Origin of the sequence: Halorubrum sp. ASP1 (assembly GCF_005435135.1) — an archaeon.
In the GTDB taxonomy this organism is placed as follows: Archaea; Halobacteriota; Halobacteria; order Halobacteriales; family Haloferacaceae; genus Halorubrum; species Halorubrum tropicale.
Window position 1 is genome coordinate 1 of record NZ_SGUA01000006.1, and the last position, 113,324, is coordinate 113,324.

General features: G+C 67.5%; 104 protein-coding genes and 1 tRNA gene (1 of these 105 running past the window's edge). 44 read left to right on the plus strand and 61 right to left on the minus strand.

What is annotated here, in order from left to right:
• Window positions 1-58 precede the first annotated feature (58 nt).
• The 3 genes from EXE48_RS10170 to EXE48_RS10180 all read left to right on the plus strand — a co-directional run bounded on the left by EXE48_RS10170 (window position 59) and on the right by EXE48_RS10180 (window position 3,398).
• Window positions 59-1,123 carry a glycosyltransferase gene (locus EXE48_RS10170; protein ID WP_137711348.1) on the plus strand — a complete coding sequence of 355 codons (1,065 nt, stop codon included), beginning with the start codon at window positions 59-61 and terminating at the stop codon, window positions 1,121-1,123.
• A complete protein-coding gene (locus EXE48_RS10175) occupies window positions 1,124-2,869 on the plus strand; it encodes a DUF2070 family protein (protein ID WP_137711349.1) in 1,746 nt (581 codons plus the stop codon). It abuts the gene before it with no gap.
• Window positions 2,870-2,933: 64 nt separating this feature from the next.
• Complete coding sequence (locus tag EXE48_RS10180) at window positions 2,934-3,398, plus strand: hypothetical protein (protein WP_053771271.1); 465 nt, start codon at window positions 2,934-2,936, stop codon at window positions 3,396-3,398.
• A 9-nt stretch (window positions 3,399-3,407) separates the two neighbouring features.
• Here EXE48_RS10180 and EXE48_RS10185 read toward each other — a convergent pair whose 3' ends face one another.
• Window positions 3,408-4,421: a lysylphosphatidylglycerol synthase transmembrane domain-containing protein gene (locus EXE48_RS10185; RefSeq protein WP_053771272.1), complete on the minus strand. Its 1,014-nt coding sequence runs from the start codon at window positions 4,419-4,421 to the stop codon at window positions 3,408-3,410.
• A 148-nt stretch (window positions 4,422-4,569) separates the two neighbouring features.
• Between EXE48_RS10185 and EXE48_RS10190 the strand changes: the two genes are divergently transcribed.
• The 5 genes from EXE48_RS10190 to EXE48_RS10210 all read left to right on the plus strand — a co-directional run bounded on the left by EXE48_RS10190 (window position 4,570) and on the right by EXE48_RS10210 (window position 9,604).
• Window positions 4,570-5,436 carry a hypothetical protein gene (locus tag EXE48_RS10190; RefSeq protein ID WP_053771273.1) on the plus strand — a complete coding sequence of 289 codons (867 nt, stop codon included), beginning with the start codon at window positions 4,570-4,572 and terminating at the stop codon, window positions 5,434-5,436.
• Window positions 5,437-5,494: 58 nt separating this feature from the next.
• Window positions 5,495-6,523: a glycosyltransferase family 4 protein gene (locus EXE48_RS10195; RefSeq protein ID WP_137711350.1), complete on the plus strand. Its 1,029-nt coding sequence runs from the start codon at window positions 5,495-5,497 to the stop codon at window positions 6,521-6,523.
• 88 nt (window positions 6,524-6,611) lie between these two features.
• Complete coding sequence (gene proC / locus EXE48_RS10200) at window positions 6,612-7,388, plus strand: pyrroline-5-carboxylate reductase (protein WP_077152265.1); 777 nt, start codon at window positions 6,612-6,614, stop codon at window positions 7,386-7,388.
• Window positions 7,381-8,256: a glutamate 5-kinase gene (gene proB / locus EXE48_RS10205; protein WP_137711351.1), complete on the plus strand. Its 876-nt coding sequence runs from the start codon at window positions 7,381-7,383 to the stop codon at window positions 8,254-8,256. Before proC ends, proB begins: the two co-directional genes overlap by 8 nt.
• On the plus strand, window positions 8,249-9,604 hold the full coding sequence (locus EXE48_RS10210; protein ID WP_199236374.1) for a glutamate-5-semialdehyde dehydrogenase: 1,356 nt from the start codon (window positions 8,249-8,251) through the stop codon (window positions 9,602-9,604). The genes proB and EXE48_RS10210 overlap by 8 nt, the downstream gene beginning before the upstream one ends.
• A 141-nt stretch (window positions 9,605-9,745) precedes the next feature.
• On the opposite strand, the gene EXE48_RS10215 is transcribed toward EXE48_RS10210, so the two are convergent.
• A complete protein-coding gene (locus tag EXE48_RS10215) occupies window positions 9,746-10,072 on the minus strand; it encodes a NifU family protein (RefSeq protein ID WP_121599435.1) in 327 nt (108 codons plus the stop codon).
• A gap of 332 nt (window positions 10,073-10,404) precedes the next feature.
• Window positions 10,405-11,412, minus strand: coding sequence for a lysylphosphatidylglycerol synthase domain-containing protein (locus EXE48_RS10220; protein ID WP_137711353.1), 1,008 nt, complete (start codon window positions 11,410-11,412; stop codon window positions 10,405-10,407).
• A 250-nt stretch (window positions 11,413-11,662) separates the two neighbouring features.
• On the opposite strand from EXE48_RS10220, the gene EXE48_RS10225 reads away from it, so the two are divergent.
• The 4 genes from EXE48_RS10225 to EXE48_RS10240 are packed head-to-tail and all read left to right on the plus strand — an operon-like array spanning window position 11,663 to window position 15,557.
• Entirely contained in the window at window positions 11,663-12,757 is a 1,095-nt protein-coding gene (locus EXE48_RS10225) for an extracellular solute-binding protein (RefSeq protein WP_053771280.1), read from the plus strand.
• Window position 12,758: 1 nt separating this feature from the next.
• On the plus strand, window positions 12,759-13,874 hold the full coding sequence (locus EXE48_RS10230) for an ABC transporter ATP-binding protein (protein WP_137711354.1): 1,116 nt from the start codon (window positions 12,759-12,761) through the stop codon (window positions 13,872-13,874).
• Entirely contained in the window at window positions 13,871-14,761 is an 891-nt protein-coding gene (locus EXE48_RS10235; RefSeq protein ID WP_158295111.1) for an ABC transporter permease, read from the plus strand. Before EXE48_RS10230 ends, EXE48_RS10235 begins: the two co-directional genes overlap by 4 nt.
• Window positions 14,754-15,557, plus strand: a complete 804-nt coding sequence (locus tag EXE48_RS10240) for an ABC transporter permease (RefSeq protein ID WP_053771498.1) — start codon at window positions 14,754-14,756, stop codon at window positions 15,555-15,557. Before EXE48_RS10235 ends, EXE48_RS10240 begins: the two co-directional genes overlap by 8 nt.
• Before the next feature lie 26 nt (window positions 15,558-15,583).
• On the opposite strand, the gene EXE48_RS10245 is transcribed toward EXE48_RS10240, so the two are convergent.
• The 3 genes from EXE48_RS10245 to EXE48_RS10255 form a co-directional block, all read right to left on the minus strand.
• Window positions 15,584-16,366: an endonuclease/exonuclease/phosphatase family protein gene (locus tag EXE48_RS10245; RefSeq protein WP_053771283.1), complete on the minus strand. Its 783-nt coding sequence runs from the start codon at window positions 16,364-16,366 to the stop codon at window positions 15,584-15,586.
• Window positions 16,363-17,784, minus strand: coding sequence for an MFS transporter (locus EXE48_RS10250; RefSeq protein WP_199236375.1), 1,422 nt, complete (start codon window positions 17,782-17,784; stop codon window positions 16,363-16,365). Before EXE48_RS10250 ends, EXE48_RS10245 begins: the two co-directional genes overlap by 4 nt.
• 269 nt (window positions 17,785-18,053) lie before the next feature.
• On the minus strand, window positions 18,054-18,392 hold the full coding sequence (locus tag EXE48_RS10255) for a hypothetical protein (RefSeq protein WP_053771284.1): 339 nt from the start codon (window positions 18,390-18,392) through the stop codon (window positions 18,054-18,056).
• 197 nt (window positions 18,393-18,589) lie between these two features.
• On the opposite strand from EXE48_RS10255, the gene EXE48_RS10260 reads away from it, so the two are divergent.
• Entirely contained in the window at window positions 18,590-19,813 is a 1,224-nt protein-coding gene (locus tag EXE48_RS10260) for a DUF2238 domain-containing protein (RefSeq protein WP_121599443.1), read from the plus strand.
• Between the two features lie 80 nt (window positions 19,814-19,893).
• Here EXE48_RS10260 and EXE48_RS10265 read toward each other — a convergent pair whose 3' ends face one another.
• From EXE48_RS10265 to EXE48_RS18415, 3 genes are all read right to left on the minus strand, one after another.
• Window positions 19,894-20,637: an SDR family NAD(P)-dependent oxidoreductase gene (locus EXE48_RS10265; RefSeq protein ID WP_137705509.1), complete on the minus strand. Its 744-nt coding sequence runs from the start codon at window positions 20,635-20,637 to the stop codon at window positions 19,894-19,896.
• 112 nt (window positions 20,638-20,749) lie between these two features.
• The gene (locus EXE48_RS18775) at window positions 20,750-20,890 is read right to left on the minus strand and encodes a hypothetical protein (protein WP_199236376.1); all 141 of its coding nucleotides are present in this window, start codon (window positions 20,888-20,890) and stop codon (window positions 20,750-20,752) included.
• A gap of 166 nt (window positions 20,891-21,056) precedes the next feature.
• The gene (locus EXE48_RS18415) at window positions 21,057-21,194 is read right to left on the minus strand and encodes a hypothetical protein (RefSeq protein ID WP_158293559.1); all 138 of its coding nucleotides are present in this window, start codon (window positions 21,192-21,194) and stop codon (window positions 21,057-21,059) included.
• 149 nt (window positions 21,195-21,343) lie between these two features.
• On the opposite strand from EXE48_RS18415, the gene EXE48_RS10270 reads away from it, so the two are divergent.
• Window positions 21,344-25,246, plus strand: coding sequence for a PAS domain S-box protein (locus tag EXE48_RS10270; RefSeq protein ID WP_137711356.1), 3,903 nt, complete (start codon window positions 21,344-21,346; stop codon window positions 25,244-25,246).
• 92 nt (window positions 25,247-25,338) lie between these two features.
• On the opposite strand, the gene EXE48_RS10275 is transcribed toward EXE48_RS10270, so the two are convergent.
• From EXE48_RS10275 to EXE48_RS10285, 3 genes are all read right to left on the minus strand, one after another.
• Complete coding sequence (locus EXE48_RS10275) at window positions 25,339-25,740, minus strand: DUF4864 domain-containing protein (RefSeq protein ID WP_137711357.1); 402 nt, start codon at window positions 25,738-25,740, stop codon at window positions 25,339-25,341.
• Between the two features lie 58 nt (window positions 25,741-25,798).
• Window positions 25,799-26,671: a hypothetical protein gene (locus tag EXE48_RS10280; RefSeq protein ID WP_053771289.1), complete on the minus strand. Its 873-nt coding sequence runs from the start codon at window positions 26,669-26,671 to the stop codon at window positions 25,799-25,801.
• Between the two features lie 148 nt (window positions 26,672-26,819).
• Window positions 26,820-27,032 carry a DUF7511 domain-containing protein gene (locus tag EXE48_RS10285; RefSeq protein ID WP_077152272.1) on the minus strand — a complete coding sequence of 71 codons (213 nt, stop codon included), beginning with the start codon at window positions 27,030-27,032 and terminating at the stop codon, window positions 26,820-26,822.
• Between the two features lie 304 nt (window positions 27,033-27,336).
• Between EXE48_RS10285 and EXE48_RS10290 the strand changes: the two genes are divergently transcribed.
• The 6 genes from EXE48_RS10290 to EXE48_RS10315 all read left to right on the plus strand — a co-directional run bounded on the left by EXE48_RS10290 (window position 27,337) and on the right by EXE48_RS10315 (window position 34,476).
• A complete protein-coding gene (locus EXE48_RS10290) occupies window positions 27,337-28,647 on the plus strand; it encodes a sulfatase (protein ID WP_053771291.1) in 1,311 nt (436 codons plus the stop codon).
• A gap of 322 nt (window positions 28,648-28,969) precedes the next feature.
• Window positions 28,970-29,803, plus strand: a complete 834-nt coding sequence (locus EXE48_RS10295; RefSeq protein ID WP_053771292.1) for an MBL fold metallo-hydrolase — start codon at window positions 28,970-28,972, stop codon at window positions 29,801-29,803.
• Between the two features lie 93 nt (window positions 29,804-29,896).
• A complete protein-coding gene (locus EXE48_RS10300; protein ID WP_137705511.1) occupies window positions 29,897-31,639 on the plus strand; it encodes an alanine-zipper protein in 1,743 nt (580 codons plus the stop codon).
• Window positions 31,640-31,747: 108 nt separating this feature from the next.
• Window positions 31,748-32,653 carry a phosphoribosyltransferase HisG-related protein gene (locus EXE48_RS10305; protein ID WP_053771294.1) on the plus strand — a complete coding sequence of 302 codons (906 nt, stop codon included), beginning with the start codon at window positions 31,748-31,750 and terminating at the stop codon, window positions 32,651-32,653.
• A gap of 418 nt (window positions 32,654-33,071) precedes the next feature.
• Window positions 33,072-33,452, plus strand: a complete 381-nt coding sequence (locus tag EXE48_RS10310; RefSeq protein ID WP_053771499.1) for a DUF5805 domain-containing protein — start codon at window positions 33,072-33,074, stop codon at window positions 33,450-33,452.
• Window positions 33,445-34,476 (plus strand): tyrosine-type recombinase/integrase, encoded by a 1,032-nt coding sequence (locus EXE48_RS10315; protein WP_137711358.1) that lies wholly within the window; start codon window positions 33,445-33,447, stop codon window positions 34,474-34,476. Before EXE48_RS10310 ends, EXE48_RS10315 begins: the two co-directional genes overlap by 8 nt.
• Before the next feature lie 288 nt (window positions 34,477-34,764).
• On the opposite strand, the gene EXE48_RS10320 is transcribed toward EXE48_RS10315, so the two are convergent.
• A complete protein-coding gene (locus EXE48_RS10320) occupies window positions 34,765-36,537 on the minus strand; it encodes a transposase (RefSeq protein ID WP_199236377.1) in 1,773 nt (590 codons plus the stop codon).
• A gap of 272 nt (window positions 36,538-36,809) precedes the next feature.
• Here EXE48_RS10320 and EXE48_RS10325 point away from each other — a divergent pair, with 272 nt between their 5' ends.
• Complete coding sequence (locus EXE48_RS10325; protein WP_137711359.1) at window positions 36,810-37,502, plus strand: hypothetical protein; 693 nt, start codon at window positions 36,810-36,812, stop codon at window positions 37,500-37,502.
• Between the two features lie 32 nt (window positions 37,503-37,534).
• Here the strand turns inward: EXE48_RS10325 and EXE48_RS10330 are convergent, their stop codons facing one another.
• From EXE48_RS10330 to EXE48_RS10350, 5 genes are all read right to left on the minus strand, one after another.
• Window positions 37,535-38,668, minus strand: a complete 1,134-nt coding sequence (locus EXE48_RS10330; RefSeq protein WP_199236378.1) for a CRISPR-associated protein Cas4 — start codon at window positions 38,666-38,668, stop codon at window positions 37,535-37,537.
• Window positions 38,669-38,872: 204 nt separating this feature from the next.
• Window positions 38,873-39,661 (minus strand): hypothetical protein, encoded by a 789-nt coding sequence (locus tag EXE48_RS10335; protein ID WP_137711360.1) that lies wholly within the window; start codon window positions 39,659-39,661, stop codon window positions 38,873-38,875.
• Between the two features lie 636 nt (window positions 39,662-40,297).
• Complete coding sequence (locus EXE48_RS10340; RefSeq protein ID WP_137711361.1) at window positions 40,298-41,302, minus strand: Cdc6/Cdc18 family protein; 1,005 nt, start codon at window positions 41,300-41,302, stop codon at window positions 40,298-40,300.
• A gap of 65 nt (window positions 41,303-41,367) precedes the next feature.
• The gene (locus EXE48_RS10345; RefSeq protein ID WP_137711362.1) at window positions 41,368-41,739 is read right to left on the minus strand and encodes a hypothetical protein; all 372 of its coding nucleotides are present in this window, start codon (window positions 41,737-41,739) and stop codon (window positions 41,368-41,370) included.
• A 237-nt stretch (window positions 41,740-41,976) separates the two neighbouring features.
• Window positions 41,977-43,119 carry a PH domain-containing protein gene (locus EXE48_RS10350; protein WP_137711363.1) on the minus strand — a complete coding sequence of 381 codons (1,143 nt, stop codon included), beginning with the start codon at window positions 43,117-43,119 and terminating at the stop codon, window positions 41,977-41,979.
• Between the two features lie 258 nt (window positions 43,120-43,377).
• On the opposite strand from EXE48_RS10350, the gene EXE48_RS10355 reads away from it, so the two are divergent.
• Window positions 43,378-44,472 (plus strand): nuclear transport factor 2 family protein, encoded by a 1,095-nt coding sequence (locus EXE48_RS10355; RefSeq protein ID WP_137711364.1) that lies wholly within the window; start codon window positions 43,378-43,380, stop codon window positions 44,470-44,472.
• Between the two features lie 343 nt (window positions 44,473-44,815).
• Here EXE48_RS10355 and EXE48_RS10360 read toward each other — a convergent pair whose 3' ends face one another.
• Window positions 44,816-45,988, minus strand: a complete 1,173-nt coding sequence (locus EXE48_RS10360) for a hypothetical protein (RefSeq protein ID WP_137711365.1) — start codon at window positions 45,986-45,988, stop codon at window positions 44,816-44,818.
• Window positions 45,989-46,664: 676 nt separating this feature from the next.
• On the opposite strand from EXE48_RS10360, the gene EXE48_RS10370 reads away from it, so the two are divergent.
• A complete protein-coding gene (locus EXE48_RS10370; protein WP_137711367.1) occupies window positions 46,665-47,321 on the plus strand; it encodes a hypothetical protein in 657 nt (218 codons plus the stop codon).
• A gap of 255 nt (window positions 47,322-47,576) precedes the next feature.
• On the opposite strand, the gene EXE48_RS10375 is transcribed toward EXE48_RS10370, so the two are convergent.
• Window positions 47,577-50,654: an ATP-dependent nuclease gene (locus EXE48_RS10375; RefSeq protein WP_137711368.1), complete on the minus strand. Its 3,078-nt coding sequence runs from the start codon at window positions 50,652-50,654 to the stop codon at window positions 47,577-47,579.
• Between the two features lie 712 nt (window positions 50,655-51,366).
• Between EXE48_RS10375 and EXE48_RS10380 the strand changes: the two genes are divergently transcribed.
• A complete protein-coding gene (locus EXE48_RS10380) occupies window positions 51,367-52,239 on the plus strand; it encodes a phosphatase PAP2 family protein (protein ID WP_053771296.1) in 873 nt (290 codons plus the stop codon).
• Window positions 52,240-52,355: 116 nt separating this feature from the next.
• On the opposite strand, the gene ftsY is transcribed toward EXE48_RS10380, so the two are convergent.
• The 10 genes from ftsY to EXE48_RS10430 form a co-directional block, all read right to left on the minus strand.
• Window positions 52,356-53,447 (minus strand): signal recognition particle-docking protein FtsY, encoded by a 1,092-nt coding sequence (gene ftsY / locus EXE48_RS10385; protein ID WP_137711369.1) that lies wholly within the window; start codon window positions 53,445-53,447, stop codon window positions 52,356-52,358.
• Window positions 53,448-53,462: 15 nt separating this feature from the next.
• Window positions 53,463-53,921, minus strand: coding sequence for a prefoldin subunit alpha (gene pfdA, locus EXE48_RS10390; RefSeq protein WP_053771298.1), 459 nt, complete (start codon window positions 53,919-53,921; stop codon window positions 53,463-53,465).
• Entirely contained in the window at window positions 53,921-54,097 is a 177-nt protein-coding gene (gene rpl18a, locus EXE48_RS10395; protein WP_053771299.1) for a 50S ribosomal protein L18Ae, read from the minus strand. Before rpl18a ends, pfdA begins: the two co-directional genes overlap by 1 nt.
• Before the next feature lie 97 nt (window positions 54,098-54,194).
• Window positions 54,195-55,010, minus strand: coding sequence for an ABC transporter permease (locus tag EXE48_RS10400; RefSeq protein ID WP_053771300.1), 816 nt, complete (start codon window positions 55,008-55,010; stop codon window positions 54,195-54,197).
• Window positions 55,007-55,975, minus strand: a complete 969-nt coding sequence (locus tag EXE48_RS10405) for an ABC transporter ATP-binding protein (protein WP_137711370.1) — start codon at window positions 55,973-55,975, stop codon at window positions 55,007-55,009. The genes EXE48_RS10400 and EXE48_RS10405 overlap by 4 nt, the downstream gene beginning before the upstream one ends.
• Before the next feature lie 75 nt (window positions 55,976-56,050).
• A complete protein-coding gene (locus EXE48_RS10410) occupies window positions 56,051-56,716 on the minus strand; it encodes a translation initiation factor IF-6 (RefSeq protein ID WP_053771302.1) in 666 nt (221 codons plus the stop codon).
• Between the two features lies 1 nt (window position 56,717).
• The gene (locus EXE48_RS10415; protein WP_053771303.1) at window positions 56,718-56,996 is read right to left on the minus strand and encodes a 50S ribosomal protein L31e; all 279 of its coding nucleotides are present in this window, start codon (window positions 56,994-56,996) and stop codon (window positions 56,718-56,720) included.
• Window positions 56,997-57,149: a 50S ribosomal protein L39e gene (locus EXE48_RS10420; protein ID WP_004050128.1), complete on the minus strand. Its 153-nt coding sequence runs from the start codon at window positions 57,147-57,149 to the stop codon at window positions 56,997-56,999.
• A 94-nt stretch (window positions 57,150-57,243) separates the two neighbouring features.
• Window positions 57,244-58,362 carry a M20 family metallopeptidase gene (locus EXE48_RS10425; RefSeq protein ID WP_053771304.1) on the minus strand — a complete coding sequence of 373 codons (1,119 nt, stop codon included), beginning with the start codon at window positions 58,360-58,362 and terminating at the stop codon, window positions 57,244-57,246.
• Window positions 58,363-58,438: 76 nt separating this feature from the next.
• Window positions 58,439-58,723, minus strand: coding sequence for a DUF357 domain-containing protein (locus EXE48_RS10430; protein ID WP_053771305.1), 285 nt, complete (start codon window positions 58,721-58,723; stop codon window positions 58,439-58,441).
• A gap of 79 nt (window positions 58,724-58,802) precedes the next feature.
• Between EXE48_RS10430 and EXE48_RS10435 the strand changes: the two genes are divergently transcribed.
• The 6 genes from EXE48_RS10435 to EXE48_RS10460 all read left to right on the plus strand — a co-directional run bounded on the left by EXE48_RS10435 (window position 58,803) and on the right by EXE48_RS10460 (window position 63,315).
• Window positions 58,803-59,666, plus strand: coding sequence for a DUF6498-containing protein (locus EXE48_RS10435; RefSeq protein WP_137711371.1), 864 nt, complete (start codon window positions 58,803-58,805; stop codon window positions 59,664-59,666).
• A 61-nt stretch (window positions 59,667-59,727) separates the two neighbouring features.
• On the plus strand, window positions 59,728-60,504 hold the full coding sequence (locus tag EXE48_RS10440) for an RNase P subunit p30 family protein (RefSeq protein WP_053771307.1): 777 nt from the start codon (window positions 59,728-59,730) through the stop codon (window positions 60,502-60,504).
• Window positions 60,485-61,108 (plus strand): class I SAM-dependent methyltransferase, encoded by a 624-nt coding sequence (locus EXE48_RS10445; RefSeq protein ID WP_053771308.1) that lies wholly within the window; start codon window positions 60,485-60,487, stop codon window positions 61,106-61,108. The genes EXE48_RS10440 and EXE48_RS10445 overlap by 20 nt, the downstream gene beginning before the upstream one ends.
• Window positions 61,109-61,118: 10 nt before the next feature.
• On the plus strand, window positions 61,119-61,598 hold the full coding sequence (locus EXE48_RS10450) for an Rpp14/Pop5 family protein (RefSeq protein WP_053771309.1): 480 nt from the start codon (window positions 61,119-61,121) through the stop codon (window positions 61,596-61,598).
• Window positions 61,599-61,602: 4 nt separating this feature from the next.
• Entirely contained in the window at window positions 61,603-62,382 is a 780-nt protein-coding gene (gene psmA, locus EXE48_RS10455; RefSeq protein ID WP_137705521.1) for an archaeal proteasome endopeptidase complex subunit alpha, read from the plus strand.
• A gap of 66 nt (window positions 62,383-62,448) precedes the next feature.
• Window positions 62,449-63,315 carry an SDR family oxidoreductase gene (locus EXE48_RS10460; RefSeq protein ID WP_137705522.1) on the plus strand — a complete coding sequence of 289 codons (867 nt, stop codon included), beginning with the start codon at window positions 62,449-62,451 and terminating at the stop codon, window positions 63,313-63,315.
• A gap of 15 nt (window positions 63,316-63,330) precedes the next feature.
• Here the strand turns inward: EXE48_RS10460 and EXE48_RS10465 are convergent, their stop codons facing one another.
• Window positions 63,331-63,852 carry a DUF7984 family protein gene (locus EXE48_RS10465; RefSeq protein WP_053771312.1) on the minus strand — a complete coding sequence of 174 codons (522 nt, stop codon included), beginning with the start codon at window positions 63,850-63,852 and terminating at the stop codon, window positions 63,331-63,333.
• A gap of 221 nt (window positions 63,853-64,073) precedes the next feature.
• Between EXE48_RS10465 and EXE48_RS10470 the strand changes: the two genes are divergently transcribed.
• Entirely contained in the window at window positions 64,074-65,999 is a 1,926-nt protein-coding gene (locus tag EXE48_RS10470) for a beta-CASP ribonuclease aCPSF1 (RefSeq protein WP_053771313.1), read from the plus strand.
• A gap of 39 nt (window positions 66,000-66,038) precedes the next feature.
• On the opposite strand, the gene EXE48_RS10475 is transcribed toward EXE48_RS10470, so the two are convergent.
• The 3 genes from EXE48_RS10475 to EXE48_RS10485 all read right to left on the minus strand — a co-directional run bounded on the left by EXE48_RS10475 (window position 66,039) and on the right by EXE48_RS10485 (window position 71,190).
• Entirely contained in the window at window positions 66,039-67,433 is a 1,395-nt protein-coding gene (locus EXE48_RS10475; RefSeq protein ID WP_137711372.1) for an APC family permease, read from the minus strand.
• Window positions 67,434-67,528: 95 nt separating this feature from the next.
• The gene (locus tag EXE48_RS10480; RefSeq protein ID WP_137711373.1) at window positions 67,529-69,160 is read right to left on the minus strand and encodes a hydantoinase B/oxoprolinase family protein; all 1,632 of its coding nucleotides are present in this window, start codon (window positions 69,158-69,160) and stop codon (window positions 67,529-67,531) included.
• Complete coding sequence (locus tag EXE48_RS10485) at window positions 69,157-71,190, minus strand: hydantoinase/oxoprolinase family protein (protein WP_137711374.1); 2,034 nt, start codon at window positions 71,188-71,190, stop codon at window positions 69,157-69,159. Before EXE48_RS10485 ends, EXE48_RS10480 begins: the two co-directional genes overlap by 4 nt.
• A gap of 157 nt (window positions 71,191-71,347) precedes the next feature.
• Here EXE48_RS10485 and EXE48_RS10490 point away from each other — a divergent pair, with 157 nt between their 5' ends.
• Genes EXE48_RS10490 through EXE48_RS10500 form a run of 3 tightly spaced genes read left to right on the plus strand, consistent with a single transcriptional unit; the run spans window position 71,348 to window position 72,610 of the window.
• Complete coding sequence (locus EXE48_RS10490; protein WP_199236379.1) at window positions 71,348-71,566, plus strand: hypothetical protein; 219 nt, start codon at window positions 71,348-71,350, stop codon at window positions 71,564-71,566.
• 49 nt (window positions 71,567-71,615) lie between these two features.
• Window positions 71,616-71,996: a methylglyoxal synthase gene (locus EXE48_RS10495; protein ID WP_137705524.1), complete on the plus strand. Its 381-nt coding sequence runs from the start codon at window positions 71,616-71,618 to the stop codon at window positions 71,994-71,996.
• 47 nt (window positions 71,997-72,043) lie between these two features.
• Window positions 72,044-72,610 (plus strand): DUF7332 family protein, encoded by a 567-nt coding sequence (locus EXE48_RS10500; protein ID WP_137711376.1) that lies wholly within the window; start codon window positions 72,044-72,046, stop codon window positions 72,608-72,610.
• A gap of 7 nt (window positions 72,611-72,617) precedes the next feature.
• Here EXE48_RS10500 and EXE48_RS10505 read toward each other — a convergent pair whose 3' ends face one another.
• The 3 genes from EXE48_RS10505 to EXE48_RS10515 all read right to left on the minus strand — a co-directional run bounded on the left by EXE48_RS10505 (window position 72,618) and on the right by EXE48_RS10515 (window position 74,445).
• Window positions 72,618-73,154, minus strand: a complete 537-nt coding sequence (locus EXE48_RS10505; protein WP_053771320.1) for a DUF6517 family protein — start codon at window positions 73,152-73,154, stop codon at window positions 72,618-72,620.
• Between the two features lie 72 nt (window positions 73,155-73,226).
• Entirely contained in the window at window positions 73,227-73,547 is a 321-nt protein-coding gene (locus EXE48_RS10510) for a transcription factor S (RefSeq protein ID WP_053771321.1), read from the minus strand.
• Window positions 73,548-73,629: 82 nt separating this feature from the next.
• Window positions 73,630-74,445, minus strand: a complete 816-nt coding sequence (locus EXE48_RS10515; protein WP_137711377.1) for an alanyl-tRNA editing protein — start codon at window positions 74,443-74,445, stop codon at window positions 73,630-73,632.
• 105 nt (window positions 74,446-74,550) lie between these two features.
• Between EXE48_RS10515 and EXE48_RS10520 the strand changes: the two genes are divergently transcribed.
• Window positions 74,551-76,290 carry a DUF7289 family protein gene (locus tag EXE48_RS10520; RefSeq protein ID WP_137711378.1) on the plus strand — a complete coding sequence of 580 codons (1,740 nt, stop codon included), beginning with the start codon at window positions 74,551-74,553 and terminating at the stop codon, window positions 76,288-76,290.
• A gap of 71 nt (window positions 76,291-76,361) precedes the next feature.
• On the opposite strand, the gene EXE48_RS10525 is transcribed toward EXE48_RS10520, so the two are convergent.
• The 7 genes from EXE48_RS10525 to EXE48_RS10555 all read right to left on the minus strand — a co-directional run bounded on the left by EXE48_RS10525 (window position 76,362) and on the right by EXE48_RS10555 (window position 85,745).
• Window positions 76,362-77,096 carry a DUF7289 family protein gene (locus tag EXE48_RS10525; RefSeq protein ID WP_158293560.1) on the minus strand — a complete coding sequence of 245 codons (735 nt, stop codon included), beginning with the start codon at window positions 77,094-77,096 and terminating at the stop codon, window positions 76,362-76,364.
• Between the two features lie 17 nt (window positions 77,097-77,113).
• Entirely contained in the window at window positions 77,114-77,599 is a 486-nt protein-coding gene (locus EXE48_RS10530; protein WP_077152267.1) for a DUF7266 family protein, read from the minus strand.
• On the minus strand, window positions 77,596-78,519 hold the full coding sequence (locus EXE48_RS10535) for a DUF7261 family protein (protein ID WP_053771326.1): 924 nt from the start codon (window positions 78,517-78,519) through the stop codon (window positions 77,596-77,598). Before EXE48_RS10535 ends, EXE48_RS10530 begins: the two co-directional genes overlap by 4 nt.
• Window positions 78,516-79,142: a DUF7288 family protein gene (locus EXE48_RS10540; RefSeq protein ID WP_077152268.1), complete on the minus strand. Its 627-nt coding sequence runs from the start codon at window positions 79,140-79,142 to the stop codon at window positions 78,516-78,518. Before EXE48_RS10540 ends, EXE48_RS10535 begins: the two co-directional genes overlap by 4 nt.
• Complete coding sequence (locus tag EXE48_RS10545; protein WP_139042975.1) at window positions 79,136-79,615, minus strand: DUF7287 family protein; 480 nt, start codon at window positions 79,613-79,615, stop codon at window positions 79,136-79,138. Before EXE48_RS10545 ends, EXE48_RS10540 begins: the two co-directional genes overlap by 7 nt.
• Before the next feature lie 319 nt (window positions 79,616-79,934).
• Complete coding sequence (locus EXE48_RS10550; RefSeq protein ID WP_053771329.1) at window positions 79,935-81,971, minus strand: type II secretion system F family protein; 2,037 nt, start codon at window positions 81,969-81,971, stop codon at window positions 79,935-79,937.
• Window positions 81,972-81,998: 27 nt separating this feature from the next.
• On the minus strand, window positions 81,999-85,745 hold the full coding sequence (locus EXE48_RS10555) for an ATPase, T2SS/T4P/T4SS family (protein ID WP_137711379.1): 3,747 nt from the start codon (window positions 85,743-85,745) through the stop codon (window positions 81,999-82,001).
• 101 nt (window positions 85,746-85,846) lie between these two features.
• On the opposite strand from EXE48_RS10555, the gene EXE48_RS10560 reads away from it, so the two are divergent.
• Together EXE48_RS10560 and EXE48_RS10565 are read left to right on the plus strand one after the other, a co-directional pair.
• Window positions 85,847-86,548, plus strand: coding sequence for a DUF1405 domain-containing protein (locus EXE48_RS10560; RefSeq protein WP_394324734.1), 702 nt, complete (start codon window positions 85,847-85,849; stop codon window positions 86,546-86,548).
• A 49-nt stretch (window positions 86,549-86,597) separates the two neighbouring features.
• Window positions 86,598-86,912 carry a nucleoside triphosphate pyrophosphohydrolase gene (locus EXE48_RS10565; RefSeq protein ID WP_137711380.1) on the plus strand — a complete coding sequence of 105 codons (315 nt, stop codon included), beginning with the start codon at window positions 86,598-86,600 and terminating at the stop codon, window positions 86,910-86,912.
• A 194-nt stretch (window positions 86,913-87,106) separates the two neighbouring features.
• Here EXE48_RS10565 and EXE48_RS10570 read toward each other — a convergent pair.
• From EXE48_RS10570 to EXE48_RS19065, 3 genes are all read right to left on the minus strand, one after another.
• Window positions 87,107-87,179: transfer RNA gene (locus EXE48_RS10570), tRNA-Arg, on the minus strand.
• Between the two features lie 52 nt (window positions 87,180-87,231).
• Window positions 87,232-87,507 carry a Sec-independent protein translocase subunit TatA/TatB gene (locus tag EXE48_RS10575; protein ID WP_053771333.1) on the minus strand — a complete coding sequence of 92 codons (276 nt, stop codon included), beginning with the start codon at window positions 87,505-87,507 and terminating at the stop codon, window positions 87,232-87,234.
• Between the two features lie 154 nt (window positions 87,508-87,661).
• Window positions 87,662-88,213 (minus strand): hypothetical protein, encoded by a 552-nt coding sequence (locus EXE48_RS19065; protein ID WP_241991981.1) that lies wholly within the window; start codon window positions 88,211-88,213, stop codon window positions 87,662-87,664.
• A gap of 516 nt (window positions 88,214-88,729) precedes the next feature.
• On the opposite strand from EXE48_RS19065, the gene EXE48_RS10585 reads away from it, so the two are divergent.
• Window positions 88,730-89,200 (plus strand): redoxin domain-containing protein, encoded by a 471-nt coding sequence (locus EXE48_RS10585; RefSeq protein WP_053771335.1) that lies wholly within the window; start codon window positions 88,730-88,732, stop codon window positions 89,198-89,200.
• A 33-nt stretch (window positions 89,201-89,233) separates the two neighbouring features.
• On the opposite strand, the gene EXE48_RS10590 is transcribed toward EXE48_RS10585, so the two are convergent.
• The 4 genes from EXE48_RS10590 to gyrB form a co-directional block, all read right to left on the minus strand.
• Window positions 89,234-91,252 (minus strand): AMP-binding protein, encoded by a 2,019-nt coding sequence (locus EXE48_RS10590; protein ID WP_137711381.1) that lies wholly within the window; start codon window positions 91,250-91,252, stop codon window positions 89,234-89,236.
• Window positions 91,253-91,299: 47 nt separating this feature from the next.
• Window positions 91,300-91,470: a hypothetical protein gene (locus EXE48_RS18420; RefSeq protein ID WP_158295112.1), complete on the minus strand. Its 171-nt coding sequence runs from the start codon at window positions 91,468-91,470 to the stop codon at window positions 91,300-91,302.
• Between the two features lie 83 nt (window positions 91,471-91,553).
• Window positions 91,554-94,055 (minus strand): DNA gyrase subunit A, encoded by a 2,502-nt coding sequence (gyrA, locus tag EXE48_RS10595; protein WP_053771337.1) that lies wholly within the window; start codon window positions 94,053-94,055, stop codon window positions 91,554-91,556.
• Window positions 94,052-95,968: a DNA topoisomerase (ATP-hydrolyzing) subunit B gene (gene gyrB / locus EXE48_RS10600; RefSeq protein WP_053771338.1), complete on the minus strand. Its 1,917-nt coding sequence runs from the start codon at window positions 95,966-95,968 to the stop codon at window positions 94,052-94,054. The genes gyrA and gyrB overlap by 4 nt, the downstream gene beginning before the upstream one ends.
• Before the next feature lie 183 nt (window positions 95,969-96,151).
• Between gyrB and EXE48_RS10605 the strand changes: the two genes are divergently transcribed.
• Window positions 96,152-97,363, plus strand: a complete 1,212-nt coding sequence (locus tag EXE48_RS10605) for an iron-containing alcohol dehydrogenase family protein (RefSeq protein WP_137711382.1) — start codon at window positions 96,152-96,154, stop codon at window positions 97,361-97,363.
• Between the two features lie 10 nt (window positions 97,364-97,373).
• Here EXE48_RS10605 and EXE48_RS10610 read toward each other — a convergent pair whose 3' ends face one another.
• From EXE48_RS10610 to EXE48_RS10630, 5 genes are all read right to left on the minus strand, one after another.
• The gene (locus EXE48_RS10610; protein WP_053771340.1) at window positions 97,374-97,754 is read right to left on the minus strand and encodes a nuclear transport factor 2 family protein; all 381 of its coding nucleotides are present in this window, start codon (window positions 97,752-97,754) and stop codon (window positions 97,374-97,376) included.
• Complete coding sequence (locus EXE48_RS10615; protein WP_137711383.1) at window positions 97,738-98,931, minus strand: potassium channel family protein; 1,194 nt, start codon at window positions 98,929-98,931, stop codon at window positions 97,738-97,740. The genes EXE48_RS10610 and EXE48_RS10615 overlap by 17 nt, the downstream gene beginning before the upstream one ends.
• Window positions 98,932-99,006: 75 nt before the next feature.
• Window positions 99,007-99,552: a double winged helix-containing putative transcriptional regulator gene (locus EXE48_RS10620; protein ID WP_053771342.1), complete on the minus strand. Its 546-nt coding sequence runs from the start codon at window positions 99,550-99,552 to the stop codon at window positions 99,007-99,009.
• 18 nt (window positions 99,553-99,570) lie between these two features.
• A complete protein-coding gene (gene mch, locus EXE48_RS10625; RefSeq protein ID WP_053771343.1) occupies window positions 99,571-100,509 on the minus strand; it encodes a methenyltetrahydromethanopterin cyclohydrolase in 939 nt (312 codons plus the stop codon).
• Between the two features lie 454 nt (window positions 100,510-100,963).
• Entirely contained in the window at window positions 100,964-101,464 is a 501-nt protein-coding gene (locus tag EXE48_RS10630; RefSeq protein WP_137711384.1) for a DUF7969 family protein, read from the minus strand.
• Between the two features lie 249 nt (window positions 101,465-101,713).
• On the opposite strand from EXE48_RS10630, the gene EXE48_RS10635 reads away from it, so the two are divergent.
• The 5 genes from EXE48_RS10635 (at window position 101,714) to EXE48_RS10655 (ending at window position 107,839) form a co-directional block, all read left to right on the plus strand.
• The gene (locus EXE48_RS10635; protein WP_137711451.1) at window positions 101,714-102,469 is read left to right on the plus strand and encodes a DUF726 domain-containing protein; all 756 of its coding nucleotides are present in this window, start codon (window positions 101,714-101,716) and stop codon (window positions 102,467-102,469) included.
• Window positions 102,470-102,526: 57 nt separating this feature from the next.
• Window positions 102,527-103,369: an eIF2B alpha/beta/delta subunit family protein gene (locus tag EXE48_RS10640; RefSeq protein WP_053771346.1), complete on the plus strand. Its 843-nt coding sequence runs from the start codon at window positions 102,527-102,529 to the stop codon at window positions 103,367-103,369.
• A gap of 91 nt (window positions 103,370-103,460) precedes the next feature.
• On the plus strand, window positions 103,461-104,441 hold the full coding sequence (locus EXE48_RS10645) for a DUF7260 family protein (protein ID WP_053771347.1): 981 nt from the start codon (window positions 103,461-103,463) through the stop codon (window positions 104,439-104,441).
• 86 nt (window positions 104,442-104,527) lie between these two features.
• Window positions 104,528-106,597, plus strand: a complete 2,070-nt coding sequence (locus tag EXE48_RS10650) for an AMP-dependent synthetase/ligase (RefSeq protein WP_137711385.1) — start codon at window positions 104,528-104,530, stop codon at window positions 106,595-106,597.
• A 63-nt stretch (window positions 106,598-106,660) separates the two neighbouring features.
• Window positions 106,661-107,839: a sensor histidine kinase gene (locus tag EXE48_RS10655; protein WP_137711386.1), complete on the plus strand. Its 1,179-nt coding sequence runs from the start codon at window positions 106,661-106,663 to the stop codon at window positions 107,837-107,839.
• Window positions 107,840-107,878: 39 nt separating this feature from the next.
• Here EXE48_RS10655 and EXE48_RS10660 read toward each other — a convergent pair whose 3' ends face one another.
• From EXE48_RS10660 to sucC, 5 genes are all read right to left on the minus strand, one after another.
• Window positions 107,879-109,201: a tRNA (N(6)-L-threonylcarbamoyladenosine(37)-C(2))-methylthiotransferase gene (locus EXE48_RS10660; protein WP_053771350.1), complete on the minus strand. Its 1,323-nt coding sequence runs from the start codon at window positions 109,199-109,201 to the stop codon at window positions 107,879-107,881.
• A 92-nt stretch (window positions 109,202-109,293) separates the two neighbouring features.
• Complete coding sequence (locus tag EXE48_RS10665) at window positions 109,294-109,614, minus strand: helix-turn-helix domain-containing protein (protein WP_053771351.1); 321 nt, start codon at window positions 109,612-109,614, stop codon at window positions 109,294-109,296.
• Between the two features lie 73 nt (window positions 109,615-109,687).
• Complete coding sequence (locus EXE48_RS10670; RefSeq protein ID WP_137711387.1) at window positions 109,688-112,249, minus strand: hybrid sensor histidine kinase/response regulator; 2,562 nt, start codon at window positions 112,247-112,249, stop codon at window positions 109,688-109,690.
• Window positions 112,250-112,363: 114 nt separating this feature from the next.
• Window positions 112,364-113,233: a succinate--CoA ligase subunit alpha gene (gene sucD, locus EXE48_RS10675; RefSeq protein WP_137705318.1), complete on the minus strand. Its 870-nt coding sequence runs from the start codon at window positions 113,231-113,233 to the stop codon at window positions 112,364-112,366.
• A protein-coding gene (gene sucC, locus EXE48_RS10680) for an ADP-forming succinate--CoA ligase subunit beta (RefSeq protein ID WP_053771354.1) crosses the window boundary here: on the minus strand, window positions 113,230-113,324 show its 3' portion. 1,051 nt of this gene lie beyond the right edge of the window; the window shows 95 of its 1,146 coding nt (coding positions 1,052-1,146); its start codon lies beyond the right edge, outside the window; the stop codon is at window positions 113,230-113,232. The genes sucD and sucC overlap by 4 nt, the downstream gene beginning before the upstream one ends.

Below are 113,324 nucleotides of genomic sequence, written 5' to 3' on the forward strand. Positions count from 1 at the left end.
GCCGACCCCTCCGCGGCGGTTCCGGCCGCCGGCAACCCCCCAACCGTCAGACGCGACCATGAACATCGGCTTCTTCACCGACAGCTACTTCCCCGGTATCGACGGCGTCACCTACACCATCCAGTCGTGGCGCGACCGGCTCGAGTCTCGGGGACACGACGTCTACGTGGTGTATCCGGCGAGCAGTCACGAGCCGGACGACCACGAGATTCCGGTCCCCTCGCTGCCGAACCCCTTCTACCGTCAGTACCGCCTCCCCACGTTCCGCCGCCTGTCGACGCTCCCCGACCTCGACGTGGTCCACTGCCACGGCCCGGCGTCGACCGGGCTGATGGGCCTCCGGTACGCGAGGCGGTACGGCGCGACCTCCGTGTACACGCATCACACCCCCGTCGAGGACTACTTCGTTCAGGGGCTCAAGTCGGAGCGGCTCGCCTCGGTCGTCGGGCGGGCGTACGTCGCCTACGAGAATCGCTTCCTCAACGCGTTCGACTGCGTCACCGCCTCCACCTCGCGTATCCGGCGGGACGTGGAGCCGTACCGGCTCCCCGTCGGGATCGAGATGGACCGGTTCCGGCCGCGCGAGAACGCCCGCGTGACCGCGACGGCGACCGACGGCGGGCCGACGGCCGTCGACGCGCCGGTCGTCGGGTACAGCGGCCGGATGACCCGCAAGAAGAACGTCGACGAGATCCTCCGGCTCGCGGAACGCCTGCCCGAGGTGCGGTTCGAAGTCGTCGGCGAGGGGCCGGTCCGGGCGGATTTGGAGGCCGACGCGCCGGGGAACGTCCGGTTCCACGACTTCCTGCCGCGCGAGGATCTCCCCGACTTCTACGCCGCCCTCAACGTGTTCGTCACGGCGTCGACCTGCGACACGCTCGGGCTCTCGACGCTGGAGGCGAACGCCTGCGGCACGCCGGTCGCCGCCGCGGACGTGGCGCCGTTCGACGAGACGATCGGCCCCGAGAACGGGGCGCGCTTCGCGTTCGGCGACCTCGACGACATGGAGCGCGCGGTCCGCGACTGCCTCGACGGCGACCGGGACACCCGCGGCGCGGTCGAGCGGTTCTCCGTGGAACGGACCGTCGACGAGCTCGAATCGATATACGGGGTGACAGCGTAGATGGGCGCCGACAACGTCGACGCGTTTCAACGGTTCATCTTCTCTGTGCCGCCCCTCAGGATTCAGGCGGCCGCCCTCGCCGCTCTCAGCGTCGTCTACGCCGTCGGGACGGTCGGCGGAATCTGGCTCTTCACGCCGTTCGCTCCCGAACCGTCCCGGATCTTGCCGGTGGCCGTTCTCATCTTTTTGGTCCCCTTCGTCGTCGCGGCCGAACTCTTCTCCCGGGTCCTCGACGGCTACCCGCGGTCGTGGAGCTACTTCCTCGCGCTCACCTCACAGTTCGTCCTGTTCGTCTACGCGCTGGTACTCTCCGGGGCGGACAACGTCGGGAACGCCTGGAGCATCATCTGGCTCAGCTTCATCACGCTGTACCTGATCAACATCTTGGTGCTCGTCGTCTCGACGGGCATCGACCGGTTCGACCGGATCCTGCTCGTCTCGCTGGTCGAGCCGGCGGGACTCATCGCCGCCTTCTACGCGCTGGGCGGGAGCGAACTCGGCTTCTCGACGTACCGACACGTGTTCGCGTTCGCCTCGCTGCTCATCGCGGCGGGCTTCCTCGTGTTGGTCCTCGTCGTCGTCGACTACCTGATCAAGAGCAACACCGACGTCTCCGCGTTCGCGCTTACCTCCGGTCTCCTCCGGAACGACCGCGAGTCACTCGACCTGGGCGTCGAGGCCCGTCCGGCCGTCGAGACGTTCGCCGTCGACAACGGGAGACGGCTCACGGTGGCGGCCCCGTGGGTCCACCCCGGCCCGCTCGGCGGGTTCGGCGGCGGCCAGCTGAGCGGGAACCTGATCGAGGCGCTGAACGAGGGCCGCGGGGTCGACGGGGCGGAGCGCGCCGAGACGGCGGCCGCGACCGACGGCGGCGCCGCGGCCGCCGCGTCGGCGGACGCGGCCGGCTTCTTTTTCCACGTCCCGTGTACGCACAAGGAGGACCTCTCGAACCCCGCGGACGCGGAGCGGATCCTCGACGCGGTCGCCGACCCGGACCGGACCGAGCGCGTCTCGCGGCTCGTGACCGCGTCGTACGGCGAGCGCGAGGGCTACGCGGACGTGCGGTTCCACGGCCGCCGGATCGGGGACAAGGAGGTGATCGTCCTCCACGGCGAGGGGATCGACGACTACGACACGGGCGTGTTCATGCGCGACGTCGACCACGACGAGGTGCTGCTGATCGACCAGCACCGACACGACATCCAGAACGGCCCCGACGTCGAGATCCAGTACGGCTCCGCGACGGCCGACCGCCTGAAGCGCGCGTTCGACGACTTCCGCGACCGGCTCGCGGACACCGACCTCGTCGAGGACTACGCCGCCGGGTTCGCCGTGACGCGGACCGGTCAGGACGCGCTGGCGATGGTCGAGCGCGTCGACGGCCAGGAGGTCCTCTGGATCGGCGTCGACACCAACGGGCTCACCCCCGACGTGCGGGCGACCGCCGACGAGTACCGCGCGGAGTTCGACGCGGTGATCCCCTTCTCGACGGACACCCACGCGTCGATCCACGAGCTGGCGAACAAGCGCGAGTCCGACATCGACGCCATCGAGGGCGCGGTCGACCGCGCCGTCGACGACGTCGCGCCCGCGACGGTCGGGTTCGAGAGCAACCGGACCGAGCCGGTGAAGCTCCTGAAGAACGACTACAACGGGCTCGTGTTCAGCGTCAACATCCTCATCCGCCTCACGCTCATCTCGCTGGTGATCCTGTACGCGCTGCTCGTGTTGTGGCTGTTCTTCTGAGTCGGACGCACCACCGAGCGGCTCGCTCCCCTTCGCTTTTGCCCGTCCCGGTCCACATGTCCCTATGGCCCCGCGAGCCCTCCTTGGCACCGGTCGGTCTCCGAATCGCGCGCTCCGCGCCGTCGGCGTCGCGTTCGTCGCCGCCTCGTTCCTCGTCGCCTTCCCGTGGGAGCCGATCCGAACCGCCTGGCGGTACCCGATCTGGGCCGTCCTCGTCGCCGTCGGCCTCGCGAGCGCCGGGTACGCCGGGCGCCACCGCGGCGGCCTCCTCGCCGGCTGGGGAGCGACGTTCCTCGCGGCGATCTGGGTCTTCGTCGTCCCGCCGCTCGCGGCGGTCGTCCGCGGCGCCACGCTCGACGACGGCGGCTACGCGGTGCCGCGGCCGTCGACCGTCGCGCTGGGTCCGCGCGCCGAGCTGCTGACCGGCCTGCGAATCGGCCCGGTCGTCGCCCTCGCGGTCGCGCTCACGCTCGGGAGCGCGGCGTACGCCCTCGGCGCGGCGGTGCGGAGGCGACCGGACCGGTTCTGACGCGGCGCGCTACTCGAACGCCCTCACGCCCAGCGCGGACGCGGAGGCGCCCCCGATCACCATCGGGACCCAGTAGACGGCCCCGCGGAAGACGAGGACGGCGGCGGTGATCGCGGAGGCGGCGACGCCGGTCGTCGGCACGAGCAGCCCGACGAGCGCGGCCTCGATGCCCCCCAGCCCGCCGGGGAGCGGGGTCGCGCCGGCGACGTACGACAGGGGAACGACGAAGACCGGGATCACCGGCGAGATCGGGTGGCCGATCGCGGCGAACGCGGCGGTGAGCGCGGCGGCCTGGAAGAGCCAGCCGAACAGCGAGAGCGCGACGATCCCGAGGAGGCGCGGCCGGTCGGTGCCGACGCGCTCGATGTCGGCGAAGAAGTTGCCGAGGCGGTCGGCGAGGCCGGCCTCGATCGTCTCGGCGTCGAAGCGGTCGAAGCGTCCGAGGAACGGGCCGACGGCGCCCGGAACGCGGTCGACGACCGCGACGCGGTAGCGCCAGACGAAGGCGATGGCCGAGACGATGGCCGCGATCAGCGCGACCGCGCTCGCGACCGCGAACCCGACGCGGTCCCCGACCGCCGTGGTGGCCGCGTAGGACCCGACTCCGATGAACACGAGCGAGACGGAGGGGACGACGTTGAGCACGTCGACGCTCGCGATGCCGACGAGCCCGGTCTCGTAGCGCGCCTCGCCCACCTTCGAGATGAGCGCCGCGGCGACCGGCTCGCCGCCGGCCTGTCCGAACGGGGTGACGTTGTTCGCGAAGGCGGCGCCGCTGTACACGAGGAACGCGGTCCGGACGGACATCTCGACGTCGAGGGCGCCCAGCACGGCGCGGAGCATGAGGCTCCACGCCGCGAGCCAGCAGAGCCCGAGGCCGAGCGTCACGGCGACGAGACCCGGGTCGGCGGCCGCGAGCGCGTCGACGATGCGGTCGACGCCGACGACGACGAACAGCACCGCGAGGAGGAGGACGGCGCCGCCCGCACCGAGGATGAGCGCGCGCCGTTGTGGGCCGTCCATGGACTGGGTGGGGCGGTAGCGAACTTGAAACGTCTGCTTCGCGCCCGCCGGCGCGTCGGCGTCTCCGGGCCTCGGCCACGCTCGCGGACCGCCGGTCCGGGGGCGAGAATGAGAATGCATACGTACCGGCGGGCCGACGGCCCACCTAATGGAAGATCAGCGGTTCCTCGAGTCGGAGTGGGATTACTGTCTGGTGCTCGACGCGTGCCGGTACGACGTGTTCGCCGACGTGTACGACGAGTACCTCGACGGCACGCTCGAGAAGCGGCGCAGCGTCGGCTCGTCGACGCCCGAGTGGGCCTACCGCACGTTCACCGACGACCACGACATCGCGTACTTCTCCGGGAACCCCTTCATCAACGACCTGGGGATCCCGCTGAACGAGCTGAAGTGGGGCGCCAGCTGCGACTACGAGTGGACCGCCTCCGAGCACATCAGCGACATCCACGACGTGTGGAAGACCGACTGGGACGACGACCTCGGCACCGTCCCGCCGGAGGGGATCGCGGACGCGTTCCACCGCAACCAGGACGCCGTCGAGCGAGCCGACCGCACCGTGCTCCACTACATGCAGCCGCACGCGCCCTACCTCTCGCGCGGGAAGGGGCAGAAGCTCAAGCAGATCCAGAAGGGGATCAGAGAGCAGGGGGAAGCGGAGGAAAACGGCGGAAGCGAGGACGACGGCGGGCTCCTCTCCTCGCTCAGCGACTCCGTCCGGCCGAAGATCGAGAGCCGGCTCGACGACAGCGAGTTCGCCCAGAAGGCGGGGCTGTGGCTCGAACTCGACCCGAAGGACCTCGTGAAGGACGGCACGCGCGTGACCGCGCTGTCGATGTACGAGGAGAACCTCCGGATCGCCTTAGAGAGCGTCTCGGAGCTCGTCGACGAGCTCGACGGCGACGTGGTCGTCACCGCCGACCACGGCGAGGCGTTCGGCGAGGAGGGCGTCTGGGAGCACCACATCGAGACGTACATCCCCGCGCTGATGGAGGTCCCGTGGCTGGAAGTCGAGTGAGCGACCGCGCCGGGGCCCGAGACGCGACCGCCGCGCGGCCGCGCCCGCCGACCCGCCGATGAAGGTCAGTCACTACTTCGAGTTCGCGGAGCGCGTCACCGGCGGCATGGCGGCGTCCGTCGACCACCAGCGCAAGATGTTCGACCGTGTCGGCGTCGAATACACGACGGAGCCGACGCTCGACGCCGACGTGCTCCACCTCAACCTGATGGGCCCGCGCTCGGTCTGGTACGCGCGCCGCGCCCGGAAGGCGGGCGTCCCCGTCGTCGCGCACACCCACGTCACCGCGGAGGACTTCGGCGACAGCTTCCGGTTCACCAACGCGCTCGCGCGGCCGCTCAGGCCGTACCTCCGCCGCGCGTACGGGCTCGCCGACCGGCTGATCTGCCCCTCCGAGTACAACCGGTCGGTGATCGAGGGGTACACCGACGCGCCGACGACGGTCGTCTCGAACGGCGTCGACCGGGGGAAGCTCGACGGGTTCGAGTCGCTGGAGGCCGAGTACCGCGACCGCTACGACCTGGACCCGCCGACGGTGTTCATGGTCGGCCACGTGATCAAGCGGAAGGGGCTGGAGACGTTCGTCGAGACGGCCCACCGGATGCCGGACGTCGACTTCGTCTGGTTCGGCCCCATCGATCGCTCGCTGAAGGGCCGCGAGACGAAGCGGCTCGTCGACGAGGCGCCCAGGAACTGCACGTTCACGGGGTTCGTCGACGACATCCGCGGCGCGTACGCCGCGGGCGACGTGTTCTGCTTCCCGACCCACGAGGAGAACGAGGGGATCGCGCTGCTGGAGGCGATGGCCGCCGGCAAGCCGCTCGTCGTGCGCGACATCGAGACGTTCTCGTGGCTGGACGACGGCGAGGAGTGCCTGAAGGTCGGCGACGAGGGCGACGGGGCGCACGCCGCGGCCGACGCCGACGCTCGCGGGGACAACGTCGAGGGGTTCGTCGAGGCCATCGACGCGCTCCGCGACGCCGACCGCCGGGCGGAACTCGGCGCGCGGGCCGCCGAGCGGAGCGAGGCCTTCTCGCTCGACGCGATCGCCGACCGCTACCGATCGCTGTACGCGGATCTGGTGTAAGCGTCCGCGAGGGGGACGAAATCGACCGATCGCGGAAAATTGCGAAAACCGCAGTTGGTATGTCCGCCCGACGATACCGTAGGGCCAAATGACTCGAGTGAGCGTTATCGGCTGCGGAAACATGGGGGGTGCCCTGCTCAGGGGGCTCGCCCGCGTTGAGGGGTACCACCTGACGGCGATCGACCTCGATCCCGAGGCGCTCGCCGCGATCGAGGACGCCGTCGACGAGACGACCGAGGACGTGGACGCGGCGCGCGACGCCGACATCGTCGTCCTCGCGGTGAAACCGGACGTGGCGCCCGCGGTCCTCGACGACCTCGACCTCCGGGAGGACCAGCAGTTGGTGACGCTGGCGGCGGGGCTCCCCCGCGAGTTCGTCGCCGCCCGCACCGACGCCTCCGTCGTCCGGATCATGCCCAACCTCGCGGCGGAGACGGGGAACATGGCCGCGGCCGCGACGAACGCGGGCCTCACCGACGAGGTCCGCGCCATGCTCGACGCGGTCGGCGAGTTCGTCGAGGTCGACGAGTCGCTGATGCACGTCTCGACGGCGGTCAACGGCAGCGGTCCCGCGTTCGCGTTCTACCTGATCGACGCGATGAAACAGGGCGGGATCGACAGCGGGCTCGACGCCGAACAGGCGGAGACGCTGGCCGCTCAGACGTTCAAGGGCGCTGCCGAGACGGTGCTCCGCGACGACCGCAGCGTCGACGAGCTCATCGACGCGGTGTGCTCGCCGAACGGGACGACGATAGAGGGGATGGAGGTGCTGTGGGACAGCGAGGCCGACGCGGCGGTCGAGGACGCGGTCGCGGCCGCCGAGCGCCGGTCCCGGGAGCTCGCCGAGGCGTTCGACGATGGCTGAGGACGCGAGCGCGGAGCGGGTCGGCGCGACCGACGGCGAGCGCGTGGCGGCCGCGCGAGAGGAGGCCGCCGCGGCCGACCGCGTGATCGTCAAGGCGGGGACGAACTCCCTCACCGACGACGACTCGCGGCTGGACCGGGTGAAGCTGGACAAACTGGTCGCGGACGTGATGGACCTCCGCGAGCGCGGTACCGAGGTCGTGCTGGTCTCCTCCGGGGCGGTCGGCGCCGGGACGGGTCGGCTCGACACGGGGCCCGAGTCGCGGGACGGCGTCGAGTCCATCGCGGAGAGCCAGGCGCTCTCGACCGTGGGCCAGGGCCTGTTGATGCGTCACTACACGCAGAGCTTCGAGCGGTTCGACCAGGACGTGGCGCAGATCCTCGTGACCGGGACCGACCTCGACGCCCCGGAGCGGTTCGACAATTTCACCAACACCGTCGAGACGCTGCTGTCGTGGGGCGTCGTCCCCGTCGTCAACGAGAACGACGCGGTCGCGACCGACGAGCTCCGGATCGGCGACAACGACATGCTGTCGGCGTCGATCGCGATCGGGCTCGACGCCGACCTCCTCGTGACGCTCACCGACGTGGACGGGGTCTACACCGGGAACCCGAAGCGCGACGGTGACGCGGAGCTGATCGAGGCCGTCGACGACGGCTACGAGCGGCTGCGGGAGATCGTCGGCGACGGCACGGAGACGGACTTCGGCGGCATCCGCACGAAGGTGGAGGGCGCCCACGACGTGAGCCGCCACGGGATCCCCGCGATCATCGCCGGGTCGGCGGAGCGCGACGTGTTAGCGCGGATCGCAGCGGGTAAGCCGACGGGCACGCTATTCGTGCCGGAGACGGGTGACGACGATGAGTGAGAGCAACACCACCGACGTGGAAGCGGACACCGACGAACTGGCCCGGCGGGCCGAGCGCGCCGCGCTGCGGCTCGCGAACGCCGACGGGGCGACCCGCGACGAGGCGCTCCGGTCGATAGCCGACGCGATCCGCGAGCGCGAGTCGGAGATACTCGAGGCGAACGCGGTCGACGTGGAGGCCGCCGAGGCGATGCTCGCGGACGGCGAGTACACGCAGGCCCTCGTCGACCGCCTGAAGCTCGACGCGACGAAGGTCGAGGAGATCGCCTCGATGGTCGAGTCGGTCGCCGAACAGGACGACCCCCTCGGCGAGACGCTCGCGGCGCGGGAGCTCGACGAGGACCTCGAACTCTACCGGGTGGCGGTGCCGATCGGCGTGGTCGCGACGGTGTTCGAGTCGCGGCCCGACGCCCTGGTTCAGATCGCCGCGCTCGCGCTGAAGTCCGGGAACGCGGTCGTCCTCAAGGGCGGCAGCGAGGCCAGCGAGTCGAACCGCGTCCTTCACGAGGCGATCGTCGACGCGACCGCGGACCTGCCCGACGGGTGGGCAGCGCTGATCGAGGCCCACGAGGAGGTCGACCGCCTCCTCGAACTCGACGACCGGGTCGATCTCGTGATGCCGCGCGGCTCCTCGGAGTTCGTCTCCTACATCCAAGAGAACACCCAGATCCCGGTGCTCGGCCACACCGAGGGGATCTGCCACGTGTACGTCGACGCGGACGCCGACCTGGAGATGGCCGCCGACGTGGCCTTCGACGCGAAGGTCCAGTACCCCGCCGTCTGTAACGCCGTCGAGACCCTGCTCGTCCACGAGTCCGTCGCCGACGCGTTCCTCCCGGACCTCGTCGAGCGCTACGAGGACGCCGGCGTGGAACTGCGCGGCGACGAGCGGACCCGCGGGGTCGTCGACGTCGGGCCCGCGACCGCCGACGACTGGGACACGGAGTACGGCGACCTCGAACTGTCGATCAAGGTGGTCGACGACGCCTACGACGCGATCGACCACGTCAACGACCACGGCTCGAAACACACCGAGTCGATCCTGACCGAGGACGCCGAGACGGTCGAGACGTTCATGACCGGCGTCGACGCCGCGAGCGTCTTCCACAACGCCTCGACCCGCTTCGCGGACGGCTACCGCTACGGGCTCGGCGCGGAGGTCGGCATCTCGACCGGCAAGATCCACGCCCGCGGCCCGGTCGGCCTGGAGGGGCTCACCACGTACAAGTACTACCTCGAAGGCGACGGGCACCTCGTCGCGAGTTACAGCGGCGAGGACGCGGTCCCGTTCACGCACCGGGAACTCGACGGCGCCGAGTGGACGCCGGGAACGCTGTCGACGCGGTAAGCGGAACGCCGCCGCCGACGCGACGGAACCGCGGCCCGAGGCGGAAGCGCGCGACGACCGGCGGTCGGTCGGCTCGCGGTCGTGGGACGCGCGCGAAAAAGCCGCGCTCGGCGGGCGGCCGGACCCGAACGGGGCGGCCGCTCAGAACGGCGGGCTGTAGTCTTCGTACTCGTCCATCTCGTCCATCTCGTCCGTCTTCGACGGCATGACCGCGGCGCGCGGCCCGCCGGCCCGGACGACCTCCACGTCCTCGAGCCCGTCGACGCTCTCGGGGAGGCGGCGCTCGATGGCCCGCATCGTCATCGGGGCGATGCCGCACCCGGAGCAGGCGCCGCCGATGGCGACGGTCGCCGTCCCCGCCTCCTCGTCGACGTCCCGGATCTCGAAGTTGCCGCCGTGCTGCTGGATCTGTGGCACTTCGTTGCTCAGGAAGCTTCGCGTCTGCCGTTCGAGTCCCTCTGCGCTCATTGCGAACGGACATTGTCCCCAACGTATCATAAATCTTTAGTTTTAGGACACCCTAAAATTTGAATATACAGGCTCCGAAACGGTTTTTCTGGCTGTTTACCGAGTGCTACTTATCGATACATATCAATTTTTAGTACTGCCTAAACGCGTGCGGAGCGTCGTCGTCGGTCGGTTCGGCGCCCGCGTCGCCGGGTCTCGTCTCAATATGTTCCCAATTAGCGTGATCGGACCGAAACGGCGGCCGGAGACGGTGACCGTCGGCGACGACGGCGGACGCACGCGCCGGGATGGTCGTCCGCGGACGAGATCGGAGCGACGGGGCTGGACGCGGGTCACCCGGTCGGGCGCCAGCCGCGGAGGGACGCGACGCAGAGCCCGCCCGCGATCCCGCTGAACGGGAGCGCGAGCGTCCGAACGACGAGGATCGCGGCCGTCGCGGCCGCGCCGGGAACGCCCGCGACCACGGTCAACGCCCCGCCGAGGAGCAGGTCGTAGGCGCCGAGGCTGCCCGGGATCGGGACGACGCTCGCGATCTGCGGGAGCGGCACGAGGACGAGGATCGGCAGGAACGCGCTCTCGACGCCGAGCCCGGACAGCGCGACCCACAGCGCGGCCGCGGTGAGCGCCTGCTCTACCAGTCCGCCGAGCGCGATGAGCCCGATCAGCCCCGGAGTCCGTCGGAAGTCGACGATGCGCTCCCAGTAGCGCGCGACGCCGGCCTCGACGAACGCCCTGTCGTGCGGCGGGTCGCGGTACAGCGCCGACACGCGAGTGATCACCGGCGCGAGCAGCGCGACGATCCCGTCGGAGAGCCGGTCGCGGGTCGAGAGTACCGCGGCGCCGAACAGCGCCAGCCCCCCGACGGCGACGCCGAACGTCGTCAGGATCGGCGCCGCGTCCGGGGCGTCGAGCAGGACGGCCAGCCCGACGAGGGCCGAGAACGCCGCCTGCGTCCCCGACTTGACGTACTTCGCCGTCGAGCGGACGCCGAGCGCCTCGGCGTACCCCGTGTCGGTGGCGACGCTGAAGAACCGGGCCATGATCGGCTCCGAGCTGACCGGTCCGGCCGGGCTGAGCGTGTCGAAGAAGTCGCCGGCGAGCGCGAACCGAACGCTCTCGCCGGCGGAGATCCCGTCCCCGAGCGGGGCGATCGACGCCCAGACGCCGATGGCGTCCGCGATTCCCTCCAAGACGACGAGCAGCGCGACGACGGCGAGGATCAGCGGCGTCACCGCGAGCGCCCGGTCGAGGACGGTCTCGATCCCGACGGTGTACAGGTACCCCGCCAGGATCGCGGCACCCGCGGCGACCCCGACGAGGAACCGCAGCGCTCGCCGCATGGGTCAACGACGCACCGCCTGGGGGGATCCGACCATCGGTTCGGTCACCGTCGGGCGCCCGGAACGCGCGAGACGATCACATCGTGCGAGCCGAGCGACTTGAACGGTTCCATCGGCGCCGACCGGGCGACCGTAGGTGCGTCGACCGCACCCGTCTCGGCGCGTCGGCCGGCCAGTCCGACGCGGAGCGCGACCGCCGTCTGACCCGTTCGACCGACCGTTTTTGGTCGTCCGGGCATAGGGATCGGTAATGGCAGATCAGCCCGCAGGCGACGCCGTCGGAGCCAGTCGACGAACGTATCTGACGGCGGCCGGCGGCGCGGCGGTGACGGCGCTGGCCGGCTGTATGGGTGGCACCGCGAGCGGGACCGACACCCTCCGCGTCTCGGTCTGGAGCGGCACGAACGAGACGGTGTTCCGCGAGGTCATCAAGCCGATGTACGAGGAGCGGACGGGCAACACCCTCGAACTGAGCGGGAACTGGCAGGGGATCCTCTCGAAGATCCGCCAGTCCCCCGCGGACGACCCGCCGTTCGACGTGACGGTCGGCGTCGGGCGGACGAACTACCGCGGCCAGCAGGACGACCTGTGGGTCCCCGTCGACTACGACGACCTCTCGAACGCCGGCGGCATCAAGTCCAACCTGCGCCAGTACCAGATGGCCGAGTCCGGCGTCCCGGTCGCGTACGGGGCCCACGCGTACGTCTACAATGAGAACAGCGCCGCGTGGACGCCGGAGTCCTGGAGCGACCTTCAGTCCGACGCCGCCGAGAACGTCGCGCTCCCCAGCGACTTCTGGCTGAAGCTGTTCATGATGGCGGCGCTGCTCAGGGACGACGAGCCGATGGCCGACGAGGTGTACGACCCCCAGTACATGGACGCCCTCTTCGACACCGTCGAGGGCCTGCCGGTGTCGACGTTCTACCAGGGCACCCAACAGCTCTGGACGGCGCTCGGCGAGGGGCTCGCCGACGTGGGCCACTACTTCTTCGCGTACGGCCTGCGCAAGGCGCGGGACACGGACGAGTACCCGATCGGGGTCACCGTGCCCGACCCGACGACGGGGTACATCGACTACTACCAGATCGTCCGGGGCGCGTCCGACGAGGCGATGGCGACCGAGTTCATCGACTTCATGCTCGACCCCGAGGTCCAGAGCGCGTACGCCGCCGAGTTCAACCTCGGGTTCTCCCACGAGGAGACGACGCACCCCTCGACGACCGCCGACGCGCTCCCGATCGCGAACGACGACCTCGACCAGATCGCGTTCCAGAACTTCGCCGGCGTCGCCGAGTTCTCCGGCGACATGAGCGACCGCTTCCGCGCGTTCGTCCAGGACAACTGAGATGCTCGAACTGGACGGCCTCACCGTCGAGTACGGGGACTTGACGGCGGTCGACGACGTGTCGCTCGCGGTCGCGGAGGGCGAGCTCTGCTGTCTGCTCGGCCCGTCCGGGTCCGGCAAGTCGACGATCCTCCGCGCGATCTCCGGCTTCGAGACGCCCGCGGCGGGCCGGGTGCGGATCGGCGGCGTCGACGTGACAGAGGCGCCGCCCAACGAGCGCGACTGCTCGCTGGTGTTCCAGGACTGGGCGCTGTTTCCGCGCCAGACGGTCGCGGAGAACGTCGCCTTCGGCCTGAAGATGGACGGCGTCGGAGCCGCCGAGCGCGAGGCGCAGGCCCGGGAGATGCTCGAACTCGTCGAGATGGAGGGGTACGGGGACGCCTACCCCGAGCAGCTCAGCGGGGGACAGAAACAGCGGGTGGCGCTGGCCCGGTCGCTCGTCGTCGACCCCGACCTCCTGTTGCTCGACGAGCCGCTGTCGAACCTCGACCGGCGGCTCCGCGAGACCATGCAGCTCGAGCTCAACGAGATCCACGACCGCGTCGGCACGACCATGCTCTACGTCACCCACGACCAGGACGAGGCGTTCACGCTCGGCGACCGGCTCGGGGTCATGGAGTCGGGGCGGCTCGTCCAGCACGACACCCCGGAAGCGGTGTACGACGACCCGGCGGACCGCTTCGTCGAGTCGTTCCTCGGGACGACGAACTTCGTCGCGTGTACCGCCGCGGAGCCGGGGCCGCGGCCCCGCCTGGAGACGCCGATGGGCGTCGGGTTCGAGGCCGCGGTCGAGGGCCCGTCGCTGGCGGCCGGCGACGCGGTCGTCGCCTCGCTGCGGCCGGAGCGGCTCTCGCTGTCCGTCGCTCCCGCCGAGCGGACGCCGGACGCGACCGTCAGCGACGGCGGCGAGTCAGCGGTCGCGGTGCCAGCGCGCGTCGAGGAGACGGTCTACCGGGGCGCGGACGTCCGGATCCGGTTGTCGGCCGGCGAGACGACGCTGTTCGTCGAGCCGTCGGTCGCGGAGGCGCCCGCCGTCGACGCGGGCGACGCGGTGGTCGTGCGCTTCCGGCCCGAGGACGCGCTCTACTTCGACGGGACGGGGGATAGATGTCGGTGAGCGACGCGCGGGCGGCGCTGCCGGCCGTCGAGCTGTCCGCGCGGTGGCGGACCCTGGCGCTCCTCGTCCCGCTCCTCCTGCTCGACGGGCTCGTCTTCCTCGTTCCGATGGGCTACCTGCTCCGGCTGAGCTTCGCCGAGCGCACGTCGGGCGGCGCCTTCGCGGAGGGATCGTGGTCGCTCGCGGGGTACGAGTACGTCGCCGAGACGCCGCTGGTCCACGAGATATTCGCCTTCACGCTCGGGTTCGCCGTCCTCGTGACCGCCCTCGCGGTCGCCGTCGGCGTGACCTACGCCTACGCCGTCTGGCGCGCCGCCAAACCCTGGCGGACGCTCCTCCTCGCCGGCGCGGTCTGCTCCCTTTTCACCACCATCGTGGTGAAGCTGTTCGCGGTCGTGCTCGTCTTCTCGCCCCGGGGGGTACTCAACGACGTCCTCACCGGCGTCGGCCCGCTCGCGGAGCCGCTCCTGCTCGTCGACAACCTCGCCGGCGCGGTCATCGCGCAGCTGTACATCGTCGTGCCGTACGCGATCCTCACCGTCTACGCCGTGCTGACGACGCTCGACGACAGCCTCGTCGAGGCCGCCCGCGACCTCGGCGCGGACCGGCCGGCCGTGTTCCGGGAGGTCGTGCTGCCGCACGCCCGGCCGGGGATCGCCGTGGCGGGCATCATCAGCTTCACGTGGTCCGTGGGCGCGTACCCCGCACCGTTGCTCGTCGGGTCCGGGAGCGAGCAGACGACGGCGATCCTCGTCTCGCAGCTCCTCCTGACCGAGTTCGACTGGCCGGCCGCCGCCGCGCTCGCGGTGATCACCGTGGCGGTGGTGCTGACGGCGCTGCTCGTCGGGCTGTGGCGCCTCGACGACGGGGGTGAGCTCCTTGGCTAGCGTCCGCGCGGTCCGGGGCTGGCTCGCCCGAGGCGCGGTCGCGGCCCTCTTCGGCCTGCTCGTGTCGCCGCTGGTCATCGTCGTCGCGACGGCGTTCGACGCGTCGAGCGCGGTCGTCTTCCCGCCGACGGAGCCGTCGCTGCGGTGGTTCGGCGAACTGCTCGCCTCGCCGACGTGGCTGCGATCGCTCGCCAACAGCCTCGTCGTCGCGGCCGGGACGAGCGCCCTCTCGATGGGGGTCGGGACGACGGCCGCGCTCGGGCTCCGCGGGTACGACGGCCGGTTCCGCGGCGCGCTCGTCGGGCTCGCGCTGCTGCCGCTGCTCGTCCCGGGAGTCGTCATCGCCGTGACGCTGTTGACCTTTTTCAGCGCGTTCGGCCTCCAGCAGAGCTACCTCGCGCTCGTGTTGGCCCACTCGCTGTGGGCGACGCCGCTCACCTTCTCGGTGATGCAGTCCGCGTTCGCGCGCTTCGACTGGGCGCTCCACGAGGCGGCGCTGGACCTCGGCGCGTCGCGGCTCACGGCGTTCCGGACCGTCGTCGTCCCCGAGGTCCGCGCCGGGCTGGCCGTCGCCGCCCTCGTCGCGTTCATCGTCAGCCTGCAGGAGTTCGTGATGGCGCTTTTCCTCTCCGGCCCCGACACGCGGACCGTGCCGGTGCAGGCGTGGAACTCGCTCCGCCAGAGCCTCGACCCGCTCGTGAGCGTGGTCTCGACGATCCTGTTGGCCGCGGTGCTGCTGCTCGTCCTCCTCGCCGGCGGGCTCGCCGGGCTCGACCGGCTGGCGACCGACACTTGAGAGGCCGCCCGGTGCGGCTCGTCGACTCATGGGACCACATCGGCGACGACCGGGAAGTGGTCCGACGCGGGCGCGTCGGCGTCGTGCGGAACCACTCGGTAGCGTTCGACGGCGCAGCCGCGGACGAGGACGTGGTCGATCCGTCTCGCAGCCGGGTCGCCGCTGACGCCGTCGTCCGCGTCGAAGCCGACGTACGTGCGGTCGGGCCCGTCGCGCTCGTGCGCCGCGAGCCGGGCGTCCGTCAGGTCCGCCGTGAGGGCTTCGTACGGCGGGGATCCGGTCTGACAGTTGAGGTCGCCGGCGACGACGACGGGACCGTCGGGAACGCGGTCCCGGACCAGCCGGGCGCCCTCCAGCCGGGCTCGCTCGCCCGCGTGGTCGAGATGGACCGAGAACACCGCGACTGTCCGGCCGTCGGCGTCGGGGGGTGCCGGCGCCCGCCGGTCCCTGAGCGTCGCGTGCGTGACGGTCCGAGGGATGGCGGCGTCCCACGCCGTGACCTCGCGGTCCCCGCCCGGGGCGAGCCCGAACGCGCCGGCCGAGGCGACCGAGACGCGACGCCTCCGGACGGCGATCGGCGTGTGCTCGCCGTTGCGGTCCGGGAACGCGACCCAGTCGTAGCCGGGAAGACGGTCGCGGAGGTCCGGCAACTGGTCCATCCAGACTTCCTGTACCGCGAGCACGTCCGGATCGATGTCGCGCACCAGCGACGCGACGCCGTCGCGCCGTACGCTCCAGTCCAGCCGCCCCGCGTCGAGGCCCGCGTACCTGACGTTGTAGGACGCGACTCGGAGCGGGGTCCGGGTCACGAACCGCCCTCCGCCGGTCGAGACCCCGCGTCGGGATCGGCGGTCGCCGGTGCGGGACCGTCCCGGACCGCTCGCCGGCCCGCGTCGACGTCCACGCGCGACAGCAACGCGGCCCCGCCCAGGAAGAACACGAGCAGCGAAACGATGCTGTACCGGCTCGACCCGGTGAGTTGTCCGACGAACGCGAACAGTGCCGGTCCGACGACCCCCGCGAGCTTCGACGAGATCGAGAAGAAACTGAAGAACTCGGCCGACTTGTCCGGCGGCGACAGCGCGGCGTAAAGCGACCGCGACAGCGCTTGCGTGCCGCCTTGAACCGTCGCGACCGCGACGGCGAGCGCCCAGAAATGCCACGTCTTTGTCATGAAAAACCCGCCGACAGAGATGCCGACGTACACGGCCAGTCCGAGGTAGATCGCCCGCTTCGTCGTGAGTGCGATCCCGCCCGCCGCGAGGCCGATCCGCCGTCCGGGAAGCGAGCCGAACAGGAACGCGAACGGAACGCCGAGGAACTGAACCAACACCAGCGCGCCCACGATTCCGGTTCGTCCGATCCCGATCTCGGAGCCGTAGATGCTCGCCATCCGGATGATCGTTCCGATGCCGTCGGCGTACAGCAGGAACGCTCCGAGGAACAGGAGGAGGTCGGGGTACTCTCGCATGTCGGCGGCCGTGGTCCGGAGCCGACGGACGGCCGTGACCACTGGCGACGAGCGCTCCGACTCAGGGGCGGTCGCGCCGTCCGTCGTGTCCGCCGGGGGTTCGTCGACGTAGGCGAAGAGCGGCAGGGAGAACACCGCCCACCAGACGGCGACCGAGAGGAGCGCCGCGCGGGTGGCGACGTCCGCGTCCGCGAACCCGAACGTCGCCGGCGAGAGGATCCACGCGAGGTTGCCCACGAGGAGGATGCCCCCGCCGAGGTACCCGACCGCGAAGCCGGCCGTCGACAGCTTGTCCGCGTCCGACGCGACGTGCGAGAGCAGCGAGTCGTAGAAGACGTTCGCGCCGACGAATCCCATGTTCGCGAGGACGAACAGCGCGGAGGCGTACAGCACCGCGCCTTCACCGGCGAGGAACAGTCCCGCGGTCGAGACGACGCCGAGGGCGACGAACCCGGCGAGGAACCGCTTCTTCGCGCGGTACCGGTCAGCGAGTGTTCCGAGTACCGGTGAGGCCAGCGCCACGAGCGCTAGCCCGACCGCGGTCGTGTAGCCGAAGTACACTGACGCGAGGTTCCCGGACAGCCCGGCACCGATCACCGACTCGTAGTAGACCGGAAACACCGCCGCGACGACAGTCGTCGCGAACGCCGAGTTCGCCCAGTCGTACAGCGCCCACGCGCCGCTGGCCCGCGAGTCGACCCCGAGCCGCGCACCCAGCGCCCCGATCCGCGCACCCAGCGCCCCGATCCGCGTCACCGTGAGCGACCCCCGTCTGTTGGCATGGTCGGAGGCTCGGCGGCCCCCGGCAAAAACCCGACTACTGAGGGGTATAAACGGCTATTGAGCGACCGCCCGGCCGAGCGCGTCGACGATGCGTCTCTTTCCCGAGGGCCGCGCGCACCGACTCCGCCGCCTCGCGCCGACCGACGGCCGCCTCCGCGGTCGTCCCCGCGCCCGATGCCCCCGGCGCGTCGCCCGGCACGCGCGACCGTGCGGCACGGAATCCCGATTCCCTCGCGACCGCGTCACGGTCGCTCGCCGTCGTCCGGTCGCGACCGCTCCGCCTTCAGCTGGTCCACCTCCCGTTCCACGTCGAGCGCCGCCAGCTCGACGGTCACCCCCTCGCCCCGCTCCGAGCCCGACGCGCCCGCCGTCGCGGGCGCGTCCCCCGAGCCCGACCCCAGCAGCCGCTCGACGCGACGGACCGTTACGTACGCGGTACACGCGACGCCGAGGGCGACCGCGCCGTACGCGGCCAGTATCGCCGCGGGGCCGAACTGCGCTTCGAGCACCGCGCCCGCGAGCCACAGGAAGACGCCGACGCCGGCCAGGAAGCCGACCGCGAGCGGCAGGGATCTGCTCATAACCGTCCTTCGCGCCGCGAGCTCAAAGCCTTTCGCGTGCCGAGAACCGCTCACTGAGCGCCGTCCACCGAGCGCCCGATCCGAGCGACGTCCGGTCCGAGGCGACTACCGTTCGAGACGCCCCCGACCTCAGGCGACACCGGCCATAGGCGACCGCGACCCCCCAGTATTTCAGTCGCGGAGCGGTACCGAGCGGCATGGCAAGGCTTCGCTCCGCGCTCGCGCCGGACCGCGCCGACGCGGTCGCAGCGTGGGCCGTCACCGCCGGTCTCGTCGCCGCAGTCGGTCGATTCCTGCTCGTCGGCGAGCCCGACTGGGCCGCGTTCACCGCGCTGCTCGCGCTCGTCGCCGTCGTCGTCCCGGTCGCGACGCGTGACCCGGCGGTCACCGTCCCGGCGGAGCTGCTCGCGGCCGCCGCCGTCCCCGTGGCCGTCCGCGCGGCGGGGGCGCTCCCGGGCGCGACGCCGTTCGTCGCGGCCGCGGCGCTCGGGCTCCTCGTCGCCGTCGTCCTCGACGCGTTCACCTCGCTGTCGATGACCCCGCGGTTCGCCGCGGTCTTCGTCGTCGTCGCGACGATGGCCGCCGCCGGCGCGTGGGCGGTCGGGTCGTGGGTCCTGGACGCGGTCGCGGGGACGAGCTTCGTCGGGACCGCGGACGAGCTGATGTGGGACCTGATCGTCGCGACCGCCGTCGGCGTCGGGGCGGGCGTCCTGTTCGACGTGTACTGTCACGTCTCCGGCCGGATCGAGCGGCTCCGACCGGACGCCGACGCCGCCGACGCCGACCGCGCCGTCGGTGGCGACGCCGGGAGCGGCGCGCGTCTCGTCGGGGCACTGCAGGCGGTCCTCCTCGGGATCGCGGCGATCGCGGTCGCCCGCGGCGACGCGACGCTGCTCGTGAACAGCGCCGTCCCGCTGGGTATCACGCTCGTGCCCGCGCTGCTCCGGCGGCAGTACGGCTACGCGATGGACGCGCGCCTCGTCGCGTGGATCGCCGGGGCGTCGACGCTCCACGCCGTCGGCGCGCTGGCGCTGTACGGGGCCTTCGGCTGGTACGACAGCCTCGCGCACACGTTCTCGGCGGGGCTCGTCGCGGGCGCCGGCTACGCCCTCGCTCGGAGCGTCGAGCGGCACTCCGACGCCGTCGCGTTCACGCGCGAGTTCCGAGCCACCTTCGTCGTCCTGTTCGTCCTCGCGGTCGGCGTCGCGTGGGAGGTCCTGGAGTTCGCGAGCGGCGGCCTCGCGGCGGTCACCGGCGGCGAAGCGGTGTTGGCCCAGTACGGGACGACCGACATCGTGAACGACCTCGCGTTCAACACGGTCGGCGCGGTGCTCGTCGCCGCCTTCGCGAGCGCGCACTTCGAGGGGCTCGCGGCCCGGCTCGCCGGGCGCGTCGGCGCCCTCGTCGGCGGCGGCGACTGACGCGGGCACGGACGGGCTGACCGGGGGCGACGTGGCGACCGCGGGAGGAGACGCGACGGTGCGAGGACCCGGGTCCGCGCCTACCCGTCGAACTCCGGCAGCCGCCCGCCGTCGACGGCCACGTTCTCGCCGCTGACGTACGACGCGGCGTCGCTGAGGAAGAACCGGAGCGGCGCCGCCACGTCCGCGAAGTCGGCCGGGCGGCCGCGGGGGAAGTCCTCGACGCCGGCCTCGGTGTTCGAGACGGCGAACGGCGAGACGGCGTTGACCGTGATCCCGTCGTCGCTCGTGTCCGCCGCCAGCATCCGGGTGAACATCAGGACGCCCGTCTTCGCGACGAAGTAGGGGAAGTTGACCGGGTGGGCGTGCATCCGGTCGCTGTCGGCGAACCCGATGTTCACGATCCGTCCCCACCCCTGCTCCCGCATGGCGGGCAGGGCGCGGCGCGAGCAGAGCACGGTGCCGTAGAACGTCGTCTCGACCACGTTCCGCCACGACTCCCAGTCGATCTCGCTCCAGTGGCGCGCGTCGAAGTCGCCGACGTTGTTCACGAGCACGTCGACCGCGCCGAGCTCGGCCTCGACCGCGTCGAAGAGCGCGTCGACGGCGTCGGGGTCGGTGATATCGCCCTGCGCGGTGATCGCGGTCCCGCCGCGGTCGCGGACCTCCTCGGCGGTGGCGGTCGCCGCCGCCTCGCTCTCGTTGTAGTGCACGACGACGTCGGCGCCGCAGTCGGCGATCGACAGCAGTAGTTCGCGGCCGACGCGCTTCGCGCTGCCGGTCACGAGGGCGGTCCGTCCGCTCAGGTCGGGGCGTGGCTCCATACCGGATCCGTGGGCCGGCCCACCCCTAAGCGTTCCTCACGGTGGGGGTGCGGACGCTCGCCACCCCGTTGAAAACGCCGTCGGCGCGGGGGACGCTCGCCGGCGCCCGCGCTCACTCGCCGGCGCCGTCGGTGAGGATCTCCACGTCCGTCGCCTCCTCCGGCTCGGACAGCGACGGTTCCTCCGCCGGCTCGTCGGTCGATTCGTCGGTCTCCTCTCGCGACCACTCTCGCGAACGATGTCCGTGGCACATGTTACGTAATACCGTACCGGCTGCTGACGGGTAAATCCTCGGCCGAATACGGCTCCGATTCGGGCGCGATGGCCCCGGAGAGCGCCGGACGCTCGGTCTCCCCGGCCGACGGTCGGGCCGCTTCCGTCGGGGTCGGGCGCGCGTCGGACCGTCCCGTCGCAGTCGGTCAGAACACGACGATCAGAACGTACCCCACGACGACCGTGAGGGCGGTCCACAACGGGAACCGCTTCGCCTGTCGTCGCTGCTCCGGGCCGAGGTCGCCGATGGACGCGGGATCGGTATCCGCCCGGAGCCACGTCACTCCCCGCCACGCTCGGTCGCCCTCGCGCCGGCGGGCCGTCGAATCCGCCCGCGGTCGACCGCTCTGGGACGGTCGTGCGCGTTCGTGGATTTATCACGGCTAAGAACTGGCGGGAATGATTGATATCGCCGCTTCACCGAGAGATATCAATGAGTACTGCGAGCGACGAGCGCCCGGAGCCGATTCGCGTCCTGTACGTGAACGGCGACGCCGACTTCGCCGCGCTCACGCGGGCGAAGCTCCGACGGCTCGGGTCGGGTCTCGAGGTCGCGACAGTCGATAGCGCGGAGGCCGCGCTCGAACGCGTCGCGGCGTCGTCGGTCGACTGCCTCGTCACCTCGTACTCGCTTCCGGACGGAACCGGGATCGACCTCTTAGAGCGTATCGCGGACGAAGGGGCGGCCCTGCCGACGATCCTCTTCACCGGCCGCGGGAGCGAGCGGATCGCGAGCGAGGCGACGCGGGCGGGCGTGTCGGACTACATCCCGATCCACGGGACCCACGACGGCTTCGATCTCCTCGCGCGCCGGGTCCGGACGCTGGTCGACGCCGCGCGCACCGAGGCGGCCGCCGAGCGGCTCTCCGACCGCTTTCAGCGGACGCTCGAACGCGCTACGGACGCGATCTACGCGGTCGACGAGGAGTGGCGCGTGGAGTATATGAACGAGAAGATGGCCGACCGGGTCGGTCGGAACGCCGAGGCGGTCGTCGGGAACACCATCTGGGAGGAGTTCCCGTCCATCGTCGGCACGGAGCTCGAAGAGCGGTACCGAACCGCGATGGAGACCGGCGACCCGGCGGTCTTCGAACAGTGGCTCGGCGAGCCGTTCGAGTACTGGGTCGAGGTGCGCGCCTTTCCCGACGCGGACGGGATGACCGTGTTCTCCCGAGAGATCACCGACGAGTGGGAGCGCGAGGTGGAACTGGAGCGCAACGAGGCGGTCTTGGAGAACGTCCACGACGTGGTGACGGTCATCGACGAGGACTGGGAGATCCGCTTCGCCAACGCCGCCGCGAACCGAGTGCTGGGCGACCGGCGATCGGCGGACATCACGGGAGAGCGGTTGAACGCGCTCGTCGGGGACCGCGTCAGCGAGGCCGACGCCCGAGCGTTCTCGCGCGCGGTGGAGTCGACGCTCGACGAGATGACGAGCGACGGCGGCGTTAGCGGCTTCTACGACGCCGACCTCCAACTCGACGCCGCGGTCGGGGGGGCGGAGCGCACGTTCGACGTGCGGCTCACGCCGTTCCGACGACACCGGCGGACGCAGGTGCTCGTCGTCGCACGGGACGTGACGGACCAGAGCGAGACCAAGCGCCAGCTGCGCCGCGAACGGGACGCCTTGCGGCGGATTCAGCGCGTTATGGCCGAGAGCGACCCCTCGTCAGCGGCCCGCATCGAATCGCTGCTCGAGGTGGGGTGTGACGCGCTCGGCCTCGATATCGGTATCGCCTCGCGGATCCGCGACGAGGACTACGCGGTCGAGGCCGTTCACGCTCCGGACGCCGACATCGCCGTCGGCGACCGGTTCGACGTCAACGCGACGTACTGCGAGGAGGTGATCGCGGCGGACGGGGTCCGAGCGTTCGCGGACGCGCACGACCGCGGGAAGGGGTCGCATCCCGCGTACCGAGCGCTCGGACTGGAGTCGTACATCGGCGCGCCGCTCGACGTCGACGACAGTCGGTTCGGTACGCTCAGCTTCTCCAGCCCCGCGACGCGGGCCGCGCCGTTCGGGGCGCTCGAACGGACGTTCGTCGAGCTGCTGGCGCAGCTCGTCGGCACCGAGCTCTCCCGGGCGCGCGAGCGCGCCCAGTTACAGCGACACGAGTTCCTGTTCGACCGGGTCCAGGATATCGCGGCGATCGGCGTCTGGGAGTACTACCCGTCGAGCGACGAGCTCACGTGGTCCGACGGGGTCCGGCGGATCCACGGCGTCGACGACGAATACGAGCCGTCGCTCGACGACGGCATCGAGTTCTACCACCCGGACGACCGGGCGACGATCACCGAGGCGGTCGACGCCGCCGTCGAGGGCGGCGGCTCCTACGACCTCGACCTCCGGATCGTGCGGAGGGACGGCGCCGTCCGCGACGTCCGGGCGTGGGGCGAGTACGTCGCGGACGCTCGCGACGGCGAGGCCGCCCTCCGAGGCGTGTTTCAGGACGTCACGGAGCGGAAAGAAGCGCAGCGCGACCACCGGAGGCTCGCGGAGGAGTACGAGGCGCTGCTCGCGACGTCCGGCGACGCGATATTCCTGCTTGACGTGGACACAGCGGGCGAGGAGCCGTCGTTCGAGTTCGCTCGGCTCAGCCCGGGGTACGAGGACCAGACCGGGCTCTCGACCGCGGACGTGCGAGGGAAGACGCCGCGGGCGGTGTTCGGCGACGAGCGGGGGGCCGAACTCGAGGCCAACTACGCCCGCTGCGTCGAGGCGGGCGGCCCGATATCGTACCGCGAAGAGCTCGACTTAGACGCCGACGCCCGGTTCTGGGAGACGAGCCTCGCACCCGTGACCGTCGACGGCGAGACGCTGCGGATCGTCGGTATCGCGCGGAACGTGACCGACCAGGTCGGGCGGGAACGCGATCTCCAGGCCTCGAACCGCCGGCTGGAGTCGCTGTTCGAAGCGACGCCGCTCTCCGTGGTGGAGGTGGACGCCGACGGAACGATCGTCCGCTGGAACGAAGAGGCCGAGACCATGTTCGGCTGGTCATGCGACGAGGTCGTCGGCGAGCGGCTCTCGGACGTCACGGCTGGCGAGCGGAACGCGCTCAGGGACCACTGCCAGCGCGCCCTGCGCGGCGAGCGGGTTCGAGCGGCGGAGATCCGACACGAGACGAAGGCCGGAGCGGAGTTGGACCTGCTCCTGTCGGTCGCGCCGATTCCGGGCTCGGACGGCGAGGTCGCGAGCACGCTCGCCGTCGTCGAGGACATCACCGAACAGAAGCGGTCGGAGGCGCGACTCAGAGCGCTCCAGGACACGGCCCAGCGGCTCAGCGCCGCCGAGTCGACCGAGGCGATCGCGGCCGTCGCCGTCGACGCCGCGGCCGAGGTCCTCGACCTCGAGATCACCGCGCTCTGGGAGTTCGACGCGGCGGCGGACGCGCTCGTCCCGGTCACGGAGACGGACCCGGCGGCCGACCTGCTCGGGGAGCCGCCGCGATTCGCGAGCGGCGAGGGGCTCGCGTGGGAGGCGTTCGAGTCCGGCACCGCCCGGGTGTACGACGACGTCCGGAACGCGGACGGGCGGTACAACCCCGACACCGCGATCGAGAGCGAGATCCTCGTGCCGCTGGGGGAGCACGGACTTATGATCACCGGCTCCACCGCCCCGCGAGAGTTCTCCGAGACCGACGCGGACCTGTTCCGGATCCTCGGCGCGACCGTCGAGGCGGCCCTCGCCCGCGCGAGCCGTGAAGCGGAACTACACCGGCAGAACGAGCGCCTCGACGAGTTCGCGAGCGTCGTCGCGCACGACCTCAGAAACCCGCTCGCGGTCGCACAGGGATTCCTCGATCTCGCCGAGGAGACGGGCGACCCGGACCACTTCGAGCGCGTCGGGTCCGCCCTCGATCGGACCGAGCGCCTCGTGGACGACCTGCTCGCTCTGTCGCGCGGCGAGACCGCGGTCGAGGACGCAGAGGCGGTCGACCTCCAGGCCGTGACGACGGAGGCGTGGGGGTACGTCGACACGGCGGCGGCGTCGCTCGCGGTCGCCGACGGGCTCCCGACGGTCACCGGCGACCCGGGCCGGTTGACCCAACTCTTCGAGAACCTCTTCCGGAACGCCGTCGAGCACGGCGGTCGGGACGTCTCGGTCACCGTGGGCGGCGCGGACGACGACGGGTTCTACGTCGCGGACGACGGGCCGGGGATCCCGCGAGCGCGACGCGACGAGGTGCTTCGCCACGGCGTCACGTCGAGCGCGGAGGGGACGGGGTTCGGCCTCTCGATCGTGGCCGACATCGCGAGGACGCACGGGTACGTCGTCTCGGTGGAGGAGAGCGCCGACGGCGGTGCGCGGTTCGAGTTCGCTCGGAGCGACTGACCCGAGCGGCGGTCCGGTCGGGCGCCGCGCGCCCGGTCACCGGACCCGCGCGGTGAGGTCGGTGAGAAGCGCCGCGCGCGCCGAGCGCCGCGTCACTCCAGCGCGACCCGGTCGGTGAGCCAGTGGCCGTCGAGGTCGCCGTCGCGAGCGCTCGACAGGCCGAACGCGTACGTGACGGTGCGGCCGTCCGGGCCGGTCAGCGTGACGCGCTGTTCCGCCCGGCTCCCGCGGCGCTCCAGCGCCCCCGTCGTGGCCTCGACGTGGTCGATCATCGGGGCGTACCGCGGGCCGCGGACCATCCGGACGAAGCGGTCGAACGGCCCGGTCGCCCGCCTGTTCGCCGGCGACGCGAAGTTGTACGCGACGGCGATCCCGGCGTCCTCGAACGGGTCGTCGTTCGAGGCGAGCGCCCCGAGTTGGATCGAGACCACCTCCTCCGGGGAGTAAGACGGGTCGGGGGTCGGGACCCCGTCGATCGGGTGCCGGTCGCACATCGGAATACCGCGTCTTAGCGCGCGAACGGCTTGAATTCTCGGCTTCGTCGCCGACGCGTCAGGCCGACAACGACGTGAGAATCCCGTTAAGCGTCTCGAGCTCCGAGGGGTCTCTGGCCACCTCGGCCGCGGTCTCGGCGATCGCGGTCCGGTCGACGAACTCCAGTCCGTCGCCGTACACCGCGAGCACGGGCTCGTCTCTGAACTCGCCGATCGGTCGCGCGCGGACGCTCTCGACGGGGACGTAGGGGCCGTCGGGGAGCGTCGCCGCGTCGGCGTGCGTCGTCGGGAGGTCGGCGCGGTGGACGCCGACCAACACGTGCCCCGGGAGGAACGCGAGCGCCGTCCGGTACCCGAAGGGCGGCTGCGAGAGCATCCCGACGAGGAGGTACGTCAGGTCCTCGCAGTCCCCGCCGGCGTCGACGAGCGTCTCCGGAACCGCGCGGACGTAGTCCGGGACCCCCTTCGACGCCGTGTCCGTCACGTAGGGGAGGGAACGGACGAACGAGACCGCGCGCTCGAACCGCGCCGTGTCCGGGAACGCCACCCCGTTGCGATTTTCGAGGGCGTTCGCGGCGTCGATCCGCTCCACGAGCCGGCGGGCGTGGGGATCGGTCCGGGCCGACTCGAGCGCCGAGAGGTACCCGCGCGGGCGGCGGGCGGCGGCCGCGTACGCCGGTCGCGGAACGGAGAGGTCGACGCTCCACCGTCGTCCCCGGCCGTCGGTCCAGTCGTACGTCAACGCGTACCGCCCGCCGACGCGGTTTCTCGCGACGCCGTCGGCCGCGTCGAGCGACCTGGGGGTCGCGGCGCGGCCCGGCGACGGCGTGACGGCCGACGAGTACAGGCGGGAGAGCCCCCCGAGAGCGGAGGCGACCAGCCCGAGCGCGCACTGCGCGACGCCACGCCGGAGCAGTTCGCGCCGTTTCACGGGTGCCTCGCGGCAACCGTCGCTCGGTCGGCCGGCGGTGCGAACGGCGTCTCCGCCACGCTTTCTGGTCGCTGTGACCATCCTCCCAGTCGCCCGCGCTCGGGGAGTCGAACGCGTCGTGGGCAGCACACGCGCGCGGGACGACGAGTCACCGGAACCACCTGGCCTCGATCACGCAGTCGGCGTTCACCGTCAGCCAGGTGGCCATCTTCTCGTCTCCGGAGGCGCCGACGGGGTACACGGTGACCCGATCCGGGCCGGCGGGCCGCGTGTCGGCCCGCGAGGTCAACTCGGTCTGGACTGGGCCCGGTTCGCGCTCCGCTGCGGTCTCGTGCGGCGTCTGGTCGCTGTCGGAGGACACGGGTGGATCGACCGGGACCACTCGGAGCCGCCGCTTGAACCCTTATAATAGGCGACCCGACGCGGCGGGAGTCGACCGGAGCGGTATATAGCGGTGCGAGGCCTCCGGACCCCGCCGCGCGTCCGGCTCCATGGGGCCGGTCCACTCCGGCGCGTCTTCGGCGCTCCGCCGGGCGAGGCCGGCTGGGGACCCCTCCACCGCGCTCGGTTGCGCTCGGGAGCGCTCTAAACCGCTCGAGCGGGAAACGGTACCATAATATATAATATTTGATAAGAATCAATAGCCGGCGGTCGTCAGCGGGGGTATGGGACGTGATCGCTCCCCGAACGTGTTGCTCGTCGTGTTGGACTCGGTCCGCGCGAAGAACTGTTCGCTGTACGGCGCGGCCCGGACCACGACGCCGTTCCTGGAGTCGCTCGCCGAGGAGGCCGTCACGTACGCGCAGGCGAGAGCGCCGTCGAACTGGTCGCTGCCCAGCCACGTGAGCGTCTTCACCGGGCTGGAGGCACACGAGCACCGGCTCACCGTCCACGACCGACTTCGCCCGGGGAACACGGTCTTCGAGTCGCTCGCCGAGGACGGGTACGAGACCGGCCTGTTCACCGAGAACGGATTCCTGAACGGTCACGATTCGGGGATCGAGGAGTGCTTCGGGACGGTGGGAGGAGTCCCGGAGGAGTACGACGACGCGTACGACACCGCCTCGCTCAATCCCGGCCCGGACGGGTTCTACTACGCTGACCGACTGCTCGACTGGACGGCCGAGCGCGACGGAGCGTGGGCCGCGTGTCTGAACCTGATGGACGCTCACCGACCGTTCGAGCCGCGCGCGGCGTACGACGAGTGGGGCGACGAGCGCGCCCGCGACCTACAGGCGGACCTCGACGTCCGCTGGGAGTGGGAGTTCTACGGCTCGACGCACCCGTACTGGCGGCTCGGCGGTCTGGAGTCGCTCTACGACGGCGGGATCCGGCAGGCCGACGCCGTCGCCGAGCGGGTGGTCGAGACCCTGCGACGTCGGGGCGAACTCGACGACACGCTCGTGGTCGTCTGCGGCGACCACGGAGACGGCTTCGGCGAGCCCGGTCACCTCTCGAACGAACCCCACGCCGTCTCGCACATCATCCCGATGCACGAGGAGCTGCTCCACGTCCCGCTTCTCGTCCGTCCCCCGGGCGGCGCCGACGGCGAGGTGTGTCACCGCCCCGCCGCGCTGACCCGGTTCCCGTCCGTGGTGGCGGCCCACGTCGCGGGCGAGCCGCCGGAGGCCGGCTTCGCCGCCGAGCGCGTTCTGTCGCTGAAGCAGCCGGTCACCGCGGACCTGCGCGACCGGTTCGAGGACGCCTGCGAGGACGTGACCCCGTTCACGGCCGCGAGTCACGCCGTGTACACGAACGAGACGGGCAGGGGAGTCCGCAAGCGGTACCACTGGGGCGACGAGGGGCTGGAGGCGTCCGTCTCCGGCCCCGGCGACTTCGCGCCGCGTCGGGAGATCGATCCGGCCACGGTCACGGACGCGTTCGAGGACTCGGAGGCCGACGTTCGGGAGCCGATGGGCGGTCGGCAGGCGACGGAACAGGCGAAAGAACAGCTCGCTGCGCTCGGGTACTACTGACGCGGCGCGGTCGCCGTCGCCCGGCGGCCGGTCGCGGGGGGGTCCGTCGCGACGGACGAAGCCGGCGGCCCGAGCGTCCTCGCCGGCGGACGGTCTGCCCCGGGCGAAGAGCGAAAGCACCACGGGCTCGGCCCCGTGGCCGGATTTTCGAGCCCAGAACGGGGCGTCCGGAACGTCGGTCGCTGGCCACCAATTCGATATAGCGACATGAGATATACGAGTCGCGCTGACGACGAAAATACGTCGTCCTTCGAGCGACGGAAGTTGACTGATTCGGCGGAACTCCGGAATTATTACCCCCGCCGCCCGCGCAGCGATGCTCATGGTTGAGTCCGACTGGGGCGACTGGCTGCCGCGCGCGGTGGCCGACGCCGACCCCGACACCGCTGCGCTGTGGTACCTGGGTTGTAACGGCTTCGCGATCAAGGGGAGCGAGGGGACGGTCCTCTGGATCGACCCCTACGTCGGCACGGGCGACCCGCCGCGGACGGTCCGAATGGTTCCGGTCCCGTTCGACCCCGCCGACGTTGAGGTCGCGGACGCGGTGCTGGCGACTCACGAGCACACGGACCACGTCCACGGCCCCTCGCAGGCGCCGATCCTAGAGAACACCGACGCGGACCTCGTCGCGCCCGACGACTCGCTCGCGGTCGCGCGCGAGGAGGAGCGGTGGACCGAGGAATACGACGTGAGCGAGGCGGCCTTCACCGAGGTCACTGAGGGCGACGAGCTACGCGTCGGCGAGTTCACCGTTCACGTCGTCGAGACGCACGACGCAGACGCCACGCACCCGGTCGGCTACGTGATCGAACACGACGCCGGGACGGTGTTCCACGCCGGCGACAGCAAGCCCTCGCCCTCGTTCGCTAGGCTCTCGGAGCGGTTCGACATCGACCTCGGAATCCTCGCGTTCGGTTCCGAGGGCACGATACCCGACAAGGAGACGGGCGAGCCGGTTCAGACGAAGTGGTACAGCGACGAGAACGAGGTCGCGACGGCGGCGAACGACCTCGGCTTGGACCGCCTGGTGCCGACCCACTGGGACATGTGGAAGGGACTGACGGCCGACCCGACCGCGCTTCACGACCACGTGCGGAGCTACGAGTCGCCGAACCGGCTGGAGATAGTCGAGATCGGCGACCGGATCGACCTGTAAACGGGAGTCGAGCGGCCGATTTGTCGACGTTTCGGTTATCAACCACGAAACGCGGCCCGTGGAATTTAAGCCCTTGCTCCGGGACGTGCGGGTATGAGCGAACGGACGGCGGAGGCGGCCACGACCGTCGACGAGGACGGCATCCGCGTCGAGAAATCCTTCACTGACGACGCGTTCCCCGTGCCCGCGGTGATGTACACCCTCTCTTCGCACCGCGAGGACCCCGTACGGGTGCGTATCGTCGACCGGATCCCGGAGTCGTTTCCGATGGACCGAGTGGGGTTCCACCCGGAGTACGAGAGCGAGAACTGGACGGCGTACAAGGACCACCGCGTGGAGTTCGAACGGGTGATAGACCCGGACGAGACCGTCGAGACGGTGTTCGGGATCCGCGACGAGGACCCCGACCTCGACGGCTTCCTCGGCACGCCGGTGATCGAACACGTCCCCGTCGGCGAGGAGATAGAGGACGTCCTCGGCGCCGGCGACACGGACGCGGTCCGCGAGGTGCTCTCCGGCGACCGCGCGACGCTCCCGGGCATGGCGGAGGACGACGAGCTGCTCCCGGACGACCGGGCCCAGGAGCGTGCCGAGGAGCCCGACTCCGAGGCCGTTTCCGATGCCGAGGAGTCCGACGCGGAGTCGACCGAGCCACCGGAGACAGACGCCGAACCGGAGTCCGCTACCCCCGAACCCCGACCCGTCGAGGCGGAGACGGCCGCCGTGACGGCACACGAGGGAGAGCCCGTCGGCGCAGCGGTGGCAGAGAGCGAGTCTTCCCCGGACGAGGAAGCAGAGACGGCGACCGACGATATGCCCGAGGAAGCGCCCGAGGCGGACGACACGGACGCTGAGGAGCCTCACGAGGACGAGGCGGACGAGGAGAGAGCGGTCGAGGACGACGGCCAGGCGGCGAGGCTACCGGGCGAGGGCGGCCTCGCGGCGGCCCTCGCGGCCGAGATCCGTACCGGCGCGGCCGACGAGGAGGACATCGCGACCATCGAGGAGGCGTTCGAGGCCGACGTGCCGCGCAGCGTCGACGTGCGGATCGCCCGCCTCCAGTCGAGCGTGGCCGACATCGAGGCGTACGCCGACGCGCTCGCGGAGTTCATCGACGGCGAGGGCACGGCGCGGGAGATCCTCGACGGGATCGACGAGCGCGTCGACGCCGTTGAGGCGGAGGTCGACGCCCTCGACGACCGCCTGGACGAGGCTGACGACGAGCGCGAAACGCTCGCCTCGGACGTCTCGCGCGTCGACTCCGAAGTCGACGCCGCCACGGACGCGGTCGACGAGGTGGAGGACCGCGTGGACGCGGTGGCGGACGACGTCGAGACGGTCGAGAGCGACGTTCGGGCGGTTGAGGACGACGTCGCAGCCGTCGACGACAGCGTCGAATCGGTCCGGGACGCCGTCTCGACCGTCGAGACCGACATCGAAGACCTCGCCGCCGACGTGGACCGGGTCGAGGGAGAGGCCGACGCCGTCGCGGAGTCGGTCGACGACCTGGGAGACGACGTGGAAACCCTCTACGAGGAGGTCGACAGGGCGGCCGAGCGCGCCGAGAACGCCGAGGAGACGGCCGAGAGCGCGGAGGACCTCGCCGCCGACGCGACGGAGCGCGTGGACGAGGTCGAGTCCGGGCTCGACCGCTTCGACGAGGAGTTCGACGACCTGTGGGACGACCTCGCGGAGGTGGACTCGCGGCTCACCGACATCGAGGACCGCATCGGCGAGGACCTCGACGACGTGGCGGCCGAGATCGAGGAGATCAACGACCACCTCGACGAGCTCGACGAGTTCCGGACCAGGCTCAACGAGGCCTTCGGCCCGTAAGTCGGCCGCTCTCGACGCTGCGCAGCCGTTTCGGAGGGGAGCAGTCGCGAGCCGCCGTTCCGGTTCAAAAACGCAACCCGTTTCACCCGCCCGTCCGCAGATCGCTCAATGACAGATCCGGTTCCGGTCGCGGTCCCGCGGAAGGGACGCCCGCTCGAAGCGGTGTTAGAGCGGATCGCGGCCGTCGCGGACGGCGACCGCCTCGACCGGCTGGCGGACGGCGTGAGCAACACGCTCCGGTACGAGAAGGCGGTCACGAAGGGCTCCGTCGACGCCGACGCGGGCCCGTACGAGCGGCTCGCCGAGTACTCGGACCCGGCGACCGCCGCCGAGCCCGAGTTCACGCTGCTTCGCGACGACCGAAACGGGAAGCCGCGTCGGATCGTGTTCGACGCCGCGACGGTCGATCTGGGCGACGTGACAGTCAAACTCGTCGGCCGCGAGGAGCCGTTCCGCGCGCTCCGGACCCACGAGTTCGCGCTCGGATTCGACTCCGCGGACCTCGTCTTGGAGGAGGTGGTCGGCATCCGGGAGGGCGGCCTCGGCGACATCGCGGACATCAACGACCGCATCGACCCGGTCGACACCGACGTGCGCGTCGTGTCCGGCCTCGGTGACACCGTGTATCACACGCTGATGGGACGCGAGGACCGACGCGCGCCGAACACGACCTTCGATCGCGGGTACCTCGCCGACTACGAGGGGCCGCTGTGTATCTCGCCGCGGTACGAGCGCCTGGTCACCGCGGTGCTGGGCACCGACGCGCTCGACGGCGTGGAGTTCGTCTATCCCGACGCCGACGAGGAGGAGGAGGCGGCCATCGCTCGGGTCGGCCTCGGCGTCTACCTCACCGTCACCGGCTCGACGGCCCGGGAACACGGCCTCGCCGTCGGCGAGCACCTCTTCCCGAGCGAGACGGTCCTGATGCGTAACGCCGCCGAGACGGACGAATCGGTCTCTCGCGTGCTCGGGGCGTTCGAACGCGAACCGACCGACTCGGAGATACGCGTCTGAGTCCGGGTATCGTATAGCGGCATGAAATATACTCGTCGCGTCTGAACTGGATCCGACCTCGTCGCGCTGGCCTCGGTCCGTGTTTTCGTACCGGCAGTGACAGGAACTCCAGTCGATACGTCTCGGCGGTAACCTCTGTCGACGAAGGTCGTCCAGTTCGTGCCGTGTTCTCGAACAGTCCGACGGAATCGGTTAGCCGACTCCCTGGGAGGACGTGTCTCGGTGACCCTCGCATGGAAGCGATCGGGCCTACTGTATATCTGGAAGTGTAGTACTACAAATCCCAGATAGCAGTACTACAAGGTAAGATATACATCTAATACCGACGAAAACAGAGTGCCACACACCGAGATAAATTCACTTATCCGCAAATCTGGGATAGATTGAAGTTGGGAGCGCGAGAACGCTCGCTCTAAGGATGGCAGGGGATCGACAGTCGGTGAAGACGTACGTGCCGACGGATCAAAAAGAGATCTGGTGCGATCACGCCGACGAGTTGGACATGTCGCTGAGCGAGTTCGTCAGGACGATGGTACAGGCCGGCCGCAAGGGGTTCGCGCCGAGCGATTCGGCGACGGACGAGGAACTCGCTTCCGAGGGCTCCAACCCCGGGGGTCACGACCTCGAAAGGCGCGTCCGCGCGGCTCTCGAATCCGGCCCTCGATCGTGGGACGAACTGGTCCAAGCCGTGGTCGGTGACGTGGAGGACGAACTGGAGGAGACGCTCGACGAGCTCCAGGATCGCAACCGCGTTCGATACAGCGGGCGAGACGGGGGGTACGTGTTGACCGATGAGTAGCACGCGCGCGGCCCCCGATCCCGACGACCCGGTCGGATACTTCCTCGAGGACCTCACCTACCACGGAAAGACGGACCGGACCAGGGCGGCGTACGAGCGCGTCCTCCGGCGGTTCGAGGCGTTCCTCGACGAGAGCGGCCCGGCGTCGGCGACTCACCGCGACTGTATGGCGTTCGTCCACTCGCTTCGGGGCGACGTCGCCGACAGCACGGTCGCGACGTACGCCGCCTACCTCCACCGGTTCTACGGGTACATGACCGAGGTGGGCGCCTTCGAGGGCAATCCGATGACGCTGGTGATGGAGGAGATGGACGAGACCGTCGACAAGGACCCCGCCCGACGCGACGTCTCGATCCCGGCCATGCAGTCGTTCGTGGCCGAGATCCGTCACCCGCTCCACCGGGCGCTCGTGGTGACGCTTTTGAAAACCGGGATGCGGGTCGGCGAGCTGTGTAACCTCGATTTACGGGACTTATCCGTCACGGACCCGGACCTAGAGGCGGCCTACGCGCTCGGCGACCGACCCGCGCTATCCGAGCGTCCGGACTCGGTCTTCGTGACGGCCAACGCGGCCGTCGGCGAGGAGTTGAACGGGGAGGTGCGCACGGCCGCGAACAAGCGGAAGCGGGGGACCGTGATCCCCGTCGACGACGAGCTCCGCCGGGTGCTGAAGGCGTGGCTCGCGGTTCGACCGGACTCGCCGTCGCCCGCGGAACCGCTGTTCGTCGGCACCGCAGAGGGCTGGGGCGAGCGGCTGCGACCGCAGGCGGTCAGACACGTCGTCGAGCGCTACGCCCGCGAGGAAGGATGGTATCGGACCGGCGGCGGCGCGGACGAGAACGTCACGCCCCACTACTTCAGACACTTCTTCACGACGCACCTCCGCGATAGGACCGGCGACCGCGGGGTGGTGAAGTACCTCCGCGGCGACGTGGCCGACGACGTAATCGACACTTACACGCACAACTGGGGCGACCAGGTGCGCGAGGTCTACGAGGCGAACGTCTACCGACTGCTCCCGTAATCGACTCAAATTTGGTCGGGTAGAAAGCGACGAATTCTGTTCCAGGGCGAGTAGATAAATTGTATGTCGCTATATCGAAATTCTGCCCTGTAGATGCGAATAGCCCTGTTCTGCTGAACGGGATTCCCAGTTTTTGGGCGCACCACCACCATCGCGCACCCCGATCTACGCGAAGAATTCCTCAGACTCCGATCACAATCGACAAACGAATCGAATCAACCTGAAGAATGAGCCTTGTGGCTACTGATGGTTCTCACAGAAAGATTGAATGAGGGAAATGAAGGCCGGCTATATTAACCGGCTCAGTCGCCGCCTGACGTACGCGATGAACCGCTGCGCTGTAATCCGAGGCTTCGATCGAAACTCCACATCCAACCCAGCCTGGACAAGGAAGTCAATCATCAACCACGCGTTGTACAGCAGGACTGCGAATCCGAAGTGAAAGTTCCGAACCTCGAACTCCTTAGATGTCGTCCATGAAGCGAACTCCTTGATCTTTTTGAACGCCGTCTCAATTCCACCCCGGCGATTGTACTTCTCCACCTGCCGCTTCGTCTGCCGGCGATCCAGTGCTGTCTCGTCGTCCACGTGTAGATTCGTGTAGAACGGGACTGCAGTCTGATCCTCCTCATCTACAATCTCCTCGTCCTCATCAGGTTCTTCACCGTATCCGTACTGCCGCTCATCAGGGTCACCAGGCAGCCCGACGAGATTCGTTGTTACCCGGCTGTTTGAGACATCACCCTTCACCGCCCCGCGGAACGACCAGTCCTGCTTAGCTGCCAGAATGCCCCGTTTCATGTCTACATTCCGTCGGAGCCACCGTTTCGTTCGATCGTTCCGTGGTGCGGGCATTAGATACCGCAAATTGTTCTCTTCAAACGCACTCACGACATCAGCCGTAGCAAACGCCCGGTCTGCGTAAACGCACCGCGGCGTAACGTAGTCTGAGACGATGTCGAGCAGCTCACGGACAACATCACCGTGTACGAATGACTGCTCTCCCTCTCCGGGATACGCATCATTATCGGTCCGTTCAGCGTTTCCAACCGGGAGCATCCCAGCGACCATGTGGACGCCGTCACCGACGAGCGTTGCCGTAGCGAATTTATGACACCAATCATACTGCTTGTGATCTGGCGTCCCAGATACCCACTTCATACCCTCACGGTCACCGTAGTAAGCAACGTATGTGATATCAATTGCGAGAAACACCGGTTCCGGGAAATCAGCATAGGGCTTAATGCGTGTCAGCGCACGCCCAGCTGCTTCATTCACCATGTCGGTAATTTCCTCAATTGCCAGTTCGTGAATGGCGTTCAGAAGTGTCTCACCACGCATCCCGTCTTCGTAGAATGGATCCTCTGTGGGATGGATATCCTTCTGCTCGGCAAGCCGGTCGCCATTAATCACCGCGCCGTTGTTCGCCGCTTCACCGTTAATCCCCATCACTGTTAGGAGCTCCAGCAAATCCTCCTCGTCATAAATTGCGTTCTCGGGTCTTGGAATGTCCAGCGCTGGGAAGACCACATCTGCCATCTGATCCAGGACTTCCTTCGTCTTCTTCCGCAGCAACCGCTGTTCAGTTCGTTTTGAAGATCCGTCTGTTTCTTCTCGGTTCAACCCGGTGTGCCCGCCGATCGGGCTGCCGCGTTCCGTAGCGATCTTGTCGATATCTTTCGCGGCCCGTTCAATTGTGTCCTGTAATTCCTCGAATCGGTTCCGCCACGCGCGAGCGAACGTATCACCGATTGGAATGTTGCCAAGGGTGAATCCGAAGGCTTCGGCTATGTCTGGGTTATCTTCGAGCCGGCCGGAGAGCCCGGTAACGGATTCATCTTCGGTTTTCGCCCACAGGACCGCGAGAAACATGGGGTTGAAATCCTCTGTTTCTGCATGCCACTCAGGATACGAGTCTTGTCGTTGGTACCGTGATACGTCAACTTCCGCAGCGAGTTCCGGCCATTCTGTCTCAGCCTCAATTACGTTATCAGCCTGCTTAGCAAGTGCGGTGAGCGATCGCTCCAGATCGAGGTCGTCGATACTGGTCCGATCACTCATCGTTCAACCCCCCTGTGATGATAAGGTACGACTGATCTAGGTTGGAACCAAGATTTGAGTGTCGGGTCCATAGCGGAGCCACCAGCAGTACTCCAGTTTGGAGTATGAACATCCGCGTGTGTCTTCCGAATATATCCAGTTAAACAGACGCAGAGTGGCTGCTTTTCCGCATTTCTAATTGACCAGATATTTATTTGAGCATGAATTTGGAACTCAGTCCAATTTGGAGCTAACTATGATTCACTTGTAACAGGGGTTCGTGTGATCATGTAATGGCAGATAATGACGAGTATGAACCTTGCGAGACAATCTGGGAATTCTTGCAGTTGAAAGGGAGCGTGGGGCTGTTGACGTTACTGAATGAGGGTCCGCGGACGTTTTCGGAATTAGAATCGGAAATGGAGATCACCTCAACAACCATCTCCCGGCGACGTATCGACGCAGATGACCTCGGATTACTCACCGTTGAGTTGGAAAGCGGCGACCACGGGACCAAGCACGTCTACACGCTCACAGACATGGGTGAGCGTTTGGCGAAGCAGATGGTTCTCAATGAGGCCGCGAGCAACTACAAGGAGATGCGAAGACATCAGCGGGAACTCGAAGCAAAGACCGAGGAGACCATTGCTTGGGTAAGAGAGAACCCGGGGGAACTGTTACAGTACACCGAAGCACAAGAAGGCCGTGTCAAACCTAATGAACGCACTGGAATACCGTCTGAATTAGAGGAAATACGCTCTGATAAGGAGGATTCTGACGAAGAGACCGATGCCGATGATAGCGGCGGTGAAAACTCCAGTACAGATGATGCGAATGATCAAGAAGAAACGGAAACGAGTGATAACTCACCTGAGCGTGCCCAACCCCCGAGTGATAAGATATCAGGTGATCTCGGAGGATCAAATATGAACAGGACACAGGGAACGTTGGGGAATAATGCTAATGATGAAACGGAGTCCAAGTAAGTTGATTGTGAGTTTGATCCGGTATCTTGGAGTTAGTCTTGGTCGTTCCTGAGTTGTGTGTTGGGTTCCGGACCACTCAGTGTCACTAAGTTATTATTTCGGATACATACAGGGCAGAGTGGCGGGTTTGACGTGTCACCATCCCAGTCAACAGTGTCCCAGGCGTACGTCTTGCTACACCGCGGACACGACCAATCAAACACCCCGTATTCTTCTGCGAGAGCAGGGTAGATCCGCGCAAGTGTAGGTGTGAGACGCGCGTCACGGTCCTTATGTGCCTCTAAATACTCTGTGAGATTCTGCTGGTCATATCCATCGAATAGTGGCAACAGACCTTCGTAGCCAACATTTGAGAACGGCGCGTCCCCCTTCCCACACCGTTCTTTGAATGAACAGTACGAACACTCCCATTCCCGCTCTGGGCTCGCTGGCGGCAATTCACCTGCCTGTTCATACTCTGTTTGCTCAACCATCCACGTCACAACATCGTCCCAGAATTCCGGGTCGAATTTGACGTGGAACACTTCGATGTCTAGCGTCTTCCGGCACCCATACACGATCACCCCCGTTCTGATGACGTGTTCGTACTTGTCGTTGAGTGCGCACAGGTACGCATGGATTTGCGCTCGATGGTGCTCTTTCGGCTCCGAGAGTTGGTCAAGAGAGCTGGTGGTTTTGATTTCCGTGAGGAGGAGTGGGTCTGCTTCCGAAGTCACGATTGCGGGGTCGGTTGACCCACGTACCTGTAGTGTCGTCTCACCAACGGCGATCTCTGTGTCAATCCACAGTGAGTTCGTCACGTACGTTTCAGATGTCGTGATGTCCTGTAGGAACGGGACGATGATTTCCTCCTCGAACTTTGACCCGATCCAGAACAGGCCTTCGGGTGGCGTGCCTTCCCTAGGTGCGTTCTTCCGAGCGTAGCTGGCCTTTCGGTGGCACTGGAGAAGCTTACTCGGTGAATGACGCTCCGGGTCCTCCGGCGGTGAGGGCCCGTTGAAATACGCCTGTCCCTCTAGAATATTGGTCTGGAATTGCTGCTCGGCGTACCACTCAGTGAACTCCTGATCTGAAATCCGATCCAAGACTACCTGCGGGACGCTGAAGTTCGCGTCCCCTGAAACGCGACCATCTTCAGCGGAGGTCTCTGTAGGTGGGTCGTCCATCGCATCATCTACGACCGTCTGAGTACCAATAGGCGGCTGCGTGTCGTTTCCGAATTACTCGTTGAATGGGATGAGTCACCAAGTCGGAATGTATTGGGTCAAGTGGCTCTGGTGAAACCCTCTTCATCAGACAGAGTGTCGCCTGAAACAACCGGTCGCTGATCAGTGCCTATGTGATAGGCGAGAAGAGCCGGGTGTGGCGGGTTATTCCTCCTCCTCGCTCGACCGTAGCTTCAGCGTATACCACGTAAGCGTGCTTACTGCTGAACTAGTGACTAACGGTGTTTCGGACATGGGTAAGTAGGATGTGGCACTAGACACGATAGCCCCGGCAAACAGTGAAGCGGCAGCTTGTCTTTGGGTCTGGTCCAACCCCTCTATTTTGTATGACAAGTACACCCCAAGGGTGATCGCGGCTTCGAGATACAGCGACCAACTCGGTACATTATCTACGCTGGGTGAATTTGAGGCGGGTTCTACATCGATACTCAGGTCCGAAGTAGATGTGGACGGTGTTGTTGTCGGTGGTGACGGGTTCGTCCTTGCGTGAGCGCTGACCGTAGAAGCAGCTATCGCGGTAGTGAAAACTTCGTCCGGGAAATCGGCAAAAGCCATCTCCGCTTGTATGCGGGATAGTTCTTGAAGATGTTCAGCAATCGGGGTGACCTGTGCTCGCTGAATTTCTTGAAGCGTGTGGAGTGGTTCGATGATCTTGGCTATTTGCGCCTGCTGGATCGCCTGAGCAGATTGGAGTGACTTCGCAAATTCAGCTACCTTTGCCTTCTGTATCTCCTGAAAAGGCTGGAGTGCGTCGGCAATTGAGGCCATCTGTCTTTCCCGGATTTTCTGGAACGACTCAGAAAGTGTAGCGAGGTCATCGGCGAACTGCTGTTCTATGTTGATCCCGTCAACATTGAATTCTCCATCAACCTCTGAGTTGCTAGAGGACGACGAGACCTCAGGTGCGTTGTCGTTCGTCTCCTCGTCGCTCATTACAATTCTCTGTCTCGGCTTGTTACACTTATAATATCGGCCACTCTTTTCGAAATCATACTCCTTAGCGGTTGTTCAGTGCGTTCATACACTGATCTGAGTATTTTATGAATCTCCTGTGCTGAACGATCCGTGCGTCTCTTACATTGAGCGACGAGCAAGTCAGAACTACCTGTTTAGACTTGTAAAGCGTACTATAAATTTACGTCTGCCGTACCGGAAGCGAGTCATGTATAGGTAATTACTATCAGCCAAGAGTCACAACACTGTGGTACATGAGTGGAAGAGGTCCTCCAGTACAGCTGATTATCGGACTTGTTGTCGGCAATTTACTGTATCTAATCATTACCGTTGTCCTCTCAATGATTTTGGGCGTGTCTCCAACCGACATTTTCTCTGGCCCACTCTCCGGAGCCGCGAATAGTCTCTTGACGAGTTGGGTGCTTATCGGTGCGTTACTCACGATCGCTGATTTCCTCACCGTGTTCGGGTTCGTCTCAGCGGTACTCCAGTAACAGCTAGATGGGTGCGTGGCTGGTATTGCTACTGTAGGTGAAAACGTCTGCCCGGTAGTGTCCCCAATATGCGAACTGTAGCCTGTCAGACCGTATCACTTCTAATTTCCAACAAAGCTAGTCAAGTCTGTACCCGGTAAATCCGGGATCTCGTGTTGCCTTCTGCGATGATCAGATTATAGTGCTCTAATTTGGAAAGGTAGTTCCGAACCATACGCTTGGTCTTGGGGTCATCAATCCTCTCGCAATACAGGGAGTAGAGTTTTTGTGGCTCTATTTGGCGGTGTTCCGTGATGATTTTGAACAGGACTTGCTGATGTGTAGTGAGACGATCGACAGTCTTCTGTTTGATTTCGGACTTTGCCTCTGGAGTTACAGTCTGAACGATGTCGGATATGATGTTGTCTACAGGGCTTTCGCGGGCTCTTCGCGCCGCTCGGCGCAGAATTCCAATAGCAACCCGGGCGTCACCACCAGCGTTTGCGGCAATTAACTCTAATACAGAGGTATCTATGACGTTGTCTGTGAGCCCCCAACGAACGCGATCACGGAGAATGGCGATGAGTTCATTCTCGTGGTACGGGTCGAAGTGAATCCGTTCACAGTCGGTGAGTCGGCTATTCAATCGTTCATCCACCGCGGTGAATAGCCCTTCTTCGTTGTTGGCGATGAGGACCATCGTGAGATGCGGCATTCGGTAGAGATCGTACAGGAGCGACGGGTCTTCTAACTGGTCTACCTCATCCAGAATGACGACGTAAGGGGTGTCGTCGGCATCGCGTAGTCGCTGTAATAGGACATCTTTCGGGGTTGATTGGCGGTGGATGTCAACCGTTCTGCCGACCCCATCAAGCAGGCGGTAGAGGGTCTTGAAGCGACTATGGTTCTCCCAGCAGTTCACGTACTGGTAATTGAGAGCGACGACAGCTTCGCGGAGCTGCTCAACAAGGAACTTGGCGATACAGGTTTTTCCGACTCCAGACGGGCCGTGTAGCAAAGCAGGATCGGCCCGGTTACCCTTTGTGATGGGGTCAAGGACGCTGGACAGATAGTTCACTTCGGCATCGCGGTGCTGAACCTCCCGTGGGATAAACTCTGGTTGGAGGACGCGCGCATCGGTTATCATGGATGCGTCGACACATCCTTGCGGGGTTATAATTGGAAGGGTGCGATTTCCGAATCTTCCAAATGCTATGTAGTATCTCTATCGTCACCCGGATGACCTTGTGTGGTCTGATCCATATCCGGTGAGTAGTCGGTGTCTGTGTTGCCGATGTTGAATGACTTCCCGTTACGGAGGCTTTCTGCGTACTTGGCAACGTGTGCGTCGTCCAGTGCGTGGTAGTACCCGTCAGCAGTTTTCCCAATCAGATCTTTCTCGTACAGTCGCGTGAGGGCCTTGTAAGCGCTATTGTCCGGGATTTTCGTGTGCTCTCTGACTTCAGCGGGTTTGAACCCGTAGTCTGAATTGGCGTACAGGAAGCACAGCGCTTCTGCTTCGTTCGTCCCCGGTTGGACGTTAACGGGATTTTCCGAGTTGTGGGAGTCAAGTTCGATAGGCATAATCTTGTTATCTATGATTGTCTGTGTTTGTCTGTGTTACAGCAGATATTAATAGTGTGGGTCGTTGTTTCAGACGATATCGGTGCGGTCGGCGGAAATGAGTGTATTGATCTTTCTGCGATTGATAGGAGAACATCAGCATAGGAAGTGACACAATCTGATCGGGTATAGTCAGTATAGAGGACGGATGTAACAGCACTAGACGCCAAACTCCCCACAGTCGAACAGTAGTGTAAACTATATTTTGTCCAATAGGTTGGATTTCTTTTCTGAAAACTCCTCGTCGTCAACGACACCTTGTTCATGGAGTTTTTTCAATTTCTCAAGTTGCTCTAGAGGATCTGGCTCGGAGCTATCTGCTTGGACGGTAGTTGGTTGGTTCGCTTCGGAAATTTTTCCACGAATGAAACGGGTGATCTCGCGGAGTTCGTCTTTTCCAGGCTCGTGCGCCTCAATGTGGTAGGTCTGGCCCGGTGTCTGGAGCGTGAGACGTTTGTTCACCAACCCTGTGTCCATATCGACACTCGTGATGTTTGAATAAGGAACCGACCTCTCGTCGTTACCGAGGAACTGTGGCACTTTTACCGCGACTCGACGATCAGTAACTACTGCCCGGACGTAACCGCTGGTCCCAGACTTGCGGCTACGATCGTCGCCAAACAGTGACCCACCTGCCCCTGAACCTTCTACGTCAACCGTTGACCCCCTTGTCAAGAAGTGGACGACTTCGTCGTTATCCAGGATATCAGCGACCTTCTTCAGTCGCTCAGGAGTCACATACTTTCCGCTAGGTTCGTCACCATCTGGCTGTCTATCGTCTATTGAGAGTACTTCACTGCTATTGTCCCAGAGGGGTCTGAAGTCTGGGATCTCTGTTAATGCTGTCTCCTCATTCGTCTTACCGGCAGAATCAGCTCTACTCCGTATGTATGTAGCAGCATCTTCCAGCTCGTCTTTATGCTGACTGACGTACATATCGTATTCTGACTCGGCCACAACTACAGTCAACTTCGCCTTTGTCAGGCTATTCTTGCTCCGAGCATCTTTTACTGCGGAATATGAGACCGCCATTGCTTCGTCTCCATTAGCAAAAAAGATGATACGCCGATCTGTAATCAGACAAAGCGTCCTGCTTTCATTCGATATGCCACTTCCCACAGCATCTCCATCTTTTTGAATACCTTTGCTTATATTAAAAAAGAAATGCTGTGGTTGCTCGTTTTCTTCTAACACCTCAATTAGCGGCTTTACTGTGAGGTAATCGTTTTCTAAGCGCTTTGTCGTCACCGTGAGAGTATCACTTGTAACACTATCTCCCCGGGCGCTTGCTGCCAACCTATTGGCCGGCCCGTTGTCATTGCTGCTTCCAAATAATCCCATAAGACCCCATCAGACCGTTTCAATTTAAGTTTGATTCCTATTTTATAATTTCGGCTCTGTTGAAATCCTCAGCAGGTGATATGTTCTCGGAGCCGTGCTGAATACAGAGCGCGAGTGTTTCAAACTAAATGGCAGGTGTCGCCTAGTCGCGCAACACCCGGGTGATCCTGAACTCGTTTGAGTAGTTCAGCAGCCGACTAGCTCCAGAACCACCTGAGCTGGCCGAAAGCATTTATCGATCTGAAAACGAATCGATATATGAATCGACGGCCCCTGCTTACCTCCCTCGGCTGCGCCGCGACCACTCCGCTCGCAGGCTGCCTTGCCAACCGGTCTGTGAACCTATCCGACACGCCGCCCCCGAATCGTGTCGTTGAGGGATGGTGGGACGCCGTCAGTAACCGCGACGTCGAGCGATTCCGCGGCCTGTATCATCCCGACTCTCCGGAACGTGACGCATCCTACTGGACCGACGAAGACTGGTGGGAGTCGTTTCCGCCGGACGTTCTAGAGGCAAGCACTATCGAGGAGCGTACCGTCGTGGAGGAGTCCGACACGGAAGCAACTGTACTCGACGTGTTCGCCGACCGTGACGAGGCTGATAACCGTCAACCAGCTGGGCTCATCCACACACTCCGACTCGAAGGCGGCGACTGGCGGTTGTGGACGCACGAATCGCAGGAGTACATCTGTTCCGGTGACGTGCCTGACGAGCGGCCAGCAGACGACCTGCCTGATAATTGCCCCACATCAACGCTTGCGGACTACGACCCGCCCGCCGAACTCTCCTGCGAGGCGGTCGCAACGTTTGTCGTCGAATATCACGAAGCCTATGTACTCACTGAGATGTTTTCACCCACTCACGAAGACGACTCGGTCAGGGGAAGCGTGACTTCCATCAACAGCCACGAGTATGGATACGTAGTTACCGTTGGGTGGAGTGGGGCCGATTACACAGATGTTCCCGAGATAGAAGCTGAACCTACGACCGACCCGCCCGACTTTGATCTACCGTCGGTCGAAACGCTCAACAGCAAACTACTGCGAGAGTTCGCCATAGAAGCCGCCGAGCGGAATGAGAGAGTAGAATCTAGTGGCGCCCCACACTCAGATCTGGATCCAGTGCGCCAGGAGTTCGAGTCGCTCCCAGGCACCGAAGACGGCCGATTTATTAGCGTTGATGTCACTCCCGTCACTCTTCAGTTCGATATCCGCGAGACGGTTGGAGATTATTTATCCATGTCTACTCGCTACTACGTAGACTCACACGTCGTCCGACAAAGCGACGAGCACAGGGCCAGCGATGAGGATACGGACCCAAGACAATTTCCCCTGCTCGAATGTCGCCCGTAGGTGGGTTCTGAAGCCCCTAACGGCTGTAATCACAGGGCTGCCGACAAACCGATCTGGCTCTGTTGAAACCCTTAGCAGCTGATAGTTTATTTACGTCGTGCTGAATAGAGGGCGCGAATGTGGCACGTCGAGGTGACGAAATCAGGATATATCGATTCGCTCAGTACATACGTCGTAGCGAACAGAATGCTGGAAGAGAACCCTTCTATCGTAGACCTATCCGAGAGGAATACAGCTGTCAAGAGACACCTAAGGGTGAGGAACACAATGAGCGAACGATTCCAAACCAGTTGGTGAGGTTCTAGCCACGTATCCGCCAGTGAAACTCGCTCGCAAACCGTCCTCAGAGATATCGGTAAGCTCGTTCGAACCCTTTGGCGTCGGTCAAGCGCCGAATTTCAATGGTCTCTCCCGTTACCCGCTCAATTTGGAGGATGAGGCCCTTGTCGGGCAGTCCGAGCGACGAGCGCCACAGCGGTGTCGGATCGGTCGCCGAAACGGAGCGAACGTCCTCCACAGGAGCGACCCATTGTACCGTGTTAAGATACGTGTCATAAGCAACGATACCATTGTCATAGAGACGATACTCCATGTGGCTCTCCCCGATCCACACGACGAGCGCCGACGCAGGTAGGATGAGGAACACGGGAAGCAGGACGACCATCGCAAGGGCGAGCCAGTAAGCGTGAGTCGAGACCGCGAGTATCACGGAAGGTAGCATGACTGAGATTCCGGTGTAGAGTGCGTAAAGGAAGCCGCCACCGAAAGCATGCTGGCGCACGGCTCGTTTGTCATGGGCGAAGGTCGTGTGTGGCTGTCCACGGGGAGTTGAAATTGGGCGGTCTACCGCGTCGCCCCCCATTACTGGGAGCCACGGTCCGAGACCAGCTTGCCGGCAGTCGAAGAGCACCCACGGTGCGGCTACGGCCGTCGCTGCGACCATCGTCGCGGCAGGGACGGATACCGTCGAGAGGACGGCAACAGCGCCGCCTGAGAGGAGAGCAACCAAGAGGAGGCTGCGGTTACGACGGATCCGCCGTGACGACGCGGTTTCGTAGACTCCTGCCGAAACACGCGCCTGAATGAAGACAAAGTGCTTCGCGGCGATGATGGCAATCCCTGGTATGGCAAGTATACTGAGCGTGCCCGAGGGGGAGAACAACCATACCGGAAACGCTACGATGAGTAGTGGGTAGAGGAGGATACAACTTTCGACGACATACGGAATATTCCGTGGATACACCGGTGGCATTGAATCGAGAACTGGGACCCGACCGCGCTTGTCCACGACCGCATCGTGGAGATCTTCCAAGAGATTGTACGGGTCAGTCGCAGGAGGAGAGCCGGTCTGGGGGCGTCCAGCGGCCAAGCGTTCGTAGAGGATACGGAACATAGTGACGGCTGCGTCTGTAATGAAGAGACACGCCACAGTCAAGGGACTTCCAGAGAGTGCAGCGATAGCGACGACTACGAGATACGAGGCGAAAATGAATGCGAGGGGACAATTTCGGTCCATCAGAGGCCCGATGTTCGCAGAGCGAACATGTTTGAGTATTTATCTAGTGGGGAATATAGTCTCCGGTCCACACCTGTTGTTTCTATCCGGCAGCTTTGTTGAAATCCCATTCTTCAGATAGATTTTCATCTGAAACAGCCGCTCACTGAAGGGTAGTAGTCTATTGGCGCTTTAATAGTACAGATATGAGCATAACCGCCGCACAGAAGATTGTAAAGCCCATTACTCCGACTCCGAAAACATAGAACGGGTTAGTGAAATCGGGGCTGTTGAGGAACAGAAAGAAGCAAAAACTCGAACCCATCAACAGAATCAGTGCAGACTGAAAATTCGGATTATAACAGTCTTTAACTGAATCTCGAACTGCCCCATACATACCAGAACGATAACTTCTATACTGGATAGCGTTTGTGGTCGGTGAACTCCGGTAAGTACGCAATTCTCATCGACCAACTATTTCAGGCGAAAATTTGTCTGAAGAGGGTGATTCAGTATAGCCGTTGAGCCGAATTTGAGCTTTCAATCGAATGGGCTCTGTTGAAACCCTCAGAAGGTGATATATTCTGGCTTGGTTCTTTCAATACAGGGAGCTCATAAATCGCTTAGTACAGATGAAGTATACAGCGAATCAGGACAACCGAGAAGACATTTCACTTCCCAGTCCAATCAGTCTAATATGAAGCGTCGGAACCTTCTCCAGATGAGCGGGTTGAGTCTTAGTCTTGCGATTGCTGGATGCTTTCGAGATGATTCCGATGAGAGTGAGCAGAGAGAAGTGTTCGAGGATCCAAACCCACAATTGTTCGACGGTGAAGGTCCTACGATAATTGAGGAGGTACGTAACGAAGGTGGCTTTTTTGCAGTCGAATACTTACACGACGGCGACGGCGATTTCACTGTCGAACTGCGCTCTGAGGAGGCCTCACACTCACTCGTACTCGTAGATCGAGAGGGCGCTGTCGAAGGTCGGTGGGCAGAAGGGACATATGATGCTGAATACGTCATAGAGGTTACCGCAACCGGTGACTGGCACCTTCGTGTTGAGCAACCACGTCCCAGTCAGGAGGATGTGTTCTCTCTTCCGGCATCGCTATCCGGCGAGTGGCCAGATTACGCAGGTCCATATGAGTTCACTGGACAAACATCAATCAATGCAACGTATTCCGGGGAGGGACGGTTTGTCGCTCGTATTCTCGGCCCTCACGGCAACCCTCGTAAACCCCTCTTCGAAACGGATAGCTCATTTGAAGGAGAAACGACCGAAACCTACGACGGCGCTGGGTGGGTGTATATCGAAGCGTATGATGAGTGGACACTCGAAATCAATCGATAACTTCGCAGGCACGTTCTATCGGCTAATTCAGGATCCGTTTTGAGAAAATAACGCAGTCCCCGTGCTGACTACACTCTCTGTATCTCGCACACCGATCCTATCAGTTCTTAAGGATTTCAACAGAGCCATAATTTCCTCAGTCGATCACTAAGATGGTGTTAAGAGTTAGGTGAACGGCAGACAGGTGACGAACGGACGCGTGAGCTGCGCGCGTAGAATGATATCGAGTTTATGATTAAAACACCGGTTTGGCTCTCAGCTATCGATATCCATTGCAGAACCAAGATTAGCGAATAACCGATTGAACGGCTCTAGTTGATCTTCATCGACGTCGCTCCGATTGAGTCTTGAAGCGATTCTTTCGGCAATCTGCCGCTTACGGATCTCGATTTCCCCACGAGAATTCTCAAGATAATCAGAAAGATCCGAATTCTCAAGATACTCCACTAGTACCTCATCGAGTCGGGACCCATCGTATTCTATACCGCTAATTTCCCATCGAAGCCCATCCACTTCTTCAACCTGAGCAGGCTCAAAGTCTTCATCCAGCTCTGATGTGAATTCTTCGTATTCAGCGTTGAATTCGGAAACATATAGCTCTGGGTCGAACATGTCCTCAGTTACGACATCTTGGCTATTCGAGGGTTTTTCCAGCAGAACGACTCGATCTGAGTCGATATCTGGATTGTGTGTCTCGATTCTATCTAAAGCATCACGCCCCTCTTGATCACTATCTAGCATTATTGCGTAATCGATTCCTTCACTATCAAGCCAGCTTGCTTGACCTATGACATTACTAGCTCCTCGTACTGGCATAACGGACAGTTCCTGCCATCCAAATAGATCTCTGTCCAATTCCTGCTCGAAATAGTTAGCAACGGCCGCTACTATGTAATATTCTGTGGGGCCCTCGACGAGTAACTGACGCCGTGAAATGAATGGCGAAGAACCGAGATCAACACCCAATGCGTTCCGCAGTGGTTCAAGCGTATGGCTATCAGACTGGAAGATATCTTCCCGAATTTTTGTCCCACCTCCTGGAGTGTCCTCAACTGCGCGGATACGCGAAGGATATCGTTTGTCTATCAAGTAGGGTGAATGTGAGGAGAACACTACTTGCTCATTCATACCAATTTCATTCACGGATTCTAGCCAGTCCCGTTTCCCTTCTGGATGAAGATAGACACCAGGATCATCCAAAAGCAAAACCTTACTCTCAAGACCCGAGCTGCTGGATTCTGCTAAGAGGTTAATATAGAAAGAGAGGAACCACTGGAACCCTGCACTGCGTTGCGAAGGATAGGTTAGGGGTCGTTCATCGGTTGCAGAGTCTGGATTGAGTTGATCTTGAATGAGAAGATCAATCTTTTCTTCAGATGAGTTCCAGTTTATATTTATATTGAGACTCTTTTGCGACCACGAATTGTTAATTTGGTCCTCAATCCTGTTTTCAGCTTGCTCAACCGCGTTATACCGGGACAAGGAGGATTCCTCAAAGGTGTCTACCGAGAGTCCACCGAGGTCGAGTAGATTACTAAATGTGGGTCGTTCTCCATTTTCGAGCTGTTCGATTGTCGCACTATCAGAAAGATGGCTATAGCTATCGTAGTAGAGTATATTTGGCGTTGGCAATTCTACCTCCTCCGCATCAACAGGGCCGTCAATTTCTGCCTCGTAACTATTATCGAAGTATTTTGTTCTCGTGATCGTAAGGGGCGTTTCTATGGTATCTGTGAGGGCTGGATAGAATTCGTCTACTAGAAGCCTCTCAAGCTCAAAACGGAGAGTGATAATCGGGATCTTACTATCCCTCTCTGATGTATTCGCAGAGGTCGATAGATCGCGTTCTGAGTAGTGATAGTCCGGTGAGAATGAGCTAATGGCCTCTAATGTGGAGGTCTTTCCACTTTCATTCTTACCGATTAACGTGGTTACATTCTCTAATTCGATATACCCGGTGTCTCTAATATTTCGAAAGTTCTGTATTCGAATCTCTGAGATTCGAATTGCCGGCCCACGACTTATTGACTGCGTAGTTTTGTTGGCTTCTATATCCTGTTCGCTACTTTCACCAGCGTCTTCTTTTTCACTTTGAGACGTGTCCTGGTCTAGACTCTGATCTGTTTTTGTATCCTCACTTTGATTGGAGGTAGGGCTCTGGCTGTCTTTACGCTCAGATATCGTATCATCAGTAACCAGGTCTCGAAGCGATTGTAGTTCTTCAGTACTAGATTCTATCCGTGTTGGGTTACTTCCTCTCCCGACTCTATATTCGCCAAACCCTGCTGCTTCGACCGTTTGTAGCAGTGTATTAATCGCAGTCCGAACTGTGTCTTGTGTGTTATCTGTAAATCCGAATGTTGTTCGCAGCTCTTTTTCTATAGTGGGTGACTCAAGAGCATCTACGTCTTTATCAAGCGATTCAAACGAAGCTCTGAGAATATGTCTATATGAATTATATTCTCTGATTGCGGTTCGGAACCACCTTTCTCTTTGTGAGTCATCCGAACAGAAGGATAGCTCGAACCCGGAATCGGTTAACTGGTGACTTTCGTCCTCTTTAACAAATCCAAGAGCAGCCCCATACTGTGTGAGGCCCTGAACCTTCCGCTTGGAAAATTCAACTTCCTCGGTTATTTCCTCCGTAGAGTAGGTACCACCTCCAGATAGAACATTGATTATTGTAACTAGGTCTTCAGGTGAACCACGGGTTGGCGGGAATTCAATTTCAGGGCTCTCATCCGCGGGGAAGTCGCCTGATAAGTCCTGTTGAGCAGGTTCGTTCTTAGAGTCGGCTTTCGAATCCTTTTCTAATTGGTCAGTACCAGATTGCTCTGCAATAACCGAAGATCGTCTAATTAGCCCTTCGTCAGAAGTTTCGAGAAATCCAAAATTTTCAAATATTCCGATAGCTGTGGAAATGCTAGGTATATTCTCTTTATCAATATCCAGTTGACCTGCCGCTTTTTTCGATAGATCTTCCCGGGTAAAATCACCAGTACCGACCAGAAACATCACTTCAGAGAATAGGCTGTATTTTTGTAGAGACTCTTCTATCCGTTCCTGAGCAGATTTCTTTGATTTTCCTACTTTTCTAAAATAGTTGAGGACAGGCTTGGATGGTACGTATACTCCCGCCTTCTCTGCTTCAATCAGTTCGACATCGCTGAAGAACTTCAAGCAGCTGGAGGTTGTTGTCCCACTCTGATTGATTGCTGCTTTTTTATAGTGAACTGGTTCTTTTTCCTCAGCATATCGCGTTACCAGATCTTCGAGAGCAGCCAAGTATGCCTCTGAACTAAATCTATCTAATGGAAGGGGTATCTCGCTCATCTTAATTATCTGGTAACAACCTGGGTACAAAAGATTACCAGGTGCTATGGGTTGATTTGATTTAACTTTAATTTGGAGTAAGCTCCATTTCCAAGCAAATCACATAGCAGTCATACTGACTCAATTCAAAATGATGCTTTCCAGCATCACAGCAGCTCGGCTACAATCGAACCGACGATCACCTGTTCAATCACGTCTTCGACCGAGGTTAATGGTAGATACTCAGTGAGAAAGTAAGCCATCGTGGCTTCCAGAATACTCCTACTGGTGAACAGGTGCGTGAAGCCCGAGACGACGGAGAATATACGTCCCTGAAGATGTACATAGAGATGAATCGATGATGGTTAGCGGTGTCTTGACGATGTACTCTACCAGTCCCCGTCCCGAATCCAGAAGTTTCGACATTGAGTTTCACCTACTGTATCAGACCGTTTGGATTCTCGGAACATAATCCATCGAAGATTTGTTACTTGTCAACGGCTGATTCACCACAGATCGCCCAGTAACGAATCCCGTTCAGCAATCTTGGCATCCGCAACTACAGTCTGCCTCGATTCGCTCACGTCCGATCGACCGATCGCGGCAGTTAGGCAGGCGACCCCGTCGGAACGTGAACGGTAGCGGCGCCAGCAGCAGCTCGCGTTACCCTGCTGTACCGGTGTACTCCGACACCGTGTCACTCATGTGGCGCGAAGACGGTGAGGGAGGGACGATGGCGCTCCTCAGAGTGACCGCCCTCACCGGCCTCTCGGTTATCGTCGGGTCGGCGGTCACAGCCCTCCTCTGTGTCGGGCCTCGACAGCTGTCCCGCGCGACGAACGACCTCGGCCACCGCGCTCGCGACGTCGCGCCGTACCTCGCAGCGGCGCTGGGGTTACTGGCGGTCAAACAGCTCACCCAGGGGTACCGGATCCGGATCTCTCGCGCGCTCGACTGGCACATTACGGACGAGCTGTACGCTATCGAAGGAGAGTTCGTCACCGCGCTCCAGCGTGCGACGCCGGACGCGACGCTCGAACTCTTCTCGGCGGCGTACATGCTCGGGTTCGCTGTCCTCCTCGTCGCCGGACCGGCGGTCTACTTCCTCGCCCGGGAGGGCGGGCAGCGACACCTGAAGGAACTGCTCGTCGCCTACATGGTGAACTACGCGGTCGGGACGCTCTGTTACACGCTGTTCGTCGGGTACGGACCGCGCAAGTACCTTGACTCGGTCGACGGACTGCTGTATCAGTTCTACCCCGAGACGCAGGAGCTGACGGCCGCGGTCGCGTCGAACACGAACGTCTTCCCCTCCCCCCACGCCTCGCTCTCCGTGGCGGTGGCCGCCGTCGCGTGGCGCTCTCGGCGGCGGTTCCCGCGATGGACGTGGATCGCCGGCGCCCTCGCCGCGACCGTCGTCTACTCGACGATGTACCTCGGGATCCACTGGGCGACCGACGTCCTCGCCGGCGCTGTCCTCGGCGCGGGTTCGGCGGCCGTCGGGGCGCGGATCGTGACCCGCGCTGAACGCCGGGCGCCCGGCGAAGGTCCCGATCGACTCGACGGGCCGACGTCCGAGCCGGAGCCGACGCCTGGCGACGACTGATCGAGCCGGGGGCCGGAGCCCGTCGACCGAGCGGGGCGACGGACGCGTCCCGAGAGCCGCGGCTCGTGAGACGTGACGAGCGGGCTCGGGCCGGCGGGATCGGGGTCGGCAGTCCGCTACTCCTCGTCGAGGAGGCTCTCGACGAGTTCCTCGGGGTCGAACAGCGTGATGTCGCCGTACCCCTGTCCGGTGCCTAAGAAGAGGATGGGCTTGCCCGTGACGTACGCGACCGAGATGGCGGCGCCGCCCGAGGAGTCGGCGTCGGCCTTCGTCAGGATGGCGCCGTCGATCGCCGCGGCGTCGTCGAACTCCTTCGCGCGGTTCACCGCGTCCTGCCCCGCGACCGCCTCGTCGACGAACAGCGTCATGTCAGGGTCGACGACGCGGTCTATCTTCTCCAGTTGGGCCATCAGGTCGTCGCTCGTGTGGAGCCGGCCCGCCGTGTCGCCGAGCACGACGTTGACGCCGTTCGCCTCGGCGTACTCGACGCCGTCGTAGATGACGGCCGCCGGGTCGCCGCCCTGGTCGTGGCTGATCAGGTCGCGGTCGAGCCGGTCGGCGTGTTCGCGGATCTGCTCGTTCGCGCCCGCGCGGTAGGTGTCGCCGTTCGCGAGGACGGACGAGTAGCCGCGGTCGGCGAGCCACTCGGAGAGCTTCGCGATGCTCGTCGTCTTGCCCACGCCGTTGACGCCGGTGAAGACGATGGTGACCGGCTTGTCGGCCTCGGCGATGCGCTGCTCGAAGTCGAACTGGCCGACGGCGATGACGTCGAGCAGGGCGTCGTGAAGCGCCTCCTCGACGAGCTCGCCGGTCGTCTCGACCTGCTTGCGCGACTCGCCGAGCATGCTCTCGCGGACGCTGTCGAGGATCTGTTCGGCGACGCTCATCTCCACGTCACTCTCGAGCAGGGCCATCTCGAGGTTCCACAGCGGCTCCTCTAAGTCCTCCTCCTCGATGATGATCCGGCCCGTCGCGAACGCCTTCGCGCGCTGGAAAGTGCTCGGCTCGTCGTCCGACGCCGAGTCGTCGTCGGTCTCGCTCTCGTCCGCTTCGGACGCGTCACCGACGGCCGCCGGTCGGGCCTCCTCCGCGTCGGCGTCGCTCTCGGCGGTCGCCGCCTCGTCGTCGGGAGGCGCCTCCTCGGTCTCGGTCGACTCCTCGACGTCCTCGCGGAAGCCGGAGAGCTTGTCTTTCAGTCCGTCGAACACGGTCGGATCCCCGTCTTACTCCCCGTCGTCTTCCTGCGCCTGCTGCATCTGCTGCATCTGCTGTTGCTGCATCTGCTGTTGCATCTGCTGGGCCTGCTGTTCGAGCTCGTCGCTCTCGGACTCCAGCTCCGCGACCTCGTCTTCGGTCTCGTCGATGCGGTCGTCGAGCGCCTCCTGCTTGCTCCGGAGGACGTCGATGGCGTCGTCCTGCTCCTGCTCCGCGGAGTAGTTGCCGCCGAGTGAGACGATGACCTCGTCGATGTCTTGGACCTCGGCGCGGAGGTAGGCGCCGCCGCCGAGCGGGACCTGGACCGTCGAGCCCGTGTCGAGCGTCTCGATGGCCTCGATCGCGTCGTCGATGTCCGCCTTCTCCTCGCGGTAGTCGGCGATCTCGGCCTCGAGCGCCTCTATCTCCTCGTCGAGCGCCTGGATCTCCTGCGAGAGCTGCTGAAGCTGCTGTTGTCCGCCGCCCATCATGCCTCGGACACCTCCTCGATCTCGATCTGGGTGCGCTTGCGGTTGTGCTGGCTCCCGACCGTGGTGTAGATGCGCTCGCGGGCGAGGTCCTCGTTCTCCGCTTCGACGTCCTTCGTGAACGGCTGGTCGCCGTCTCGGCTCTGGAACCGTCCACTCACCGTGTAGGTACTCATGTTCCTCGATCCGGCAGGGACAGGGAAGTATCTTCCTAAAAAGGGACAGGCGACCACGCCGGCGCGAATGGGGCGGAGCGGCCGTGAAAGCCGGGACTCACCCCGTGAGATCCGCGAGCCGGAACCGAACGGCGGCGAGCGCGACGAGGGCGGTCGTTGCCGCGAGCAGGACCGCGGCGCCCGTCGGGTCGTACTCGCCTAAGACGAGGACGGCAGAGGGGTCGTAGTGGGCCGTCGGGCTGACGTTTCCGATCTCGGCGTAGTCGGTGCTCGCGACGACGGACTCGAACATGAACAGCGCGAACAGCGCGCCGAGCGCGATCCGCTGGGCGATCCCCGGCCGCGACGCGAGCGTCGACACAGCGATGCCGAGCGCGACGCAGGTCAGGTGGTACGGGACCGCGAGCGCGTGGACCGCGGCGAGCCGTTCGACCGCGATGGTCTCCCCGACGGCGAGGACGCCGACGTACGCGACGACCGGGAGGACGACGTTGAGGAGCGCGACGAGCGGGATCAGACCGAGGAACCGCCCGATCACCACGTCGCGGCGGGCGACCGGCGCGGAGAGCGTGAGGTCCATCCGGCCGGAGGCGACGTCGCCGGCGATGGTCCCCCCGGCGAGGTACGCGAGGTAGAGGCCGACGAGAAGCAGCCACGCGAACTGATAGAACTCCACCGCGAGGAACCCCTCGATGGATGAGAAGGCGATGATCCCGAACGCCTCCCGGAACGCCGGCGGCAGCGCCTCGACGTACGCGTCGAGGTCGATGCCGGCGGTCGACAGCGACGGGTAGAAGGCCAGAAAGAGCAGCAGGAACGCTGAGAGGAGACCCGTCACGACGAGCGACCCGCGGGCGCGGCCGGCGGCGTCGTACCGCGCGATCGCGAGCCACGGTGCGGGGCGATCGCTCATCGGGCGTCACCTGCCGGCTCCGCGGCAGTGTCGCTCCGCGCGTCGTCGCCCGGCGCCCCGCCCGCTCCCCCGTTCCCGGTCGGGCCCGGCACGTCGCCGTCGTAGAAGGTCATGAACGCCTCTTCGAGCGGCGCGTCGACCACGTCGAGGTCCTGGACGGTGTACCTTGACAGCAGGTCGATCAGCGCGTCGTACTCGCCGGTCCACGTGAACGAGACGGTCTCGCCGACGCGGAGGTTCATAATCCCGCGGACCTCGAAGTCGCTCCTGTCGACGTCTTCGGCGATGCGGACGCGGACCTGCTTGCCTCCCCGAGAGCGGAGGTCCGAGACGGACTCGACCGCCACGAGGTGGCCCTGCCGGAGGACGCCGACGCGGTCGCAGAGCGCGGCCACCTCGCCGAGGACGTGCGAGGAGAGGAGGACGCTCGCCCCGTCGTCGACGCGCTCGCGAACGAGGGCGGCGAACTCCTCCTGGAGGAGCGGGTCGAGCCCGGAGGTCGGCTCGTCGAGCAGCAGCAGGTCCGGGTCGTGCATGAACGCGGCCACCAGCGCCACCTTCTGCCGGTTCCCCCGAGAGAGGTCCCCGATCCGGCGCGACTCGTCGAGGCCGAACCGCTCGGCGAGGTCCTCGCGGCTCGACTCGCCGCGGAGCGCCGCCTGATGGTCGAGGAACGCCGCCGCGGTGCGGTCGCGGTCGAGCCCCGGGTCGCCCGGGAGGAACCCGATGCGCTCGCGGGCGCGGCGCGAATCGACCGGGTCGGTCGCGTCGTGACCGAGCAGCGTGGCGCCGCCGCTCGTCGGCGAGAGGAACCCCAGCATGGTGCGGATCGCGGTCGTCTTCCCCGCCCCGTTCGGGCCGAGGAAACCGAACACCTCGCCGTCCTCGACGGCGAAAGACACGTCTTCGATCCCTCGGACGTCGCCGTAGTACTTGGAGAGGTTGCGGCACTCGATAGCGGGCATACCGACCGCAACACGGCTGCGGCTCTTAAATGTAAGAGTGCGATCGGAACGAAGGAGAACGGAGCGCGGGACGGCTCAGTCGATGAAGGCGAGAGTCTCTTCGATGCGGCCCAGCTCGGGGCCGGTGGTGTCCTCGCCGACGACGTACCCCTCGTCGGTGGCGACGAGGCCGGAGCCGACGAGCGGGGCGCCGTAGTTGACGGTGCCGAGGTCGGCGCGGACGTCGAGCGCCTCCTCGACCGCCTGAAGCTCCGACTCGGTCGACTGGGGGTGGCAGAGCACGCCCGTGTTGTTGGCGACCGCCGCGGTCCCGACCGTGCGCACGTCGCCGAGGTCGCCCCGCGTCACCGGCACGTCGAGGGCGTCGGCGACCGTCCGGACCGCCTCGCGCGAGAGGTCCGGGTGGACGTACGCGCCCGAGTCGTTCGCGAGGACGACGTTCCCGGCGGCGTTGATTTCTCCCGGAAGCTCTCGCACCGGGACGCCCGCGGCGTCGGCGATCCGGTCCTTCTCGCGCTCGGTCGCCCGCGCGGAGACGAGGACGCCGTTCTCGTTGCCCGTCGCGAGCGCGCCGACCGTGTTCGACCCGCCGACCGTCGTCGGCAGCGGCTCGGCGCCGAGCTCCGCCGCGAGGTCCTCGGCGAGCCCCTCGTCGACGTCCGGCCGGACCAGCAGGAGGTCGTCGACGGCGCGGGCGAATACGCCCACGTACGACGAGCCGGTGAAGGTCGCCCGTAACACGTTACTCCGCGTGTTCGGCCTCGACGACCGGCTCGCCGTCCTCGACGAACCGAGCCGCGCGGACCCGCACCGAGCTGGGCGGGTTCTGTCGTCCGTTCGCCCAGACGGCCTCGTTGACGGAGCCGTCGATGATCACGTCGCCCTCGTCGACGGAGAAGTGCTTCGCGAGGTGCTGCCGCGTGATCTTCATGGCGTAGTCGGCGCGCTGCTGGACGGGCTTGTCTTTGGCGTCGCGGAGCGGCACGGTGACGACGCGCTCCTCGAAGTCGTTCGTCGACATTTACTCGTCCAGGTCGTTCCGGCGCCAGTTGCGCCGCTTGGGGTTTCGCGTCACGTTCATGTCAGTCTTCATCATGACCCACGCGGGGACGCGGGTGTTCTGGCGCTCCGCCTTCGCCAGACGCTTCTTTTGAGCCTTCGACTTGTCTCCCATAGTGGCGCTCACTTTCCGCGGAACGCATAAAACCCCTTCCATACGGGGCCGCGCGGGGCCCGCGGGAGCCGGACCGAGGCCGGCGTCGCGACCGCTACCGTTCCCGCTCGGCGATGCCCATGTAGATCCGGTAACAGCGGTCGAGGGCGTCGAGGCTCGCGCTCTCGGTGTCGGTGTGGGCCTCGCCGGGCTCGGAGGCGCCGCAGACTAAGCACTCGGTGCCGGCCTCCGCGAGCCACCCCGCGTCGGTCGCGTGCGGCTTGGTGACGTGTTCGGGCGCGTCGAGGCCGAGGTCGTCGTGGACCGCGCGGGCGACCTCGAGCGCGGCGTCCGCGAACGCGGCGTCGCCGCAGGCCATCGGCGGGAGGTCCTGGTCGACGACGAGTTCGACGCCCGGCGTCGCGTCCGCCACGCCGGCGAGGTCGGCGCGGCCGCCCGGCACGGTGCGCTCGTCGACCGTCGCCTCGCAGCGCTCCGGGATCACGTTCCACGTCTCGCCGCCGTCGACGACGGTGACCGCGAGCGACCCCGACACGTCGTTCCCGAGGACCGTCGCCCGCGGGGCGTCGAGGTCGCGGACCGCATCGATCGCGTCGCAGGCGCGGTAGATGGCGTTCTCGCCGGCCTCGGGCTCCGAGGCGTGCGCGGCCTCGCCGCGCGCGACGAGCCGCGAGCCCCGGCGCCCGCGGTGCGCGACGACCACGTCCGTGACCCCGGGCTTCGAGTAGTTCGTCGACCCCTCCGCGACGACCGCTCGGTCCGGCGCGAACCCGGCGTCGATGGCGTGTCTCGCGCCCTCGCCGCCGACCTCCTCGCCGACGAACGAGGCGAAGATCAGCTCCCGGTCGGCCGGCGGCGTCGCGTCCCGGAAGGCGCACATGGCGGCCGCGACCGATCCTTTCATGTCTGCGGTCCCGCGGCCGTAGATCCGGCCGTCGCGGCGCTCGACGACGTAGTCGCCGTCGAGTCCGTCGCCGGTCGTCTGCTCGGGGGCGGGCGGGACCACGTCGTGGTGGCCGACCAGCGCGAGCGAGTCGGCGTCCTGGCCGTCGGTCGCGCCCCGGTACGCGAGGACGTTGCCCGTCCCGTCGCGCTCGACAGTCGCGTCCGTCTCCGCGCGCAGCCACTCCTCGATGGCGTCGCCCGCGGCCGTTTCGTCCTCGTGAGAGGGGATCGAGACGAGCCGCTCGGTCAGGTCCGCGAGTTCGTCCATGCCACCAGTGGCGGTCGTCGCCGCTTAAGAGCGTCCCTCGCGGGCGCTCCGGGCGACCGGCCGCCGCGTCGCGGCCTCACGTCGTGAACAGCTCGGTGTCGTCGGGCACCGCGAACAGCCCGAGCCGCACCGCGGCGTCGAGCCAGCCGTAACCGTACGAGTACGACGCGAGCGCGTTCACCGGGTCGCCGTCGTCGCGGAAGTGGCGCCCGTCGTCGAGGTACGACTCGGCCATCTCGGTCACGTCGGCCGCGGCCTCGCCCAGGGGCGTGTCGGCCGGGGGGCGGGGTTCCGCGACCGCCAACGCGTCCGCGAGCATCCGCTCGTAGCGGTCCGTCTTCTCCTCCAAGTCGGCGGCCATACGCGGTGGTTCCCGCGAGCGAATAAAAAGGGCGGCGGGGTGGCGAGATTTATGTTCGACGCGAACCGGTACCGATACGATGCCCTCCGACGGATCACCGAGGTCCGACCGCGGCCCGTCGCGCCCGCTCGCCCCCACGGGTCGCGGGGCGCTGGCGCTCGTCGTCGCGACGAACCTCCTCCCGCTCGCCGGCGTGGTCGCGTTCGGCTGGCGCGTCGGCGAGCTGCTCGCGGTGTACTGGATCGAGGTGGCCGTTCTCGTCCTCGCTCACGCCGCCGCCGCGATGTTCGCCGAGCGACCGATCGTGTTGGCGGACCGCTCGTTCTACATCACCGGCTACGACGAGGACGCCGAGCGCGCCGAGGTGTGGGAGCGCGAGCCGGAGCCGACCCGCCTCGTCCCGTGGCTCCCGCCGATCTACCGGCGGAACTTCCGCGTCGTCCGCCGCTCGCTCGGGGTGTTCGTCTTCCTCCTGTTCCCGCTCGTGCCGGTCGGCTGGGACGCGCTCTCGTATTTCACGCCCACGGTCGCGCTGGCGACGCTCGGCGTCTGCGGCGCGCAGGTCGCGGAGGTACGCCGGGAGTTCTTCGCCCAGCGCGCCTACGAGGATCAGTCGCCGTACATGGTCGTCGAGGCCGCCCAGCGCGTCGTCTTCTTCTACTTCGTCATCGGCACGCTGACCGTCGTCCCCGTCACCGCCGTGATCTTCGCGATCGAGGCGGCGCTCGCTCCCGGACTGCTCGACCGCGTCGGCGACGCGTTCGGCGTCGGGGCCGTCCTCCTCCCGTACCTCCTCCCGATCACGCTCGCCAAGGCGGTCGTCGAGTGGGGGCGGCGGCGGGCGTTCCGCGAGGACGACCCCGACGGCGTCGCGACGTGGTTCACCGGCGAGGACCCGCGCCGCGAGTGGAAGAAGGAGGAGGAGTCCGCCGGCGAGGGGTGATTTGCGGATCGGGAGCGCCGAAAGCGCAACGCCGATACGCTCGGCCGCGAAAGGAGGGGGCATGTACGAGGCCGTTCACGCCGCCCCCGACGGGGAGGCGACCGCCGCCCGCCAGGCGGCGACCGCCGCGCGACACGGCTACGACGGGATCGTCGTGCGGTCGCGCGACGCGCTGGACCCGGCCGACGACGGCTCCGCCGCGGCCGGCGACGCGAGGGGCTCGGTCGGAACGGGCCGCGCCGAGCGCCCGGTCCGCGACCCGACCGCCATCGGGGATGAGTACGGGATCGACGTGGTCGACGCGGTCGAGATCGACGCCGACAGTCCGACGAGCGCCTCCGGCGCGGTCGGGAACTACCGCTCCGACCGGACCGTCGTCTGCGTCGTCGGCGGGGACGACGCCCTGAACCGGTTCGCGGTCGAGCAGGCCCGCGTCGACGTCCTCGTCCGGCCGATGGCGGCCGGCGGCGACTTCAACCACGTCCTCGCGAAGGCGGCGCGCGACAACGGCGTCCGCGTCGAGTTCGACTTCGGGCCGGCACTCCGCGAGACCGGCGGGAAGCGGGTCCGGGCGCTCGCGGACCTCCGGAAGCTCCGCGAGATCGTCGACCACTACGACGCGCCGTACGTCGTGAGCGCGAACGCCCGCTCGCACCTCGAACTGCGGGCGCCCCGAGAGCTGGTCGCGGTCGGCGAGGCGGTCGGGTTCGACGCCGAGGCCGTCCGCGAGGGGCTCCGGGCGTGGGGCGAGCTGGTCGACCGCAACCGCGAGCGCCGCTCCGAGGGCTTCATAGAGCCGGGGGTCCGACGTGGCAGGTATGAAGAAGACGGTCGCTGAACACGCGGAGCGGTTCTCCGAGAAGGCCGCGGAGTACGACGACTCGAAGAGCGAGGAGTACCACGCCTGCGCGAGCCTCGTGATCGACCACGCGGCGCCCGGTCCGGACGACGTGGTCCTCGACCTCGGCGCCGGCACCGGCGCCATCGCGCTCGCGGTCGCCGAGGACGCCGAGCGCGTCCTCGCGCGCGACATCAGCGAGGGGATGATGGACGAGGGGCGCCGGAAGGCCGACGAGCGCGGGCTCGACAACGTCGAGTTCGCGTACGGCGAGTTCCGCGGGCCCGAGGTCGACCCGGACCGGGGGGTCGACGTCGTCACCTCGAACTTCGCGCTCCACCACCTCGCGGACGACGAGAAGCGCGAGGCGATCCGGGTGATGGCCGAGACGGGCGCGCGCCGGATCGTCCTCGGCGACGTGGCGTTCTTCGAGGCGCCCGACCCCGACGAGCCGTTCTACAGCCCCGAGGTCGACGACCCCGCGACCGTCGGCACGCTCGTCGAGGCGTTCACGGCCGAGGGGTTCGCGGTGACCGCGGTCGAGCGCGTCCACGACCAGGTGGCGGTGATCGTCGCCGAGCGGATCCGGGAGCTCCCGGCGTGAGGGGCCCGTCGTGAAGCACCTCCCGAAACACCTGCGGCCGCGGTGGCGGTACGTCGCGGTCGGCATCGAGTCGTGGGCGGACGCCGAGGTCGGTCGGCGGGCGTTCCAGCGCGCGCTGTGGTACAGCGCCGGCAACCTCCTCGGCGACGCCGGCAGCGCCGACGCCGACCTCACGCTGCTGTCGTTCGACCACGCGGACGGCAGCGGCGAGGCCGTCGTCCGCGTCAGGCACGGCCACGTCGACGACGCGCGCGCCGCGATAGCCTGCGTGAGCGAGGTCGACGGCGAGCCGGTCGGGATCCTCGTCAGGGGGATTTCGGGGACGGTGCGTGCCTGTGAAGAAAGATATATGGGTCGCGCGACCGCCAGTTCGACACAGCGAGACGTCGCGTTCGAGGGCGCCGAGCGGACCGCGACCGTACGCGGAGACGCGTGCGACGTGCGGACCGAGTCGGGCCGCGTCGGCGCGACGACGTTCGACACCGAGTGATATCATGCAGGGCCAATCCCAACAGCAGGCGTACGACCGCGGCATCACAATCTTCTCTCCGGACGGCCGACTCTACCAGGTCGAGTACGCCCGGGAGGCGGTGAAGCGAGGGACGGCGAGCGTCGGCGTCCGCGCCGAGGACGGCGTCGTCCTCGCGGCCGACAAGCGCGCCCGCTCCCCCCTCATGGAGCCGGAGAGCATCGAGAAGCTCCACAAGGCCGACGACCACGTCGGCGTCGCGAGCGCCGGTCACGTCGCCGACGCGCGCCAGCTCATCGACTTCGCCCGGCGGCAGGCGCAGATCAACCAGCTCCGCTACGGCGAGCCCGTCGGCATCGAGACGCTGACGAAGAACATCACCGACCACATCCAGCAGTACACGCAGGTCGGCGGCGCGCGCCCGTTCGGCGTCGCGCTCATCGTCGGCGGCATCGAGGACGGCGAGCCGCGCCTGTTCGAGACCGACCCCTCGGGCACCCCCTACGAGTGGCAGGCGCTGTCGATCGGCTCGGACCGCAACGACCTCCGCGACTACCTCGAAGCGGAGTACGAGGAGGGCGTCTCGACGGACGAGGCGGTCGGGCTCGCGCTCGACACCCTCGCGCAGTCGAACGACGGCGAACTGGAGCCCGACGGCGTCGGCGTCGCGACGATCACCGTCGACGACCCCGAGTACGGCGAGCTGTCCGCGGACGACATCGAGGGGGTCCTCGACGAGCGGGACCTCCTCGCGACCGACGAGGACGAGGACGCCGCGGACGACGCCGAGAGCGACGAGGAGTAAGTCGTCGGCGCCGCGGGCGCGACGGCCGGCGCGTCTCCGGCTCGACCGCCGTCGGTCGGGAGAGTTATGGCGTCGGAGACTGACCGGAGACGCGTGCAGAAGACGGTACTCATCACCGGCTGTTCCTCGGGCATCGGCCGCGCCGCGGCGCACGCGTTCCTCGACGAGGGATGGACCGTGTACGCTACCGCGCGGAATCCGGCGGACATCGAGGCGCTCGGCGAGGCGGGCTGTGAGCTCGCCACGCTCGACGTCACCGATCGGGACGACATCGACCGCGTCGTCGAGCGGATCCTAGACGAGGAGGGCGCGATCGACGCCCTGATCAACAACGCCGGCTACGGCCAGTTCGGCCCGGTCGAGGACGTCACCACGGACCGCGTCCACGACCAGTTCGACGTGAACGTGTACGGGCCGCACCGGCTGATCCGCGCGGTTCTCCCCTCCATGCGCCGCGAGCGCGACGGGACCATCGTCAACGTCTCGTCGGTCGCCGGCCGGGTGTCGATCCCCGGCGGCGGCGTGTACAGCGGCTCGAAGTTCGCCCTGGAGGCGATGTCGGACGCGCTCCGCAACGAGGTGGCCGACCTCGGCATCGACGTGGTCGTCGTCGAGCCCGGCCCGGTGAAGACGAGCTTCTCCGAGCGCGCGGAGCGGGAGGCCGACCCCGAGGAGCGCGAAGGGATCGAGCGCACCGACGCCTACGCGGACTTCTACGCCATGTTCGAGGACGCGCAGCTGATGGGCGGCGACGGCCCGGGGGCCGTGGAGCCGGAGCTCGTCGCGCACGCCATCTACGACGCCGCGAGCGCGACCCAGCCCCCCGCGCGAGTCCAGCCCGGGACGGTCGCTCGCGTCGGCGTGCTCGCGCGGTTCGTTCCCGACGCGCTGATCGACCGGGTGTACGGCCTCGTCAGGAACGTCACGTCGTAGACGGCCGCGCGTCCGTCACTCGCTACCCCCCGCGTCGACCGCGAACGGGCTCTCTCCCTCCCGCCAGTCCCAGCCCGGCAGCCGCGTCTGGAACCCCGCCGCGAGCGCGGCGTCGAGGTCGTCCGCCCCCGCGGTGCCGGCGCCGTCTCGATCCGTCTCGGCCGTCGCGTCCCGGTCCACGTGAACGTCGGCGACGTGGAACGTCGCCTGCGCGAGCAGCGAGAGCGGGCGCCCGCCGGCGACCGTCGCCGCCAGCTCGCGGCCCAGCGCCTCGTCGACGACGAAGCCCGGGTAGTCGCCCTCGACGTCGAGGTCGCGTAAGAGCGCGACGCAGCCCGCGACGTTGACCGCGACCTCGCCGTCGGCGAAGACGGCGTCGACCTCGCGGCGGTACGCGTCGGGCGCGACCGCGTCCACGTCGGCGTCGAAGAGGCGACCGAGGCGGTCGCGGGTGTCGTTGAGTATCGGGACGACCACGTCGGCGCGGTCGCGGACCCAGGCGTGTTCGTCGCGGACCGTCTGCGGCGTGACGCGCATGGCCCGGCTTGGGTCGGCCGGGGCTTGCCCTTTGCGAAGGCTTTTATAACGGCGGGGCAGTACCGTGATCCAAGCGGGTTTTCGCTGGCTGTTCCCGCGTACGGAACCAGTACGGACAGTACTTCCACTATGCCTACCCCGTCACGGCCGATCGATCGGCGCCGAGTCGCCGCGCGACGCGATTCGACGACGACGGCGGCCCCGACGACCCGCAGTGAGATATGAGTCAAGTCGACAAGCAGCTCGATACGTTGAAATCAGAGATCGAACAGGAGATTCCGAACGACATCACGGTCACCGACGTGAAATACGAGGGGCCGGAGCTGGTCGTGTACACGCGCGACCCGAAGCGGTTCGCCGGCGACGGCGACCTGATCCGGCGGCTCGCCTCGAAGCTCCGCAAGCGGATCACGGTCCGACCGGACCCGAGCGCCCTCTCGCCGCCGGCGCGGGCCGAGGACCAGGTCCGCGAGGTGATCCCCGAGGAGGCCGGCGTCACGGATCTCGACTTCCACGAGGACACCGGCGAGGTCGTCATCGAGGCCGAGAAGCCCGGCATGGTGATCGGCCGCCGCGGCTCGACCCTCCGCGAGATCACCCAGGAGGTCGGCTGGACCCCCGAGGTCGTTCGGACGCCGCCGATCGAGTCCTCCACCGTCTCGAACGTCCGCGGCTTCCTGAAGAACGAGCGCGAGGAGCGCCGCGACATCCTCGAACGCGTCGGCCGGCAGATCCACCGCGAGGAGATGTCCGACGACGAGTGGGTGCGGATCACGACGCTCGGCTGCTGCCGCGAGGTCGGCCGCGCCGCCTTCATCCTCTCGACGCCCGAGACCCGGATCCTCATCGACTGCGGCGACAAGCCCGGCGCCGAGGGCGAGGTGCCGTACCTCCAAGTGCCCGAGGCGCTGGGCGCGGGCGCGGCGACCCTCGACGCGGTCGTGTTGACCCACGCCCACCTCGACCACTCGGCGCTGGTCCCGCTCCTGTTCAAGTACGGCTACGACGGCCCCATCTACACGACGGAGCCGACCCGCGACCTGATGGGCCTGCTCACGCTCGACTACCTCGACGTGGCGGCGAAGGACGGTCGGACGCCGCCGTACGAGTCCGCGCAGGTCCGCGACGCGATCAAACACACCATCCCGCTGGAGTACGGCGACGTGACCGACGTGGCGCCTGACGTGAAGCTCACGTTCCACAACGCCGGCCACATCCTCGGCAGCGCCGTCACCCACTTCCACATCGGCGACGGCCTCTACAACGTCGCCTTCTCCGGCGACATCCACTACGAGGACACGCGGCTGTTCAACGGCGCGGTCAACGACTTCCCGCGCGTCGAGACGCTCGTCCTGGAGTCCACCTACGGCGGCCGCAACGACTACCAGACCGATCAGGAGGACTCCGAGGAGGCGCTCAAACGCGTCATCAACGAGACGTACGAGCAGGGCGGGAAGGTCGTCATCCCCGCCTTCGCGGTCGGACGCTCTCAGGAGATCATGCTCGTCTTGGAGGAGGCGATGCGCGAGGGCGAGATCCCGGAGATGCCCGTCCACCTCGACGGGATGATCTGGGAGGCGACGGCGATCCACACCACCTACCCCGAGTACCTCCGCGACGACCTCCGCGACCGCATCTTCCACGAGGACGAGAACCCGTTCCTGGCCGACCAGTTCAACCACATCGACGGCGGCGAAGAGGAGCGACAGGACGTCGCCGACGGCGACGAGTGTATCATCATCTCCACGTCGGGGATGATCGAGGGCGGGCCGATAATGTCGTGGCTCCGCCACATCGGCCCCGACCCGGACTCGAACCTCGTCTTCGTCGGCTACCAGGCGCAGGGGACGCTCGGCCGCCGGATCCAGAACGGCTGGGACGAGATCCCGGTCGACGGCTGGGGCGGCGGGAGCCGCGGCGACACGCTCACCCTGGAGATGGACACCGAGGTCGTCGACGGCTTCTCCGGTCACGCCGACCGGCAGGGCTTAGAGAACTTCGTGAAGACGATGAACCCGCGCCCGGAGAAGGTGCTGTGCGTCCACGGCGACGAGAGCTCGGTCCAGGACCTCTCGTCGTCGCTGTACCACGACTACAACATGCGGACGTTCGCGCCGAAGAACTTGGAGACGTTCCGGTTCAAGTAGGCGGTAGAGAACTGGCGTGCTGGCGAGAGCGCCGCGCCGTCAGTCGTCTCGCTGTTCCGCGGCGGCGGCCTCGTCCGGCGGGTCCGTGGCGTCGTCGTCACGGTCGAGGAACGTCGCCAGCGCGCCGGTGCGAGCGGTCCGCGAGCGCGCGTACGCGAGGTACCACGCGAGGCTTCCGAGGGTGATGCCGACCGCGCCGAGGATCGAGAGGCGCCCCATCTGAACGATCAGCACGGCGCCGCCGATCACGCCGAGTATCTGTAACACCGGGTACCCCGGAGACCGGAAGTCCGGGTCGTAGAAGTCCACGTCGGCCTCCCGGAAGACGATCACGGAGAGGTTCTCCAGCGAGAAGACGAGGATGAGGAAGGCGCTCGCCAGCTTCGCCAGGTCGACCACCGGGACGAACGCGATGAGCGCGAGCAGCAGCGCGCCGGTGACGAGGACGGCGTTCACCGGCGTGAGGAACCGGGGGTTGATCCGCCCGACGCGCGCGGGGATGAGCGAGTCGCGGCTCATCGCGAGCAGGAACCGAGAGGTCCCCAAGACGCCCGCGTTCGCCATGCTGGTGAGCGCGAGGACGGCGGTGACCGCGACGACGGTGACGCCGGCGCCGCCGAACACCCGCGCCGCGCTGTCGGCCATCGGCGTGAGGGAAGTCCCGCCGCCCGGACCGCCGGTGACGAGGGTCTCGCCCGGCACGACGCCGACGGCGACGGCCACGACCGCCGTGTATATTGCCATCATCACGCCGATGGAGACGAGCATCGCGAGCGGGATGTTCCGGTCCGGGTCGGCGATCTCCTCGGCGACGGACGCGACCTCGCCGATCCCCGCGTACGAGACGAACACGAAGGCGGCGGCGGTCGCGATCCCGCCGACGCCGTGGGTCGTGAACGGGACGTACTGCGCCGACTCCGCCGGCCGGATCCCGCCGACGACGTAGGCGCCGAGCACGAGCACGACGAAGGTGACGAGGACGCTCTGTACCTGCCCGCTCTTCTCCGTGCCGACGACGTTGAGCAGGATGACGACGACCCCGAGGACGAGCGCGACCGTCTTGACGAGGCCGAATGGAATGTTCACGAGCAACAGCAGGTAGGCGCCGAGGCCGACGAGCGCGAACGCGCTCTTGAACACGAGCGAGAACCAGACGCCGACGCCCGCGATCGTTCCGAACAGCGGGCCCATCGCGCGGTCGATGTAGATGTAGGTCCCGCCGTCCTCGGGCATCGCCGTCGCCATCTCGGCCTTCGAGAGCGCGTTCGGGAGGACGATCAGGCCGGCGATCAGGTACGCGAAGATGACCGCCGGGCCGGCCTTCTCGTAGCCGACCGCCGGGAGGACGAAAATGCCGCCGCCGATCATGGCGCCCATGCTCAGCGTCACCGCCGAATAGAGCCCGAGATCCCGGCTCAGGTCCCCTTCGCTCATTACCTATCGCTTGGAATACCCACAGTTAATCCTTCGCGATCAGTAATAGAGGACTCGCGTATTTCGGGTCCGATAACGCGGCGGACGGCCGCCGCTCACTTCCGCCGGTCGTCGTCGGGTCCGTCGCCGCTCGCGTCGACCTTCCCGTCGCGCCGGTCTCGCTCCCGCGCCTCGGGGTCGCGCTCGGCGGGGTCGCCGTGCCCGCCGCCGCCCGGCGTGCGGACCGAGACCGCCGTGCCGGCCGGGACGTCGACGGACGCCTTCGCCGGGACCGGCTCCCCGTCGATCAGGTTCTCGCCGAGCGCGCCGTCGCCGCCGCCGTCGAGCCCGCGCGGGGCGGTCCGGCGCCGCTCCGTCAGCAGCGAGACGGTCGCGTCCGCCTCGACGGTGAGGCGCCGCTCGACGCCGAGGCCGCCCCGGTGCCGGCCGTCGCCGCCGCTCGACGGGCGGAGGGCGTAGCGCTCGATCCGGAGCGGGTACGCCGCCTCCAGCGCCTCGACGGGGGTGTTGAGCGTGTTCGTCATCCCGACCTGGACGCCGTCCATCCCGTCCTTGCCCGGCCGGGCGCCGAAGCCGCCGGCGATGGTCTCGTAGTAGGTGAACTCGCCGGCGCGGTCGCCGATTATCAGGTTGTTCATCGTCCCCTGGCCGCCGGCCGGGACGACCGCCGGGACCGCCTCGGCGAGCGCCGCCAGCGTCACGTCGGTGACGCGCTGGCTCGTCTCGACGTTGCCGCCGACGACCGCGGCCGGCGGGCGCGGGGCGAGCAGCGACCCCTCGGGCGCCGATATCGACACCGGCTCGTAACAGCCGTGATTCGGTGGGATCTCCGGGTCGGTGATCGCGCGGACCACGAAGTAGACCGCGCTCTTCGCGACCGAGAACGGGGCGTTCAGGTTTCCAGGCACCTGGTCGGCGGTGCCGGCGAAGTCGACGTCGAGGGACGCGCCGTCGACGGTGACCGCGGCTTCGACCGGGATGTCCCCGTCGCTCACGCCGTCGCCTTCGAGCACGTCTCGCGCGCGGTAGGTCCCGTCCGGGAGCTCCCTGATCTCGGCCCCGATCCGGTCGCGCGAGTAGTCGATGACGGCGTCGAAGGCGTCGAGGAGCGCGTCGCCGTGCTCGTCGAGCAGCTCGCCGACCCGCTCCTCGGCGCGCGCGTTCGCGGCGCGCTGCGCCCGGAGGTCCGCCGCCCGCTCGTCCGGCGTGCGGACGTTGGCGAGGATCAGGTCGCGGACGGCCTCGTTCGGCTGGCCGCCGTCGACGAGCCGGACTGCCGGGAGCCTGAGCCCCTCCTCGTAAATCTCCCGCGCGCCGGGCGGCATGCTCCCCGGCGCGCTCCCGCCCACGTCGGCGTGGTGCGCGCGCGACACCGCGTAGCCGACGACCTCGCCGCGGGGCGCGACCGTCGAGACGAGCGTCACGTCCGGGAGGTGGGTCCCGCCCGCGAACGGGTCGTTGACGACGAACACGTCGCCCGGCTTCGGGTCCTTCCCGAGGACCGCGTCGACGGCGTCCGGCATCGCCCCGAGGTGGACCGGGATGTGCTCGGCCTGCGCGACCATCCGCCCGTCGGCGTCGAACAGCGCCGTCGAGCAGTCCTGGCGCTCCTTGATGTTCGGCGAGTACGCCCCGCGGATCAGCACGTGGCCCATCTCGGCCGCGACGCTCTCCAGTTGGTTCCGGAGGATCTCCAGCGTGACCGGGTCGAGGTCGGCGCCCGTCACGCCTCGCTCACCTCCGCGACCAGCGCGCCGTCGCCGCGGAGCCGCACGCCCCACCCCGGCGGGACGACGACCGTGCTCTCCGGCCCCTCGACGACGACCGGTCCTTCGACGGCCTCGCCGAGCGGGAACCGATCGCGGTCGTAGACCGGCGTCTCCCGGGCGCCGTCGGGGAACACCGCCTCGCGCGTCGTCCGCGGACCGGGGTCCTCGGGGGCGTCGACGCCGACCGCCGGGGCCGTCCGCGGGACCGTCGCCGTCGCGCGGCAGTTCACCAGTTCGACCGGCTCGCCGGCGCGGTAGCCGTACGCCGACTCGTGGGCCGCCGCGAACCGCTCGCCGACCGCCGCGGGGTCGAACGGTCGGTCGACGTCGACGGTCAGTTCGAAGCTCTGTCCGGCGTAGCGGCAGTCCGCCGCGTACTCCATCCCCGCGGCCGCCGGGTCGCTGACCTCGTCCGACAGCCCCTCGGTCAGCTCCGCGTAGACGGCCTCGACCGCGTCGGGGTCGACCTCGGCGAGGGGGGCCTGCCGGGTCCGCACCGCGTCGCGCGTCTCGTCGGCCGCGAGCAGGCCGTACGCCGACAGGACGCCGGAGGCGCGCGGCACGACGACGCGCTCGACGTCGAGGCCGTCGGCGATCGCGACCGCGTGCATCGGGCCGGCGCCGCCGAACGCGACGAGGCCGAACCCGCGCGGGTCGTGGCCGCGCTCGACCGTGACGGATCGCATCGCGCGGGTCATGTCGGCGTTCGCGACGCGGTGGACGCCGAGCGCGGCCGCGACCGGCCCCTCCATTCCCGCCTCGTCGGCGAGGTCGGCGAGGGCGTCGCGGGCGGCCGCGGCGTCGAGCGAGAGGTCGCCGCCCAGGTCGGTGTCCGCGCCGACGTACCCTAAGACGAGGTCCGCGTCGGTGACGGTCGGCTCCGTTCCCCCCTTCCCGTAGCAGGCCGGGCCGGGGTCGGCGCCCGCGGAGCGCGGGCCGATCCGGAGCGCGCCGCCGGCGTCGACCCGCGCGATCGACCCGCCGCCGGCGCCCACGGTCTCGACGTCGACCATCGGGGTGCCGATCGGCCGGTCGGCGATCGCCGACTCCGTCGTCCGCTCGACCTCGCCGTCCCGGACGAGGCTCACGTCGCTGGAAGTGCCGCCCATGTCGAAGGTGATCAGGCCGTCGCGCTCGGCGTCGCTCGCGGCCGTGGCGCTCGCGCCCACGACCCCGGCGGCGGGCCCGGAGAGGACGGTCGTCACGGCGTTCCGCCTGACCGTCTCGGCGTCGGTGACGCCGCCGTTGGCCTGCATGATCCGCGGCTGGGGCAGCCCGAGGTCCCGCGCCCGCTCGGTGAGGCGGCCGACGTAGCCGTCGATCGCCGGGCGGACGTAGGCGTCGACCACCGTGGTGGAGGTGCGCTCGTACTCGCGGAACTCCGGCAGCACCTCGTTGGAGGCCGAGACGGGCGCGTCGAGCGCGTCGCGGAGCGCGTCCGCGAGGCGGTCCTCGTTCTCAGGGTGGGCGTAGGCGTGGAGCAGGCACACGGCGACGGACTCGACGTCGGCGTCGCGGAGGTCGGCGACGAGCGACTCGATCGCCGCGTCGTCGACCGGTCGCTCGATCCCGTCGACGGTCGCGCGCTCGGGGACCTCGAACCGCCGGCGCCGGGGAACGAGGGGGGCCGGCTTCTCGGCGTCGAGGTCGTACAGCGACGGCCGGGTCTGCCGGCCGATCTCCAGCACGTCGCGGAAGCCCTCGGTCGTCACGAGCGCGGTCCGCGCGCCGTCGCCCTCCAGGAGCGCGTTGACGGAGACGGTCATCGCGTGGGAGAACTCGGTCACGCTCTCGGGGTCGATCCCGGCCGCCTCGCAGGCCTTCTCGACGCCGGCCGCGACGCCCTTGCTCTGATCGTCGGTGCTCGGCACCTTCGCGGTGACGAGGCGGTCGTCGAGCGCGAGCGCGACGTCGGTGAACGTCCCGCCGACGTCGACGCCGACGGCTCGCGCGTCCGTCGCCCGGCCGTCGGTCGTTCCGCCGCCCATCTACGACACCCCCGCGGCGTCGCGGAGCGTCCGGACGCCGAGCGGCGACGTGGCTCGGTCGCGTGGCATGGCCCGTCCTCGTCACCGGACGGACTTAACACCGCCCCGTTCGGCGGCCCGACGGACTCGATCCGTTCGCCGCGCGGCGCTCGTCGGGGTGTCGCTCGCGACGCTCGGCGTCGCCGTGTTCGCGGCCAACGCCCTGCTGGTGATCCGCCGACACAGCCCCGGGACGCTGGCCCGCGTCGCGCTCGGCCCGTTCGGGGCGTCCTTGGCGTCCGGGGGAACAGACGGCAGCGACGGTGACGGCCACGGCACCGGGGAGGGCCCGAACGACGGCGACGGTCCGGGCGACGGCCCCGCGGCGGTGGAGTGAACGCCGCGGCGAGGCGAGCGTTTAAGCGACGCCGGAGCGAGCGCCACGTATGCGCATCGCGCTCATTGCACACGACGAGCTGAAGGACGAGATGGTCGCGTTCGTCGAGCGACACACCGGCGCCCTCGACGAGTGCGAACTTGTCACCACCGGGACGACGGGCAAGCGCATCTCGGACGCGACCGGGCTCGCCGTGAATCGACAGGCCTCGGGACCGTACGGCGGCGACCTCCAGATCGGAGGGATGATCGCGGACGATAGGATCGACGGGGTCGTGTTCCTCCGCGATCCCCTGACCGCGCAGGCGCACGAGCCCGACATCTCGGCGCTGCTGCGGGTCTGCGACGTGAAGGACGTGCCGTTGGCGACGAACGTGGCGTCCGCGGAGCTGCTCGTCGAGGGACTCCTGGACGGCGATTCTCTCGACTGATACCGCGGACCGCGGTGCTTTAACCCGGGCGGCCGAAAGGGCGGCCGATGACGCGCCCGCGACGGACCCGCGCCCTCGCCCTCTCGCTGCTGCTGCTCGCCGCGAGCGTCGGCGCCGGCGCGGTCGCGGGCCAACCGGCGGCGTCCGGAGCGGACGCCAGCGTTCAGGGAGCGACCGTCCAGTCGGTCGGCGGCGCGCCCGCGGACCGTCCGGCGACCGTCGGCACCGGCGCCGACGCGAACCGGAGCGCGGCGCCGCCGCTCACGCGCTGTTTCTCCGGGCGGGGATACCCCATCACGATCGGCGACGGCGAGGGCGGGACGACGATGGAGACGGTGGTCCACCTCTCCGTGCTGACCGACCCCGCCGCGGGGAACGAGTTCGGCGTCGAGACCGCCGGGCGCCTCGACGGCGAGCCGATCGTGACGCTCGCGGCGGGGGTCAGGCTGACCGGGCGGGAGGCGATCGCGAACGGCTTCGACCCGCTCGCGGCGTTCGACGTGCTGTACACCTACGAGATGCGGCTCCCGATGTTCGCCGGCGCGGTCGGCGACGCGGACTACGAGGACGACGGGTCGCCGATCGAGTCGAGCGCCGGCGCTGTCGCCTGCTGACCGGTCCTCACGAGCTGTCTACCGCGTCCGACGACGCCGGAAGCCGAACGCCGCGGACCAGTCGCAACACGCCCTGACGGGTCGCTTCGAACCCGTCGCCGGTCGGGTAGGCGCCGCCGGCGAGCAGGTACTCGCCGGCCTCCCACACCGCGAGCAGCGCCTCCACAGGGACCCGCTCGCCGTCGACCGCGCAGCGCCCGTGGAACACGGTGAGCGTTGCGGGCGACGCCGCGGGGTCGTCGACGTCGAGGCGCCGCTCGTCGCGGCGCGCGAGGTCGCCGATGCGCCGGTCGGCGAGGCGGTCGCGGAACCCCTCGCGGGCCCGGGACTCGACGAGCCGGGTCAGGGCGGGGTTCGGTCCGGTGTCGGGCGAGATGCGGAGCCGGCTCGCGAAGAAGAACGGCCGCGGGGGCGGGGTCTCGCGCTCGTACCGCGCCGTCCCCGCCGTGACCGAGACGGGACCGGCCTCGAACGGGCGTTCCGTCGCCTCCGCGACGAGCGTCCAGCCCTCAAGGCGGTCGCGGGGGACGACAGGCGGCTCCATGGTCCCGCCTCTCTCCGGACGGGAATAAAACGGACGGGCGGGGAAGGAACGGTCGGGCGGGCGCGTCGGTGCTCAGTGGTCGTCTTCGCGCCACTTGTGCTCGCACTCGGTACAGACGAAAAAGCGGGTCTCGGACTCGTCGGCCGCGCGGATCTGCTGCATGTACCAGTACGCCTGGTCGTTGTCGCACTCGGGACACTGGGCCGTCGTCGTCGGGAGCCCCTTGTCCTCGGCGTCGCTCACGTCGACGATCTCCGACTCGACCTGCGACTCGGTCGTCCACTCGTCGTCGCCCTCGTCGCGCCCGATCTCGTGGCCGCAGGAGTCGCACACCCAGTGGTCCTCGCCCTCGCCGGACTTCATCATGGATCCGCACTCGTCGCAGAACTTCATGCCCGAACCTACCGCGGATCGTATTTAAACGGCGGGATCGCGGGCGAGCGGCGGACGCGCCCGCGGGGCGCCCACGCCGCCGTCAGTCCGCGTCGACGTGGTCGGCGAGCGCGAAGCGGACGCGCTCCTCCTCGGGCCCCTTCGTCTCCCGGCCGGTGACGACGACCTCCCCGATGTCCGCGGTGTTCGCGACGTGGGTCCCCGCGCAGGCGGTGCGGTCGTACGGCTCGTCGTCGGCGTCCGCGCCCGCTATCTCGACGATCCGCAGCTCCTCGATCGAGTCGGGGAGGAGGTCGATCCGCGTCCGGTCGGTGTCCAGCGTCGCCTCCGCGGTCTCGCGGTCCATCGTGTAGCTCGACACCGCCCGCCCGTCGGCGACGAGCTCGTTGAGCCGAGCCTCGATCCGGTCGAGGTCGCCGTCCGTGAACCGGTCGTACTCGGCGTCGAGGCGCGCCCGGTCGCGGTACAGCTGGTTGCCGGTCGTCGGCGCGTCGAACTCGTCGAGCAGCAGCGCCGACAGCAGGTGCTGTGCGGTGTGGTACCGCGAGTGCGCGGCGCGCCGGTCGGCGTCGACCTCGCAGGCGACCTCCGACCCCGGTTCCGGGAGCGAGACTTGCGCGGTCGCGTCGCTCGCGTCGTCGTCCGCGCCCGCCGTGCCGTCGACCGGTTCGACCTCGTGGTACACCGTGTCTCGCATCTCGACGTCCACGATGCGCCAGCGAGTGCCCTGATCGCCGTCGACCGCGCGGATCGTCCCGGTATCGTGCGGCTGGCCGCCCCCGGTCGGGTAGAAGTGCGTCCGGTCGAGGACGATCCGGTGCGGGTCGGAGAGGACGCGCTCGACGGTCGCCTCGAACGTCGTCACCGCGTCGTCCGCGAGGTAGAGTCGCTCGGTCACGGGTCCGGGAAGGGGCGCCGGCGAGATATATCCCCGGTCCGACGCGGCCGCGTCGGAACGCATCGGCCGGAAAGCCGTTCCGCGGCGGCAGAGTTGGGCACCCTCATGTCTCTGAACGGTCGCGTTGAATCGCCAGACAGCAGCGAGGTGAGCCGCTGGATAAAGAGGGTTGAAATGGGAGAGTTCAGTTCGATCTTCACGGGGTACTGGGGCCTGATCGACACCGGTGGTTATCAGACCCAATACTTTGACCGAAAGGTTATCACATTCAAATTGACGACGTGTTCACAACATCCTGCCGGGGCACTTGATGCCGCTTCGTCGAGAGTACTCATGACACCGCCCACCACACTTCGAAGACGGGAACGAGGGCAGTCGACCCTCGTCGGATTCGTCCTGTTGATCGGGATGATCGTCGTGGCAGCGTCGGCGACACTCTACTTCGGAACGGCCATGATGAGCGACCTCAGGGGCGAGATTCAGGGGCAAGACGCGGAACAGACGATGCGGGAGATTGATTCGCGGCTGAACGAGGTCGCGTTCAGCGACAACCTCGAACACACGCTCGCTTTCGATCCCGACGAGGGGCAGTCAGTACGCATCGCCAACAACGCGGAGATGGTGATCAAACTCGACGGCGGCCCGGGTTGTACCCCGTTCGTGATTCCGATGGGATCGCTTCACTACGAGAGCGACGGCCACTCGACCGTCACCTATCAGGGCGGTGGGATCTGGAGAGGGACGCCGAGCGGCAACGAGATGATCTCACCCCCCGATATGGAGTACAAGGACGGAACGCTGACGTTTCCGTCCGTGAATGTCAACGGCAGCGCCGGCGGACAGGTGGAGACGCTCCGGGCAACGAAGAACCTCGAATACTCTCGTGAACGGTCTCGCGAGTACTCCCAACTGATGGCGAACTGCTCGAACGCGTCGCAGATGACCGTTACCGTCGAGAGCCGCTACGCCGACGTTTGGGGCGAATACCTCGAAAGCGAAGTCTCGACGAACTCGACGTACGACCTCGACAACGCCGATCCCGACGACGACTCGGTGACGGTAACGATCTCGGAAGGCGTGGACTTCGGCGTCGGGGGGAATGAAAGCGAGATCAGCGTCTCGGAGAACGCGACTGTCTCGACGACGGTCCTGGGAACGGAAGTGTCCAGTCAGACACCCACCTGGTGGGGCGGTATGCGAAAACACTGGGCCCCGGTTACGATGGGAGTCGTAACCGACGACGGACAGATGCGGCCGTGGCCCGACGGACCGTACGATCCCGGTGATCCCGTCACCGCCGAGCAGAACCTCAACGACCGAGAGACCCAGCTCTCCGAGTGGACTCACGAGTTCGAAGTCGAGGCGGGAGCGACGGTTTCGCTCCGAGCGACGCAGTGGTCGTGTGCCGACTATGACTACGCCGGGGCGGACGAGTACGACGGAACGACGTGGTACCACTACAACTGCGACGACCTCGGCTCGGTGAACCTCCGCACGGACGCGTCGGCGGGTGAGAACCCGGAGAACGTCAGAGTGCTCAAGAACGGCGACGAGATGCCGGTGATAGAGACGAGGTACCGGCAACGCAACGCCGAAGAAGTTCTCGGTCCACTACTCAACGAGACGGGGCACCTACAGCTTGAGGACAACCAAGCGGTGTTCCTCTTCGAGATCACCGACCCGGACGCTACGTGGGAGAGCGCGAAAGACGACATCGGCGACCCCAACTACAACGACGCGATCGTACTGTTGGAGATAGAGGATCAAGAGGGCAAGGAGGTCGCCGGCGGGTTCGAGATCAGACTGACGACGAACGAGGTCATCATCGAGACCACCAACGAGTGAGTGAATCGCTCAGCCTATCGAAATCGAACCGCTCGTCTCGGACTCGACCGAACCGTACCGTCACGGACCTGTCACGGCAGGATCCTCACCGTCACCTTGGTCGTCCGAACGAATACGGTATCGGCCTCGCACCTGTAGCCTGCTGCCGTCTGCTTCCATCCATCGCGTTCGGCGAACCACCTTTCCCAGGCCTTCTCGTGACGTGACTCCTCGACTCGGATCGTCACGTTTTGAGCCATGTCGGCCTCGTTGACCACGGTCCCGTTTTCCCGCCTCGGATAGTATATATCGGAGTCCTGCTTCGCGACCGTGACCAGTACCGATCCGTCCACACTCGTCGATGTGACGTTACCGCGGGGATCGATCTCGACCAACGAGATGATCGACTTCCCGTCTCGACACGTCACGCTCGGTGGGCGTGACACGAATCCGTAGTCGTCGTTCGTCCGTAGGACCGCTCCATTCTCGTAGCTTATCTCGGTCTCGTCTTTCGTGTACGAGAGTGAACCGGTTCGGACGGTCTCCGCGAAGGTCCCGTTATCGAGTCCAACAGACACGGTGAACCTCGCGGTACGGTCCAGCGATAGCGCGCCTCCAGAGAGTCGGAACTCGCCCGCCCGTGTCGGGGCATTTCCTCGCTCGATGTCGTGAAAGTTCTCCGCGAGCACCGACATCGCGCGCTCTGTGTTGTGTATCTGTTCCTCCTGTTGCTCCTCGGCGATAGCGGCGAATCCGCCGGTGTACACGGCGCTGACAGCGAGCAGGATGAGTGAAAACGAGAGGACGAATCCGACCATATCGCTCACGGCGCGCCCGTTCGCAGTCATGGCTGCGAACGCTCCATGCGGACCGCGGTCCCGTTGTGAACGAGTCTGATCTCCCCCCCGAAGGCGGTCGACTCGACGGTGTCGATGTCGTCTCGGACGGGGACCACGACCGGCGCTCCGATCGCCCGCGATTCGAGCACGAGGCAGGTGTCGGTCCGACAGTCTCCGGAATCCGATGTCAGCCGCACTCGGTAGCGCGAGTTCACGACCCGCTCGGGATGTGAGGTCTCGACGGTCATCGTCGAGTTCGTCGGGTCGGCGACGCGGTCCAGTGCCGTGAGTTCGGTCGCGATCCGTTCTCCGATCGTCGTGAGCTCGCCCTCTACCGCCCGCTCGCGTTGCGTCTCGACCGCGCCGCCCGCAGTGATTATGAGCCCGGCGATCAGCACGGAGGTAATCCCCATCGTGAGAACGTGTGTCAACGCGACCGAAACCCCCCGCCGGTCGCCCCGAAGCCGGTCTGTTACGCCGGGACCTCTCATTCCGAATCTCCCCCGATCCGAACCGTGATCTGCGACTCCGCGGACAGTTTGTCGCTCACGTATTCGACGTCGACGACGGCGGTCGACAGTTCGCGGCTCACGTACGGCTGGCCGTTACCCGGGTCGGTGTGGAAGTTCCCGGTATCGACGTCGCTGGCCTCGTTGACGAGGATATGATACGCGCCGTCGGACCGGTGACCGTTTTCCACGCGAAGGTCGTACGGGGCGTTCAGTCCCGGAGCGAACGCGAAGCGCTGGGTCCCGTTGATCGCTCCACCAGTGACGTTCACCCGAGCCGCATTCCCCGAGACCGACTCACTGACCGTGGTTCCGTTGTCGTACGTGACCTCGACGCTGACGGCATTCGAGGGGGCTTGGCTAACGTTGAGGCGCCAATCGCCGCCGTCCTCGCCCCGGGCGATGAACGTCGTCGGCGTCAGGCTCCGCGGTTCGATGACGAGCTCGAACGGAGTGGATTCGTTGAACGTCGCGTTATCCACGAGGGTCCAGTCGCTTCGGTTCGCCCGCGAGCGGACGGCTCGCGAGCGGTTGCGCTGCCGAAGGGCCACCCTTTCGAGCTCGGACGCGCTCTCGTTCAGCGTCACACGAAGATACGCGGGCCGCCGGTCGACGATCTGCTCCGCCTTCCGTTCGCTGTAAACGGTCAACGTCGCGTTCAGCTCGTGGACGTCGACGTAGCCGTCTCGTTGTCCAATCCGGTCGGTGAGGCGGTCGACGTCCGTTCGAACGGCTTCCAACTGTCGCTCTACCTCGTTCATCTCTCCGAGAGAATTTCCGGGGTTGGTGTTTTGGGTGTAGATCGTAGAGTTCAGCACGACGACGAGTGCCAGTAGGCTCGCTGCCATCACGATCGCCCCCACGAGCATCAGTTGACCGCGGTCGTCGAGCTTCGTGATCACCAGACGACCACCCGCACTTCGACCACGTTTACCAGGGTCGGGTCGTCGAGGTCCTCGGCGTAGAACTTCGAGACGTTCCCTCCGAGGGTACCGCCGGGACTGTGTGTCAACTCCATCCCGTCGTGAAGCGCTATCGAACGGGTCGCGGTGACCGCGTTTCGACCGGGAGTTCCTTGGACGAACAGCGGCTCCGTCTCCGTCGTCTTCCCCTGCGTCTGATAATCCAGATAGACGTTGTACCGATAGAACCGGGAAGTGAACGTCTCTTCGAGGAGAAGGCACAGCGTGAGCGGCTCGTCCGCTATCGTTTCGGGGCAGGCATCGCCGGGCTGGTACGCGGTCGGCCACCCCGACTGTCCGTCCTGGGAGTCCCAGTACAGTGCGGCTTCAATAAGGGCGTTCCGCTCGTGAGCGGTCGCGAGAACGTCGTCCGTCTGCGTCCCCAACTGTGCCATCGTGTCCCGATCGATCGTTCCGGCCGTGGTGGGGGTAATTACCACCGCAGTCGTCGCTAATAGCAGCGCCGTGAGGACCACGATTGCGGAAATAACGCCTTCGAGAGTGTACGCTTGTCCGCGGTCCGCGTCGGACGGCGGTCGCCGTTTCGGCGGACCGGCTACCATAGTCGCACCTCGATACGACAGGTGGCCGTACAAGTGTGGTTCCCTACGTAGCCCGACTCCGGGACGACGACGCGTGTCGCAGCCGCCGTAGACTCGCCCTGATACGGTGGGCCGACTGTGTGTTGGACCGTCCCGTTTCCGTCGACGAGCGTCACGTTCACTTCGCTCCCTTCTGCCGTCGGTATTCCGTCCAAGTTAGACTCGTTCGCGAAAAACGAGTCAGCTCCAGCGCCGTCGAGCACGTTCTTCGAGTCTGGTTGAGTAATCTCCGCGAGGACTTCGGCGGCGTACCTGTCGGCCTGTGTGGTCTGTGAAGCGTCAACAGGCGCCGTAAACGGTGTGAAGAGAGTCGGAATGAATCCCACGACGAACGCAGTCGTGAGGAGAAATATCGACACCCCGATAACGTAGTCTTGGAGCGTCTGGCCGCGACGATCCGAGGCGAGTCGCTTCGGTTTACGAGGTGGTGTCACTTCGAGTTACCTTGCGATCGTTACGCAGTGTTTGCGTTGCGCGGGATACTCGCTGTTGTTATGCGTCCGATCTCCGTCGGACAGAGGACCGACTTCGGAGAGTAGCTCCGTACGAGATGGGAGAGTAACTGATATTCGGACAGAGTCGATATATAAAAAACGCGGTTGGATTATTAATTCTAATAAATCACAGGCAGCACTCTCGGACCGACCTCGCATCTGCGAGAAGCTCGTTGAGACCCAGGTAGAGGATTCGTTTCCCGTTGTGACCGTCCCATCGGCGAATGTCGGTACTCCGTCGAGGACCGTCTGTGCGCGGTCAGCCGACATAGATCCACACCCCCAGCGCCAGCGTCATCAGGACCACGGCGTACTTGACGCCGGAGATAAGCTCCGCGTCGCGGATGTAGCCGCTGATGAACCCGGAGAGGACCGCCTGGATCGTCACCGCGTGGAAGAACAGCATCGAGAGCACGTCGGGGTCGATGCCGCCGCCGCCGCCGAACCCGGCCCCGCCGGTGCTCCCGGCGCCGTCGCTCTGCGCGACCAAGTCGCCCATCACGTCGATGAACTGCGTCTGGAGGATGGCCATCACGCCGAGCAGCGTGACGTACGTCATCACGATGATCGCCACCTGCATCCGGGTCCGCGACTTCCGCTCGCGCTCGATGTCGTCCTGGTTCTCCGAGGCCTGCGCGGCCGTCGTGAGCACATCCGTGATCTGCGAGGACGCCTCCTGCGCCTCGGCGATCAGCTTCACCGTCCGCGCGAGCCGCGGCACCGCGTAGGCGTTGTTGAACTCGACGAGCGCGTCACGGAGGCTCATCCCGTAGTTCACCTTCGCGTGGATCACCTCGAACTCCTCGGCGAGCTTGCCGGTCGAGGTCTCCGAGACCGTGCGCACCGATTCGAGCAGCGTCTGGCCGGTGTCGTTCGCCGAGGAGAGCTTCCGGAGCGTCTCCGAGAGCTTCCCGGTCACCGCCCGCCGCGAGCGCTGGTGCCACTCGTAGAACACCCCGAGCGGGACCAGCACGACGTAGAGGGGCACGTAGACCCAGACGAACGCCGACCACACCGGGCGGGCGATCCAGCCGTCGACCGTCGTCGGCGCCGACCCGGCCGCGGCCGCGACGACGACCAGCGCGAGCGCCGCGGGCACGGTCAACGCGAGGGTGTACGGCGGGTTCTCGCGGAGGAAGAGGTGCGGCGCCGAGAGGATCTCCATCGTCTTGTGGGTCCCCTCGCGGTCGCGGATGCGGTCGAAGACGCCGAACGTCCCGACGAACGCCTCCACGAGCCCGAAGTGGAAGAGCCCCTCCCGGCTCGTCTGTCGGAGGCGCTCGCTGCCACCGTCGGGCTGGAGGTAGCCGTCGCCGGGGTCGTCCTGTTTCACCGTCGAGACCAGCACGAGGAAGCCGACGCCGACCAGGGGGATGAGCAGGTACACCGTGACGTACAGCAGGCGGTCGTCGGCCTCGCCCATCATCCCCATGATGACGAGGATGATGATGAGAAGCAGCGGGAACAACGAGAGCGTCATGTACATCTCGCCGAACAGCTCCAAGGTCTCCAAGGTCATCTCGCGCTCCTGTTTCGACGTGCGGAGGTGCTTCTCCTTTTTGTCCTTCAGGAAGCCCTCCATGTCGCCGCCGGAGTTGACGATGGAGAGCATGTCGGCGAGGAACTGCGAGAGCTCGTCGGAGGGGGTCTCCATGGACTGCTGGCGGATCGCGTTCCGGTAGTCGGTGCCGAAGTACTCCGTCTCGTTGACGATGCTCTGGAACTCGCGTGACACCTCGCCGTAGGTGTCTTCCGCCGTCGCCATCGCGCGGAGGATCTCCAGCTGGTTCAGCCCGCCGACGGAGAGCGCGTACATGAACGACACCGAGTCCGCGAGCAGGAGGTTGATCTCCCGCTTCCGCGAGGAGGCGCGCGAGTACGGGACCGCGACGAGGCCGCCGAACCCGATCGCGAACCCGATCGAGCCGAAGACGAGCCCGCTGAGGAGCACCGCGGTCGGCACGACGAGCGAGCGGAGCAGCTCCTGGATCGCCGTCGTCGGCGCCGGCACGCCGAGCGAGAGCGTCGACGGGTCGACCAGCCCCAGCGAGAACACGCCGTAGCCGACCAGCGTGCCGAGCGCCCAGAGCAGCCCGCCGACCAGCAGGCCGACCGCCAGCGCCAGTGAGACGTACATCTCGACCTGGTCGGGCATCCGCGCCTCCGCGAGCTTGCGCTCCACGTCCGCGACGAAGTCGCCGTCGGGGTCGAACAGCAGCTCGAACACCGGGTAACACAGCTCCGCGAGGACGTTCGCGTCGACGCCGCCGTCGCCCGCGTCCACGTCGAGACTCACGGGACGGCCCTCACGAGGAACACGGCGTCACCCGTCCTCCGCGGGCTCGACGGCGTCGAACCCCCATTCGTCGATGTCGTCGCCCGTTCCGTCGTCAGCCTCGTCGGGGTCGTCCCCCTGCTCGGTCTCGTCGGCATCCTCCGCTTCATCTGCTGTGTCTGCCGTGTCAGGCTCGTCCGCCGCGTCAGGCTCGTCCGCCCCGTCCAACTCGTCCGTGTCGGACTCCTCGCCGTCGCCGACCTCCGCGGAGGGCTCGCCGTCCACGGGCTCCGCGGCGCTGAACCCCTCGCTCACGTCGGGGGACGCGTCGGCGCCGCCGCCCGCGCCGGCGTCGGGCGGGGCGCCGGGCTCGGAGGGGCCCGCGGGCGAGGAGAGCACGTCGACGCCCTCGTCGAACGGCTCGCCGAAGTCGATGCCGTCGAGGTCGCCCGAGCCGTCGCCCACCGCCTCGGCGACCCCCTCGAAGTCGCCGTGCGCGGGGTCCGGCGAGGGCGTCCCCGAGTGGCCCGCGCCCCCCAGGTCGGGGGGCGTCTCGTCGGCGTCGTCGACGCCGTCCGCGTCGGCCGCACCGGGCTCCGGTTCCGGGCCGGCCGGCTCGTCGTACGCCGCGTCCGCCTCGCGGGCCGCCTCAGCGAGGGCCTCGTGGTCGCTCGCCGGGGCGGCCTCCACGTCGCCCGCGTGGCTCATCTTTAGGAGGGCGTCGGCGACGGAGTCGGGGACCTGCCCGCGGTACGTCTCGAAGAGGTCCTCGGCGGCGTCGAGTATCCCGGCGGCCTCCGCCTCGCCGTCCGCGTCCGGCGTCGGGCGGGGGACGAGCGCCTCCTTCTCGCGGTCGACGTTGATGAGGACCGACTCCATCTCGCGGAGGTCCTCCAGCGAGCGCTCGAGCTCCTCGTTGGCCATCAACGCGAGCACCGTCTCCGGGTCGTTGATGAACGCCTGGAACGTCGCCGCCACCTGCGCGTAGCTGTTGAGTCCGCGGTCGATGAGGTAGGCCAAGACGACCCGGCGCTTCCGCAGCTCCTCGTCGAGGGTCGCCCGGCTCCAGCCGCGGTCGAACATGATGTCTTCGAGCGTGTTCGAGTCGCCCATCTGGAGGAACTCGTCCGTCTCCGCCTGCCACTGGAACACGTCCTGAACGTTGATCTCGTCGTTCTCGGCGTCGTAGTGGTTGATCTCGGTGATCGACTTGTTCCGGCGCACCTTCTTGCCCTGAACGCGGGTCGAGGTCTGGATCGAGACCAAGTCGAGCGCCGTGAACATCGTCTTCGAGACGTTGATCGGGTCGGTGGTGAACCGCTTGAGCACCTCGCCGACGGAGTCGGCGTGGAACGTGGTGTAGGTGGTGTGACCGGTCGACATGACCTGGAACGCCGTCCGCCCCTCCTCGCCGCGGATCTCGCCCATCACGATGTAGTCGGGGCGCTGACGGAGCGCGGCCTCCAGCAGGTCGAACTCGTCGATATCGCCCTTGTCGTCGTCCGAGAAGGAGGGTCGGGTGACGGAGGCGATCCAGTTGCGTTGCGGGAGTTCGACCTCGCGGGTGTCCTCGATGGAGACGATCTTCGCGTTCGAGGGGATGAACAGGGAGACCGCGTTCAGGCTCGTCGTCTTCCCGGAGGCGGTCCCGCCGGCGAAGATCAGGCTCTTGTGGTTCTCGATGGAGAGCCAGAGGAACGCCATCTCGTCGAGCGAGAAGGTCTTCCAGTTGATCAGGTCGATCGGCGTGAAGGGGACGTCGTTGAACTGCCGGATCGTGTAGTTGGTCCCGTGGTCCGACACCTCGCGGCCGAGGGTGAGCTGGGCGCGGGAGCCGTCCGGGAGCGTGGCGTCGACCTGCGGCCGGCGCTTCGAGATCCCCTTCCCGGAGCGCTGCGCGAGCTTCACGACGAAGTCGTCGAGCTCGTCGGTGCCGTGGTAGACGTTGGTGATGATCTGCTCGTACTCGGAGTGGTAGACGAAGACGGGGGAGTTGTACCCGTCACAGGAGATGTCCTCGACGTTGATGTCGTACTTGATCGGGTCGATCCGCTCGTAGCCGACGAAGTCGCGCTTCAGGTAGTACAGGAGCTTCTCGACCTGGTGGGCGGACAGCGTGCGGGCGTCCTCCGCGAGCACCGCGGGCTCGGGCCGGGCGGTGATCGCCGGCGGGTCGTCCGGCTCCTCGGTCGGCGGCTCGTAGCCGAGCGACTCCGCGATCCGCCCGGCGATCCCCTCCGTCGGGTCGATGCCGAAGCGGTCGACCAGCGTGTCGGCGATGCCCCGCTCGTCCTCGTCGTCCTCGTAGAGCCCGTAGCGATCGAGGAGCGTGCGCGCCTCCTCGACGATCACCTCCTCGCGGAACGCCTCGTCGCCGCCCGCGATCGACTCGTCGGCGTACTTGATCGAGGTCCGGAGCTTCCCGGTGAGGAACTCCGTGAGCTCCGCCTCGATCTCGGTGCGGTACGGCTGGACGGCGTAGTACTTCGCCTCGTTCTCCTTCCGCGACCGGAAGACGATGACGAACGCGTACGGCTTGTTCACCCAGTAGCGCTCCTCCTCCCGGAAGTGGGTCTTCTTCTGCATCGGCACCGCCTTCTCCAGGTCGTACCGGTTCGTCAGCGTGGTGTGGCCCTCGTCGGTCGAGAAGAACGCGTCCTCGTCGACCTCCGGGTTCACGTCCACGGTCCGCTCGTCCACGAGGTCGGCGAGTTCGGCCGCGGCGCTCCCGCCCGCGCCGAGCAGCTCCTCGGTGCGGTCCGGGTCGAACCCGAGCGCCTCCGTCTTGTCCTCGTGGGTGAACTCCAGCGGGATCGGCTCGCCCTCCTCGTTCTCCTCGGTCGGCGGGTTCCCGTCCTCGTCGAAGAAGAACTCCTCGCGGTAGTTCTCCCACGTGTAGTACCCCTTCAACACCGGGACCGAGTACGGGTCGTAGCGGGCCGCGCACATGTCCCAGAGGACGTCGCCGACCGCGGCGGCCGCGCGGACCCGGTAGTCGGCCTCGCTCGGGTCGAACCCCAGCAGCGTCGCCGGGTCGAACTCGACCCGGTCCCACTCGTCGGGGGTCGGCGCGCGAGAGGGCACAGACTCCACCGCGTCGGGGCGCACCACGACGACGCCCGCGACCCCGCCCCGACCCACCGGTCCGTCGAACACCGTGTCCGGGCCGGGGTCGGCGTCGGGCACAGGCGTCGCGTCCGCGGTCGCCGCCGGTCCGCCGTCGGGGTCGCCGTCGGCTTCGACGTCGTCCGCGGTGTCCGAATCGCCGTCGGCCGCGTCGCTCCGAACCGGACGCCGCGGCGCGGCGACCCGCTCGCCCGTCGGGACGACGGTAGCACCGTCGAGGACGACCGCGTCGGTCCCGACGACGAGCGTGCCGCGGTCGGGGGTGCCGCGGCCCGGGACGGCCGTTTCCCCGTCCGCCTCGAACGGCTCGTCGACGCCCGGCGCGCGGAGCACGTCTTCGGCCCCGTCCGGGCGGTGGTACGCGACGGCGTCGGCCGGGACGGCGGGCTCGTTCGGCACGTCCGCGTACACGCGTTCCGCCTCGTCCTCGCGGCCGCGCTCGACGAGCAGCGACCGCCAGGTGTACCTGTCGGTGACGGCCGGGACGGTCTCCGCGGCCGTGTCCGGGTCGTCGAGCGGCTCGCCCTCGCCGGTCCCTCCAGTCCCGTCGCCGTCCGCGTCCGGCTCGCGGGTCCAGCCCGGGTCGCCGCCCGCGTCGGAACCGGACGCCGAAGTGCCACCCACCGGACCGGACCGCTGGGCGGACCGCTCGGCGTCCTCGCTGTCCATAGTCTCGGGAACTGCTCATCCGTTGAAAAAGGTGTCTCGCTAAACACCGCGATTGATAATCACGGGGGACGGGCGCTTTTTAGTCGCTCGGGCACCGACCGGTGCGCGTGTCTCGCTTCGACGGCGTCCGCCGCCTGCGACGGCTCCGCAGCCCGCGGGTCAGGCGGCGGGTCCGTGCCGCCCTCGCCGAGGAGCTGTTGGGCGCGCCGCGGAGCTTCGCCGCCGTCTGCGCGTTCACCCTCTTCATGCTCGGCGTCGGCGTCGCGTACTACGCGCCGACCGCGGGGACCGTGCCGCCGGCGCTGTGGCCGCTGTACGCCGACTCAGCGGTCGCCGTCGCGCTCGGAGGCGGCGTCCTCGCCGCGATCGCGCCGACCGTCAGGCGGGGCGACCCGCTCGCGGAGGCGCCCGCCTCGCGCGGACTGGCGTACCTCCAGACGATCGCCTTCGTCTGGCTCGTCCAGTTCGGCCTCTGGCCGCTGGTCTCGCTGAACCTCGCGTTCGCCGAGTACGTCGCCGCGCCCGACGCCTGGATCTACTACTGGGGCGTGATCGGCACGCACCTGCTGTTCGTGGGGCTCGCGCTGCTGTTCCCGGCGTTCGGCCGCACGACGCGCGGCGCGCTCGCGACGGCGCTGGCGCTCGGCGTCGCGAACGTCGGCCTCGATTACGGGCTCGGCTACCACCCGCCGCTGCTGTACGAGCCCGGCGCCGGGCTCGCGGCCGCGACGCTGGCCATCGCGGTCGGAGCGGTCGCGCTCGCGGCGCGGTCCTTCCCGCGGCTTGACGAGGACGCGAGCTGAGAAGCGGGCCTGACCGGAACGTCAAATAACCGGGCTCCGATCGGCCGACATGGTCGAGGAATACGACAAACTGGTCCGAGACGAAATTCCTGAGATCATCGAGGCGGACGGCGGGCGAGCGCAGACGCACGTCGCCGGCGAGGACGAGTACGCGGACCGGCTCGCCGCGAAGCTGGCCGAGGAGACCGCGGAGTACCGAGAGACCCGCGACCCGCGGGAACTGGCGGACGTGCTCGAGGTTGTCCACGCGCTCCGCGAACTGAGCGGACTCACCGCCGAGGAGCTGGACGAGATGCGGTCCGAGAAGGCCGAGCGACGGGGGCGGTTCGACGAACGGATCGTCCTCGAACGGGCCGAGGAGTAGTCGCACTCAATGGGTTACCGGCGGGCGCGGCGGGACCAATACGAGACGGACGAAGTGAGTCTCGCGTGGTTCGAGTCCCCGGACCGCTACTGCTCACTTCGTTCGCGGGTAGCAGGCGCGGCGGGATCCACGCGAGCGAACGCAGTGAGCGAGCGTGGAGCCAGTCGCGCCCGTGACTGAGCGAAGCGAAGTCACGGGCGCGACGGGATTCGAACCCGCGATCGAGAGGTTAGGAACCTCTCGCCCTGTCCGCTAGGCCACGCGCCCAGAACGGGTGGAGAAAACGGTACGGCGGGGATCGGTCGGCGTCGGGGCCGGCTTACGCGCTCGTTTCCTTTTCGGTCTCGGTCTCCAGCTCGTCGAGGTCGTCGTCCTCGTCGTCGAGCGTCGAGTCCGCGCTCTTGCCGTCTTGCATGTCTTTCAGTTCTTCTTCGACCTGTTCGCGGCCCTTCTTGAACTCGCCCATCGCCTGGCCGGTCGACCGAGCGAGCTTCGGGATCTTGTTCGCCCCGAACAGCAGGACCAGCACGAGCAGGATTATGAGGAGTTCCGGCCCCGCCGGAATGCCGCCGATCAGTGGAATCGCACTTGTCATCTCTGTCTCGCTGTAGCCCTGTGTCGATTATAGTCTTTTTGCCTCGTCGAGTCGCCGCACGGCGCCTCGCGCGGCGCGACGGGCCGAGCGAACGGCGTCGTCGCTCGGGCGCCGATCGGCCGACGGTCGGCCCTTCGCGCACGGCCCGACCGGGTCAGTCGGGGCGTGCGAGCCGCGCGAAGTACCAGTCGCCGTCGTAGCGGACGAGCGGGGCGACGCCGTCGTCCGTCGAGACGGCGTCGACGACGGCCGCGAAGGGGTCGGAGAGCGGCGGAGCCTCCGCGTACTCGGAGTCGATCGCCGCGTCGAGGACCGCGCGCTGGTCCCCGGTCGGGTCGGCGAGCGAGCGGCCGCGCTCCTCGCCGACGGCCTCGCGGAAGTCACGCTGCGACGAGGCGACGCGGTCGGCGCGGACGGCGACGGTCCGTACCTCGACCGACCGCTCCTCCGCGAACGAGAACCGGAGGAGTTCGCCGTCCCACGCGACCCGCTGGCCGTCGTTCTCGGGGACGAATCGGGAGCGCTCCCGCCGCTCGGCGGACGCGTACGCGAAGGTGACCTCGAACGGCGGGTAGTGTGGCGCGTGGACGAGCGACGCGTCCCCGAGCGCGTCGAGGACGGTGTCCCAATCGTGGTCCGGGAGGTCCGCGAAGGGGACGCTCGACGGGGGACCGAAGAAGAAGGAGTCGACTGCGTCGACCGCCACCGTGTACCCGTAGCCCGGTGCCGCGACGGAATCGACCGTCTCGGTCTGATCCGGTAGTACTCGGGGCCGTCGGCGACGACGTACGGCGCCGAGACGTCGGGGCCGTAGTACCCGTCGACGGCGGCTTCCCCGCCGTCGATCGCGGTTCGGACGGCCGCCCGTCCAGCGTGTCCGACGAAGTCGACCGGGGTGCTGAACTCGTTCGAGACGCCGACCGGCGAGGCCTCGCCGAGCCGCAGCACCGTCCGCGAGCGAGTGTCGTCCGACGAATCGTCCGTGAGACAGCCGGAGAACCCAGTCAGCGAGGCGGTCGCGGTCATCAGCGCCACTTGTCGGCGGGAGGGGCCGCGTGGAGGGCGAGACATCGCCGGCACTTCGTCGGCAGCGCACTTGATTCCGTCCCCGACCGCGGAACGCGTTGCCCAGGCTGCCGGCTGAAGGCGGGCGGGGAGTCCGGGATTCCGGTCCGGGATCCGCCGTCGAAACCGTGATACGCCCGGCCGACGACGACCCGGTATGCCAGACGTCGGCGACGACGCCCCAGACTTCACCGGATCGCTCGTGGACGGCGACATCGCACCGTTCGAACTCTCCGACCACCTCGGCGACGAGCCGGTCGTCCTCGCCTTCTTTCCGGCGGCCTTCTCGAACACCTGTACCGACGAGATGGAGGCGCTCCGCGACGGGTTCGACCGCGACGACTGTACGCTGTTCGGCGTGAGCACCGACCTCCCGCACGCGCTCGGCGCGTACCGCGCGCAGTACGACCTCCCGTTCGCCCTGGTCGGCGACCCCGACCACCGCGCGATCGAGGCGTACGACGTGATCGAGGCGTTCGAGCACTACGGCGTCGAGACGGTCGCGCAGCGCGCCGTCTTCGTGATCGACGAGGTCGGGACCGTGACCTACCGCTGGCTCGCGGACAACGCCGGACAGGAGCCGGACTACGAGGAGCTGGCCGCGGCGGTGGCGGAGGCGAGCGCCTGACGGGCGCGACGCCCGGGTCTGCGGTGGCCTCGCTCAGGCCGGATCGCGGAGCGAGTCGAGCGCCTCGGGGTTCTCCATCGAGGAGAGGTCTCCCGGGTCCTCGCCGACGTACACCGACTCGATCGCGCGACGGATGATCTTCCCCGACTGCGTCTTCGGGAAGGCGTCGACGAACAGCAGCTCGCGCGGCCGGAACGGCTTACCGTGCTCGTCGCCCACCAGCGCGCGGAGCTCCTCGCGGAGGTCGTCGCTCGGGTCGACGCCCGGTTCGAGCACGACGTACGCGACGACCGCGGTGCCGGTGGTGTCGTCGGGGACGCCGACCGCCGCCGCCTGATTGACGGCGTCGTGGTCGATGAGGACGCCCTCGATCTCCGCCGGTCCCACCTTCCGGCCCGCGACGTTCAGGGCGTCGTCGGCGCGCCCGTGGAGGAACCAGAAGCCGTCGTCGTCCCTCTGTGCGAAGTCGCCGTGGTCCCACAGGTCGGGCCACGTCGACCAGTACTCGTCGAGGTAGCGCTCGTCGCCCGACCACAGCGACTTCGTCATCGAGGGGCAGGAGTCGCGCGCGACGAGGTAGCCGCGCTCGCCGGACTCCTTCACCGACTCGCCGGTCTCGTCGACGATGTCGATGTCCATCCCGAGCCCCGGCCCGCCGAGCGTACAGGGCTTCAGCGGCTGGTTCGGCATCGGCATGAGGAAGCAGCCGCAGATCTCCGTGCCGCCGGAGATGTTGATTATCGGGCACTCGCCGCCGCCGACCGCGTCGTGGAACCAGCGCCACGACTCGGGGTCCCACGGCTCGCCGGTGGAGCCCAAGATTCGGAGCGAGGAGAGGTCGTGTCCCTCAACCCACTCGTCCCCGTGCTTCCGGAGCGCCCGGATCGCGGTCGGAGAGATGCCGAACTGCGTGATCGAGTGTCGGTCGATCAGCTCCCAAAAGCGGTCCGGCTCGGGGTGGTCCGGCGCGCCCTCGTACATCACCACCGTCCCGCCGAACGCGTGGTTGCCGATCAGCGTCCACGGGCCCATCATCCAGCCGATGTCCGAGACCCAGAAGAACCGGTCCGCGGGCTTCTGGTCGAAACCGAAGTGGATCTCCTTGGCGCACTGCGTGAGGACGCCGGCGTGGGTGTGGACGATCCCCTTCGGCTCACCGGTCGTCCCCGAGGAGTACAACAGCATAGACTCCTGGTCGCTCGGGAGGCGCTTCGTCTCGTACGTCGCGGGCTGCGAGCCGACCGCCTCGTCCCACGTCCGGTCGCGGTCGTCGTTCCACGGGACGGGGTCGGCGCCCGTATCGTCGCTCGCAGGCGTCGCGCTCAGTCGGTCGTACACGACCACCTCCTCGACCTGCCCGGCGTCGGCGATCGCGTCGTCCGCGGTCGCCTTCAGCCGGACCTCGTCGCCCCGTCGGTAGAACCCGTCGCCGGTGAACAGCACCGCGGGCTCGGCGTCGTCGATCCGCGTCGCGGTCGCCTCGCGCCCGAAGCCGGAGAAGATCGGGACGGCGACCGCGCCGACCTTCAGGCAGCCGTAGAGGATCGAGACGACCTCGGGCACCATGGGCATGTAGAGGCCGACCGTGTCGCCGGTCTCGATCCCGGCCTCGGTCAGGTAGTTCGCGACGCGGTCGCTCTGCCTGCGGAGCTCGTGGAACGTGACCTCGCGGACGTCGCCCGGCTCGCCCTCCCAGATCAGCGCGACGCGGTTGCGGTTCGGAGCGTCGACCGCGGCGTGGCGGTCGACGACGTTGTGCGCGACGTTGATCTCCCCGCCGGGGTACCAGTCGGAGAACTGCGGGCCCTCGGCGTCGTCCCGAACGGCGTCGTAGTCGGCGTAGAAGTCGATGTCGAGGTAGTCGACGATCTCGTCCCAGAACCAGTCGACGCCCGACTCGGGCTCGCCCGCGACCTCGGAGGTAGTGCGTTCGATGAGCGCCTCGTAGTCGTCGATCCCGTACTCCCGCATGAACGCGGCGACGTTCGTCGACTCGGCGAACGCCTCGCTCGGTTCGTGTACGACCTCGTCTATCCCCTCGTACTCGTCCATCTCGCCCGGTGATTTTCGCGGCGACCGTAAGTAACTTTCCTGAAAGACTACGGTGGCTCGGCGCACTCGCCCGTACGGACCACGTCCACGTCGACGGGAGCGTCGCCGTCGTTGCGGACCGCAAGGTCGAGTCGGCTCGGCTCGGGGTCACCGAGACAGCCGGCCGCCGCGCCGGCCGGCGCACCGAGGCCCGCCGCGAGGGAGCTCCGTCGTTCCATGGCGACCGGTCGTCGGGGCGGGAGTTCAACACCGCACACCGCGGCGGTGTGAGCCCGCGAAGAGAAAGTCGGCGTCCGGTCCCCTATTCGTCGTCGGTCTCGGCGTCGTCGTCACCCTCGTCGTCCGCGGCCGCGTGGACCGACTCGGGGACGATGTCGACGGAGGCGACCTCGTCGTCGGGGTCGAGGTTCATCACGATGACCCCCTTCGTGTTGCGGCTCACCGTCGATATCTCCTCGACGCGGGTCCGCATGATCTGTCCGGCGGCGCTCATCGCGATCAGGTGGTCGCCGTGGGTGACCGCCTCGATGGCGACGACCTCGCCGTTGCGGTCGCCGGTCTTGATGTCGACGAGCCCCTTCCCGTTCCGCGACTGCGGGCGGTACTCGTCGAGGTCGGAGCGCTTCCCGTAGCCGTTCTCCGTGACGGTGAGTACCCAGTTGTGGTAGCCGTCGTCGATGGCGGCGACGCCCGCGACGGCGTCGCCCTCGCGGAGGTCGATGGCGATCACGCCGCGGGCCGTGCGGCCCATCGCGCGGGCGTCCGACTCGTCGAAGCGGATCGCCATCCCGTCGCGGCTCCCGATGACGATGTCGCGCTCCCCGTCGGTCACCTCGACGTCGACCAGCTCGTCGCCGTCCTCCAGCCGGATCGCCCGGATCCCGGTCGACCGGATGTTACCGAACTCCTCGACGGCGGTCCGCTTGATGTATCCGTCGCGGGTGACCATCGTGAGGAACTCGTCGTCGTCCAAGTCTTCCGTGTTGACCACCGACTCGATCTCCTCGCCGTCGTCGAGGTCGAGGAGGTTGACCGCGGACTTCCCGCGGGCAGTGCGGGACATCTCCGGGATCTCGTAGGTCTTCAGCTCGTAGATCTGGCCGTGGTTCGTGAAGACGAGCAGGTAGTCGTGGGAGTTGGCCGCGAACACCGAGGAGACGCGGTCGCCCTCCTTCAGGCCGGTGCCGATGATCCCCTTGCCGCCGCGGTTCTGCGCGCGGAACTCATCGAGCGGCATCCGCTTGATGTAGTCGTCCTCGCTCATCACGACGACCTGCTCCTCTTCCGGGATCAGGTCCTCGTGAGTCACGTCGCCCGCGTCCTCGATGAAGCTCGTGCGGCGCTCGTCGTCGTACTCGGCCTTGATCGCCTGCAGCTCGTCGACGATCACTTGGTCGAGCTCGTCGGGGTCCGAGAGGATGGTCTCCAGCCGCTCGATCCGGGCCTTGACCTCCTCGTACTCTTCCTCGATCTCCGCCGTCTCCATCGACGTGAGCGATCCGAGCTGCATCCGGACGATGTGGGCCGCCTGCGCCTCGGTGAAGTCGAACGCGGACTCCAACGCGGTCTTCGCGGCGTCGCGGTCGTCGGAGTCCTGGATCGTCTCGACGACGCTGTCGACGTTGTCGAGCGCCTTCAGGCGCCCTTCGAGGATGTGCGCGCGGTCCTCGCGCTCGGCGAGCTCGTGCTCGGAGCGGCGGCGCACGACCTCGCGCCGGTGGTCGACGTAGTGTTCGAGCGTCTGCTTGAGGTCGAGCACCTGCGGCGAGCCGTCGACCAAGGCGAGGTTGATGACGCCGAACGTGCGTTCGAGGTGGCTCTCTAACAGCTGGTTTTTCACCACGTCCGCCATCGCGTCGCGCTTCAGCTCGACGACGATCCGGATCCCGTCGCGGTCGGACTCGTCGCGGAGGTCGCGGATCCCCTCGATGGCGCCCTCGTTTACGTCCTCGGCGATGCGCTCGACCAGCCTGGACTTGTTCTGCTGGAAGGGGAGCTCGCTGATGACGATCCGGCCCTCCTCCTCGTCGACCTCGAACTCCGCGCGGACGCGGATCCGGCCGCGACCGGTCTTGTAGGCCTTGTGGACCGCGTTCCGCCCGACAATGTTCGCGCCGGTCGGGAAGTCCGGCCCCTTGACGTGCTCCATCAGGTCCTCGACGCTCGCGTCGGGCGTCTCGATCAGCTCGACGGTGGCGTCGACCACCTCGCCGAGGTTGTGCGGCGGGATGTTCGTCGACATCCCGACGGCGATGCCCGACGAGCCGTTGACGAGCAGGTTCGGGAACGCGGCCGGGAGCACTTCGGGCTCCTCCAGGCGGTCGTCGTAGTTCGCCTGGAAGTCGACGGTGTCGCGCTCGATGTCCGCCATGAGCTCCTCGGCGATGGGGGCCATCCGGGCCTCCGTGTACCGCATCGCGGCCGGCGGGTCGCCGTCGACCGAGCCGAAGTTCCCCTGGCCGTCGACGAGGGGGTAGCGCATCGAGAAGTCCTGGGCCATCCGCGCGAGCGTGTCGTAGATGGCGCTGTCGCCGTGCGGGTGGTAGTCACCCATCGTCTCGCCCACGACGGAGGAGGACTTGCGGTGCGCGGAGTTGCTCGTCACGCCCGCCTCGTTCATCGCGAAGAGGATCCGGCGGTGGACTGGCTTGAGCCCGTCGCGTACGTCGGGGAGCGCCCGCCCCGCGATGACGGACATCGCGTAGTCGATGTACGACTGCTCCATCTCGTCTTCGATGCGCGCGTTCGTCACCTGCGCGGCGCGCACGTCGCCGGGGTCGGCGTCGGGACTTTCCGAGCTCATATGTCCACCCACTCCGCTTCGGTCGCGTGCTCCTTGATGAACTGCTTCCGCGGCTCGACCGCGTCGCCCATCAGCACGTTGAACATGCGGTCCGCGGCGGCCGCGTCGTCGACGTTAATGCGCTTGAGACGCCGGTTTTCCGGGTCCATAGTGGTATCCCACAGCTGGTCGGGGTTCATCTCGCCGAGCCCCTTGAACCGCTGGACCTGCGTCGGGTTGCCGTCGCACTTCTCCTCGATGATCCGGTCGCGCTCCGCCTCGGTCATCGCGTCGTACGTGTTCCCGCGGTAACGGACGCGGTACAGCGGGGGCTGGGCCGCGTACACGTAGCCGGCCTCCAGGAGGGGCTTCATGTGGCGGTACAGCAACGTGAGAAGCAGCGTCCGGATGTGGGCGCCGTCGACGTCGGCGTCCGTCATCAGGATGATCTTGTTGTACCGGACGTCGTCGATGTCGAACTCCTCGCCGATGCCCGCGCCGATCGCGGTGATCAGCGCGCGGATCTCGTCGTTCTCTAAGATCCGGTCGAGGCGGTGTTTCTCGACGTTGAGTATCTTCCCCTTCAGCGGGAGGATCGCCTGGTTCTCGCGGTTGCGGCCCTGCTTCGCGGAGCCGCCCGCGGAGTCGCCCTCGACCACGAACAGCTCCGCCTCCCCCGGGTCGCGGGTCTGACAGTCGGCGAGCTTCCCGGGCAGCGCGGTGGATTCGAGCGCCGACTTCCGGCGGGTGAGCTCCTCGGCCTTCTTCGCGGCCTTCCGGGCGCGCGCGGCCTCGGCGGCCTTGTGGACGACCTTCTCCGCCGTGTCGGGGTTCTCCTCGAAGAAGGTGCCGAGCTTCTCGTGGGTCGCGGACTCGACGACGCCGCGCACCTCGCTGTTGCCGAGCTTCGTCTTCGTCTGCCCCTCGAACTGCGGGTCGGGGTGTTTCACCGAGACGACCGCGGTGAGGCCCTCGCGCACGTCCTCCCCTTTGAGGTTCGCGTCGAGGTCGTCGACGAGCCCGTGCTCGTTGGCGTAGTCGTTGACCGTCCGCGTGAGCGCGGTCTTGAAGCCGGTGAGGTGGGTGCCGCCCTCGCGGGTGTTGATGTTGTTCGCGAACGCGTGGACGGAGCCCTGGAGCTCCTCGGTCGCCTGCATCGCGACCTCAACCTGGACGCCGTCGGTCTCGTCCTCGAAGTAGATGACCTCCTCGTGGATCGGCGAGCGCGTCTCGTTGAGGTACGCGACGAACTCGCGGATCCCGCCGTCGTACTTGAACGTCTCCGCGGTGTCGTCGCGGTCGTCGACGAGACGGATCTCGACGCCGGAGTTGAGGAAGGCGAGCTCGCGGAGCCGGTTCGCGAGCGTCGACGTCTGGAACTCCGTCGTCTCGAATATCTCCGCGTCGGGCCAGAATCGGATCTCCGTCCCGGTCGACTCGTCGCCGTCCATGTCGCGGACGCGCTCGAACCCGTCCTCCGCGGGCTCTCCCCCGGCGAACCGGTGGCGGAAGACGCCGCCGTCGCGCTTGACCTCGACCTCCAAGCGCTCGGAGAGCGCGTTGACGACGCTGACGCCGACGCCGTGGAGCCCCCCCGAGACCTGGTACGACTTGGAGTCGAACTTCCCGCCGGCGTGGAGGACGGTCAGGATGACCTCCAGCGCGGGCCGGTCGTACTCCTCGTGGGTGTCGACCGGGATCCCGCGCCCGTCGTCGCTGACGGAGACGGAGCCGTCCTCGTGGATCCGCACCTCGATCTCCTCGCAGTACCCCGCGAGCGCCTCGTCGATGGAGTTGTCGACTACCTCGTAGACGAGGTGGTGGAGCCCTCGACCGTCCGTCGACCCGATGTACATCGCCGGTCGCTTACGGACGGCCTGTAGGCCCTCGAGGACCTGGATTTGGCCGGCTCCGTATTCACTCTGCTCTGACATAGGAACTTACTACCGCTAATCGCTGTCGGGTTATAAAGCCGGCGCACGCGCGCGGGCGTGAGCGGCGACCGCCGTCGGACCCACGAGACGCGATCGGCACCGCCGACGGACCCACGAGACGCGGTCGTCGCGTGTGTAACGTTCCCACAGCTACAAGCCGTGCCCCCGCGTACCGATCGCCGAATGCTACCGATCGCGGACTCCTTCGAACACGTTCACCGCGGCTGCGAGATCCGGTACGGACGGGGGCGAATCGCCGACCTCGGGGGCTGGCTCGCCGAGCGCGGCCTCGACGACGCCCTGGTCGTCTGCGGTTCGAACACGGGCGCGAACGACGCGCTGATGGACCCGATACGGGGCGGGCTCGGCGACCGGCTCGCCGGCGTCTTCGACGGGACGACCCCCGACAAGCGGGTCGAGACCGCCTACGACCTGCTGGACGCCCGGGCCGAGGTCGGGGCCGACGTCCTCGTCGCGGTCGGCGGCGGCGCGAGCCTTGATATCGCGCGACAGGCGACGCTGCTCGCAGCCGACGGCCGCGACCTCGACGACCTCCGCGCCGACGCGGAGGCGGGGGCGGACGCGCTCGGCGACCTCGCGCCCGAGAGCGGTCCGGCGGTGCCCTTCGTCGTGGTGCCGACGACGTTCGCGGGCGCGGACGTCTCCACGGGCGGGTCCCTGGAGGTCTTCTCCGCCGACGAGTCGCCGACCGGCCAGCCGGTGACCGTCAGCGGGAGCGGCGCGTGGCCGATCGCGGACGTGGCCGACCCGGCGCTGTTCGAGACGACACCGACCTCGGTGCTGGCCGGGTCGGCGATGAACGGCTTCGACAAGGGGATCGAGACGCCGTACGCCCGCGACGCCGACCCGGTGAGCGACGCGGCCGCGGTCCACGGGCTCCGGCTCCTCTCCGACGCGCTGCCCCGCGTGGCCGGCGACCGACCGGGCGGCGAGGACGCGACGGACCGCGCGGTGGTGGGGTCGCTGCTCGTCCAACTGGACCGCAAGATCAGCGTGATCCACGCGTTCGGGCACGGGTTCGCCCGGCGCTACGACGTCCAGCAGGGCGCGATCCACGCCGTCGTCGCGCCGCACGCGCTGGCGTACCTCTTCGACGAGGTCGACGCGAGCCGCCGGGCGCTCGCGGCCGGGCTGGGGGTCCCGACCGACGGGCGCGACGACGGCGCGATCGCCGAGGACGTGGTCGAGGCGGTCGACGACGTCCGCGGTGCGCTCGACGTGCCGAGCCGGCTCCGAGACCTCCCCGAGACGGACGAGGCGGACCTCCCGGCGATCGCGGAGTTCGTCGCCGAGGACCCGCCGATGGAGCGCGCGCCGGCCGACCTCAACGCGACCGCGACGGGGATCCTCGGCGTGTTGCGCGCGGCCTGGTAAAGAGAGGGCCTCAGTCGTCCGCCGCCGCGTACGTCTCCAGCGCGGTCAGCCGTCCGTCCGCCGCGTCGAACACGTCGACGAACGCGAACAGGGCCTCGCCGTCGGCGTCGAGCAGTCGGCCGCGGACGGCCACGCCGGGGCCGGACGGGTACACGCCGTCGACAGCGTGGGTCGTGTCGGTGTTCGGCCGCTCGTCGCGCATGAACGCGACGAAGCGCTCGCGCCCCTCGAAGGTGCGGTCGGGGCGCCGCTGGACGAAATCCGGGTCGAGCAGCGACGCGAGCCGGTCGTACTCGCCCGCGTCGAGCGCGTCGTAGTAGGCGCGCGCGAGGGCGGCCGGGTCCGAGGGCGTCGCCTCCGCTCGCTCCCCGCCCTCACGCCGCGAGGGCATAGAACTCCTCCGCCGAGGTCCGGGTCCCCTTCGAGATGATCACGTCGCCGCCCCGGAGGGTGGTGTCGATGTCGGGACCGATCAGCCAGCCGTCGTCCGGGCGGCGGATCGCGAGGACGCTCGTCGAGATGTCCGTCGCGGGCACGCCGTCGACGACCGCGGTCCCGTCGAGGTCGCTCCCCGCGCCGACCTCGGTCCGGGTGATGATCTCGTCGGACTCCTGGACGGCCATCTCCACGACCGGGTGGACGTCGAGGTCGCGGCGGACCCCCTCGGTGATCGCCAGCGCGGCGTCGGATATCTCCTCGGTCGCGACGCCGAGGTGGATGAGCCCGCGCAGCGATACCGGGTCGTCGGCTGCGGCCGCGGCGCGGAGCGTCCACGCCTCGAAGCGCGACTGGAGCGCGTCGACCTCCACCTCGAGGTTGCTCACCTCCTCCGCCAGCTCCTCGTTGTCGAAGAGGACGGAGCCGTACGCGAGGTCGACCGCGAGCTCCGAGAGGTTCTTCATCAACACGATCGAGTCGACCGCGCGTTCGAGGTCGTCGATCCCGGGCTCGGCCGCGGGCCGCGGCTCGAACGGCTCGCCGCTCAGCTCGGGGACCACGTCCGCGACGCCGGCCTCGGGGCCGCGCAGGAGCGTCACGTCGCCCGCCTCAAGCCGGGTGGTCGGCCCGGGGTTGAGGATCCAGTCCTCGTCGCGCCGGACCGCGATGACGCGGACGCCGGTCTCCGACTCGAGGTCGATGTCGTCGAGCGTCCGGCCGGCGTACGCCGAGTCGGCCGTCGCGGTCGCGCGGACGAGCGTCTCGACGCCCGCCGAGAGCGCGCCGCGCATCGCGTCGGGGAGCCCGATCTCCTCGGTGACGATCTTTGCGATGTCGCCCGCGGCGTCGGCCACCTTGTCGGCGGCGGCGATGACGCCGAGGACCGGCGCGAGCGTCTCCGCCTCGGTCGGGTTCCGCGCCGCGAGCATCAGGCTCATCCGGGCGCGCAGCTGGAGCACGTCCATCCGGTGTTCCAGCTCGACGACCTCGTGCGCGACCGTCGGGCTCCCGTGGAGGACCGCCGAGTACGACAGGTCGATCAGCAGCTCCGCCGTGTCCTTCATCTCGACGAGCAGGTCCTTGACGCTCGTCGGCTCGTAGCGGACCGTGCGCCCGTCGAAACGTCCCATGCGACTCCCTCTCCGGCGGCGAGTAAAAGGCTTGTTGCGGGGACGACGGGGCGGTCGGAGGCCCCTCCGACCGGCTCAGAGCGCGTCGCCGGCGACGTACCCGGCGTCTGTCAAAGGCCCCTCCGACCGCTCCGTCGCGTCCGGGTCGCCGCCGACCGGCGCGGCGAGGTCGACGAGCGCGAGCCACCCGAGGAGGCGGGCGGCGCGGTCGCGCCACGCGGCCTCCCAGTCGGGGTTGCGCGCCCTGTCGTGGCGCGGGACCCGGTCGCGGGTGGCCGCGAAGAGGTCGTCGGGCGTCAAGGGGGCCTCCGGCGAGGCCTCGCGCAGCGCGGCGAGCGCCTCCGGGACGAGGAGGACCTCCTCGCGGAGCCCCTCGCGGACGCGCTCGGATGTCGGCTCGGCGTCGGCGCGGACGAAGCCGCGCGGGGTCTCCTCGACCAGGTCGAGCGCGCGCAGGAAGGCGAGCCAGTCGTTCGCGGTCTGCCGGTCGGGGAGGTCGCGGCGCCGACGAAGTCGAGCGCAGCAGTCGTCGGTGTCGCCCGGCACGAGCGGGACCGCGCGCTGGTACTCGCGGAGCGCGTCGAGGTCGGCCGGGGGGTCGGGGACGGGCTTGAGTCGCATCGGCGGCCTCGCGGGCGCTCAGCGGTAGCCGAACGACTCCGCGAGCAGTTCCTCGTCGGTCTCGCCGACGGTGTAGACGGGGCCGTCGACCACGTCGACGGTGACCTGCGCCGGGGCGAAGACGCTCTCGGGCACGTCGTAGAAGTCCCAGTCCGCGTCCTCGAACACCTCCACGAAGGGCGTCCCGTACTCCTCGCCGGCGGTCGAGACGATTTCGTCGAAGCGGTCGTCGTCGCGGGCGACCTGGAGGTGGACTTCGCCGCCGTACGCGAGCGCGTCGTTCGTGCGCCCCATCGCCTCCGTCTCGTCGCGGGTCGCGGGCGCGAGCGGCGCGGACCCCGAGGCGTGGAGCACGTCCGTGGGCTCGTAGCCGATCTCCAGCAGGCGGAAGACGGCGAGCTCGGCGGCGCGGGCCGCCGTGGTGACGGAGCCCGCGGTCGAGCCGGTGGCGAACGCCGGGAGGAACACGCCGTCGGTGTCGACCTCGGCCAGCTCCGCGACCTGCTCGGCCACTGCCTCGTCGGGCAGCGCCGTCGACTCGACCGCCAGCGTGGCGAACTCCGAGGAGTCGTAGTAGCCGACGCGCTCGAACTCGGTCTCGCGGCCGACGAGCGCGCGGGCCGGCCCGGAGCCGAGCCCCTCGAAGCCGCCCTCGGTCGTGATCTCCCAGCCCGCCTTCTGCGAGCACAGCAGCGCGACAGCGGGGTGGTCGGTCGACAGCTCGACGTACTGGCGGGGCGCGCCCGCGAGCTCGCCCATCCGGGTCTGGAGGTTCGCCAGCCCGGCGGTCTGTATCTCCGCGAGGAGCAGTCCCGCCTCGACGCCGCCGGCCGCGTCGACACCGAAGTCGACGACCGTGGCGCCGTTGTCAAGCTCGTAGCCGACGACGTCCAGCTCGCCGGCGAAATCGAGCGCCTCGTCGACCAGCTCGATCGCGGTCCGGTTGATGCTCTCCATGTCCCGGCCTACTCGCTCACCGTTTAAGCCGTTTGGCTGTTCGGCTCGCGGGCCGCGCGTGACTCTGCGAGATGGTCCGCATCGCTGAATCAGGCGGTGGCGCGTGCCTCTGAGTGGCCGCCTTCGGCGGCCGCGAGGAGCACGCGCGAGGGAGTCAGTCGTCCGAAGCGAAGCGAGGACGACTGACGAGGCTGGGGAGGCGTGAGGTGCTGTGCGGGGTGGGAATCAAAGGGGCAGCCGCGAGGACCCCGTAGGCGACGCAAGCACCGCAACGAGAGAGCGAAGCGACGAGTGAGGAGCGCAGCGAGCGTACGGGGTCCTCGCGGCTGGGGCTTTGGGGGTGTCTGCCGCGGCGGTAGCAACGTATCGCCGAGCGGCTGGGGCTTTAGCGGTGTTCTCCGGCGATCAGCTCTCGGTCGTTCGTGAGTGGTCGATGAAGGCGTTCGACGAGTAGTCACCAGAAGCCGCCGTCGGAGTCGCTCGGGCCGCCGGCCTCGCCGGGACCGGACGGGCCGCGAGGACCGCTCGGACGCGGGTCGGGGTCGATCGCGACGGGCTCCGACTCCGCTCGCGGGTCGATCTCGCGGCCCTCCTCGTAGCGGACGAACGAGAGGTAAAAGGCCTCGCCGCAGCCGACGCCGTCCGCGTCCGGCTCGCGATAGGGCTCGTCGCCGCCGACATCGGTGCCGCGGACACCGTCGTGGGGATCCCAGTCGACGCCGTCGCTCTCGCCGCAGACGAACCGGACGCCGTCGGCTTCGACCGCGTCGTCCGCGTCCTCGCCGTCGTCCGCATCGTCGTCTCCCGCCTCGGCGTCGAACGGCTCCGTCGGCGCGACGTACGTCCATCCCTCCAGCGGGTACGGGGTCACCGACTTGTCCGCGAGGTACCCCTCGCGTTCGAGCGCGACGAGCGTCCCGCAGTGGGGACAGTAGTACGTGACCGGGTAGCTCATACTCCTCGTAGGGGAGCGACCGATATACAGCCGTCGCCGCGTCAGCTATTTGATCGTTCGGGGCGAGGGATCGGTATCTCCTCCGACACCTCACGAGACGGCGCCGACGACGCGGGCGGTCTCATCACCCGACGCCGACTCCTCTACGGCGTCGCGGGCGGCGTCGGGCTCCTCGGCGGCGGCGGCCTCTACGTCGCGAACGCGCTCGACGGCGACTTCGGCGGGTACGACGCGCCGGAGACGCAGCCGATGGTGTCGACGCGCGGGCGCCTCGACGCCGCCGACCCGACCGAGCGCTCGGGGTCGTGGGCGTTCGGCGGCGCCGACTCCGTGGTCCTGTACGTCCACGGGCTGGGCGCGGACGCCGAGTCGGCGCGCGACCAGGCGTACACCGCTCGACTCGCGCTCGCCGCGGTGACGGGCGAGGAGACGGGGACCGACGCGGCGGCAGCGGGCGACGCCGCGGTCGGGGGCACCCGCCCGGTGATCGGCTACTCGTGGGCGTCGAACGTCGACTGGGGGCCGGCGAAGGAGACCGCCGACGCCAACGCCGCGCCGCTCGCGGACTGGCTGACGGCGTGGGCGGATGAGGACGGCCGGCCGGTCCACCTGTTCGCCCACTCGCTCGGGGCCCGCGTGACGGGGGCGACGCTCCGGGGGCTGGCGGCCCGCGGGCGGACGGGCGTCCTCGCCTCGGCGTCGCTGTTCGGCGGCGCGGTCCCGGACGAGAGCGTCGGGGCCGACGGGCGGTACGGGGAGGCGATCGCGGCGCTCGACGCCCCCGTCTACAGCTTCCACAGCCGGAACGACCGCGTTCTCGGCTGGGTGTACCGCGCGTCGGACCGGACCCGGGCGGTCGGCCACGGCGGGCTCCCGGAGTCGGCGACCGCGCCGGACGGCTACGCCGACGTCGACGTCACCGACCTGGTCGCGGACCACTACTCGTACGTCGAGCCCGAGGCGGGGTGCGTGCCGCGCGCGGTGGAGCGTCTCGGGCTCGAATAGTCGGCGCGCCGACGCGTCCCCGGAACCCCTTTTACGAGCGCGGTCGACCGTTGGGGCATGATCGACGAGACCGTCGCCGAGATCCGGGCGATGCGGACCCACAGCACGTCCGCGGTGGCCGTGAAGGCGACACGGTCGCTCGCGGACCTGCTGGACCGCGAGTACGTGACCGTCGACGAGTTCGAGCGCGACCTCGAACACAACGCGGGCGTCTTGCGCCGCTCGAACCCCTCCCACGCGGCGCTCCACAACGCGATGCGCGAGGTCGAGCGCTCGATCGTCGGCGAAGCGACGAGCGTCGAGGGCGCGAAACAGCTGCTGGAGGACGTGATCGCCCGCGTGGTCGACGACATCGAGACGGCCAAGGGGGAGGCGGCCGCCAACGCGGCCGAACACCTCGACGACGGCGACACGCTGCTCGTCCACGACTACTCGACGACCGTGCTCGAAGCCATCGAGGACGCCGCCCGCGACGGCGCCCACCTCACCGTCTACGTCACCGAGGCGCGCCCGCGGACCCTCGGGCGCAAGACCGCGCGCGTCCTCGCCGGGATGTCGCGCGTCGAGACGCGGATGGTCGTCGACGGCGCGATGGGGTACGCGCTCCGCGACTGCGACCGCGTCCTGCTGGGGATCACCTGCATCACCGGCGGGACCTACTACAACCGCGTCGGCACGTTCCCGCTGGTCGTCACCGCCCGCGAGCTCGGCGTGCCCGTCACCGCGGTCGGCTCGGGCGCGAAGACCATCGAGGAGTTCCGGTTCGAAAACGAGTTCCGCGACGCCGTCGAGGTGATGCGCGAGCCCGTCGAGGACGTGGAGATCGAGAACCCGAGCTACGACGCCACGCCGATCGGGATGGTCGACACCGTGATAACCGACGACGGCGTCCGGAACTGACCCCGGAGCCGGGACAGAAGCCGCCGTTGACCGGCCAACGCCGCCGACGAGACCAAAACGCTTTGTGTGTGTACCGTGTTAACAGACCCAAATGACTGTTCAGCCGGGTTCGGCGGCGGTGTTTCAGATCCCCGATCGGGGACTGACGGAGGGGTGTTCGAGCGGCTGGTGCGAGCTGGGCGCGATCGCGACGGAACCGGGGGTCGTCACGGCGGTCGCGCTCGTCGGGGTGCTCACGCTGCTCGCGTTCGCGTACGTCCGGGACGCCGAGTCCGCCTGCCGCCGCGAGCGCCGCCGCGTCCTCGACGAGCGGGACGCGTTCGAGTCGTTCGCCGACCGCGTGTCGCGGATCGACGCCGTCTCCGTCGCGGCGGACGCGACGCCGACCGGGGTGCCGGCCGGCGCCCTCCGTCGGATCGACGGCGACGGCGGCGACCCGCCGGGCGGGGGGCCGAGCGGCCGGAGCGTCACCCTCAGGCGGGTGATGGCCGCGTACCGCGACACGGTCATGTCGCTGCCGCACTACCGGGCCGAGTACGACGAGACGCCCGCGGAGAGCCTGGCGGCCGAGCTCGGGCCCGACGCGGCGACCGCGCTGGCGACCGACGGCGCCCTGTCGAGCGGCGCACAGTCGGCGCTCGTCGACCGGAGCCGGCGCGCCGCGGACGCCCGCGAGCGGCTCGCCGACGCGATCGGGACGGAGATCGACGAGCTCGACGACCGCGAGGCGGCGCTGTCGGCGATCGATCGACGCCGCCGGTGCCTGGTCGGCCACCTGGACGGGATCCGGTCTGACGGCGAGGCCGACGCGGCGATAGACGTCTGGAACCGACTGACGGATTTGGAACGGGAGTGCGACGAACTCGCCGCCGACCGGCAGCGCTCGCTCGACGACCCGCCGCTGACCCCGGAGTCGCCGCTCGACGGGGAGAGCGGCCACCCGTTCCACGACTACCTCTACGGCGCCGAGGACGGACCTCGCTACCCGGTGTTGGCGCAGGTCGCGGAGATAGCCGACGAAGTCCGCGCGGACAGGGACCGCGTCGGCAGACGGATCGCCGGCAGCGACTGACTGCCGACGCGGGAAGCGGAGGAGGTGGCGGCGAGAAACTACAAACTACCGGTTTGTTTATGAAGGTAGGGCGGGACTGAGGGTGTATGAGTTGGCAAGCGGCGGAACGAGCGTTCACGGACGAGGCCATCGCCCGGGAGACGCTCCCCGAGATGTTCGAACGCACCGCGGAGCGGCACGCGGACCGGATCGCTCAGCGGTACAAGGGCGGCACCGACGACCGGTCGCTCGTCGCCGCCGGGGTGGTTCCGCCGGCGCCGGCCGGCGACTACGCCGACCTGACGTACGCCGAGATGCGCGGGATAGTCCGGAACCTCGCGGCCGGGTTCCGCGAGTTGGGCGTCGACGCCGACACGCGAGTGGCGATGTACTCGCAGACCCGCATGGAGTGGGCCCAGACCGACTTCGCGGCGCTGGCCGCGGGCGCCGTCGTGACGACGGTGTACGCCTCGTCGTCGCCGAGCCAGTTGCGCTACCTGCTGGAGGACCCGGAGGCGACGGTCGTCGTCGCCGAGAACGCCGAGATGCTGGCGGACGTGCTCGCGGTACGCGGCGACCTCGACCACGACCTCGACGCGATAGTGACCGTCGACGAGGTCGACGGCGACGCGGTCGAGGCCGACGACCTCGACGACGTGTACGGCCTCGGTGACGTCCACGAGCTCGGCGCCGAGGCGTTCGACAAGGCGACCTACGAGGGGTGGGTCGACGCGGTCGAGGTCAACGACCTCGCCAGCCTGATATACACCTCGGGAACCACCGGGAAGCCGAAGGGCGTCCGGCTCACGCACGCGAACTTCCGCGACAACGTCTCGCAGTGCTACCGGCGCTTCGCCGACCGGCCCGACCGCGACCCGTCGGTCCCCGGGATCTCCGCCGAGTCGACCACGCTCTCGTTCCTGCCCCTCGCGCACGTCTTCGAGCGGATGGCCGGCCACTACATGATGTTCGCCGCGGGCGCGACGGTCGCCTACGCCGAGAGTCCGGACACGCTCCGGGAGGACTTCGGGCTCGTGCGCCCGACGACGACGACCAGCGTCCCGCGGGTCTACGAGAAGCTGTACGACGCGATCCGCGAGCAGGCGAGCGAGTCGCCCGTCAAGGAACGCATCTTCGAGTGGGCGGTCGACGTGGGGCGCGCCCACCACGAGGCCGACAGTCCCGGCCCCCTGCTCGACGCCAAGCGGGCGGTCGCCGACCGGCTCGTCTTCTCGTCGGTCCGCGAGGCGATCGGCGGCAACATCGAGTTCTTCATCTCGGGCGGCGGGTCGCTGTCGGCCGAGCTGTGCGCGCTGTACCACGCGATGGACCTCCCGATCCTGGAGGGGTACGGGCTGACCGAGACCTCGCCGGTCATCAGCGTCAACCCGCCCGAGGAGCCGAAGGTCGGCACCATCGGGCCGCCGGTGGTCGACACCGAGATAGCGATCGACGGCTCCGTCGTCGGCGAGGAGGTCGCCGACCTCGCCGGCGACGTCGGCGAGCTGCTCGTCCGCGGCCCGCAGGTGAGCGACGGCTACTGGAACCGCCCGGACGCGACCGCGGAGGCGTTCCTCGACGCGGACGAGCTTCCCCCCGACGTCGTGACCGCCGGGACCCCGGCCGACGAGCGCATCGGCGTCGGCGGGTCGGACGACGGGGGCGACGCGGAGGCCGCCGCCGCGGAGCCGTGGTTCCGCACCGGCGACATCGTCCAGCTCCGCCCGGACGGGTACGTCGCCTTCCGCGAGCGCGCCAAGCAGCTGCTCGTGCTCTCGACCGGCAAGAACGTCGCGCCCGGGCCGATCGAGGACCGATTCGCCGCCAACGAGTTCGTCGAGCAGTGCGTCGTCCTCGGCGACGGCCGGAAGTTCGTCTCGGCGCTCATCGTCCCGAACTTCGAGCGGGTGGCGGCGTGGGCCGACGAGAACGGGGTCGACCTCCCCGAGGACCGCGCGGCGGTCTGCCGCGACGACCGCGTCCGGGAGCGCATCCAGGCGGAGGTCGACCGCGTGAACGAGGAGTTCGAGTCCTACGAGAAGATCAAGCAGTTCCGCCTCGTCGAAGAGGAGTTCACCGAGGCGAACGACCTGCTCACGCCGACGATGAAGAAGAAGCGGCGGAACATCCTGGACCGGTTCGCCGACGAGGTCGAGATGATCTACGACGACGGCTGACCTCGGCCGTCGCGGACGTTCCGTCGGGAAACCCATAACCGTCGTGGGGGAGTACGGTGCCCGATGGCTTCCATCGTCACCCCCCGAGTCGGGTTCGCCGCGCTCGGCACCCTGTGTGCCGGGCTCGGCGCCGGCCACTTGGCGTCGCAGGGGGGAGGCGTGGGCCCGCTGCTCGAATCGGCGTTGATCGTCGGGCTCTCCGGCTTCGTCTTCTACACGGTGTACGACCTCCCGGGCTGGGGTATCTCCCACTCCGGGCGGTGGCGAGCGGTCCGGATCGCCGCCCTCACCGCCCTCTCGTTCGCCTCGCTCGCCGGCGTCGTCTGGCTCATCTGGCTGCTCGAACACCACGCGTTCAAGCTCCCCTTCCTGATCGCGTTCGCCACGAGCCTCGGCGCGGCGGTCGGGTCCCGGGCGGGGCCGTACGCGGTGAAGGCCGACGAGCAGCTCGCGGAGGCGCAGGAGCTGGCGACCCTGCTCTCGATCAACGACCGCGTGCTGCGCCACAACATCCGGAACGAGCTGTCGGTCGCGCTCGGCTACCTCGACGGGATCGAGGACGTGGAGGACGACGCGGAAGTCGCGGAGCGCGCCGCGATCGTTCGCGACCACCTGTCGGAGCTCTCCGAGACGAGCGAGCGGACGCGCCGCATCGCGTCGATCTGGCGGACCGGGTCGCTCCAGTCGTTCGATCTCGTCCCCCTCGTTCGGGAGCGGGTGGACCGGGTGACCGCGGAGGACCCCGAGGCGGCGATCGAGACGGAGCTACCGGATCGGCGTATCGTCCGCGCGCACCCGTCGCTGCCGCTCGCGTTCGAGGAGGCGCTCCGGAACGCGGTCGAGCACAACGGCGACGACGTGACCGTCACGGTGTGCGTGGGACGCGACGGCGACGCGACGACCCTCGTCGTCGCGGACACCGGCGGCGGGCTTCCGGCGACCGACCGAGAGACGCTTCGGAACGCCGAAGAGACGCCGCTCGAACACACCGAGGGACTCGGGCTGTGGCTGATCTACTGGACGGTGACCCGGGGCGGCGGGGCGGTCGAGTTCGCGGAGAACGACCCGCGCGGGACCGTCGTCCGGATCCGGCTCCCGGACCGCCCGGAATCCGACGGCCCGAGCGGGCCCGTCCCGGAGGCCGCCGAACTCAGGAGACGAGCGAGACGGGCCGCGATGTGGGGGGACCCGGACGTCGCGGGCGTCGGAACGGGGGACCCGGAAGCGGACGAGTCCGCCTGAGCCCCGCATCGCCCGGTTAGAACGAGGTGCCTCGGACCATCACGCGGACGAGGCCGTCGACTCGGGCCGGTCGTCCCGCTCGACGTCGCCGTCGACGGGGTCGCGCCCGGTCACCACGGGGTCGCCGAACGCGTACACGGTGTTGTGCCCGGTGACCTCGACCGTGACGAAGTCGCCGACTTCGACCCCGCGCTCGGCGGCGTTCTGGACGATTATCTGTCGGTAGGCGCCGTCGCGGCACTTCACGGAGTCGCCGGTGCCCTCCTCGACGACGAGGGCCTCGAACGTCTCGCCGACCATCGACTCGTACGCCTCGCCGACGACCTCCATCTTCAGCTCGGACATCGCCTTCGAGCGCTCTTTCTTGACCGTCCCGCCGAGGCCCTTCATGTCGGCGGCGTCGGTGCCGGGGCGCTTCGAGAAGCGGGTGACGTTGATCTTCTCCGGGCGGACCTCGGCGAGGAGGTCCATCGACAGCTCGTGGTCGGCCTCGTCCTCGGTGGGGAAGCCGACGATGAAGTCCGTCGAGAGCGTCCAGTGGTCGAGCCGGTCGTCGAACGTCGCGACGACCTCGCGGAACTTGTCGACGCGGTGCTGCCGGCGCATGTCCGCAAGCACGTCGTCGGAGCCGGACTGGACCGGCGCGTGGATGAAGTCGTACAGCTCCTCGTTCGCGGCGAACACGTCGGCCAGCTCCTCGTGGATCCCGTGGATGCCGCCGGGGTTCGCCATGCCCAGCCGGACCCGGAAGTCGCCGTCGATGTCGCAGATCCGGTCGAGCAGCTCCGGGAGCTTCCGCTCGCCGTCGTCCCAGCCGTAGACGCCCGTGTCCTGGCCGGTGACGCGGATCTCCTTCGCGCCGGCGTGAACGAGGGCGCGGGCCTTCTCGACGTTCTCCTCGACCGACGGCGAGTCGACGCGACCGGTGGCGAACTTAGTGATACAGTACGAGCAGTTGCTCATACAGCCGCGCGCGATGGGGAGGATGCCGACGACGCCGTCGAGGACCGGCTCCGCGTCGGGCGTGACCGTCGGGCACTCCCCGTTGAGCACGTATTCGGGGACCTCGTCCCAGTGGAGGATCTCGGCGTCGACGTCCGCCTCGTCGAACAAGTCGCCCTGCGCGAGCGCCATACAGCCGGTGACGACGAGTTCGGCGGTCGTCTCGGCCAGCTCCTCCGCGCGCCGAAGCATGTTGCGCTCGGTCTTCTCGACGACGGTACAGGTGTTGAGGATGGCGACGTCCGCGTCGTCGGGGCCGTCGGCCGGTCGGTGCCCGCCGTCGCGGAGGGCGCGCTCGATCTCCCGGCTCTCTCCCCGGTTCGAGCTACAGCCGTAGGTTTCGATGTGGTACGTCGCCATCGGAGTGCCCTCACTACCGGTCGCGGGGGCAAAAGCGCGACGGATCCAGGCGTCGGTTCGGCGGCGATGCGGCGGTTCGGCGCGGACCGGGTTCAGTCCTCGGCGACCGCGGCGGCCGGGGCGTCGGCCTCGGTGGCGGAGTCGGCGGTCGCCTCGGGTTCGTCGACGGGGTCGCGCTCCGCGGGCGGCACGGCCTGGTAGACGGAGCGGCGGGCGTCGCGGGGGCACAGGCCCTCCTCGACGAGGCCGACCTCCGTGAGCTTCTCGACCGCGAACCGGACGGTGCGCGTCGAGAGGCGCGTCGCATCGGCGAGGCCCGTCTGGTCGAACCGGCCCTCCGCGTCGAGCACGTAGTAGACCAGCTTGGCGCTCGGCGGGAGCGGTTCGAGCAGCTCGCGGGTTCCTTCGTCCATACGTTACCTACAAGGGCGATTCGCGCATAATCGTGGCCCGCCTGTGCGCCGAGTGCGCACGGCAACCAGATCCTTATATAGTAGCTCGGGCGCGAAACTCGAACCGGGCCCCGTCGTCGCCGTCGATCGAAAGCTCCCAGCCGTGTGCGGCCGCTATCTCGCGCACGATCGCGAGGCCGAACCCGGTCCCCCGCTCCGTGCTCGACCGGCCGTACTCCGTCGCCTCCTCCGGGTCGATATCGAACCCGGCCCCGTCGTCCGCGACGTAGAACCCGTCGGGAAGGGAGCCGACGGTCACGGTGAGTCCGTCGTCGGCCCCGGCCTCGCTGTCAGAGCCGTGTTCCACGCTGTCGCCGGACTCCGTCCGGCTGCTCGTGGAACCGTGTTCCACGCTGTTCGTGAACAGGTTCTCGAACAGCGTGCGGAGCCGCTCTGGGTCGGCCTCGACGGTCGACGACGCGTCGGCCGCGTCGAGCGTCGCGTCCCCCGTGTCGACCGTGCGCCACGCGCGCTCGGCGGCCTCGTCCAGCGGGACGGACTCGATCTCGTCGACCGTCCGGCCCTGGCGGGCCAGCGCGAGGAGGTCGTCTATCAGCTGGCTCATCCGCTCGTGCGCGTCCTCGACCCGGTCGAGTTCGCCGAGGACCGCCTCGTCGTCGGTCAGCGAGCGCGCCAGGTCGGTCCGACCGGCGGCGACGTTGAGCGGGTTCCGGAGGTCGTGCGAGACCAGGCCGGCGAACTTCTCTAAGCGATCGATCTCGCGCTGGAGCGCGGCGTCCCGGTCGCGGAGCTGTTCGGTCCGCTCGGCGTGATCGAGCGCGACGGTGACGTTCGCGGCGAGGACGCGCGCCAGTTGGAGGTCGGTCTCGTCGAAGAAGCCCGGTTCGCGCGACCCGAGCGGCATCGCGCCGTGCTCGCCGAGCGGCACGACGAGGAGGCTCCGGAGGTCGCCGTACCCGACCGCGGTGTCGATCCCGGCGAGGTCGTCGACCACGATCGGCTGGCCGGACTCGAACGCCTCCCAGACCCGACCGTCGCCCGGCCCGAACGGGGGTCTGTCGCCGAAGGCCGCCGTCGCCTCCTCGCTTATCGCCGTCGGGCGGAGCACGTTCGCCTCGGGGTCGTACAACCGGACGCCGCTGTTCGGGAACCCGAGGATGTCGATTGCCGCGCGCGCGGCCACCGCGGCGATCTCCTCGCGGTCGTCGCCGCCGAACATCTCGCGGGTCGTCGCGTGGAGCCGACGCAGCGTCCGCTCGACGCGTTTCTGCTCCTCGATGTCGGCGTAGACGCTGTAGATGACGGCCTCGTCCGACTGCTTGACGGGGATCACGTGGAGGATGAAGTCGCGAATCCCGTCGGCGGTCCGGCGGCGCACTTCGAGCCGCGAGGGCTCGTCGCGTTCCAGCACCGTCTCCGGGTCGAGCCGGTCGGCGCCGTCCGGGACGACCGCCTCGCGGACCGCTTCGTACCCGCTGTCGGCGCCGTAGCCGAACGTGTCTTCGAACGCGTCGTTCGCGGCGTCGAGGCGGCGCTCGCCCTCCCCGAGCGCGACGGTGCGCACCGCCGGGAGCGGGAGGTCGTGGAACAGCGCCGTCAGTCGGTCGCGCTCCCGGCGGAGCGCGGTCTCCGTCTCGATCTGCTCGATGGCGTTGGCCGCGTGGGACGCGAGCAGCTCCGCGAACTCGATGTCGCGGTCGTCGAACGCGGCGTAGCCGTTCGAGACCGCCTGTAACACCCCGTGCGAGCCGATCGGGACGCTGATCGCCGACCGGATGTCGTCGGCGACCGGGTCGGCGACGTCCGAGCCCTCCCGCCGGTCGGCCCCGCCGACGGTCCGCCCCGGGGAAGCCGGGTCCTCCAGTTCGTCCGGGTCGGCGGGGTCGACGCTGAGGTTGTCGACCACCATCGTCTCCTGCTCGGCGACCGTGGTCCCGACGACGCCCTCGCCGACGTCGAACGTCCGGACCTCGTCCTCGGTGACGCTGTCGGAGAGGACGGCAGGGACGACCCGGTCGCCGCGGCGGCGGGCGGTGACGCAGCGGTCGAACTCCAAGATGTCCTCGGCCGCGTCGACCGTGCGGTCGAACACCGTCGCCACGTCGGTCGCGGACGCCAGCTCGGCCGCGAACTCGTGGATCGCCGTGACCTTCGCGTTCACGTCGCGGAGGTCGCGCTCGGCCCGCCGCCGGCCGAGCGCGTTCGCGACGCTGTTGGCGAGCATCTCGTAGCGGTCGCGTCCGGCGCCCTTCTGGAGGTAGTCGGTGACGCCGGCGGAGATGGCCTCGCTCGCGATCTCCTCGCTCCCTTTCCCCGTGAACAGCACGAACGGGAGGCCGGGGTCGACCTCGCGGACCGCCTCGAGGAACGCCAGTCCGTCCTTGCCCGGCATGTCGAAGTCGCTGACGACGCAGTCGACGCGCTCGCTCCGGACCACGTCGAACGCCGCCTCCGGTGACATCCTGGTGACCGTCTCGACGCCGTCCAACAGGCGCTCCACGTGCGTGGCGGCGAGGTCCGCCGCCCCCGGTTCGTCGTCCACGAACAGGACGCGGCTGTCGGTGGCCGTCGGTCCCGACGCGCCTGCGGCGGCCGCGTCGGCGTCCGTCGCCGAGTCGTCGGGACCGAAGTTCATATGCGTGTGTTTCCCTAGCGGTAATTTTAGCTTTCGCTCCGGCTACCGCTCCTGAAAATCGGGGACTACCCGTCTCGAACGGAGAGAAACGAGGGAGAGAGGGTCGAGGCGTCCTTACAGGAAGTCCTCGACGTGGTCGGCAACCTCCTCGGGGGTGTCGCCGACGGGGACGCCCGCGTCGTTGAGCGCGTCGATCTTCGATTGCGCCGTGCCCGTCCCGGAGCCGGAGACGATGGCGCCGGCGTGACCCATGCGCTTGCCCGGCGGGGCGGTGCGGCCGGCGATGAAGCCGGCGACCGGCGTGTCCATGTGCTCGCCGATGAACCTCGCCGCCTGTTCCTCGTCCTCGCCGCCGATCTCGCCGCACATCACGACGGCGTCGGTGTCGGGGTCGGCCTCGAACGCCTCTAACGCGTCGACGAACGAGGTGCCGATGATCGGGTCGCCCCCGATGCCGATGGCGGTCGACTGGCCGAGCCCGCGCTCGGTGAGGTTGTCGACGACCTGGTAGGTGAGCGTGCCGGAGCGGGAGACGAGCCCGACGTTGCCCTCGGAGAAGATGTTCCCCGGCAGGATGCCGAGTTTCGCCTCGCCCGGCGTGATAATCCCCGGACAGTTCGGGCCGATGAGGCGGGTGTCGGTCTCGCCGAGGCGCTTGTTCACCTTCGCCATGTCCTGGGTCGGGATGCCCTCGGTGATCGCGACCGCGAGGTCGAGGTCGGTATCGAGCGACTCGAAGACCGCGTCCGCGGCGAACGCGGGCGGCACGAAGATCACGGAGGCGTCCGCGTCCTCGGCCGCGACGGCCTCGTCCACGGTGTCGTAGACGGGGACGCCGTGGACCTCCTGGCCGCCCTTGCCGGGCACCGCACCGGCGACGACGTTGGTGCCGTACTCGATCATCTGTCCGGCGTGGAACTTGCCCTCCCCGCCGGTGATCCCCTGGACCACCACTCTGGTGTCGTCGTCGACGAAAATGCTCATTGGGTCACCTCCTCGGCGTTCGCGACCGCGCGCTGGACCGCGTCCTCCAGCGTCTTTTCGACCTCAACGAGGTCGGTGTTCAGAATCTCCA

What these genes read in the sequence shown, in the direction of transcription:
- EXE48_RS10170 (WP_137711348.1), top strand. Translation starts at nt 59, where the DNA reads ATGAACATCGGCTTCTTCACCGACAGCTACTTCCCCGGTATCGACGGC.
- EXE48_RS10175 (WP_137711349.1), top strand. Translation starts at nt 1,124, where the DNA reads ATGGGCGCCGACAACGTCGACGCGTTTCAACGGTTCATCTTCTCTGTG.
- EXE48_RS10180 (WP_053771271.1), top strand. Translation starts at nt 2,934, where the DNA reads ATGGCCCCGCGAGCCCTCCTTGGCACCGGTCGGTCTCCGAATCGCGCG.
- EXE48_RS10185 (WP_053771272.1), bottom strand. Translation starts at nt 4,421, where the DNA reads ATGGACGGCCCACAACGGCGCGCGCTCATCCTCGGTGCGGGCGGCGCC.
- EXE48_RS10190 (WP_053771273.1), top strand. Translation starts at nt 4,570, where the DNA reads ATGGAAGATCAGCGGTTCCTCGAGTCGGAGTGGGATTACTGTCTGGTG.
- EXE48_RS10195 (WP_137711350.1), top strand. Translation starts at nt 5,495, where the DNA reads ATGAAGGTCAGTCACTACTTCGAGTTCGCGGAGCGCGTCACCGGCGGC.
- proC (WP_077152265.1), top strand. Translation starts at nt 6,612, where the DNA reads ATGACTCGAGTGAGCGTTATCGGCTGCGGAAACATGGGGGGTGCCCTG.
- proB (WP_137711351.1), top strand. Translation starts at nt 7,381, where the DNA reads ATGGCTGAGGACGCGAGCGCGGAGCGGGTCGGCGCGACCGACGGCGAG.
- EXE48_RS10210 (WP_199236374.1), top strand. Translation starts at nt 8,249, where the DNA reads ATGAGTGAGAGCAACACCACCGACGTGGAAGCGGACACCGACGAACTG.
- EXE48_RS10215 (WP_121599435.1), bottom strand. Translation starts at nt 10,072, where the DNA reads ATGAGCGCAGAGGGACTCGAACGGCAGACGCGAAGCTTCCTGAGCAAC.
- EXE48_RS10220 (WP_137711353.1), bottom strand. Translation starts at nt 11,412, where the DNA reads ATGCGGCGAGCGCTGCGGTTCCTCGTCGGGGTCGCCGCGGGTGCCGCG.
- EXE48_RS10225 (WP_053771280.1), top strand. Translation starts at nt 11,663, where the DNA reads ATGGCAGATCAGCCCGCAGGCGACGCCGTCGGAGCCAGTCGACGAACG.
- EXE48_RS10230 (WP_137711354.1), top strand. Translation starts at nt 12,759, where the DNA reads ATGCTCGAACTGGACGGCCTCACCGTCGAGTACGGGGACTTGACGGCG.
- EXE48_RS10255 (WP_053771284.1), bottom strand. Translation starts at nt 18,392, where the DNA reads ATGAGCAGATCCCTGCCGCTCGCGGTCGGCTTCCTGGCCGGCGTCGGC.
- EXE48_RS10260 (WP_121599443.1), top strand. Translation starts at nt 18,590, where the DNA reads ATGGCAAGGCTTCGCTCCGCGCTCGCGCCGGACCGCGCCGACGCGGTC.
- EXE48_RS10265 (WP_137705509.1), bottom strand. Translation starts at nt 20,637, where the DNA reads ATGGAGCCACGCCCCGACCTGAGCGGACGGACCGCCCTCGTGACCGGC.
- EXE48_RS18775 (WP_199236376.1), bottom strand. Translation starts at nt 20,890, where the DNA reads ATGTGCCACGGACATCGTTCGCGAGAGTGGTCGCGAGAGGAGACCGAC.
- EXE48_RS10270 (WP_137711356.1), top strand. Translation starts at nt 21,344, where the DNA reads ATGAGTACTGCGAGCGACGAGCGCCCGGAGCCGATTCGCGTCCTGTAC.
- EXE48_RS10275 (WP_137711357.1), bottom strand. Translation starts at nt 25,740, where the DNA reads ATGTGCGACCGGCACCCGATCGACGGGGTCCCGACCCCCGACCCGTCT.
- EXE48_RS10290 (WP_053771291.1), top strand. Translation starts at nt 27,337, where the DNA reads ATGGGACGTGATCGCTCCCCGAACGTGTTGCTCGTCGTGTTGGACTCG.
- EXE48_RS10295 (WP_053771292.1), top strand. Translation starts at nt 28,970, where the DNA reads ATGGTTGAGTCCGACTGGGGCGACTGGCTGCCGCGCGCGGTGGCCGAC.
- EXE48_RS10300 (WP_137705511.1), top strand. Translation starts at nt 29,897, where the DNA reads ATGAGCGAACGGACGGCGGAGGCGGCCACGACCGTCGACGAGGACGGC.
- EXE48_RS10305 (WP_053771294.1), top strand. Translation starts at nt 31,748, where the DNA reads ATGACAGATCCGGTTCCGGTCGCGGTCCCGCGGAAGGGACGCCCGCTC.
- EXE48_RS10310 (WP_053771499.1), top strand. Translation starts at nt 33,072, where the DNA reads ATGGCAGGGGATCGACAGTCGGTGAAGACGTACGTGCCGACGGATCAA.
- EXE48_RS10315 (WP_137711358.1), top strand. Translation starts at nt 33,445, where the DNA reads ATGAGTAGCACGCGCGCGGCCCCCGATCCCGACGACCCGGTCGGATAC.
- EXE48_RS10320 (WP_199236377.1), bottom strand. Translation starts at nt 36,537, where the DNA reads ATGAGTGATCGGACCAGTATCGACGACCTCGATCTGGAGCGATCGCTC.
- EXE48_RS10325 (WP_137711359.1), top strand. Translation starts at nt 36,810, where the DNA reads ATGGCAGATAATGACGAGTATGAACCTTGCGAGACAATCTGGGAATTC.
- EXE48_RS10330 (WP_199236378.1), bottom strand. Translation starts at nt 38,668, where the DNA reads ATGGACGACCCACCTACAGAGACCTCCGCTGAAGATGGTCGCGTTTCA.
- EXE48_RS10335 (WP_137711360.1), bottom strand. Translation starts at nt 39,661, where the DNA reads ATGAGCGACGAGGAGACGAACGACAACGCACCTGAGGTCTCGTCGTCC.
- EXE48_RS10340 (WP_137711361.1), bottom strand. Translation starts at nt 41,302, where the DNA reads ATGATAACCGATGCGCGCGTCCTCCAACCAGAGTTTATCCCACGGGAG.
- EXE48_RS10345 (WP_137711362.1), bottom strand. Translation starts at nt 41,739, where the DNA reads ATGCCTATCGAACTTGACTCCCACAACTCGGAAAATCCCGTTAACGTC.
- EXE48_RS10350 (WP_137711363.1), bottom strand. Translation starts at nt 43,119, where the DNA reads ATGGGATTATTTGGAAGCAGCAATGACAACGGGCCGGCCAATAGGTTG.
- EXE48_RS10355 (WP_137711364.1), top strand. Translation starts at nt 43,378, where the DNA reads ATGAATCGACGGCCCCTGCTTACCTCCCTCGGCTGCGCCGCGACCACT.
- EXE48_RS10360 (WP_137711365.1), bottom strand. Translation starts at nt 45,988, where the DNA reads ATGGACCGAAATTGTCCCCTCGCATTCATTTTCGCCTCGTATCTCGTA.
- EXE48_RS10370 (WP_137711367.1), top strand. Translation starts at nt 46,665, where the DNA reads ATGAAGCGTCGGAACCTTCTCCAGATGAGCGGGTTGAGTCTTAGTCTT.
- EXE48_RS10375 (WP_137711368.1), bottom strand. Translation starts at nt 50,654, where the DNA reads ATGAGCGAGATACCCCTTCCATTAGATAGATTTAGTTCAGAGGCATAC.
- EXE48_RS10380 (WP_053771296.1), top strand. Translation starts at nt 51,367, where the DNA reads ATGGCGCTCCTCAGAGTGACCGCCCTCACCGGCCTCTCGGTTATCGTC.
- pfdA (WP_053771298.1), bottom strand. Translation starts at nt 53,921, where the DNA reads ATGGGCGGCGGACAACAGCAGCTTCAGCAGCTCTCGCAGGAGATCCAG.
- rpl18a (WP_053771299.1), bottom strand. Translation starts at nt 54,097, where the DNA reads ATGAGTACCTACACGGTGAGTGGACGGTTCCAGAGCCGAGACGGCGAC.
- EXE48_RS10400 (WP_053771300.1), bottom strand. Translation starts at nt 55,010, where the DNA reads ATGAGCGATCGCCCCGCACCGTGGCTCGCGATCGCGCGGTACGACGCC.
- EXE48_RS10405 (WP_137711370.1), bottom strand. Translation starts at nt 55,975, where the DNA reads ATGCCCGCTATCGAGTGCCGCAACCTCTCCAAGTACTACGGCGACGTC.
- EXE48_RS10415 (WP_053771303.1), bottom strand. Translation starts at nt 56,996, where the DNA reads ATGTCGACGAACGACTTCGAGGAGCGCGTCGTCACCGTGCCGCTCCGC.
- EXE48_RS10420 (WP_004050128.1), bottom strand. Translation starts at nt 57,149, where the DNA reads ATGGGAGACAAGTCGAAGGCTCAAAAGAAGCGTCTGGCGAAGGCGGAG.
- EXE48_RS10425 (WP_053771304.1), bottom strand. Translation starts at nt 58,362, where the DNA reads ATGGACGAACTCGCGGACCTGACCGAGCGGCTCGTCTCGATCCCCTCT.
- EXE48_RS10430 (WP_053771305.1), bottom strand. Translation starts at nt 58,723, where the DNA reads ATGGCCGCCGACTTGGAGGAGAAGACGGACCGCTACGAGCGGATGCTC.
- EXE48_RS10435 (WP_137711371.1), top strand. Translation starts at nt 58,803, where the DNA reads ATGCCCTCCGACGGATCACCGAGGTCCGACCGCGGCCCGTCGCGCCCG.
- EXE48_RS10440 (WP_053771307.1), top strand. Translation starts at nt 59,728, where the DNA reads ATGTACGAGGCCGTTCACGCCGCCCCCGACGGGGAGGCGACCGCCGCC.
- EXE48_RS10445 (WP_053771308.1), top strand. Translation starts at nt 60,485, where the DNA reads ATGAAGAAGACGGTCGCTGAACACGCGGAGCGGTTCTCCGAGAAGGCC.
- psmA (WP_137705521.1), top strand. Translation starts at nt 61,603, where the DNA reads ATGCAGGGCCAATCCCAACAGCAGGCGTACGACCGCGGCATCACAATC.
- EXE48_RS10460 (WP_137705522.1), top strand. Translation starts at nt 62,449, where the DNA reads ATGGCGTCGGAGACTGACCGGAGACGCGTGCAGAAGACGGTACTCATC.
- EXE48_RS10465 (WP_053771312.1), bottom strand. Translation starts at nt 63,852, where the DNA reads ATGCGCGTCACGCCGCAGACGGTCCGCGACGAACACGCCTGGGTCCGC.
- EXE48_RS10470 (WP_053771313.1), top strand. Translation starts at nt 64,074, where the DNA reads ATGAGTCAAGTCGACAAGCAGCTCGATACGTTGAAATCAGAGATCGAA.
- EXE48_RS10475 (WP_137711372.1), bottom strand. Translation starts at nt 67,433, where the DNA reads ATGAGCGAAGGGGACCTGAGCCGGGATCTCGGGCTCTATTCGGCGGTG.
- EXE48_RS10485 (WP_137711374.1), bottom strand. Translation starts at nt 71,190, where the DNA reads ATGGGCGGCGGAACGACCGACGGCCGGGCGACGGACGCGCGAGCCGTC.
- EXE48_RS10495 (WP_137705524.1), top strand. Translation starts at nt 71,616, where the DNA reads ATGCGCATCGCGCTCATTGCACACGACGAGCTGAAGGACGAGATGGTC.
- EXE48_RS10500 (WP_137711376.1), top strand. Translation starts at nt 72,044, where the DNA reads ATGACGCGCCCGCGACGGACCCGCGCCCTCGCCCTCTCGCTGCTGCTG.
- EXE48_RS10505 (WP_053771320.1), bottom strand. Translation starts at nt 73,154, where the DNA reads ATGGAGCCGCCTGTCGTCCCCCGCGACCGCCTTGAGGGCTGGACGCTC.
- EXE48_RS10510 (WP_053771321.1), bottom strand. Translation starts at nt 73,547, where the DNA reads ATGAAGTTCTGCGACGAGTGCGGATCCATGATGAAGTCCGGCGAGGGC.
- EXE48_RS10520 (WP_137711378.1), top strand. Translation starts at nt 74,551, where the DNA reads ATGTCTCTGAACGGTCGCGTTGAATCGCCAGACAGCAGCGAGGTGAGC.
- EXE48_RS10530 (WP_077152267.1), bottom strand. Translation starts at nt 77,599, where the DNA reads ATGAGAGGTCCCGGCGTAACAGACCGGCTTCGGGGCGACCGGCGGGGG.
- EXE48_RS10540 (WP_077152268.1), bottom strand. Translation starts at nt 79,142, where the DNA reads ATGGTAGCCGGTCCGCCGAAACGGCGACCGCCGTCCGACGCGGACCGC.
- EXE48_RS10555 (WP_137711379.1), bottom strand. Translation starts at nt 85,745, where the DNA reads ATGGACAGCGAGGACGCCGAGCGGTCCGCCCAGCGGTCCGGTCCGGTG.
- EXE48_RS10565 (WP_137711380.1), top strand. Translation starts at nt 86,598, where the DNA reads ATGGTCGAGGAATACGACAAACTGGTCCGAGACGAAATTCCTGAGATC.
- EXE48_RS10575 (WP_053771333.1), bottom strand. Translation starts at nt 87,507, where the DNA reads ATGACAAGTGCGATTCCACTGATCGGCGGCATTCCGGCGGGGCCGGAA.
- EXE48_RS10585 (WP_053771335.1), top strand. Translation starts at nt 88,730, where the DNA reads ATGCCAGACGTCGGCGACGACGCCCCAGACTTCACCGGATCGCTCGTG.
- EXE48_RS10590 (WP_137711381.1), bottom strand. Translation starts at nt 91,252, where the DNA reads ATGGACGAGTACGAGGGGATAGACGAGGTCGTACACGAACCGAGCGAG.
- EXE48_RS18420 (WP_158295112.1), bottom strand. Translation starts at nt 91,470, where the DNA reads ATGGAACGACGGAGCTCCCTCGCGGCGGGCCTCGGTGCGCCGGCCGGC.
- gyrA (WP_053771337.1), bottom strand. Translation starts at nt 94,055, where the DNA reads ATGAGCTCGGAAAGTCCCGACGCCGACCCCGGCGACGTGCGCGCCGCG.
- gyrB (WP_053771338.1), bottom strand. Translation starts at nt 95,968, where the DNA reads ATGTCAGAGCAGAGTGAATACGGAGCCGGCCAAATCCAGGTCCTCGAG.
- EXE48_RS10605 (WP_137711382.1), top strand. Translation starts at nt 96,152, where the DNA reads ATGCTACCGATCGCGGACTCCTTCGAACACGTTCACCGCGGCTGCGAG.
- EXE48_RS10610 (WP_053771340.1), bottom strand. Translation starts at nt 97,754, where the DNA reads ATGCCCTCGCGGCGTGAGGGCGGGGAGCGAGCGGAGGCGACGCCCTCG.
- EXE48_RS10615 (WP_137711383.1), bottom strand. Translation starts at nt 98,931, where the DNA reads ATGGGACGTTTCGACGGGCGCACGGTCCGCTACGAGCCGACGAGCGTC.
- EXE48_RS10620 (WP_053771342.1), bottom strand. Translation starts at nt 99,552, where the DNA reads ATGCGACTCAAGCCCGTCCCCGACCCCCCGGCCGACCTCGACGCGCTC.
- mch (WP_053771343.1), bottom strand. Translation starts at nt 100,509, where the DNA reads ATGGAGAGCATCAACCGGACCGCGATCGAGCTGGTCGACGAGGCGCTC.
- EXE48_RS10630 (WP_137711384.1), bottom strand. Translation starts at nt 101,464, where the DNA reads ATGAGCTACCCGGTCACGTACTACTGTCCCCACTGCGGGACGCTCGTC.
- EXE48_RS10635 (WP_137711451.1), top strand. Translation starts at nt 101,714, where the DNA reads ATGGTGTCGACGCGCGGGCGCCTCGACGCCGCCGACCCGACCGAGCGC.
- EXE48_RS10640 (WP_053771346.1), top strand. Translation starts at nt 102,527, where the DNA reads ATGATCGACGAGACCGTCGCCGAGATCCGGGCGATGCGGACCCACAGC.
- EXE48_RS10645 (WP_053771347.1), top strand. Translation starts at nt 103,461, where the DNA reads ATGACTGTTCAGCCGGGTTCGGCGGCGGTGTTTCAGATCCCCGATCGG.
- EXE48_RS10650 (WP_137711385.1), top strand. Translation starts at nt 104,528, where the DNA reads ATGAGTTGGCAAGCGGCGGAACGAGCGTTCACGGACGAGGCCATCGCC.
- EXE48_RS10655 (WP_137711386.1), top strand. Translation starts at nt 106,661, where the DNA reads ATGGCTTCCATCGTCACCCCCCGAGTCGGGTTCGCCGCGCTCGGCACC.
- EXE48_RS10660 (WP_053771350.1), bottom strand. Translation starts at nt 109,201, where the DNA reads ATGGCGACGTACCACATCGAAACCTACGGCTGTAGCTCGAACCGGGGA.
- EXE48_RS10665 (WP_053771351.1), bottom strand. Translation starts at nt 109,614, where the DNA reads ATGGACGAAGGAACCCGCGAGCTGCTCGAACCGCTCCCGCCGAGCGCC.
- EXE48_RS10670 (WP_137711387.1), bottom strand. Translation starts at nt 112,249, where the DNA reads ATGAACTTCGGTCCCGACGACTCGGCGACGGACGCCGACGCGGCCGCC.
- sucD (WP_137705318.1), bottom strand. Translation starts at nt 113,233, where the DNA reads ATGAGCATTTTCGTCGACGACGACACCAGAGTGGTGGTCCAGGGGATC.